This window comes from Nitrospira sp. (assembly GCA_029194675.1).
Taxonomy (GTDB): domain Bacteria; phylum Nitrospirota; class Nitrospiria; order Nitrospirales; family Nitrospiraceae; genus Nitrospira_D.
Genome location: JARFXP010000001.1, coordinates 1209970 through 1324379, shown reverse-complemented (window position 1 = coordinate 1324379; position 114410 = coordinate 1209970). Strand labels below are relative to the sequence as shown.

Genomic DNA, 114410 nt, shown 5'->3' with positions numbered 1-114410 from the left:
GGTGTCGGCGAGCCCTCTTGCTTGATGCCTTTGCCCTTCAAGGCGTCCAATACGGCTGGGAGGGCGCGCGAATCGCCGATCATGCCGAGTGAGGCAATGGCATGGCGCTTCACCGCTCCGTCCTTCATGGCTTCTACCAGCGCATCGATCGCCCGGGGGTCGCCGATCATGCCTAACGCGATGGTCGCGTCTTCGCGAACGGCTCGATCAGGATCCTTCAAGATGCCGATCAAGGCATCCACGACCTTTGCGTCTCGTACCCAGGATCTGCCGATTTGATAGTCGGTGGTCATCCCGCCCAACGCACGAGCCGCGTGACATCGAACCACAAAATCTTTGTCCTTGAGACTTTCGATCAACGGATCGACCGAGGGATGCCCGATGTAGACCAACGCCGTTCCGGCCGTCTCGCGCACGATTTTAGAAGAATCTCGAAACAGCTTGATCAGAGCCGGGATGGCTTTCGGATCGGCGATTCTGCCCAAGGCTTCCGCCGCCGCGCTCTTGACGGCCCCGTCCCTGTCGCGACAGGCGCCGATCAGCGCGTCGACGGCTCTTGAATCCTTGATTTTGCCGGCCGCCTTGGCGGCATGTTCCCGTACACGCCAACGCTCATCTTTCACGGCGGTCACCAGCCGATCAAGCACGATCGGGCCCATCCTCGCCGTGGCCTCGACGGCCTGATCGCGAACCTCCATGATGGAATCGTTGAACAGGCCGATCAGGGCTTCGAACGCCTTCGGTCCGCCGATTTTTGCGAGGCCGCAGCCGGCATGGGCCCGCACGGACCAGAAGTCATCGTCGCAGGCGCCGATCAGCGCGTCCAAGGTAGCTGGATCGGCCATGTCGGCAAGCGTCCTTGCCGCCTCCTCACGGGTGGCATCGTCCACATCTTCAAGCGCTTCTAAAAGATCTTCGAGCACGTCAGCCATCGTTCGGCTTCTGATCGTAATAGGCGTCGCGCTGCCCGCCATGTGGGTACGTGCGTTTGCACAACACCACCAAGGTCTGTGTTCCGCGACCTTCGACACATTGATCCAAGGATTTTGAAAAGTCGAGAGTGCCGTTGAGATTCACCGTAAAGGGAAAATCGAAGGTAAAGCTGATGAATTTGTACTTGCCAGGTTTCAGCCGCAGTTCGCGGAGTTCCGACGTTTTGGGAGCGTCGAGCGACTCAGGATCCGAGCCCCAAATCGACGGTGTCACGCCCGGTACCTGCCACCATGAAACAGGGACCAACTTGGTCGCATCGATGATGATCGGGTGTTCTGTGAGTCGGGTGGGCGGCGGCTCTCCGGCGAACCCTGCGTCGGTAGAGCCCATGGTCACCAGGCCTGTCAGCACCAGACTGAATACCGGGAACCAGTGTCGTATCGCAATATTGTGGAGCATGGATATCAGGGTTTCTTGACGGGCGGCATCGCAGACGTCGCCGCAGCGGTTTTGAAGATTTCTTCCACGACTTTGCTGTCCCACTCCGTGTGGGTGTTGAGTCCTAGGATTCGCATGACGGTGGCCCCGGTATCGATGATTGATACCGGTTGGCGGATGGTCTGTCCCTGCTTAATCCCAACACCGGAGACAATCCATGGAACAACCGGTGAATCGGTCGTTGGGGACTCGGCTCCGGCGTCGGTTCCCTTCCCGCTCAGGGCAGTGACGAGGATGGTTGTGCGGTCTAAGAGTGAGTATTCTTTGAATAGGTCAAGTATAGACTTCATCGCAGTATCGACGGTTCGCAACGCGTCACGATACTCTTTGGAATTCCAACCCTGTGCCACACCGGCCCGACCGGCTTCCGGAAGATGAACAACCAACAAATGAGGCAATGAGAGAATCGCATGCCCATATCCGTGTCCGCTGGTTGCCTTTTGTAGATACTGCTGGATGTAGGCGACGAGTTTCTGAGAGCCGCACTCGGGCCGCAATGCCCCGCAGAGCTGATAGTCGGTGTAGGGCTCCGGCTTGGCGAGCTGATACAGGGACTCATCCATATAAAAGATGGCACTGTCGCGACCTCCACTCAAATCCAGATAGTCGAATAGGCTGGGTGAGCGAGGGTAGCCTCGGCTGAATTCGAAGAAATTCCAGGTAATCCCGTGTTTTTCGACCGGCATCCCGGTCACCAGCGAGGCCATTGTAGGCAAGCGTAGGGCCGGCTTGACCCCGCTCGCGGACCAGGTCACCGACCCTTCCTTGATGAGCTTGCCCAGGACCGGCATCGTGCCACCATTAAGCGACTCCTGGCTCAACCCCTCCAAGACGAAAAGGATGACAAATTCCGTAGGAGAGCCGGTAGGAATGGTTTCCCTTCCAAGTGTAGTGGCCGCATCAACAGACGCGTGGAGCCCGGTTTCAAGCAAAACGGTCAGGAGACCGACAAGGATCGAGCGAAGAAGCTGTGAGGGATGTGTCATAGCGAAGTATCACCCGCATGTATCCTAAACGTAAGAATGGTACCCTAACATGCAAATTTTCCAGAAGGCAAGGTGGGGGAGGCATCTGGCGATTGCTGGCGGAACCGCCTTCCGGGTGCTATGCTGAAACCGCTGACCGTTTCCATCCACGCGCGGGGCGAGAAGGGGTGGGCGATGTTCGATCGATCATTCCATCAACCGCCTCTTTCCCGGTTTCTGCCTGCTTATAAATCCTATCGACCTATTGCCTATTTTCTCGCGCTCGCGGCGTGCGTGGCCGCTTGCCCTGCGCTCGCTGAAATCAGGGTCGTCAATGCCCAGGGTGAGCATCGCATGGGGAACCGCGACACCCGGGAAGACGCAATCAGGCTCGCCACAGAAGTGGCCAAACGGAATGCGCTCGAACAGGTTGCAACGTACCTGGAGAGCGTCACGGTCGTTCATGATATGGATGTGACCAAAGACGAAATCCGGTCCTATACGGCCGGATTGGCGATCGTGCTCAACCAACAGGTCGCCACGACGTTGGATGGCGATGTCGTCGTCGTGAAAGTGGATCTTCTCGCACAGATGGATACGGACGAGGTGGCGAGGGCGATCGCAGCGCTTCGCGAAAACGAAGATGCCCGTGTTCAGCTGGCTGCGCTCAAACAAGAAAATGAACAGCTGCAAGAGGAACTCAATGCCATCAATCAGACTCTCGGAAATGCGGCAACGCCGGATCAAGTGCAGCAGGCAGCCCAAAAGCGGAAGGAAATTCTCAATCGTGTGCAATCCAACGCGATGGTGTCGCAAGCCTGGACGAATTGGGTGCTGGTCTCGCCGGTTGGTATCTCCCAGGGTTTGCTGAACAGCGCCAGCGGTCTTTCGCCGGCCAATTCACACGTCGCAATCGCGCAGCAGATTATCACCAACCGGCAACCACAGGGTCCGCCCCAGCCACCGAGGCCTGGGAGCAGGCCTCCTCGAATGCCGAACCATGAGCTTGTTCCCCCTCCCGGGCTGTCGGGCGTCCCACGCACGTCGAACGAGATCATTCATCGAGCACCTCAGGGACGGCTTCAGAGCGATCATCAGCCCATGATCCAACCAGGACAAGGTCCGGTTCAGCAGCAGCCAGGCCAGTACTATCGTGGAGGGAGGCCGTGAAGGGATCGGTCAAGATCGCCATCGTCGTGGGTCTGTGCCTTATCGAGGGACTGGTCGTCACCAGCGTGCAGGCGACTGACACGGAGGATGTCAGGACAAGGGCTGAACGATCGTTCGATCAGCTCAAGAACCACCAGGGGGGGGAAACAGCAGACTCTTCCTCGGTCAGGTATTCAGCCGAGGTCGGCCACGACTCGTATTCTTCAGATCATTATTGGGTCGGCAAGGGCCAGGGGGATTTAAGCAAAGGCGCGGTCGTCTGCCGCCGTGTCTCGGAGCTTTCGGCTCGGACGGATTTGGCCAAGCAAATTCGCGTGTTGGTCAAGGAGCACATGATCGATCGTGTCCGCGAACGATCGGGGCGTGAGAGCGAACAGGATATCGAGCTGACTCGTGAAGAGATTGTTCAGGAATATTTGCAAGATGTGAAGATCATCGACCACCGGATCGATGAAGAGAATAAGATTTGTACTGCCACAGCGGTGATGCCGAAAACTCGTATTCAGGTGAAGCCTGCCACGGATCAAGAACCCGGCCCCGACCGTTAACTATTAATCGGTGACGGGTTCATCATCACGGCCTATCTGACCGATCGAATCAAGAAAGTAGCCACGGTCTATGACGCCGATTCGGATCACTTATGATCGTAGAGGCAATGTGCTCTCCGTACGGTTCAGCAAAAAGAAAGAAGTCGTCTGCCGAGAATCCGACGTCGGCAAAAAAGAAGTCGTTTACTCCATTGCGTCCGATAGATCGGTCCTCGGTTTTGAGATTCTGAACTTTCTCAGCAAGCAGGAGCGACGTCCGTCCAGGACGTTGCCGGTGCAGGCGCGTATCCTCATGAGCCCACCTCCGGACGGAATGGTACAATTGACCATGTTCGATATCCCTGCCATAATGCAGGCAATTACGGCATCATGGAAAAGGATTTGCGATGACACAGCTGACGTTGACCTCCTCCGGCTCGCATCCGCTGAAGCCATTGGTCGAATCGGCGATCCAGAACGAATTGCGGATAGTGGAGGCCGGCATTCAGCGGACCGAGCAACGGCTGCGCGACTTCGAAGCCCGCTACGGAATGTCGACGCAAGAATTTCTGCGGCGTGCCGAAGCCGGCGAAGTGCCGGAGTCCCTCGACTTTGCCGAATGGGAAGGAGAATGGCGCCTGATTGAGCGGCTCCGGGAAAAAGCGGGCACCTTGCAGACGCTCCACATTGCGAATTGAATCCTACTTCCAACGCATCCGCGAGATTCTCGATACCTGTCCATTCATCCAATCCTCCGAACTGACATTCGACCAACGAAGCAGCCACGAAGGATTTCTTCGCGGGAATCTGTACTTTCGCGACGGGTCCCTCCTCCACCTTCGAGAGTTCATCGACGCCGAGACTTCCGTTGAGCGACTGACGTACGTCTTTCAGTACATGGATCAGACCGGCAAACTGGTGTTTCGCTATGACAATACCCGACACCAGCGAGATAGGCACCTGCTGACGTACCCTCATCACAAACATGAGGGGGAAGAAAACCGGATTGTCGCCTCCTCCCCTCAAGACCTGGCCGCTGTTCTCAAGCAGATCGAGGGTTTGATTCGGCTTCCCTAACGGGCGCGAGGAGAGGGCCAGGCACCCGCCAGAGCCACGGCGGGTTACCAGCACCCAACATATTCACATGACTCACATCCACCGCCGTCATGCCGAAGAAGGACATGGCGCTCAAGCCACCTGTAGACGCTCCATAAAGACGGTATGCCCCGAGACAGGTCACTCCGCTTCTAGCAAGTCGCGGAAAACCTCCCGTTCCTCCTTCGAGAGCCTCAGGACGAACGAGCGCTCATTGAATTTACTGAGGTTTTCTGTTCGTGCTGAGCTTGTCGAAGCATGAGCCCTTCGCCTGACTCAGGACAAGCTTGTCGAAGCAGACAAATCGAATTTTCCGCAGCCTGCTAACCCGACAGCGCGGGATTCTGTCATCCGGAGAACAAATTGGGATGACGATGGGTAGATCAAGGAGTATATTGCCCATCGCGGTGCCGGTCTCGGCTCATGCGGTTCTGGCCTTTGACTGTCAGATTGTAAAAACGAGTGGTGCCACGTGGCTCAGCCGGTCGGTCCTTCCCGCAACCGCTCCATCCGCATCTTCATTTCTTCTACATTTCGGGACATGGTGGAAGAGCGGGAGCAATTGATGCCGCACACCTGGCCCGCGCTCCGACAGTTCTGTCGGGAGCGCCAGGTGGAGTTCGTCGAGGTGGACCTCCGCTGGGGCATTCCCGAAGCGCAGAGTATGAGACATGAGACCCTTACGCTCTGCCTGAACGAAATCCAGGCCTGCCGGCCCTATTTCATCGGCCTGGTCGGCGAACGCTACGGCTGGGTGCCGGGCCCGGAGGCAATCACGGCCGATCTTAGAGAAGAGCAGCCCTGGCGCGCCGACTTCACGGACAAGAGCATCACCGAACTCGAAATTCTCCACGGCGTGCTGAACAATCCTGACATGGCCGGGCGCGCCTTTTTCTATTTTCGCGAACCGGCGTATGCCCGGGAGCGAGGTTCGGACTGTCTGCCCGAAAGCGCCGAAGCAGCCGCTCAGCAAGCCAACCTCAAGGCCGCCATCCGGAAGGCCTGCGCCGCGCACCAGATCCCGCTACGGGAGAACTATCCCGATCCTCGGCGGTTAGGGGAATTGATGGTGGAGGATCTCCAGGCCGTCATCGAAGCCGACTACCCAAAGGAAGCCACCCCCGATGCCCTCACCCGCGAGGCGCGGGAACACGAGGCCTTTGCCGAAATCCGTCGCCGCACCTACATTGGACGACCGGACTATTTCGAGACGCTCGACCGCCATGCGAGGGGCGACAGCGGGCCGCTTGTCCTATTGGGCGACTCCGGCGGAGGCAAGTCCGCGCTACTGGCCAACTGGGTGGGGCGCTGGCGAGAGCAGCATCCTCAGGATCTCATCATCCAGCATTACATCGGCAGCACGCCCGACAGTGCCGACCATTGGCGGCTCATGCGCCGCCTCATCGAAGAGATCAAACGCTGGACCGATGATCCAGAAGAAGTCTCCCATTCGCACGTCGACCTGCTCAAGACCTTCCCGGTTTGGCTCGCCAAGGGTCGGAGTAAGGCCGAGCGCGAGCACGTCCGCTGCATCCTCGTCTTGGACGCGCTTAATCAACTGGCGGACCAGGATCGAGCGCGGCTCCTCGGTTGGCTCCCGGCGCATGCCTTCACCGGTCCGCTCCGATTGATGACCTCGACCTTGCCGGGAGAAACGCTCCACGCGGCGGGATCGCGAGGGTGGGCCATGCCCAAAGTCGAACCGCTGACTAAAGAAGAACGCCACCGCATGATCACGGCCTATCTGAAACGCTTCAGCAAGCAGCTGGATCATCCGCGCATCGAACGTTTGGCCGACGCGGATGCCGCCGCACCCGCCACAGCCAATCCGCTCTATCTCAAGATCCTCCTGGATGAACTCCGCGTCGCCGGTACCCATGAGCGGCTCGATGAACGACTGCGCGAATATCTCGCCGCGCCCGATATTCCGGCCTTGCTCACGCTCGTGTTGGCCTGCTAACAGCAGGACTATGGGCGCGACCGGCCTGGATTGGTCGGCGAGGCGCTGGGCTTGATTTGGGCGGCCAGACGAGGACTATCTGAATCAGAGCTGCTCGAACTCCTGAAACCAGCTGATCAGCCGAAGTTGCCCCAGGCCATCTGGGCGCCGTTGCGTCACGCCATGGAAGACCTGCTGGTGGACCGTGGCGGGATTCTCAACTTCGCCCATGAATACCTCCGAAGCGCCGTCGAGGCGGCCTTCGTGCGGGATCAAGACCGGTAGGACACATTCCGGATTCAGCTTGCCGATTACTTCGAAGCCCAGGCGGTCTCTGAGAGAAATTCCGACGAGCTGCCCTGGCTTTTGTGGCAGACCAATTCACGATCTCGCCTTCGCGCCTGCCTGCTCGATCTCGACCGCTTTCTCGCCATCCATCATCCCGACAAGAGGGAGCTGATGGCCTACTGGGTGGGATTGAAGGAAGAACGGACGATGGGAGCGCCGTACCTGGGCTCCTTTGATCACTGGGCTGGGCATACCGATCTGGGGCCAGAACGGCTCTCATTTGTCGCAAACCAGTTGGCGCATTTTCTAGCCGTTGCGGCCCTGCACCACGAGGCGGAGCCCCTGATGCGCCGAGCCTTGACCATCGCTGAGCGGAGCTCTGGAACGGAGCATCCCTACGTGGCCATCCGACTCAACAACCTGGCGCAGCTGCTCCAGGCCACGAATCGGCTCGCGGAGGCGAAGCCGTTGATGCGGCGAGTCGTGACAATATTACTGAAGGTCGGCCAAACCCCCGACCTTCATTATCCGCATCTTCCGGCGGCCATCAACTACTATGCCGGTCTGCTTGAGGCGATGGGCCACAGCCCCCAAGAGGTTCTGGCCACAGTCAATGCCATCGCCCAGCCCTACGGGATTTCATCAGGCAAGCAAGCGTAAAGACGTCGAGCCCACGATCGCCATCTCCTTGCAATTTTCAAATGCGCGATCGCTGACTGTATCGAGCGATTCTCCGCATCTAGCGCATTGCGCTCCGGCCGCTCTTTCAGGTAAGAACGTCTTCCCATGCCGATCGAAAACAATTTTCAGCACGACGAGCTGTCGCGGAAGAACCCCGGCGAGCGGTTGACGGTCGCCGACCTGACAGATGTCGTCCCTCCTGATTCGCCGATTTGGGCCGAGACCATGGCCAAGTGCGGGGTAAACTTGTCTGAGGCTGGGGTCGCAGCTATTGTCTTTTTGCATGGATCGATTAATGGGACAGATGTATTCGGCATGCAGCGGTTGGATGAAGCAGGCGGACTCAAGCGGGGCTATTCGAGGGGCGTGTCCGGTGTTGATGCGCTGCTCGCAGCCATGCGCGAAGGCGACAATGGGATTCCGTTGCTGCCTGGTGGGCTCAAGCCGCCTCTCACGGACGATGATGCGACGAAGACACTTCTGGACGAACAGATCGGGGACGCGGGTAATTTTACCAATGCCGCTGTCGAATCGATCAAGAAGGCTATCAATAGGAATCTGACACAGCCGATCTCATGCATCAGGCTGCTCTGGTCATCGGAGCACCACCATCTTGGGCGGGCCGTCGCCGCCCTGTCTCTGCTCGCCGAACTACACAAGCTCTGTAAACATCAGAACTTGGAAAAGGGGCACCGAGTTCTGATACAGGCTCATGGACAAGCCGGCCTGATTCTGGCGCTTGTATCGAATCTGCTCTGTTCAAGCCCTATCACCGGTCGACCAAGGTTCATCGAGATTCTCACCGCCTATGCCGACCAGACAAATCAGGCCAAACTCACCGGCACCATCAAACTCGTTGAGTCCTTGCTCGCGACGGCATCACCCCTTAACGGAGTCGCGCTCGACATGGTCACGTTCGGCACGCCGGTGCGCTATGGGTGGGATCCTTCCGGTATCGGGAAGCTGCTGCACGTCGTGAATCACCGAAACTTGCGGACGGATGGGAAGAGCTGGCTGGCGAAGATGGAGCTGCCTCAAATTACCATGGAGATGCCGATTGCCTGGGGCGGAGACTATGTACAAGAATTGGCGGTCGCGGCTAGCGATGCCGTTCCTCCGACTGAGCCTGCCAAGGCGGCGATTAAGAGGATTTGGGAAATGGTCGAGCCGTACGATGGGTTCGAACGGTGGTTGGAATGTGCCAGGCGAGCCGTGCGTTTTCCCAGCGAAGGACACTGTCTCCTCGTCGATTACAAGGACAGCACCGGCTCGACGAACCCCCGCGACCATTACTACGGCCACGCAGTCTATACGCGCCGGCACGCCCTGCTGTTCAACACGACGCAGATAGTCCGCGCTTTTTATGAGTCTTGAGCATTCCCTGCGGCACCGAGAAACGCCACAGGCTCACTCCCGCTTCCGGCCGGCCCGTACTTCGAGTCCGAATTAAAGGCCGCGGGCAGCACCTCTTCAATCCGTTCGGTCAGGATGAAAGTGAGGTGGTCACGAACTTCTTGCGGGACATCCTTGAGATCTTTCTCATTGGCCTTCGGCAGAATGATCCGTTTGATTCCAGCACGATGGGCCGCCAGCACTTTTTCTTTGATGCCGCCCACCGGCAAGACGAGTCCGCTCAAGCTGATTTCCCCTGTCATGGCCGTGTCGCTCCGCACGGCTTTGCCCTCGTAGGCGGACGCCAGTGCAGTCGCCATTGTGATACCGGCCGATGGACCGTCTTTCGGAATGGCTCCGGAAGGGACGTGAATATGGATCCCGTTCCGTTTAAATCGGGAAATGTCCAAACCCATGCTTTCAGCATGCGACCAAAGATAGCTCCTGGCTGCACGCGCGGATTCCTGCATGACGTCGCCCAACTGGCCCGTCAGAGTCAACTCATGGCTGCCTGGCAGCAAGGTTGTTTCGATATAGAGCACATCGCCTCCGGTCGGGGTCCAGGCCAGGCCGGTTGCGACGCCGGGCGGCAGATTCTTTCGTGCCTCTTCCGGCATGAACCGTTCGGAGCCTAACCACTCGCCGAGAAGGTCTGTCCGAATGGCGACGGGCTGTCGCTCCTGATCTTCCGGAAGGTCGGCGAACGTCAAGGCTACTTTTCTGGTCAACCGTCCCAGCATCTGTTCGAGCTGGCGCACGCCGGCCTCACGGGTGTAGCGCGAGATAACGAGATTCAGCACCTCGTCCGTGAGCACTGCTTGGCTACCCTCGATGCCGGCTTCTTTGAGCCGTCTCGGCCACAGATAGCGTCGGGCAATTTCGGCCTTCTCACGCTCGCTGTAACCCTGCAGGCGAATCACTTCCATCCGATCCAACAAGGGTTGGCTGATCGTATCGAGGGTGTTGGCGGTGGTGATAAAGAACACCTTCGACAGATCAAACGGAAGATCCAGGTAATGGTCACGGAATGTGTGATTCTGTGCCGGATCCAGGATTTCCAACAGCGCCGAAGCGGGATCGCCACGGAAATCACGCCCCAACTTGTCTACTTCGTCAAGCATCAGGACCGGATTGTTGACTCCGGCCCGACGGATGGCCTGAATGATGCGGCCTGGCAGAGAACCGACGTACGTGCGGCGATGGCCGCGCAGTTCTGCTTCATCATGGACGCCGCCGAGGCTGAATCGTTCGAACTTCCGGCCCATCGCCCTCGCAATCGATTGCCCCAAGCTTGTTTTACCGACGCCGGGAGGACCGACGAGGCAGAGAATGGGGGCTTTCGCCTTCGGGTTGAGCTTCAAGACCGCCAGGTGTTCGACGATGCGTTCTTTCACTTCCTTGATCCCATAGTGGTCTTCTTCCAACACCTGCCGGACCGTTGAAAGATTCAAATGTTCTTCGGATGCCTTCTTCCACGGGAGTTCGAGAACCAGCTCAAGGTAGGTCCGAAGGACCTGATGGTCGGGCGACGTCGGCGGTACCTTGCTCAACCGAGCGGCTTCGCGTTCGACTTCCTTGCGAATAGGCTCGGGTAAGTCGGCTTCAGCGATCTGCTTTTTCAACCGAGCGGCCTCGTTCTCCTCGCCCTCGCCTTCGCCAAGCTCGTCCTGGATCGCTTTCAGTTGTTCGCGCAGGATGTACTCTCTTTGATTCTTGCCGATTTTGGTCTGCGCATCCTTGGCGATCTTTTCACGCAACTGCAGTATTTGGATTTCCTTCGACAGCGCGGTGTAGAGGCTGCGAAGAAGGTCCAATGTCGAAGAACTTTCGAGCAAGCGCTGTTCTTCCACCACGTCAAGATTGACGAGCGAAGCGATGCGATAGGCAAGCGCCACGGAATCATCCTCGTTGCTCAGCACCGCGCCGACTTCCTGGATGCCGGGAGCTTGGATCAGTCTCGGTAAGTCGGCTACGAGTTCCTGGATGGTTCGGTGAAGCGCTTGGACTTCCGGTCCGTCGTCCGTAGGACGCCCCAAAGAACGGACACGCACGATGGAGTAGGGGGTGGACTGTTCTTCTTTCAGCAGCACGACGCGATCCAGCCCTTGAACCAGCGCATGGATCGATCCTTCGGACGACTGACCGATTTGTTTGACGGTCGCCTTCGTGCCGATGGAATACAAATCGGCCAGCTCGGGTTCTTCAGTTTGAGGATCCCGCTGCGCGACCACGACAATGATCTTCTCTTCGGTCTTCATGGCGGCGTTGACCGCAGCGACGGACCGCTCTCGCCCGACCGTCAGTGGCATCATCACCCCTGGAAACAACACCGTCCGTTTGACGGGGAGTATCGGCAATGTCGACAACAGACTATTATTTTCCATAGGAGTCCATCCTTGCTCAATGTTCAAGACATTATAACAACTTGATAGGTTTCCCGTCGTGGAAGTCAAGGGAGGGAATTTAGGACGAGCAATAACTATCGGAAGGACCGGGGGCTCGTATCGCTGTATGCCGGGGATCTTGAAAGGTTTCTAATCGACTCGCGGTCATCACTTACTCTCTGGAAGCCCGCTCACTTGCGCAGTCATTGCTCGAGACCGAGGCTTGAGGCCGGCGTGCAAAGCAACGCGCATTTGTGCTATCCATGCTCAGTGCTTGGTTCGTGAGTCGTTCGTGTCCGGACTCGATGCATGTTCTCATGAACTACTGCAGCCACTGTGGCGCATCGGTCACGCATAAAATTCCCCTCGGAGACACTCTGCCCAGGCACGTGTGCGACCGGTGCGAGCGCATTCATTATCACAACCCCAAAATCGTCGCAGGCTGTATTCCGGAATGGGAAGATCAAATTCTCTTATGCCGTCGCGCCATTGAGCCTCGTCTAGGGCTCTGGACGTTTCCGGCTGGATTCATGGAGCTCGGCGAAAGTACGGAACAAGCGGCGGTGCGCGAAACCGTGGAAGAGGCGCATGCAGATGTCACCATTACCGGGCTCTATGCCGTGCTGAGTCTACCCAATATCGGACAGGTCTACCTGGTGTTTCGTGGCCGAATGAACAGGCCGGTGTTTCGGGCGGGACCGGAAAGCTTGGATGTCCGATTGTTTCCTCTCTCAGACATTCCATGGGAGACAATGGCCTTCCCCGTGGTCAGCGAAGCCCTCAGGCGCTACGTGGCCGATGCGAAAAGCGGAGAGTTTCGGCTCCATCTCGACAGCCTACCGGACAAACCGGTGTTCTAATAACGATTGTTCAGTCACGGCAAGATGATCATCATGATCATCGGTCTCCACGCCGTTCAGAAAATGATTCCGGACCAGCTATGTGTTTCTCCCGTATCTTAGACAATATGCGTTCACGCCAGGTATAATTGCTGCCATTGGAGTGAGCGGATGCCGCAGCACGACCTACCCCTACCCCCTCCACTAGACACGATGGTGCATCGCCTCATTGAGGCTCTTGCACCGGAGCGCATTTATCTCTTCGGTTCCCAGGCTCGTGGAGAGGCGGGACCAGAGAGTGACTACAATCTGCTCGTCGTCGTCCCCACGTCGTCATTGCCGCGATATCGCCGGGACCAAGCCGCATTCGAAACGCTCCGAGGCATAGGGGTCGCCAAAGCCGTGTTAGTCCTGACTCACGAGGAATTCGAACGACAACGTACGGTCGTGTGCTCCCTCCCAACTACGGTGGAGCGAGAAGGAACGCTCCTCTATGCAGGCTGAGAAGGCAGTGGTAGTTCGTGGTTGGCTGAGCAAAGCCGCCGACGACCTGCGAGGAGCTCGCATCGACTTGGATGTCGACATTGAAGACGTCTTGTTTCATTGTCAACAAGCGGCGGAAAATCTCTCAAGGGATTCCTCACTGCACACGACACTCCTTTCAAGAAAACTCATGATCTCGATGAGTTGGGACGTGCCTGTCTTGAGCTTGATACGGAATTAGCAGACGCGCCTCAGCCCGCTATTCCCTTGACCGTCTTCGCGTGGGAATTCCGCTATCCCGGCGACAGCCAGGTCCCGTCCATCAAAGAAGCGCGCGAATCGCTGGATGTCGCCACAGCACTCTATGCCGCCGTGCTTCAACGCCTTCCTCAGAGCTGTCATCCCTAGTCGATCAGTCACGCTGCGATCGTTCCACTCTTCCTAAAGGCGGGTGTGGTGCGTGTTAAACCTGGGCATACCCCGCCGTGCTCGCATCATAGGTGTCGCACAGACGCGATAGTGCGCAACCGCCGATACATTTCGATACACTCCAGTATCTATTTAGATACGGGTACGTAGCGATCAGGCGGTGACGGTCTCGGCCTATCCATCCGAAAATCGCCCACCGTGGGACTGTTCCCATGCTGGCAAAGTGATTGCTTAGGGTACTGTTTCGGTATACAAAGGTGTCCGTCGAGCGCGGGTGAGCCGATGTGAGGCTCACCGCGGCGGAGCTGGCGCAGATGGATCTACGCGGGACGCAGCTCGTGGTGCTCTCGGCTTGCGAGACCGCTGTGGGCGATGTGCAGAACGGCGAAGGCGTCTATGGGCTGCGCCGTGCCCTCGTACTGGCCGGGGCAGAATCCCAAGTGACTTCCTTATGGAAAGTGGCAGATGACGCGACGAAGGACCTGATGGTCGACTACTACCACCGACTGTTGAAAGGTGAAGGCCGTTCAGAGGCCTTGCGGAACGCCCAACTGACGATGATGAAGAGCAAGGATCGCTCGCATCCCTACTCTTGGGCTGCGTTTGTTCCCATCGGCGATTGGCGACCGCTGGCGCAAAATCCCCAATAGCCGTGGAAAGTGCGAAAAGTAGAATGACTAAGGGAACCGCAGTTTTTTTAAGCTTGGGTTTGTTGGTGCATACCCTTCCTGGATGTCTACCGCTGCTTGGAGAAGGAGGTTCGCTGCAGGAGGCATATGAGCTCGAGATCCAAGTGCACGATCTCTCAAAAGTAGGCCGATATAAAGAAGCTATCCCGTTGGCCGAGCGTTCACTTAGGATATTTGAAGAAACGCTTGGTCTAGAGACGAGCACCACAGCTTCGTCCATTATCGATCTGGCCGCCCTCCATATCGGAATGCAGGCTTATGCGCAGGCAGAGCCCCTCCTCCAGCGAGCCCTGATGATTCGGGAGAAGGCGCTGGGGCCCGAGCATCCAGCCACAGCTACGGCCCTCAACAATCTGGCGGAGCTGTATCTCACCACAGGGGCCAATGCGAAGGCGGAGCCGCTCTTTCGGCGGGCGCTGGAAATCCGAGAGAAGGTGCTCGGGTCGGAACATCCGGATACGGCCACCTCGCTCTCCAATCTGGCGGGGTTTTATCTACTCACGGGGGCCTATGGGCAGGCCGAGCCCTTGTACCAGCGGGCGCTGGCGATTGTGGAGAGAAAGAATGGGCCGGAACATCCGGAGACGGCTGTGGTGCTCACCCGTCTGGCGAGGCTCTATCTGGTCACGGTGGCCTATGTGAAGGCCGAGCCACTGTATCAGCGGGTGCTGGCGATCCGGGAAAAGGCATTGGGGGCGGAGCATCCCGATACGGCCGAGACGCTTAACGATCTGGCGGGACTGTATCGCCGCACAGGGGCCTATGCGAAGGCGGAGCCCTTGGTACAGCGGGCCTTGGCGATCCAGGAAAAGGCATTGGGGGCGGAGCATCCAAACGTGGTTATGACACTGAGTTTTCAGGGTAACTTGTACCAAGATATGGGGGTCTACACCACGGCGGAGCAGCTCTATCAACGAGTATTTGCAATACGTGAAAAAACGATAGGGCTGAGCCATCCCGATACGGCCCTATCACTCAATGACCTGGCTGTGCTCAATGACATCAGAGGGAATTTTTCGCAGGCTGAGCAGCTGTATCAACAGGCGTTAGCGATCCAAGAAAAGGCGTTGCGGCCAGATCATCCGAATTACGCTCAGTCACTCAATAATCTGGCGTTGCTGTATTACAACACGGGGACCTATACGAAGGCGGAGCCGCTCTATCAGCGGGCGCTGGCGATCCGGGAGAAGGTGCTCGGGGCGGAACATCCGGACACGGCTGTGACGCTTGACAATCTGGCGGGGCTCTATCAAGCCACGGGAGCCTATGGGCAGGCCGAGCCCTTGTACCAGCGGGCTCTGGCGATCCGGGAGAAGACGCTGGGGCCCGACCATCCGGACACAGCTAGGACGCTCGGCAATCTGGCGGGGCTCTATCAAGCCACGGGGGCCTACGGCAAGGCGGAGCCCATGTATCAGCGGGCGCTGGCAATCATAGAAAAGGTGTTGGGGCCGGAGCATCCGGCCACGGCCACCTCGCTCAACAATCTGGCGGAGCTGTATCGAGTCATGGGGGCTTACGACAAGGCGGAGCCCATGTATCAGCGGGCGCAGGCGATTCAAGAGAAGGCGCTGGGGCCCGACCATCCGGACACAGCTGCGGCCCTCAACAATCTGGCGACGCTGCATCAGACCATGGGGGCCGATGTGAAGGCCGAACCGCTTTTTCGGCGGGCGCTGGCAATCCAGGAGAAGACGCGGGGGCCCGAGCATCCACTAATCGCCACGGCGCTCAACAATCTGGCGCGGCTCTACTGGAAAACAGACGATCTGCCCAGAGCACGATCGCTAAAACGCCGAGCTCAGACTATTGAGGAAAAGAATCTATCAACATTCCTTCTGACTGGATCAGAATCGCGTAAACATACCTATCTCGCGCAGTTGTGGAGCATAACCTCTGAAAATATTTCATTCTCTCTAATCAAGCCGGATCATCAAGCTCGAGAGTTAGGATTTCAGAGCGTGTTGACGACTAAAGGGCGCGTGTTGGACGCCATGTCGGAGAGCCGCGCGCGGTTAAGAGAGAGTCTGAAACCGGAAGACCGGGCGATTCTGGAAGAACTCACCGCGGTGGCTCAGCAACGGTCAACGCTGACCTACCAGGGCATCGGCAACCTCAAGCCGGAGGTCTATCGCCAGCAACTTCAGGGATTCGTTGCACGACAGGAACAACTCGAAGGAGACCTCTCCGCTCGCAGTGTGGAGTTTCGGCAAGAGATAGCCCCCATTACTCTTGCAGCCGTCCAAGCTGCGATTCCAAAGGGTGCAGCATTGGTCGAGTGGTATCGCTATCACCCGGTTGATCCCGAGGCCAAGAATTGGGGCAAGCCTCGCTATGTGGCCTATGTGTTACATCATGAGGCTGAACCGGTGGTGATGGACGTGGGTGATGCGGACATGATCGAACAGCTCGTCCATGATTTCCTAGCAGGGCTGAGTGATTCAACAAACACCTATGCGAAAGACGTAGCGAAGGAACTCTCAGACAAACTCCTGAAGCCGTTGCTGCCGGTTCTGCGCAACACTGAACGATTGCTGATCTCGCCCGATGGCGCACTGAACCTGATTCCCTTTGGGGCGCTCGTGGATGAGAGGGGGGCCTATCTAGCCAAAAAGTTGAACATTAGCTACCTCACCAGTGGCCGCGACCTGCTGCGGGTCGATGCCTTATTCGCTGGAAAGAGCGACGCTGTGGTCGTGGCCGATCCGGACTATGGCCCAACCACCAATCTGGTGGCCCAAGCCGAGCCATCCGTCCAACCGACGCGCTCACTCGATCTGGATCGTCGAGGTATGCAGTTCAAGCCGCTATCCGGCACGGCAAAGGAAGCGGTTGCTCTCCAACCCCTGCTGAAGATAAAGGATGGAAACCTCCTTACGCAGGCCCAGGCGACGGAGGCGCGACTGAAACAGCTGCACGGACCGCGCCTCCTCCACATCGCCACGCACGGCTTTTTCTTAAGAGACAACGAGCTTCCTGCTGCAACGCTCAGATTAGGCACTGTCTCTGATGAGAAAGTTGTGGGTCCAATCGGTGAGAATCCGTTGTTGCGGTCTGGATTAGCACTCGCCGGGGCCAATCAACGACGATCGGGTGAGACGGATGACGGTATCCTCACTGCAGCTGAAGTGGCGCAGATGGATCTCCGAGGTACCCAGCTCGTGGTGCTTTCCGCCTGCGAGACCGGGGTGGGGGATGTGCAGAACGGTGAAGGAGTCTATGGGCTGCGGCGCGCACTCGTATTGGCCGGGGCAGAGACCCAAGTCACATCCTTGTGGAAAGTGGCGGATGAGGCGACCAAGGATCTCATGGTGGACTACTACCAGCGACTGCTGAAAGGTGAAGGCCGCTCTGAAGCGTTGCGCAATGCGCAGCTCACCATGATGAAGAGCAAAGATCGATCACATCCGTACTATTGGGCCGCGTTTGTTCCCATTGGGAATTGGACCCCGCTGGCGAAAAGTCGGTAGTGTTCTGTGCCATAAAGACGTTCGTGGTGAGCTTGTCGAACCATGAACGGAACTGCTTACAAAAACACGTCCTTCGACCGGCTCAGGGCGAACGGATTAGGAAAAAAATTTCTAAGACTCTGCACCAGAGATAGGCGAGGCGCTACATGGCTGGCATCTTCATCAGTTATCGCCAAGCGGATGCGAAGGCTTGGGCGATCGGTTTACGCGATGACCTCGCCAAATCGTTCGGTGACGATCAAGTCTTTCTCGACAAGGATGCGCTTGGCCCGGGGAATTGGCGCGACCAGCTTGAGCGGGCGCTGAACCAATGCTCGGTCGTCCTCGTGGTGATCGGGCGGCAATGGCTGACGATCGTCGATGAGCAGCAACGGCCGCGGATCAGTTTGCCCGACGATGTCCATCGCCAAGAAATCGCGCTGGCGCTGAACCATCAAGGCGTGACGGTTATTCCTGTCTTGGTCGATGATGCCGCGATGCCAAAAGCTGAACAACTTCCGGAAGACATTCGCGTCCTATCCGATCAGCAAGCCTACAAGGTTGGCGATACCAAGGCCCGTCGCAAGGCGGATCTGGAGGTGCTGATCAAGGGCATTGAATCAGTCGGTGGGCTCACTGCAAAGTCGGATATGCCGGAAGCTGAGTCGGACAAGGGACAGTCCCCTTGGTACAAGTTGGACTACTCGGCGGTCGGGATTGCGTTTGTGCTCACGGTGGTCCTGGCCATGGTTGCGTATGGTTCAGGTGGATTTACCGAGAATGAAATTCCTGTCGTGCTCGTTCTTTTCTACGGCCTTGCGCTCGGCGGCAAACGTCTCTGGCGTCTCATCAGTAATCGACGAAGGAGAGTGGCATGAGGTGGTGTTTGTGCTGCAGAGTTCTTGGAGGTCTGTCGCTTCTCGTCATCCTTCTGGTTTCTTCAACAGCGTTAGCCGAGACTGACGCTCAGAACGATGCAATGGATCTCATCTGTCTCACGGATCGTCCTACGATCAGTGAGGGGGAGACCACCAGGCTGCAAGTGGTGGTTGGGGCTCAGGACGGCAATCCGACCGCACGAGCGGTCTCATTTCAATGGCACGTTAGCGATGGAACTGTTCAAGGCAGTGGTCCCGAGATTGAATGGAATCTGAGCAAGGTCGGTATCAAGGCCGGCGAGTCGCATACAAAGGTGACGGCAACGGTCAAGGCGATGACGGCAGGCTACTCAAGCTGTATGGTGGAGGTGTTCATTGGTAAAAAGGAGCCAACAGGTGGAGAGGACCAAACAGAGGGGACCCGCGGTGGACTGATTATGGCCCGGCGCTATCTGTTGCCCAATCAAGAGGAAAAACCCAACTATGGTCTTTACAGCTATGTTCTTTTGAGTGCGGAGCCGCAAGGTGATAAGGAAACGGCGCGCTATCTCCAGACGCTGGAGGCCTCCTTACGGGTCATCCGCCAGCTCGACAAGCTCGGTCGGTACGTCCGTCCGAGCCAGCTGAATGCGACGCATATCCCTGTGACAGAACTGCCAAAGGGGAAGGAAGACGATCCAGACTTCGCGAAGAAGGTGTTAGCTGTCTACGATTTTGATAGAGCGAGGGTACTGTTGAATAAATTCGAGAAAAGCTATGACCGAGGCCCCTACCTGATTTCAGTGAAACCTCCACTCACTCAAGCGCCTGAACCTGTTCCGATCCATATCCTTCAAGACTTCACGGGCGTCGTCCCCAAGCTTGCAGCTAGAGTCGTGAAGGATTTTGAATATCTCGCCGCTCAGGAACGCACGTGGAGCGAGCAATCAATGCGCAAGTTGCCCTCCAAGCTCCGGAACTACCTCGCCGTTGCGAGCGAGGTGACACCGGAGGTTGTCGTGAGCTTGAAGACGATGATTCGATTCGTGAAACTTGGGGAATAGTCTTTGGTTAAAGGCTCACGTCTTGCCTTAAGCCTGTTCTGAGGATTCGGGCTGGTTCACGCCTTCGGTAGCTCGTCTTGGGGAACTATTAACGCCTGCCCTGCTGTAACGGAGGCTTGGTCGACCACCCGTTTGAGTCGTTCATGTTCTGTCGGTTCCATCGCGAAAAACTCGATGCCGATGCCCTGTGAGCCGGCCCATCGGACAGTCGCCTTGTTGATGTGGATGGGTGTCGATTCGCTTTCCAGTTGAAGAAACAGTTCCACCTGCATGCCGGTGAAGGGGCGGATCGTGCTCTCTACCCGACAGCCCTTCAGAGATAGGTCTTTTACCGAAGCGTTGTACCGAAGTTTGTCTCTCTGAACCAACGTGCTTGAGATTGCGACGGGAAACCGGGGGAATTTCCGAACAACCATCGTACATCCTCGTGTTGTGAGACTTGGGCTCTCTGTCTGCCGAGCCGACCGCAGTTGTAGCTAATGGGTACCAGGTAGCAGGCTATGTGGGGGGAGGCTACTTGTCAACGAAAAGACTGATCCGAGCAGGAATGGCTGAGTTCAGAACTAACGGATTGTTGCCGGCTTCTTCATCTGGAACGTTACCAGCGATAGCCCCAATACCCGTAATGTCGGTGGCTCCAAAAGGGACTGTAAAAGGGTGAAGCATAAATCCCAGCGCTACCGAAGCGGAGGCCGAACCCTAGTCCGAGTCCGAGGGGATAGCCATAGGAGTATGGATAGGAATATGGGATTGTGACAATGCTCGTCGTGGGCCGCTCTGCAAGCTGACGCTGCAAATCCGCCGTCGAGGTCGCTTGCCGATCGAGTTGGCTTTTGAGTTGACTGACTGTCCCTTCTTGGGCTTGGAGTTTCGTTTCGAGTTCCGCGATCTTCTTCTGTTGCGCCTCCATGAAAGCGTTCACACAACGGGTCTGTGCGTCGCCTGTGTAGTTTGAACATTCCCATGGTACTTGGAGGGTTTCCGCTAGGGATGGAAACGGGGAGAGGAGGCAGGTCAAACTTCCAGTCAAAACCAAGGTTCGCGACAACCGACCTCTCAAGTCCACCACATTCATGGTTCCCTCTTGAGCTACCTAGAGACTACCACGAGGATTGCTCCTTGGCCAGATAGGCCGTCGACGATTGAGCATACGTTACTTCACTCAAGAGGGTGAAGGTGCATTTGATTTTGAAGGAAGAGGACTTCTACAATGTCGCGGTTGCGAGACGGTGATCATAGGACTCGGTGCATGCCTGCGCGACGACCTACCAACAAGAAAAAACCCGGCAAGTCGATTCTACCGGATCTTTCTGCTAAGCGCCGATTTCAACAACGACTGTTAAAGTGGTATGGGGAATATGGCCGAGATTTACCCTGGCGCAAAACGTCAGATCCTTATCGTATCCTTGTTTCAGAAGTGATGCTCCAGCAGACGCAAGTCGATCGCGTCATTCCCAAGTACCACGAATTCCTGGAACGTTATCCGAGCTTCGAGGACCTGGCGGAAGCTCCGGTCGCCGATGTCAAGGAGGCTTGGTATCCCCTTGGGTACAACATTCGCCCGGAACGACTGCATGGAATCGCTTGCGAAACGGTGGGACGGTATGGAGGGAAATTACCTAATGACGCCGACGAGTTGCTCTCATTCAAAGGGATCGGGCGGTATACTGCCGGGGCAATTCGTTCCTTCGCCTTCAATGAAGATGCGCCCATTCTGGACACGAACGTGATCCGTGTCTTACACAGGGTGTTTGTCGCTGCGGGTGATCCCAAAGCACAGAAGACGATGCTATGGGAATTATCGGAAACCTTGATCCCGCCGGGGAAAGGTTATGACTTTAACCAGGCTCTCATGGACTTTGGATCGATGGTCTGCACGGCGCGCGATCCTTATTGTCTGCTTTGTCCGATGAAGTCTTTTTGCAAGACATATCCGTTCAGCCCGGTGACTCGGGAAAGGATCGGCCGACTATGAAAGTCATCGAAGTGGCGGCAGGTCTCATCCACCGTGACGGTCGCTATTTGATCGCCCGTCGAAAGCCCGGTGCCCACTTAGCCGGTTTCTGGGAGTTCCCCGGCGGAAAACGGGAAACGGGCGAATCGTTAACGGAGTGTTTGCAACGGGAGCTGTTTGAGGAATTGAGCATTCGCGTCGATCTTCCTATTCCGTATCGGATCATTCGGCACGACTATCAGGATCGAATCATAGAGCTGCATTTTTTTCTATGCGCCATGGGACAGGGGGAACCGGTGCCGATCGGCTGTGAAGAAATCCGATGGGTGCACCCCGCAGATCTCACGCAGTTTAAGTTTCCGCCGGCAGACTACGCGGTTATCGAAGCATTGCGGCGTGATGCGTTCGGAGTTTCACGATGAAGGTGGTGCTCGACATTGAAACCGTCCAGGCCACACGCGATGAATGGGCTCGTCTATTGGGGAAGCCGCCGGCAAACGAAGAGTCTTATCCCGCAGAAGGAGGTTTCGATCTCTTTGCAGCGGGAGCTGCTGAAGAGCAGCGTCATGCGGAGGATGAGTCGTATGCCAAGTCAGCGTTCGACGGGACCTTCAGCCGCATTGTCTGCATCGGCCTGCTGGAGTTTTCCGATCAGATGGAAGCACGCAGCGCCGTCGCCTGGTTCGGGGCGAACGAACATGAGCTGCTCCGCCAATTTTGGGCGAGACTGGCCCAGGATCGTCCTACCTTATTCATCACGCATAATGGGCTCGGCTTCGATCTTCCCTTTATCAAGAAGCGGTCGATCATTAATCAAGTGAAACCCAGCCTCGACATCAACCTTGCAAAATTCCGTACCGAACCGGTCTATGACACGATGGCCATCTGGAGTAATTGGGATACGAGGGGTTGGGTCAAGCTGGATGTATTGGCCCGCGCATTACAGGTCGACACGAAGTCGGGCAGTGGAGAACAAGTCGCCGAAATGTGGGAGAGGAGACGGGGTCGTGAGCTCGCACAGTACTGTCTGCAAGATACCTATGTGACCTATGCCTGCTACTGTCGCATGAACTTTCGTCAGCCTCTGTCCAAAGAGGTTGTCCTGCTCCAGCCTGAGCTCTACGATGTCGGTTGATCGATAGTCGATCAACGGCTCGGATGCGCTTCCGCCGATTTCTTTTTTGTAGCAGGATGGGCGATTGTCTTGCTCGCCTTCAAGGCTTTCACCTCTTCCGTCCGTTGGCGGAGCTCTTTTTTCATCCACGTTGTTTCCTTCTTCAGCATTGCAATCTCAGAGTCCTTGCGCTTGCTGGCCTCGCGCGCTTCCCGGAGCTCATCGAGTTTTCTGTTCAACAGTTCCTCCGTGGCCAATTCAGATGTTCCCGATTGGCTCCGACTATGCCCCTGAAATTCTTGAACGTCTAGAAGAGGCTCTTCCTGTGGCGGCGCTGGTTTCACAGGTGAAGCGCTCGAGGCCGACATAGCGGCTGGTGTGCCCGCAGCGGCCTGAGACGAGGGAAACGACATAGACTTTGAGGCTCCGACTGCAGGAGTTGAACTCGGCATCGGTCCCTTGGCGAGGGCTTGGTAGTCGATCACCATCGTCATCGTTCCGCTTCCCAGGGCGACGAAAGAAGGAGCTTTTTCAAGGCGAGCGGCAGAACTAGGAGTGAATCCCGAGGCCTTCCTGGTTTGAGAAGGAGCGATTGTCAGATAAATCGATCCTTTATGCATATAGAGGATGCCCGCTGTGGGTTCAGTGCCTGACCCTGCCGATGGAGACACCTTGAAACCGACAATCTGCTCCGGTTTCGCTTGCGATAAACCTTGGGCTAGCAGGGGAGCAAGAAACTCGGCGTCTTCATCGCTGAACACTCTCATCGGCTTGCTGCCACTGGCGGGCATGTTGCCTGACATCTTCTGAACGTCGTCGGTTACAACGCCTTTGACTATTTTCAGCATCGTCATCTGGTCGATGGTGGCTGGATGGCTGGCTTCGAATGACCAATCGGCGATTTCCTTGAAATAGATGGAGCCTTTGGCGCTCTTGTGTAGCTTTGCCTCTCCGGAAAACATCGAGCATCCTGCCACTACTAGGCTGAGAGATATCAACGCACCGATATAGTGGCTACGGCTGACATTGAAATAGGCATGCATATCGAATCTCCTCACATGTGGTCTTGTGGCCGAGGGGCCGTGTTTGCTATTTGTCGAAAGATCAGAAGATTTTTGTGGTTTGGATATCGAACTACCAGATACCCAGGCCCATGAGCACCATGCCGATCGCCAACCATCCCACTACCCCGGCTGAAATGATTATTTCGAGTGTGATGCCGGACTCAGACGGGTTTGGGTTGGGCTTTGAATCGGATTCGGTGGACTTCATAACCAGAAGCGAAATCCCTGGTTTCCGAACAGATGGACGCCGACATTTGCAGCAAGGTTCATGCCTTCTCACTTTTTTAAGTAATAGGCTGTATTGTCGTTCAAGGTGAGGAGGATGCTCTTGATGAAACTCGAAGCTAGAAATTCAGGACTAGAAACCAAGCTCCAGAAATGAGACCGTGAATGGTGCTTTGATAATCATAGGGTTAGTGTCTAAGTGTTCAATCGAGTGGAGGGGGAGATTCGGGCAATCGTCAACCAGTCTGTCCTAAACGAGGCGAAATGGGGGGCGAAGAGAGGGAAAGTACAGTCGAAGAATCGTCCGAGGATGGCTCATGGAGCTGTTCAGAGAATGTTCATTTCAACCGTTGAGCGTGCAGAATTGTTCCGAAAGTTTTATACAGGTGTCTCAGAAAGCATACGACGTCAGGATCTGTCAGGGTTATTCGCCATAGAGGGTCGCAGCCGAGGCATCAAAGACATGTTTCGTAATGAGGGACCCGGGCTGACAGTGGCCAGTGCTCTTATCCCAGACCACCGTGATATTACCGTCTGTTTTTCCCATCCCCTGAGTCGGCGAGCGGGTTGCATCACCTTCGACCAAGATTTCCATGTCTTTGCCGATGTATCGGCGGTTGTGCTCCAAGGTGATGCTGCGTTGAGCTTCTACGAGTTGAGCGACGCGCATGCCTTTGACCAGATCAGGGACATCGTCGGCATACTTTCTAGCCGCGATTGTATGCTTCCGTTCCGAGTATTTGAAGATATAGGCTGAGTCGAACTGGGCCTGTTCTACCATGAGCGCTGTGGTCCGGAAGTCCTCTTCCGACTCGGAACAGAAACCGCAGATAATATCGGTCGTCAGGACGACATTAGGAATCGTGTTTCGAATGCGATCGACCAAGGTAAGATATTCGGTTCCTGTATAGGTTCGCCCCATCAGTTCGAGAATTCGGTCGCTCCCGGCCTGCAGGGGGAGATGAATGTGCTTGCAGACTTTGGGGTGCGTGGCAATGGCCTCGATGAGCGCGGCGGGAAAGTCCTTTGGGTGCGGAGAGGTAAACCGTACTCGATCGATCCCTGCTGTATCCGCCACTGCGGTGATCAGTCTGGCGAAGTCCCAGTCTTCATGGCGGTAGGAATTGACGTTCTGGCCGAGCAACGTGATCTGCCTGAATCCTCGGGCGGAAGCGTCACGAGCTTCGAGCAGAATAGATCTCGGATCACGCGACCGTTCACGTCCCCTAGTATAGGGGACGACACAGAAAGAGCAGAAGTTATCGCAGCCTCGCATCACGGTAATCCAGGCGTTTACCCCCCCGTCGCGGTCCGGCATGATCCCTTCATAGGTTTCATACTCCGATAGATCGAGGGCAAACCCTTTCTGGGAGAGTCCCTGTTCTTGGGATTCGAGCGCCGTCGTCAGCAACGAAGGAAGTTGACGGTACGCATCCGGGCCGGCTAGGACGTCGATGAGCGGCTCTTTTTCTGCCAGAGCGCTTTTCAGATTCTGGGCCATACAGCCGAGGACGCCGACGACGAGCGGGCGCTGTTTTTTCAATGCTCTCAATTCAGAAAGATGGGCGTAGATCTTGTTATGGGCGTTCTCTCTGATGGCGCAGGTATTGACCAATATGACGTCGGCCTGTTCACGATCTTCTGTGAAAACGAATCCTTCCCGCTTCAGCATCGAGCGAACGAGTTCGCTGTCAGACTCGTTCATTTGACAGCCGAAGGTTTCAATGTGGACTTGAGGAGTGGTCATTGTACTGCCATGGAACAGTTTGCCTGTCTAGAAGGCACGACCTGGCCCAATGTGCAGCGGTCTGTTGCAGCCCTGATCGTGACCGGCAGGATTTGATTCTGGAAATCTCCGGAAACTGTGATTCCCACTCGTGTGAAGTTCGGGGTCGTGCCGAAGCGATAGGAATCTCGAGTCCCGGCTTCAAAAAGGACCGAGACCGTTTTGCCGATTTGTTTGTTGTGAAAGACGAGTCGCTTGGCTCGGTCGAGAGCCAGGAGGAGATCGGCTCGTTTCTTCACCGATGCCGACGAGATCCGCTGGTTCAGGCGCATTGCAGCCGTCCCTGGGCGAGGGGAGTATGGAAATACGTGGAGATAAGAAAATGGAAGGTCTGTCGCCATGGCCAACGTATTTCGAAACGCCGTTTCAGTCTCGCCGGGGAATCCGACCAAGAGATCAGTTCCAAGGCCGAGGTCGGGGATGGTTACGAGAGCCTTTTCGATCAGTTTGGTATAGCTCTTGATCGTGTGGCGTCGATTCATGGCCTGCAAAATCTGATCATCCCCGCTTTGCAAGGGGATGTGAAGATAAGGACAGAGTTTCTTCGACGAGGCGAGGAGATCAAGTAATTCGTCACTGACTGTTGTGGGTTCAATTGAAGAGATGCGGATACGTTCGAAGTCCGCCGCTTGATCGAGCCAACGAAGCAGCGAACAAAAGGTCCGTCCTTGGTACGAATACTGACCGATGTTCACTCCGGTCAGCACGATTTCCCGGTATCCGCGAGCGGCTAAGGCCTCGACTTCACGCTGGATGTCCTCAAAAGTTCTGCTTCGCTCATGACCCCGTGCAAACGGAATGATGCAGAAGCTGCACATCGCGCTGCAGCCGTCCTGTACTTTGAGCAATGCACGGGTGGAGTCTGGTTCCGCGAAGTGCGGCAGATCGAAGTCTCCGCGCGCAATCCTTTTCGTATGACGAATCTCTGCGGCAGATCGTTTCTGTAGCTCGTTGGCGGGAGGAAGGTAGGCCGGCAGATCGAGCTTGAATTGATGACCCACGATGAGATCGATCCCTGTTTGCTGTTTGAGGCGCTCCATTCCTGTTTGGGCGTAGCACCCTGTCACTGCGATAAAGGCATGGGGAGAATGTTTCAGGGTCTTCCGGATCAGATATCGCGATGTCCGTTCGGCGTCTTCCGTAACCGCACAGGTATTGAGCACAAGGAGATCCGTCGGTTGGCCGAACTCGACGAGCTCAAACCCCTTTCGCCTGAGCCCCTCCCCAAGGACCGAGGTTTCGGCTTGATTCAGTCGGCAGCCGAGCGTATGAAGAGATGCACGGGTCGTCATCATAGGGGTGGCATTATAGGGAGATCATGCCTGTTCCGGCAAGGTTGCTTCCTGCGGCCAAGCGGTCGCGATGAACGGGGCTACTTGCCGGAAAGACCAATTGATAGGATCACATCCGAGTCGTCGGAGAGAGCGTAAAGATCGTGCGTCTGTGTGCTCTCATTGTTTTTGTTTTTACAGGGCTGCTCTGGAGCCATCCTGTGACGGGATGGAGCACGGATTCGCTTCCTGTCGAGCCCGATCTCAATACTCGCGTCGATGAACTGTATGACCATGAGGCCCGTCTCTTTATCATGCTGTATTCCCTTAGCGGAAACGGCAAAGTCGACTATGTGACGGCCCGGCTGGTTCAGGAGCATTCCCGCAGTACGTATGGTAATCCCATCTACCAGACCGAGGCCCAACCGCTGTTCTATTGGTGGAACCACACCATGTGGAACGATCCGGAGCAGGACGGGGTCAACGGCAACGAAAAGATCTATCAGGAAAATACCGACTTCGATATCTCGCGATACAAACCCTGTGTGTTCAATGGACAGCCCTGTTAGTTTCTGCGTCGGCCGGTGAGGCTCCTCCCGCCTGGTTTGTGATTCTGCTGAGAAGTAGCAGGTTGCGATGGTATTCTGCGTTGCGGCTGAAGATTGTTCTGGCATTGTGTGCGGGTCTGCGCGATTCAGCCTACGTTCGTATGAGTGAGTCCCCATGAAACAAGCATCCTTTGAGCTAGCCGCTCTCATGAATCGGCGCATCCTCGTGATGCTGCCGTTGGGTTTTGCGTCCGGCCTCCCCCTTGCGCTCACGTCCGGGACCTTACAGGCCTGGCTTACAGTGGAAGGAGTCGACCTCAAGACCATCGGCATTTTCACGCTGGTCGGTCTTCCCTATACGCTCAAGTTCCTTTGGGCCCCCGTGATGGATCGTGTGATCCCACCCTGGTTCGGGCGGCGGCGCGGCTGGATGGTCCTGACACAACTCTGTGTCGCGATCGGCTTGGTGCTTATGGCCGCGACCAATCCGCGGATTCATCCTGGATGGATGGCGGCCTATGCCTTGCTTGTCGCGTTTCTTGCCGCTTCGTTAGACATTGTTTTTGATGCCTATCGAACGGAAACGCTCCGCCCTCACGAGCGTGGATTGGGTGCCGCCGTGTGGGTGAATGGGTATCGGATCGCTCTTTTGGCCTCGGGAGCCGGCGCGTTGGTTCTTGCCGATCATGTGGGATGGCAGATGACGTATCTGGCGATGGCAGCTGTCATGCTGGCTGGTGTGCTTACTGTCCTGATCAGCCCGGACCCTGGATTCGTCGCTGAGGCTCCCAAAAGTATGGGGGAAGCAGTTAGCGCACCACTGGCGGAATTCTTTGGACGGCCTCACGCGTTGGGCTTCTTGGCCGTGATCATTCTCTATAAACTGGGAGACGCCTTTGCGTCGACGCTTCAGACGGCCTTTCTGATCGGAGGACTCGGCTTTTCCGCTACGGATGTAGGCGCCGTGAAGGGTGTAGGGGTTTTTGCAACATTGTTGGGGGCCTTTTTCGGCGGACTCTTGATGACGAGGTGGAGGCTTGTTCGGTCTCTGTTGCTCTTCGGTGTATTGCAGGCGGTTTCGAACCTCGGATTTGTCGCACTGGCCATAGCCGGCAAGAACCCAACTGCCCTCACGGCGGTGATTGTGGTTGAAAATGTGACGGGAGGAATGGGCACCGCTGCATTTGTAGCTGTGGTGATGTCGCTTTGCGATCCCCGGTATACCGCGACTCAGTTCGCGCTATTGTCTTCGTTAGAGGCGTTGGGAAGGGTCTTTGCCGGCCGCCCGTCGGCGGATGTCGTGACCCTGGTCGGATGGACACAATTTTTTGTCTTGACCGTGCTGGTGGCTTTGCCTGGTCTTTGGGCAGTATGGCGGATCCGGCGCTTTCTTGAACCAGAACAGCGGACGGTCGCGCGTACCTCTCTCACAGAGTCCACACGCTCTCCGGTTTCCGAGCGGCTATGAGGCCAGTCGCCGTTGAAGGAAGAGTACGAAAAGCATAAGGGTGGGCAATGGAGCGAGGATGAACGGTAACAACCATAACCAGACATTTTTGCCGCGCACTCGCGCTTGGTCGATCATCCAGACAAAAAGCCAGACCAGTAGACAGGCATAGTTCAAGATGATCCACTGGGTCGTGTGAATCTTCAGGCCGCTCGGACTGTCGGAAGAGCCTTGGAGAAGGAAGATTCCCAACAACAGAACAAATGTGCTCAACAGGACCGTGACGAGTTTTTTGCTCCAGACGAACATGGTCTCCTCCGGACTTTATGGACCGCGTGAACTAGTTCGAGCTAAGCTAATTGGCCGACCGTTGTTTGTCAAATCGATTCGCGCGAACATGACATAGTTTCTTCGAGAACGTCATGAGTCTCTTTCGGCTGAGCGGAATAGTCGTTGTACTGGCTGTCGCGGTCGGTCTGGTTTTATCGAATCCGACCATGGATGACTATTTACGCTTCGTTGAACAGGAATTGAGCAAAGCGATAGACCGAATGGACCGGGGTGCGCCGACTCGAGAACAACAATTTATTCGGCAGGTGTTTCAGTCGCAAAGTAGGAAGCTTCTCGAATCAATCGTGAGGCCGAATACAGCGCGACAGAATTGGGGAATTGCGAGCAAGTATGAAACACAGGTGGTGGGTACGAAAGTCATCGTGCTCGGTCTTGGCGGTCGGTTCATTCCCCTTCAGGGTGTCGAAGAAGCGACGGTGAAAATCGGACGAATGGCCTTTTAAAAAGAAAAAGGGCCAGGGTAATTTGGAGGGACTCTATTCCAACGGTTATTTCTGTGGATAACCTCGTTGATAAGCGACCAGAATCGGCTATGAGATTGGCATTGTGACTATTCACAGCTTTTCATCTCATTCCCCAAAGATCCACAATACTTGGTGTTGACAAAAATTTATGATAGCTATATGTAGCTATCCATTGAAGTTAAACGAGCTCCACGCATCTTTAGATGATGGCGCCTAACCAAACAATGGTCACAGCTTCTTTCCCCTCAGGAGGTCTACCGTGAAAATTGATCGAAGATTTACCCGTCGCGGGCAGAATCCCTACGAGGGGATTACGTTTGTGAAGCGTTCGTCGGAGATTCGGAATCCCGACGGATCCACCGTATTTAAGCTCGAAAATATCGATGTTCCGGAGGCATGGTCTCAGCTTGCCGTCGACATATTGGCCCAGAAATACTTTCGGAAGGCCGGAGTCCCGCAGCGCGATCAGAATGGGCAGGCGGCCATCGACCCGGATGGCAAGCCGGTGTTGGGTGGTGAGCGAGACGCTCGCCAAGTCTTCGAACGCATGGCCGGGTGCTGGACCCATTGGGGCAAATCCTATGGGTATTTCAAGACGCCGGAAGATGCCGAGTCTTTTCACGATGAAATGTGCTGCATGCTGGCGCGCCAAATGGCCGCGCCGAATTCTCCTCAATGGTTCAATACAGGCCTTCATTTTGCCTATGGGTTATCGGGACCGGCACAAGGACATTATTACGTCGATCCCCAGACTCGCGAAATTGTGAAAGCCACCAATGCCTTCGAACACCCTCAGCCTCATGCCTGTTTCATTCAATCAATCGAGGATGATCTGGTGAATGAAAACGGGATCATGGATCTTTGGGTCCGGGAGGCGAGGTTGTTCAAATATGGTTCCGGGACCGGGACTAATTTTTCGAGACTGCGCGGGGATGGCGAAAAGCTTTCCGGTGGCGGGCGGTCTTCAGGCCTCATGTCTTTCCTGAAGATCGGGGATCGAGCCGCCGGAGCGATCAAGTCCGGAGGGACGACGCGCCGCGCCGCCAAGATGGTCTGTTTGGACCTCGATCATCCGGACATCGAAGAATTCATCGATTGGAAAGTCATCGAAGAACAAAAAGTCGCGGCGATGGTGACGGGCTCAAGGATTTGTGCACAGCGCCTCAACGCCGTGCTGAAAGCTTGTCATACGGTCGATGGCGAGGGTGCTCTCAGGTTGGACCTCGATCAGAAGACCAACCCGGTCTTGCGTGAGGCCTTGATCTCGGCCCGTCGGGATATGGTGCCCGAGGCGTATGTCCAACGAATGTTTTCCTATGCACAGCAAGGCTTCACACATTTTGTGTTTCATGAGTATGACACGAATTGGGACGGGAAGGCCTATCAGACCGTCTCCGGGCAAAATTCGAACAACAGTGTCAGAATCCCCAATGAGTTTTTCACCGTTCTCGAAACCGACGGCGATTGGCAGCTCAAACGCCGAACGGACGGCAAAGTCTGTAAGACCGTCAGGGCGCGGGAGCTGTGGGACCGGATCGCTTGGGCGGCCTGGATTTGTGCTGATCCTGGCACTCAATACGATACCACCATCAACGAGTGGCATACCTGTCCGGAAGACGGCCGCATCAACGCCTCGAACCCCTGTTCCGAATACATGTTTTTGGATGATACAGCCTGCAATCTCGCCTCCCTCAATCTCACAAAGTTTTACACCGCCGACGGGCAGTTCGAACTGGAACATTTCCGCCATGCCGTTCGGTTGTGGACGATTGCACTGGAAATCAGCGTGTTGATGGCTTCCTTCCCGAGCCGGTCCATCGCTGAAAAGAGCTATCGGTTCCGGACGCTCGGGTTGGGGTACGCGAATTTGGGGACCGTGCTCATGCGACAAGGGATCCCTTATGATTCACCCAAGGCCCTGGCGATTTGTGGAGCCATCACGGCCATCATGACCGGGGAAGCATACGGGACGTCGGCTGAAATGGCTGCCGAATTGTCGCCCTTCCCGGGGTACGCAAAAAATCGAGAGCACATGCTGCGTGTTATTCGTAATCACCGTCGGGCAGCTTACCAGGTGCCTCATGGGGAATATGAAGGTCTGACGATCGCTCCAGCGGGAATCCGTCCCGAGCATTGTCCTCCCGACATGCTTCTTGCCGCCAGACGAGCGTGGGATCACGCGCTTGAATTAGGGACGGCGTATGGGTACCGCAATGCACAAGTGACCGTCATCGCTCCGACCGGCACAATTGGGTTGGTCATGGACTGTGATACCACGGGGATTGAACCGGATTTCGCTCTGGTGAAGTTTAAGAAACTGGCCGGTGGAGGGTACTTCAAGATCATCAATCAAAGCTTGCCGATTGCGCTGGCCAACCTCGGGTATACGGACCAGCAAACGCAGGATATCGTCCGGTACTGTGTCGGGGCTCAGACGCTCAAGGGCGCACCGTTCATCAATCACGACACGCTGCGTCAAAAGGGATTCGATGACACAGCCCTGGGTCGTTTGGAGAACAGTTTGGGGCAAGCGTTCGAAATTCAGTTCGCTTTCAATAAGTTTACGCTGGGAGACGCGTTCTGTCTCGAAAAGCTTGGCTTGACCGAGGCCCAGCTGAATGAAACAAACTTCAACATGATGAAGACGCTCGGTTTTACGCAAGAAGAGATCGCCGCTGCAAACGATTTCTGCTGTGGGACGATGACGGTGGAGGGCGCGCCGCATTTGAAGGCTGAACATCTCGCGGTATTCGACTGTGCCAATCGGTGCGGTCGAATCGGACAACGCTCCATCGCCGTCGATGCGCATATCCGCATGATGGCCGCAGCACAGCCGTTCATCAGCGGCGCGATCAGCAAGACCATCAACATGCCGGCCGATGCCACGCTCGAAGCCGTCAAGGCAGCCTATTTGCTTGCCTGGAAGAGCATGGTCAAAGCGGTCGCACTGTATCGTGACGGGTCCAAGCTGAGTCAGCCATTGAGCGCCTCGACAGACAATGGAAAGGCCGTGGAGGCGGCTACCGTCGTGATGGAGCTGGCGGAGAAAGTCACCGAACGGGTGCTCGTTCGGTATCTCGCCAAGCGACGCCCGCTACCGAGTCGACGAAGCGGATACACTCAAAAGGCAATTGTCGGAGGACATAAGCTCTACCTGCGCACCGGTGAATATGAGGATGGGACGGTCGGGGAGATCTTTTTGGACATGCATAAGGAGGGGGCGGCATTCAGAAGTCTCATGAATTGTTTTGCCATCGCCATCTCTCTGGGGCTTCAGCACGGCGTGCCACTGGAAGAATTCGTCGAGGCGTTCGTCTTTACCCGGTTTGAGCCGAACGGTCCCGTCAAAATGAACGATCGAATCAAGATGTCGACCTCGATCATCGATTATATCTTCCGTGAATTGGCCGTTACGTATCTCGATCGGTATGACCTCGCGCAGGTGAACGAAGAAGATCTACGCATGGATGCCGTGAAGAAAGACAATATGGATCCCGAATGCTTCGATGAAGAAGCGGACCTTGATGCACTGGCTCAATCTTCCATTATTACGGAACATCTTCCCATCCGCCGGAACGGCGGAAAAGGAAATGGCCACGGAAACGGACACGGTGTCGCCAGACACGTGGAGATCATGCGCGAAACACTCACACTGACGGAGGTCCAAAGCGCGAAAGAGGCCAAAGTCAAGGGCTACGAAGGGGATCCCTGCCAAGAATGCAAGCAATTTACCATGGTTCGTAACGGCACCTGTCTCAAATGTGTTACGTGCGGCGCAACGAGCGGATGTTCATAAGAGGAGTGTGAGGATGCAGAGCAAGCGGCCGTCATCGTGTCTCCGCTGTAGGAAGCGGCGATTTATCAGAATTCGATCGGGTGCCGATGTCTTTTTTTCGCTACGGTTACGGGCTCGAAAACTTTGCGTGAGACCGGCGTCTCCTCGCACCCTATCTGATCATTACGGGGCTTGGTCTCCGTTGCGAGCCGCTCGCTCAACGAGGCGAAAAAGGTTTTGACGCCGGAGAGCCACGAGGAGTACTGATATGCCGACTACGACGCAGCTTGTCATCAGCGGTCAGAGTAAGCCGGGTACTCTTGCCAGAGTGACGGCGGTCCTCGGTGAAGCGGGAGTCAATATCAAGGCTTTCTCCGCACCGGAAGTGATGGGGACGGGCAAGTTGCGTCTGCTGGTCGCGGATCTGGAAAGTGCCCGCGCGGCCCTTAAGGCGGCGAAGATTAAGTTCGGCGAAGAAACCGCACTCCTGTTGAGTCTCGAAAATAAGCCTGGAGCATTGAGGAAAGTGGCAGATATCTTGATGAAGAGCCGGATCAACATCAAATGCGGCTATTGTACACCTTCACGTGAAGGGAAGCGGGCGATCGTCGTTCTAACCGTTTCCAACATTGACAAAGCCTTGACTCTTCTACGCAACCAGTCGCTCGACGAGTTTTGATCGATGCGGCCGATGCCGCTCACGAAACCTACCCTTTTGTTCATAATCGTGGTTGGACTGGGTGCCTTCCTCTACCATGGCTGTGCCACAGCTCCCCGTCCAATTGACCGTTTTCCTGGGTATCCGGTTGGATTTGTAGAACGAGGGATGGCCTCGTGGTATGGCCCTGGTTTTCATGGGAACAAGACGGCTAATGGAGAGCGGTACGATATGTACAAACTGACGGCTGCTCATCGGACGCTGCCGCTAGGGTCCGTCGCAGTTGTTCATTCGTTGACCTCTGGGCGTCATGTTACAGTCAGGATTAATGATCGAGGGCCGTTCGCCAGGGGGAGAATTTTGGACCTTTCGTTGGCCGGTGCTCAAGCGCTCGGGATGGTCGGCAACGGAACCGATCAGGTCGAACTGCAAGTTGTCGCCTATAACTCTCGACCCGAAGGGATGGGGCTGTTACGGGTTCAAGTCGGTGCCTTCGCCGATCTTCAGAATGCCCGGGCGCTGTTTGCACAAGTTCAACGAGATTTTCCCGACGGGCGTATTATCCAGGTAGATCTTCCGGAAGGGCGCCGTTACCGAGTCCAAATTGGTCGATTCTTGACTGAATCGGAAGCTCAGGTGGCTGCGGCTCGTCTCGATCGTGCGTTACGTCTGCAATCGTTTGTTGTTCGGGATGATGGCTGAACACTGAAGGACGGCGCCTTGGCCCATTGGAACTGATTGATTTTTAAGCACCATTTGTTGAATGACTTGCTTGCGTTTGATCCCTGTGATAGATGTATCAGTCGTGAGTTCTATTCTAAGCGGTGAGGCTATCCTAATCTTACGATCCGCTGAAGGGTGGGCCGAGAGGTATCCTCTGGGGGACGCTCGGCTTTTCATCAGGCCAGCCATACTGGTTCAACGTCCCTAATATACGACTGCGATGGACATCCTCATCCTTTTAGGATTGATAGGGTTATCCGCTATTATTTCAACAGCCGAGATCGGCTTCTTCTCGGTCAACGAAACTCGGCTGAAAGCATTGGCGCAGAACGGCAGTAAACGGGCAGCCAAAGCCCTTCAATTGAGGAGCGACCCCCAAAAGCTCCTCTCGACCATTCTGGTAGGTGACCGCCTCGTCAGCACTGCGACGCCTATGTTGGCCACCTTCATCACATTGAATGCCTATGGAGGCCAGGGTGTGTTCGAAGAAGCGATCGGGGTCATGGTCGGTATTTTGACCTTCGTGCTTTTGGTGTCGGTGGATGTCATTCCAAAGACTCTAGCGGCAAAGTTCTCCGTACCCGTGACGCTGAACATGGCCTACCCAATCTATTGGGTCCAGGTCATGCTGAGGCCTCTGCTTTTTCTGATCGTCCCCCTGATCTACAGTTTGACGGGGGGAAAGGGGTTGACGCTTCCCTTGGTGACGGAAGAAGAGCTGAAAATCATGTTGGACCAAGGAGGAAAGACCGGGGAATTAGAATCGGAAGAAGTCAAAATGATTAAGAACGTGTTTCAACTGAAGGATATTACGGCGGAGGATGCGATGACGCCGCGCATCTATGTGTTTTCTCTCGACGGGAATCTTCGACTTAGTGAAGCACAAGAGCTGCTCTATAATTCCAAGTATTCCAGAATTCCGCTCTATGACGGCATGCTCGATAACATCACTGGGATTCTCTACAAGGCGAAGGCGCTGACCGAGTTGGCCAAGGGGAAAACCGATTTGCGCCTTCGGGATATCGCCCATCCTCCGCTCTTCGTCCCGGCAGGGAAAACGGCGGACGACTTGATGAAGCAGTTCCAGCAGGAAAAGCGGCATATGGGAGTCGTCGTCAACGAATTTGGTGGTGTCATGGGACTGGTGACGCTCGAAGATCTTCTTGAGGAAGTGGTGGGTGAGATTGTCGATGAAACGGATATCACGGAAGAACTCATCAAACGTATCGGAAAGAACCAAATCCTGGTCCATGGACGGACGGAAGTTCGAAAGGTGAACGACTTCTTGAAAGTCGAGCTTGGCGATGAAGCCCTGACGATCGGAGGGCTGATCCAGGAAAATCTTGGTCGCATCCCTCAGGCAGGAGAAGAACTCCGCATCGAGAATTGCCGTCTGGTGGTCCATGAGGCAGATCCTCGATCGATACGAAGCGTGCAAATTTTCAAAGTCGAAAAAGTGCCTGTCCCGGTGGAAGCCTCGGTGTGACTAGCCTTCTTTTTGCTGCTCTATCAAGTCTAGGAAGGCCTTCTCGTCAAGGACGGTCACACCTAATTCCTCAGCCAGATCGAGTTTAGAGCCAGGGTCTGTCCCGGCTACGACGTAGCTTGTCTTCTTGCTGACGCTGGAGGACACTGTGGCGCCCAACCGTTCGACCAACGCCTTGGCCTCATCTCTCGTCAGCCTCATCAAACCACCGGTGAACACGAAGCTCTTTCCTGAGAGAAACAAAGCTGCGCGGTTCTGAGGCGAGGGTGTATCGACGATCGACAAGCCTAGTGTATGCAGTTGGTCGATGACCCGTCGGTTCGAGCTTTCTTGGAAGTAGGAGACCAAACTTTCGGAGATTTCGGGACCGATCTCTCGGGTTTCCTGAAAACGGTCGCGGTCAGCCGACATGATGGCATCAAGCGAGCCGAACTCTTTCGCGAGCACTTTTGCGACGTGCCGTCCTACTTGACGGATTCCCAGGCCCATCAAAAATCGGTCGAGCGAGACGTTTTTGCTCCGAGCGATGGCGTCAAGGAGAAGGGCCGACGATCGTTCCGCAAAACCCTCGAGTTCAAGAAGTTGTTCAGGCCTTAGCCGATACAGGTCGGATAGATCCTTCACGAGGCCGTGGTCGACCAATTGGGCAACCGTTTTCTTACCCAGTCCCTCGATATTGAGTGCGGCCTTCGATGCGAAGTGTTCAATGGCACCTTTCAGCTGGGCCGGACAGGCGGCTTGGCCGGTGCAGTAGAAGTAGGCACCCTCTCTTGCCACGGCAGAACCGCATATCGGACAGTGAGGTGGCATTTGGAAAGGGTCTGACCTGACTTCATTCGAGACGGGGATACGCTCCGCGATCGCTGGAATGACATCCCCTGCGCGCTCGATTCGAACCCTGTCGCCTATGCGGATGTCCTTTCTTGCCACCTCATCGGCATTGTGTAGGGTTGCTCGGCTGATGGTGACCCCGCCCACTTCCACCGGCTTCAGTAGGGCGAGTGGGGTCAAGGTTCCAGTCCGGCCGACGGAGACGGCAATGTCTTGTACCTCCGTGATTTCCTTCCGAGGAGCAAACTTGAACGCGATGGCCCAACGAGGGCTTCTGGATTTCATTCCCAGCCGCGCCTGCCAATCCCCGCGATCGACTTTTACCACGACTCCATCAATTTCATAGGGGAGATTGTCGCGCTGGTCATCCGTTTCCCGGTGAAATGCCAAGACTTGGTCGATGGTCTCGCATCGTCGGCGAAGGTGAGGCACCGGAAGTCCACACAGAGCCAACGTCTCCAGTTCAGCCCAGTGCGATGGCGGAGGAACTCCGGTCATCGCCATCACTTCATAGCAAGTGACAACAAGCGGCCGAGAGGCAGTGATCTGCGAGTCGAGTTGCCGAAGAGAGCCGGCGGCGGCATTGCGCGGGTTTGCAAAGGCGTCGTCCCCCCGTTCCGTCATTCGGCGGTTGAGCGCATGAAAGTCGGAGAGACGCATGTACACCTCGCCCCGCACGGCTAGATGATCCGGGTACGTGCCGGCCTGCAACTGTAGAGGTAACGATCGAATCGTACGGAGATTAATGGTGATATCCTCGCCGATATTGCCATCCCCACGGGTTGAACCACGAACAAACGTCCCGTGATCGTAGACCATTTCAACCGACAGACCGTCGAATTTTGGCTCGACCGTGTACTCGACTTGATCCGTGTCCAACTCCCGTTTCATCCGCAGGTCGAAGGCCAGGACATCCTCAGGATTCACCAACGAATCAAGGCTCAACATGGGCCGTTCGTGCTGTACCTTGCCGAGTTCATCCAAAGGAGAGGCACCGACGCGTTGGGTCGGTGAATCGAGGGTGATCAGCTCCGGGTAAGCTTCTTCGAGATCGACCAGTTCTCGGAACAACCGATCATACTCCCCATCGGAGATCTCGGGTCGGTCCTTGACGTAGTAGAGATAGTCGTGATGCCGGATTTGGTTTTTGAGTTGCGCGAGACGCTCCTGTTCGACGCGAACGGCCTTCGAAGAGGACGGAGAGTCGTCATAGAGTGAATCCTGTTGCATCGCTGCGCTCAATGAGGGGGAGCCTCGACGATCATCTTTAGGGGGTCATGACAGGTGACGTTCGGCATGAAAGGGGAGAGAGGTCTGAACCGTGCTGACCCTAGCATAGGGCAGCGGAAACGGTCAAACAGGACAGGCCCGGTCCGCTTTGACTTTCGCATCATTGACCACTATTCTAAGCGTCTCTTCGGCAGGTCTGAAGTCGCTGGAAAGCCCGGGCAAAGGAGGATATATGCAGAAGGGAGAGCAGCAGGTCTGTGAACGAGCGCGGAGGATTCCTTTCTTAGGGATACTGCTCTGTACTGGTTTGCTGGTCAGTGGGTGTGTCGTGTTAGAGGAAAAATACAACGCAGAAAAAGCCAGAAGCCTGAATTTTCAACGCCTGCTCGCTCAGGAAGAAAAGCGGACGGCCGAGCTCGACAGTGAAATCAGGCATACCAAGGCTGAACTGGCTGAATATGAGGCGAGGAATCGTGAGCTGTCTACACAGGTGCAAATGGCACGAGAGCAGATGGCACGGCTCCAAGAAGAGACTGAAGCGATCCGGGAAGCGACCCTGCTGGAACGAAAAGCCTTGGAGGATATGCAGCGGAAAGGCCACTCCCCTTCCGCCAAACCGAAAAAAGCTGAACTGCCGAAAGCTGCTTCCAGCGGTCGCGGAGGAGCCAATCTGCCAGACAAGGGTATGGCGGCTGTGACCGAGCCGCCCCCTCCGTCTAAGGTAGCAGCAGGAACTGTGCATGTGGTGAAGCCTGGGGAAACCCTATTCAGCATCAGCAAGCGGTATGCGATTGAGGTCGATAAGCTGAAGAAGCTGAATAATCTGCCGGATGACATCGTCGAGGTTGGACAGAAGCTCCAGGTGGGAGCAGAGTAAGCGGAACGATATGCGGACCGCGACCTATTCACTCACGCTGGATGAGTTTCGCTCGTACGCAAAGCAGGGCAATCTCATTCCTTTATTCCGTGAAGTCTTGGCGGACCATGATACCCCGGTCTCAGCCTTTGCCAAGATCGATCATGGGCCTTCGGCCTATCTGTTGGAAAGCATTCAAGGGGGGGAAAAGTGGGCCAGATATTCATTTCTCGGGAGTGGGTCTCCGCTCGTCATCTACGAAGATCGTGGCGATCTTTGCCTGAAGAAGGGTTCGGATTGCCGTCGGATCCCTAGCCGAGGAGCGCCGCTGGACCGTCTCCGGGAGATCATGGAGACCTATCGCACCGTGACCGTTCCGGATTTGCCTCGCTTCGTGGGTGGAGCCGTCGGTTACCTTGGTTACGACATCGTCAAGACTTTTGAGGATCTTCCCTCTCGCAGAAAGGACCACCTCGATCCACCGGAGTTTGCCTTTCTACTGACCGAGACGCTCCTCATTTTCGATAACGTATCGCAGAAAATCAAAGTCGTGGCCAACGCGCAGGTGAAGTCAACGTCGGACAGAGACGTTCGCGCCGCATATCGTGAAGCGACAGGCAGGATTGAAGCAATGATTGCGAGACTCCGGCGGCCTCTGAGGCGCGTCAGGGCGAAGCGCCGCCGCTCTCCAATTCGGTTTACGGCAAACATGAACAGGGCGGATTTTGAAAAAATGGTGTCTCGCGCCCAGGAATACATCAGTGCCGGAGATATCTTTCAGTGCGTCCTGTCGCAGCGATGGGAAACGAATCTCCAGGCTTCTCCGTTTCAACTCTATCGGGCGTTGCGCCTCGTGAATCCGTCGCCGTACATGTATTATCTCAGGATGGCAGGTGTTGAACTTGTGGGCTCGTCTCCCGAAATTCTTGTGCGGTGTGAGGACGGGCTTGTCTCGGTACGCCCTATTGCCGGCACCAGACGGCGTGGTGCGACGCCGGATGAGGACTCGGAATTAGAGCGCCGTCTTCTTGCCGATGCCAAGGAACGGGCCGAGCATATTATGCTGGTGGACCTCGGACGCAATGATGTTGGTCGTGTGGCTGAGCAGGGGTCCGTCCAGGTCGAGTCATTGATGAATGTCGAGCGGTACTCGCACGTCATGCATATGGTCTCGAATGTCACAGGCAAGCTGTGCGCGAACAGGACGGTGTATGATGTGCTGAAGGCCTGTTTTCCCGCCGGTACCGTATCCGGTGCCCCCAAAATCAGAGCGATGGAAATCATCGAGGAACTTGAGCCGACCAGACGCGGACCCTACGCCGGCGCCGTCGGCTACGTCGGGTTTTCGGGGAATATGGACATGTGCATCAATATCCGTACCGTTGTTGTCTCTCGGCATCGGGCCTTCATCCAGGCCGGCGCGGGAATCGTCGCCGACTCGAATCCGGAACATGAGTACGAAGAAACGTGCAATAAGGCCTGCGCCATGATGAAGGCGATCGAACTGGCGGAACAGGGGCTGGAGTAGGAGAAAGCCTATGGCCAATAGTGCATGACTGATAGTAACAGGTTATAACGCCAACAATCCCTTCCCATCAACGAGGCCAGCCCGAACAATCCGCTGAACCCCATCAATCGGTACAACCCCAGCGCTCCTTTCAGCCCTCTCAACACTTTTCCTGCTCGTGTGAGCTGATGAACACCTTGCGCGGTGATTCGGGTCCACCCATTGGCGGTTGAAGGCGGCCAATAAGCATCTGCAAGGACTCTCGTATTACCACCGCAAACACTTACGTCTCCATTCAGCATGGTGTGTTTGTCAATCAGCCGAGCGAATCACAACCGCTCCCTTGTCGGCTGAGATTCCGTAGCGAATTTCTGCTTGGCGCACGACGTGCCAATTCGGGTGACATGCATCCGAATGTTGAAGGGTTAATGCCACAGCGAGTTTCGCGTAGAGTGACGCACTATGCCTCAACTGAAAATTGCGTGCTTGGCCGCGGCTCCAAGTAACCGGCCTAAATCCAGTTGGCCTTATTGCCTCTCGTAACGTCTCGTTCCTTCATGGATAAATCGAATTACTCTTGATACCTCCCTTTGGTCATTAAATAAAGAGGGTGGAACAATTCTGGCCGTGAGCCACAGAAGTGGACACCATACAGTTCGTCGCCGGAAGAGGGCATTAACTGAAGAGGAATGACGTGCGTGGTGGAAGGATAACTCCTGATCCCGATCCGTCGAATAACATCGCCGAACCTGCCATCGTACGTTAGTTTTTGGCTGACGTCGTTTGAGGGGCCAATGTTAGACACTCTTTCTGGGCGCGTAATAATCGCCCGCCCATGAAGGAGTGTTTGATCCTGCGACAGTCTGTGGAGCGTTACTGGATTGTGGTCGTGCTGCCACTGGATTCAGTTCTCACAAAACATTGTCCAACAGGACAACGACTTGGAACATGAAGATGATCGACCTTAGTGCCATAGGGCTCTATCCAAGAAGTAACATGTGAGAGATTATGTGGCAGCACAACCGCTGAGCACTCATCCAAGCCTCTGCAGATATTCGCTACAAGGACTTCTAATGGACTGCGGCATTCTGCCACGCACTCCGGCATCCTGAGAACTGTTGATCAGGCACCTCACGGGGTTCTTTCCTTTAATTCTACGTACTTCAACATATATTGCTTCAATGAAGAGTCTCCATTCAGGTGTGGTACGAGATTGGCAGCATCCTTGATTTTGCAATGACAAGAGGAAACCACAATGGAGTCAGGGCGAGTTCTGAACCAAGAGATTGGAAAGTTGAGTGCGGGAAATCCATTCGTAAGGTCCGGCATTAGAACGGCGATGGAGGACTCATCAGGCGAGACTATCTACCAAACTTGGGCACGTTCAGTATGCGCATTCCAGGAAAGAATACCGGTGATAGTTCCGTCTGACAGAACATTATAACCTGCTTCGAAAATGCCGCCGCGGTCTCTTAGGTGATCGGCTCGAGGATGACCCGATGGTCCAAGCGCTCCAACGGCTTAACGTGCTGGCGCGTGGCTTGCTCCGGGTCTCGCTGCTCGTGGTACGTGGTTCCCCACATCTGGCGCGGGACCTGGTCCTTGAGCAGGCGATAGATCATGACCAGGATCGTATGCGCAACAGCCACAAGCGCCTTCTTGTGCCCCCGATAGCGCATGACCCGGCGATACCGGGCCGCCAGGCGGCTGTCTTTCACCCGAATCGCGGCCAATGCGGCTTTCATCAGGGCCGTGCGCAGCCAGCAGTTCCTTTTCCGCGTCTTGCTGCCGGTGTGCTTGTCCGCACTCTCATGGTGGCGGGGACAGATGCCGGCCCAACTTGTCAGATGCCGATCCGAGGGAAACGGACGCATATCCACGCCGATCTCCGCCACGACTCCCTCAATCACGCGCTGGTCCACCCCCGGAATCGCATCCAAGGGGGTCACCACCGCTGCGAAGGGGCAGAGCTGCTCCTCGATGCGCGCCTCAGCCGGTCGACGGCCTCCTCCGGGTAATCCAGATGCGCCAGGAGTTCACTGACCAGGAACGCATGATGCCGACGAAATTGTCCGGTCAGGACCTACTGCAAGGTCGGCAGCTTGGCCAGCACCGCCGGATCGGTGGTGCCCAGTACGAGCGGCTCCAGCATGGCGCGGCCCGACACCCCGAGGATGTCGGTGGCCACCGAGACCAGCTTGATCCCGGCATCTTCCAGCACCTTGTGCAGCCGCTGAGCCTCACGGGTGCGCTCTTGGATGAGCACCTTGCGGTAGCGGGTCAGATCCCGCAGTTTCCGAATCGGTGTTGGCGGCACAAAACTTCCCCGCAAGAGCCCATGCTCCAGTCATTGCGCAGTCCAGGCGCAGTCCTGCGCGTCGGTCTTCCGTCCCGGCACGTTGTGCATAGGGGCGGCGTTGACCGAGAGACAGCGAAAGACGTCTTCGAACAGGTAGTAGACCGGCTTCCAGTACAGGCCCGTGCTCTCCAGGGCGACATGCGTCACGCCGCGCATCATCAGCCAGTTATGCAGAGTCAACAGATCGGCGGTCATCGTGCCAATGGTGCGGACATGCTGCTCGCGGTCCCCCGCTGGGCCGGGCACCCGGATACAGACCGCCACTGTCTGCTTGTGCCCATCCTCAAAATTGAAAGTAGATCCAATGTGTGTCGGATAGCGCAGTGTTCTCATCGGTGACATCTCGATCACACCTCAGAAAGGCAGACGGAGTCCGTTGTGCCGGAGAAGAGGAAGACCAATTTTATAGCTTATTGTGGAGTGGGACACCGACCACAGGAGGAAGCCTCGATCGGTCCTTATCGAGCTACCCCCCTTCTACCCTGTGTGCCAATATCCGCTCACTCCCCTGATCTCCGAAGCCATCACGCATCTGCAATTCGGAGAGGGCTGTGCTTAGAGCGGCTCAGGCTTCCGGTAGTCCGACAGGTGCTCATTGTTTTGAGTATGAGCCTGCTGGCGCTCGCCGTGGGTGCATGCGGTTCTCTCAAAGTGACCCTGTCATCCCAAGTGCCTCCTCGTGATGAAAGGGGGCAGCCTCTCCCTGTAGTCATGCGTCTCTATCAACTCAGCAGCAAAGATCGGTTCGAGAAGGCGGACTTCCTGTCACTGGTAAAGAGCGACCAGAAGCTCCTCGAACAGGACATCCTATGGAGAAAGGAGACTGTGCTGTTTCCGAGTGCTGAGTTGGTGGTGAAAGAGGATCGGAAAAAAGGAGCGAAATACTTCGCAGTCGTGGCGCTATTTCGCGAAAAGGGGACTACCTGGCGACAAGTGGTGGATTTGGGCCGATTGTGGCCCCTCTCCGTGAAGGTAAAGGTCTACGCGCGGACGGTTACCGTGGATTGACTGAAAGCCGACATCTATGAATCGGCCGCACAAAATCATCTGGCACGAGGGCATGTTCCTGACCCCTCATCATTTCCAGCAGTGGGACCGCTATTATGAGCAGTTGCTGCATGACCGGGTCCGGGCGGTAAACCCCTTCGGGTGGGGGGTCACTGAAGTACGACTGGATCAAGAGGACCTAGCTAACGGTCTTGTCCGAATCGTGGCCTTGCAAGGGGTAATGCCGGACGGGACGCTGATGCGGATCTCACCAACTGATTCCGAGAACGGAAGCGTTGTGCCCCCCCGCTCAATCGATCGTTGGTTCCCTCCTTCGCTGGATCACTTGGACCTGTTTGTCGGTATTCCCACCGAGCGGCTGGCAGGCCCGAACTGGGTACTGGACGAGAGTGCCGGAACAGCACCCACACGCTATGTCGGTGCACGAGCCAGTATTGCCGACCTCAATTCAGGAGAAAAGCGCGAGATTCTGCTCGCCCGGGAGAACTTTCGCATTCTTTTCTCAGGAGAAGATGCGACCAACTTCATTACCCTGAAAGTATCGGAACTCGAGCGGGGCTCGGGGGGGAAACCGGCGATGCGGGAAAGTTACGTGCCCCCCTGTTTGTCCATCAGTGCGTCGCCCTGGCTGATGCGTCTTTTGCGAGGCCTCCTCGAATTACTGTCCGGCAAACGTAAGGCTTTAGCGGCTCAACAGCTCGCGGCAAGCCCGGCAAGTCTGGATCAAGCGAGATGGTCGCGTCTTCACATCTTGAATGCGCATCTTCCTGTCCTGTCCCACTACAGCCTTGTGGGGCAGCCTCACCCGGAAGCATTGTATTTAATCTTGGCACGGTTGACCGGCGAGCTGAGCACTGTTTGCCCGATTCTCGATCCGATGGACATCCCCAAATACGACCATTTCAATCTGTCCGGCACGTTCCGGGAATTGGATCTGAGGATCCGGCAGGCGCTTAAGCAAGAGGACACGCGAGTGGTGACGATGCCTCTAACATTGATGAGTGAGTGCATTCGGCAAGGCGTTCTCAGCGACGATCAGCTCAGTTCCGGCCGCATCTATCTCGTCGTGGCGAGCGGCCTTGCAGATGAGCAGATTCCACAGTTCGTGAGGCAGATTCGCATCGCAGCCCCGAATGAGGTCGAGAGCATTGTGAGCGGGGCATTGGGGGGCTTGGGTGTTTTGCATGTCCCAAATCCCCCGCCGACCATGCCGGTGGAAGCGGGATACAAGTATTTTCAACTGGATAACCAAGGGTCGCTATGGCCGCCGATTTGTCGCGCCCGGGCCATTGGGGTGTATGTACCGCCGGTGTTGAAAGACGTGAAGTTGGAACTGATGTGGACGAAGTAGGTGTTCGCCATGTCGGCGAGTCTCCTCTCCCTGTTTAGTGATCCGCTGGTATTGGGTACGTCACTGAGGACCGCCCCCGATTGCGGTGAGCCGGAGGCGCTTCAGTCTCATCTCCTCGACATCTTCTATCAGATCAACCAGGCAGGGGGTGACATGGGCATTCCGGGGGGGACCTTGCGCTTGGCTCGCTACGCCCTAGCTGCCTACTTGGATGAGATGGTGATGAGCTCACACTGGGGCAAGAAGCATCAATGGCCGGCGATGAGTCTGCAGAGCGAGTTGTTTAATACAGATCTCGCCGGCCAGGGGTTTTTTCAAAATCTGGAAGAGATTTGGCGTGGGCACCCCCTGAACACGGACCTGCTGGAGCTGTATTACCTGTGTTTGGCTTTGGGCTTCGAAGGGAAATACAAACTGCAGGGGCGAGAACAACTCAGGGCGTTGATCCAAGACTTGGGCCGTGACCTGCAGACGAGGCGCGGCGAAGTTCCCCCGCTCTTGGATGTACCGTTGCCGAGCGCTCCACCGGTGAAGCCCCCGGCTGCGGCGATCCCTTGGATGCTGGCTGTGGGCGCCATTGCTCTCGCGATCGTGTCGTACGGGATCCTGATCATCAGCATCACCAGGAATACCGATGCGGTAAAGACCAGCCTACAAGACCTGGCGCAGAAAGTGCCATTGAACCGATGACGACCATGACCGAAAACATGCATCGAACCAGAGAAGCCTTCAAAGCGGCCCTGACGCACACAAGAGAATATGCGAAGAAACTTCATGATCTGATCAGCCGGAAGAGACCGGAGGACCGCCAAGGTCGCGTCGAGATAATGAAAACCGGCTTTGAACAGGCCATTGGATCTTTAAGGGAAAGCATATTAGGCCAACAGGCTGTGTCCGGTCTCCCCTGGTACCTGCTGATCGGGCCGGCGGATTGCGGAAAGAGCACAGTGCTTAAGAATTCCGGCCTCCAGGCGGCCACGTACCCTAGGGAGGAGAAAGAACATTCTGCCTCGGGTCGCACCCATGGTTGCGACTGGTGGGTTACGAACGAGGGGGTGTTCCTTGACACGGCCGGACGTTACGCCGCAGAGGACGAAGGTCGGGACGAATGGCTGGCGCTACTCGACACGATTAAGGAACAACGTCGTCAAGTTCCGTTAAACGGTGTACTTGTCATGGTGAGCCTGCCGGATTTGTTTGTCGCGAAAGACAAGGAAATCGAGCTGCATGCGAAGAAGATTCGGGCACGTCTGGATGAATTGATCCAACGGCTGGGCGTCGTGTTTCCCGTCTACCTCGTACTCACGAAGTGTGATTTGTTGCGCGGCTTCGTTGAGTTCTTTGAGAATTTGAACAATGTTGCCCGTGAAGAACAGGCGTGGGGACGCACGTTTCCTGTTGAGGCTCCGGCTGGTAGCACGCCGTTGAATCAATTCGAAGCAGGGTTTGAACGGTTGCTGCAAGCGTTACACATGCGATGTCATGCGAGGCTGCTCTCTCTCCTCGGTTCAAGAAAAATTCAGGAGGTCTTCAGCTTTCCCTTGCAGCTGAGCGCGGCGAAACAGAACCTCACCCACTTTGTCGATCAGTTGTTTCCGCCCGCGCTCAACCAGGACCGCCCCTTGTTGCGAGGGTTTTATCTCACCAGCGGCACGCAAAAGGGCCAGCCGCTGGATCAAGTGGTGAATGCGGTCAATCGGCGGGCCGGCTTACCAGAGTTCGTGGGGGCTCCGTGTGGGGAGCCAAAGGAGCAAGGGCCCTATTTCATCAAGCAACTGTTCACCGGCATCATCATTCCGGACAAACGCCTTGCTCGACCATCGTCCGCCGCGAAGCGTCGCATGATGCTCCAAAAACGTATGGTCACTGTAGGCGCGGCCGTGGCTGGGGTGGCCTGTGTGAGTGCGGCCGTTTACTCCTATTCGTTAAATGGGGAACTCGGCGAGCAAATCAGAGAAAGCGCCGAGAAATCGTACCACTCGATCATTCCGGAGGCGACGCCGTTCATCGAAAGCGTTCAGGACAGGAATTTAGATCGATTCCGACAATTGGTGCAAGTCCTACAGACAGACCGAGAAGAGGGTGCGCCGTTGATGCGTCGATGGGGCATGAATCGGGAAGCCACCCTCCATGAGCCGGCAAGAGATCTCTATATCGGCTTGTTCTATCGGCTCTACCGAGACCACACCCGTACGCAGTTGGAAGATACCTTGCGGTCCTTTGCAGCCGATCCGTCAAGAATGCCGGCAAACCGGGACAGTGACTTTTACTATTCCTATTTGAAGACCTATCTCATGTTGTCGGTCACATCCGATGAGAAAGAGCCGATTCACTTGGATCAGCCGTTCCTCGCCGAATGGCTCAGGCAGATCTGGCACGAGATCCTGCCGAGTCGCTACGGGGTGAAAGCAGCCGCTCCTGAGGTGATGAAGGCGGTGGATCAGCAGATCGACACCTACAGCCGTTTGCTGCGTGAGGGACAAGCGCCTTTTCATCGAGATCTGGGGTTGGTGCAGGCAGCAAGGACGGCGCTACAGCAGTTGCCCTATCCCGAACGCATCTATGCCCGTATTCAGCGCGAGATGATGCGCGAGTACAAACCGGAACCTGTCACACTGGCCTCGCTGTTACAGGGAGCGAAAACGAGTCTGCTGGAGAGTAATTATGAGATTCCCGGCTTCTTTACGCCGAAATTCGATAACGGTCTGTTTAACAAAACCAGGGATCGGATATTGGATCAGGCCTATACGGATTCCTGGGTACTGGACGTCCCGCCTGACTCTCGTGCGGATGTGGAGAAAGCCGTTCACGGCTTGTACCGAACAGACTATATCCGTGAGTGGTCTGAATTTCTCGCCTCCGTCAAATTGAGACCCGTGAGCAACAGAGAAGAGGCCATCACCCTCTTACTCGGACTGACGCAAGATACCTCGGTGTTGGTCACGCTTTTGAAGGCCGTCGATAGCAATACCTCTTTCAGTGCACTCTCGGATTTCTTCTGCGACGTAAGCAAGGGCTGGATCCATCGTGACGTCCCATCCCATCCCGTGGCGGAAACGTTCAAGTCCTTGCATGAGTTTGTGACTTCGTGTCCCGAAGGGGAGGGAGCTCCACTGAAGCAGTACATGCAGCAGTTACAGCAGCTGAGGGATGCGCTGACTCGCACTTCCCACGGCGGAGAGCCGTCGGCTGAGCAAAGGCAAGCCGAACACCGGCTGGCGGAACTCATCACACGTTTCGATCAGAGAGCACAGGCGGCCGTTCAGCTCCTTCTTCAGCCTCTGCGTTTGGCCGATGTGGAGACGGGATTGGAAGACTGCGCAAAAGCGATCGGAGAGTTATATCCGTTCCGTCCGGGACAATCCGATGAAGCCACGATCCCAGATTTGAGTGAATTCTTCCGTCCTGAGAAGGGCCGGCTGTTGACGTTTTACAAATCAACCGTGAGTGGGGGGTATCGTCAGGCCAAGGCAATTTCTGATGCACTGTTTCCACCAGGAAGTTCTGAACCGAAAGTGCCGTTTGAAATGAAACCTCTTGCCATCGGAGGGGTGGGGCTCAGCGAGATTCGGTTGGTCATCGAGGGGCAAGAGCTCGTGTATCTCAACGGAGCGCCGGAACTCTTCTCTCCGTTTCAATGGACCGGCCAGTCCGAGCAGCGCGGGGCTCTGTTGCAGATTGTGGTCGGAGTCGATGAGTCACGACGCAAGACCTATACGAAACAGTATGAGGGGAGATGGGGCTTGTTTCGCATGCTGCAGGAAGGCAATCCCGTTCCGGTCAGTCCGACGGAATTTCGCTTGTCCTGGACGTTCTCCATCGGCGGCAAGAAGGTCGTTGACATCCAGTTTAACTTAAAGGCCGAGCATGTAAAGCACCCATTCGCGCCGGAATTTTTTTCAAGCTTTCGTTGTCCGTAAGTTACGGACGCAAGGATTCAGGGATAATCTGCGCATCGACTAAAAAGGCGAAGAAGACATGATCTCAGATCTGACTACGGAGTGGCGAGAAATTGGGGCAAACCCCATTCGCTCTGACGCGCCGACCGGTGCGCCAGCCAGGGACGATGCCGACTTTTTAGCCATCCAGGAAGAAATTCAAAAGATGGAATCCCTGGTCGGCAAGCCGGTCGACTGGAAGGGGGTCGTGAGCGGTGGGAGGATTGTGCTCGGCGAACGATCAAAAGATTTACTGGCAGCCAGTTACGTCTGTCTCGGATTGTTACATGCAGAAGGGTTTCAGGGGCTTGCCGCGGGCCTTGCTTGCATGCATGAGATGGCTGCCCACTATTGGGATGCGCTCTATCCGGATGCCAAGCGCCTGCAAAAGCGGGTCGACGTACTTGTCTGGCTGCGTGAAAAACTGGAGGCTGCGGTCGGCGGAAGATCACCCTTACCTCATGATCGAGAAGCGCTCCAAGTTTGTGAGGAGCTCGCTCGGACGCTGGACGAATTACTCCTCAACAAGCTCGGGGATAAAGCGCCGGGGTTCGTGGGGCTGCGAGCTGTTCTTCAACGGCAGATGGAGAAAGTCGTTCAGTCTCCAGCCAAGCCTGCTGGCGACAGGCAGGAGCTGCAACCCGATGAGGCACAGGTACGGCCCCTGGGGGTGCCTAGGACAATCTCTACTGCCGAAGAGTGCCGTAGCGCCTTGCGTGAGGCAGATGAACTGATTCGCCGAGCTGCGGTATTTACCCGCAGCCAGGATCCCTCTTTGCCGTGGCCCTATCGCATGGTGCGAGCCGCCACGTGGATGACTCTTCAAATGCCCTCGCCTCTCAATGACGGCTTGTCGCGAATTCCTCCGCCTGCGCCGCATCTGGTGCATCGGTACCGAGAGCTGGAGGATAAAGGGCTCTGGCCTCAGCTTCTGGAGCAAGTGGAGTCCCAATTTCCCCATCTGCCGTTCTGGCTCGACCCTCATCGGATGGTCGCCCATGCGTTGGAACAGTTGGGATCCTCATTTGGCTTGGCAAAAGAGGCGGTGGAGGACGAGATCAAGGCACTCGTTCGCAGGCTCCCAGAACTGCCGGCCTGCCGCTTTTCCGACGAAATGCCGTTCGCGGATGAAGCGACGAGGCGTTGGCTGGATGAGCTTCAGAGAACCCAAGTGGAGGCAGCGGCCTCTGATGGAAGAGGCAAGGTCAAGTTGATAGGGAACGGTGAGCGACTGGCCGAGCTTCGTCTGCAAGCTGTGACATTGGTGGAGCAGGGCCAGGTGAGAGAGGCCATAGGGCTTCTGCAGAAAGAATCGGGCTCGGTGGCATCGGAACGAGATCGGTTCTTGCTGGGTCTGGAGACTGCGAAGCTCTGTCTGCGCGCTGGTTATCCGAACGTTGCTCTGTCCCAGCTGGAAGGACTCGATGAGCACATTAGCCGATTCGCCCTTGACCAATGGGAGCCGAGCCTCTGCCTCGATGTATGGAAAACGATGTGGCAACTTCTCGAGCAACTGGGGAAGGACTCCAAGCGACCGGTCCCAGAATGGTCCAGTCGGCGAGAGGCACTGTACCGCCGCATCTGTCGGGTGGATGTGTTGTCCGCGTGGGATATGGAGACGAAACGCACATCGGCGCGGCCGCTTCCATAACGACACAAGCCGGCGTCTTGGGTGCAACGTCATACAGGAAGGAGTACGCCATGCCAGGTGGAAAAGAAGGTTCAGTGGCACCGGAAGAAAGGGTCAATATCGTCTTTAAGCCGGCAACCGAGGGGGCACAGGAAGAAAAGGAGCTTCCGCTCAAGATGGAATTCATAGGCGATTTTACGATGAGGACGGACGATACACCGCTGGAGGATCGCAAAAAGATCTGCATCGACAAGAACAACTTCGACGAGGTCATGCGGAGTCAGCAGCTCGAGCTGTCGATGACGGTTCCGAACAGGCTGTCCGGTCGAGAAGGGGAGGATATGCCGGTCACGATCCGGATCAACGGGATAAAGGATTTCAACCCTGACTCTATCGTTCAGCAGGTGCCGGAACTCAATAAACTGCTGGTACTGCGGGCGGGGCTCCAATCATTGAAGGGACCCCTCGGGAACGTGCCGGCCTTCAAGAAAATGATCGACAGTCTGATCGGGGATGCTGCGACGCGCCAGCAGCTGCTTCAAGAACTCGGCGTGGGATAATCGCAATAGCCCGCGCACAGGGGAGGAGGATAGGTCATGGCAGAGACACAAGAGACCCAATCTACAAAGGCACCGGTCGCAGCGGCTGAAACCAGTCTCATCGAGCAGATGTTGAAACCCCTCGATATCAGACCACAGGATGAGGTTTATTCGGACGCCAAGCGAGCGCTCGAAGAGCTCATCAGACATCTCCTCGCGCCCGAGCGCAAGGACATGAAGGTCAATCAGGCCATGGTGGCCGACATGATCGCCGAGATGGATAAGAAACTGAGCGCGCAGGTGGACGCTATTCTGCACCAGGCCACGTTTCAAAAACTCGAATCTGCATGGCGCGGGCTGAAGTTGGCGGTGGACCGGACCAATTTCCGGGAGAATATTCAATTCGAGATGTTGAACGTGTCGAAAGAAGAACTACTGACCGATTTCGTGGAGGCCCCGGACATTACCAAGTCGGCCCTGTACAAGCACATGTACACGGCGGAGTTCGGGCAGTTCGGGGGGAATCCCATCGGAGCCCTGATCGCGAACTATGAGTTCGGCCCCGGTCCCCAAGATGTCAAACTCCTGCAGTATGTCTCCAGCGTGGCCACGATGGCCCATGCGCCGTTTGTGGCGGCGGCCGGGCCGAAGTTTTTCGGGATGGAAAGTTATTTGCGGTTGCCGAATCTCAGGGACCTGAAGACGCACTTCGAAGGCCCCCAGTACACCAAGTGGAATGCATTCCGCGATTCGGAGGATTCCCGATCCGTCGGGCTCTGTGTGCCGCGGTTCCTTCTGCGGTTGCCCTACGGCCAGGAGACGAATCCGGCAAAGATGTTCAATTACAACGAATCTTTGAGTAACGGCCACGAAAGCTATCTCTGGGGCAATATGGCCTTTGCCTTCGCCACGCGCTTGACCGAGAGCTTTGCCAGGTCGCGTTGGTACACGGACATCATCGGCCCGAGCAGCGGCGGGACGGTAGACGATCTACCAGTCCATGTCTTTGAGGCAATGGGGGGCGTCGAGACGAAGATCCCCACCGAGATTCTTATTTCCGGTGAACGGGAAAAGGAGTTGGCGGATGCCGGGTTTATTGCGTTGACCATGAGGAAAGGTTCGGATAACGCCTGTTTCTTCTCGGCCAATTCCTCTCAGCGTCCGAAAACATTTGGACAGAGCGCCGAGGGCAAGGTGGCGGAGGCCAACTATCGTCTTGGCACGCAACTGCCCTATCTGTTCATCATCAATCGCTTGGCCCATTACATCAAGGTGCTGCAGACGGAAAAACTGGGCGGGACAAAAGACCGCGCGGATTTGGAGCGCGAACTCAATACATGGATCAGCCAGTACGTCTCCGCAATGGATGTCGTGACCGATGAAGTGAGCAGGCGACGCCCCCTGCGGGACGCCCAAGTGACGGTGAGCGATGTGGAAGGCAACCCTGGATGGTACAGGGTGGATCTGAAGGTGGTGCCGCATATCAAGTATATGGGGGCGTTCTTCACGCTGTCCCTGGTCGGGAAGCTGGACAAGAAAAAGTAAAGGAGGAGAACACCATGCCAATTCCAGCCTATTTGACAGCTGAGGGGGAAAAACAGGGCAAGATTGAGGGCTCTTGCGACCTCAAAGGGCGTGAAGGGACGATGATGGTCCAGGCGTTCGAACACGAAGTGCGTATTCCGTCTGATCCACAGACGGGCCTGGCCTCAGGCAAACGGGTGCATGGGCCGCTGAAGATCGTGAAGGTGGTGGACAAGGCGTCGCCGCTCCTGTACATGGCGCTCTGCACCGGAGAGCACCTGAAATCCGTTGAGATCAAATGGTACCGGATTGCCGCAGACGGGACCGAAGAGCACTACTTCACGACAAAATTGGAGGATGCCATCATCGTGTCCATGCATCCATGGATGCCGAATTGCCTCCAAAAATCGTCGGGGGAGTTCGGTCACATGGAGGATGTCTCCTTTACCTATCGGAAAGCGATCTGGAGGCATGAGGTGGACAAGAAAGAAGCGCAGGATGATTGGAAAGCACCGAAGTAAGGGGGGCGGAGGCGGACATGGGGCGAGAATGTCGGTTGTTGGAACGGCTGGGCGATGAGCGACTTGCGAGGCCCAAATCGCTCAGGGACAACCCGCATCTGCTTGCCGAGTCGGTGCTCCGGCATCTCCGCAAAATGCTCAACACCAGACCGGATCAAGTCTTGGTACAACCCACCTATGGGATGCCGGACCTCACGGAGTTCGTGCAAGAGCAGCCGGCCGCCGTGGAAGAGGTGCAAGCCGCCATTTTGAGGTCCATCGCGCAATTCGAACCCCGACTGCGTGATGTATCCGTAACCCATGTGCCTCCCGAACCAGGACAGTCGGTGCTTCGATTTGAGATTGCGGGGACACTCGTCTCAGAACGACAACCGCATGTGGAATTTCAAACCGAGATCAGCCCTTCAGGGCTGGTGGTTGTCGAAGAATGAGTGAGCCGCCGGCGCATGGCGGGACCCTGTAGAGGCGGGAGAATAGGACGTGGCGTTTAATCGGTACTATCGAGATGAGTTGGATTTCTTGCGGCAGTTGGGCCGGGAGTTTGCGGAAGCGCATCCCAAAGAGGCGCACTTCCTGACGGAGGTCGGAAACGATCCGGATGTCGAGCGATTACTCGAAGGCGTCGCCTTTCTCACCGGCCGCATCAGACAGAAGCTGGACGATGAGTTTCCCGAGTTGATTCATGGGGTCATGAATTTGCTGTGGCCTCATTATCTTCGGCCGATTCCCGCCATGAGTCTTCTCGAATTCACGCCGATCCCCGGGGCCGTGACCGAATGGAAGCGAATCCCCGCGATGGAGACGGTCGTCGAGTCGCGGGACATCGACGGGACGCGCTGCCGCTTTCGAACGACCGCTGATGTGGACATCTATCCGCTCCAGCTGGAACAGGTCTCGCTCCAAACCGCCAGTGGAGGGCATTCGGCACTGCGGCTTCACTTCACGATGCTACCGGGTGCGACGTTGGGACAAGCGGGAATCGAGCGGTTACGGCTCCATTTGGTCGGTGAACCGGCGTACACGCTGTATTACTGGTTGTGCCACCACGCCGGCACGATCAAGCTGCGTCTCGGCGGGCAAGGGCGCCCCGTTGAGGAAGTTGCATTGCCTGACTGCAAGATCCAACCGTTCGGTTTTGCGAAGGATGAGGCGCTGTTGCCATATCCCAAGACGTCGTTCGACGGGTACCGGTTGCTACAGGAGTATTTTGCGTTCCCCCAGAAGTTTCTGGCCGTCGATCTGTCGGACCTTCGGCCGCTGGCCAGACGAGGGACCGCGACGACATTTGAAATGCTCATCACCCTCACGAAGGCTCCGCCGGCGTCGTTGCGGCTGACCAAAGACCATGTCCGGTTGTTCTGCTCTCCCATCGTGAATCTATTCAGGCTGGACTCCCAGCCGATCGAAGTCAGCCATGAACGGACTGAATATCTGCTTCGTCCATCGGCGGCTCCGGCTGCGCACTATGAACTGTTTTCGGTGGATCGTGCGGTCGGACACTTGCGTGGGACCGGGGAAGAGTTGCGGTACGAACCCTTCTATTCGTTTCACCAGAGCATCGGGACAGGGCCATCGACGATTTATTACCAGACACATCTGCGACAATCGATGACGAACGATGGAGCGTGCGAAACCTATGTCTCGTTCGTCAACGCAGATGAGGTGCCGGTCCGAGGACTGGATGTCCTGACGGAGATCGTGACGTTCGATGTGACCTGCACGAATCGGGATCTGCCCGGCAAGCTCCATGTGGGAGATATTCACGTACCGACCGATAGCTCGCCCGGGTTTGCGCAGTTCCGCAATGTGGTCCAGGTCTCGGCACGCGGCCCTGTGCCGCTGGGCGGCGATATTCATTGGCGGCTGCTCTCGCACCTTTCATTGAACTATCTCTCGCTGACTCGCGTGGAGACCCTGCGGGGACTGCTCGATCTCTACAATTTCGCCGCGCGCCAGGATGATCAGGCGAGACGGGCCCACATCAGATTGTTGGACGGGATCGTGGATATACAGAGCTGTGGGAAGGATTATCTGTTCCGGGGGGCTTCGGTTCGTGGGACGGAAATCACGCTCTCGCTGAAAGGGGGGCACTTTGCCGGCGAAGGCGATGTGTTTTTATTCGGCGGCCTCCTCAATGAGTTTTTCGCTCTGTATGCGTCCCTGAATTCCTTCACGGAGCTCCACGTCAAACTGATCGAACAAGGGGAATTCTTTTCATGGCCGGTCAGGATCGGACAACAAGTCCTCCTGTGATTGCGAATCTGCTCGCAAGGGCACAGGACTATTCCTTCTATCAGCTCGTTTCCCTGTTGGAGCGTCTCTACCGACCGGAAGCCTCGGTTGGAGCTGAAGGGCCGGCTGATCGGGAGCTGGTTCGGTTCCGGCCGGATCTCTCGTTCGCGTTTCCGGTCTCCGATGTGGCCGGCTTGGAGCAAACGCGGAAGGATCCGCCTCGGTTCCGGTTGACGACGACCTTTCTAGGTCTCTATGGGACGACCTCGCCGCTGCCCCCTTTTTACACCGAAGACCTGATGGCTCGCGAAAATGGGGATGAACCGGTCCGCGCGTTCCTGGACCTGTTTCATCACCGGTTGCTCTCGCTCCTGTACCGCTCTTGGGTCAAATACCGGTACCACATGCAATTCGACCCTTCCGGCAAAGATCGGTTTTCTGAACGGATGTTTGCCTTCCTCGGCCTGGGCACCGAGGAGGTGACGCGAAGGACCGGACTGCCGAGGAGCCGGCTCCTGCGTTATGCGGGGCTCTTGAACCAGCGACCGCGGTCGGCCTCCGCCTTGGAAGGATTGTTGAGCGACTTCTTCGACGACATCGAAGTCCATATCGAACAGTGCACCGGTCGATGGGTTCCGATACCGCGAGAGCAACAGCCGGCGGTCGGCCTGAAAAACTGTGCGTTGGGAGAGAACTGTACCCTTGGTCAAAAGGTGTTGAGTCGGCAGTCCAGCTTCCGTATCTCCATGGGACCGATGAGTCACGACACATTCGTCAAGCTGCTTCCAGGCAGTTCCGGGATGCACATTGTGTCGGCGCTGGTGCAGTGGTTTGTGCAGGACCGATTTGACGTGGACATGGAACTGGTCTTACGCGGAGACGATGTGTCTGTCCTGCGGCTCACGTCGAAGGAAGACGGGGCTCCCGTTCGCCTCGGGCAGACCAGCTGGCTCTCTGCCGAAACAGGCGATGGAAGTCCACGCCGCGTTGTTTTTCAATTCGGTTCGACCGAGGCGCAGGTCACATCGCGCTGAGCATGTGCAGGTTGAGAAAGAGGGCGCTATGGATGGAGTGGATAGACGGTCATTGATCCGTCGCTTGAATCGATTCTGCAGCCAATCGCTCGAATCCGCGGCTGGTCTCTGTCTGTCCCGCACACATTATGAGGTCGCCGTCGAGCATATGCTGCTCAAATTGCTGGATGACTCAACCGCCGACATCCAGGTCATCCTCACCCATTTCGGGATTGAGCCGGCCCACCTGCAGAAGGTCCTGCAACGCGCCCTGGAAGAATTCAAGTCCGGAAACACCGCCAAGCCTGTCTTCTCGCCGCGCCTCATCGAGTGGTTTCAGAACACCTGGCTGATCGCCTCGATCGATTTGAATTTATCCGAGATCCGGTCCGGAGCGCTCCTTCTCGCGATGGTGCAGGATCTCGGTCGATTCGCCTACGGGTTTGGGGAAGACCTGTTGCAACAGGTCCGAGCCGAAGAACTGAAGCACAAGTTCTTCGACATGACGGCCAAGTCTTCGGAAGGAGAAGCAGCCAAGGCTGCGGCGCGAGGAGAAGCCGCCGGTCGGGGAGCGGAAACGGCACTGGGGCGCTTCACCGTAGACTTCACAGCGCGGGCGCGCGCCAACTGCATCGATCCGGTCTTCGGACGGGATCGGGAAATCAGGCAGATGATCGATATCCTGGCGCGCCGGCGGAAGAACAATCCGATCGTGGTCGGCGAGGCAGGAGTCGGGAAGACGGCGGTCGTCGAAGGCTTGGCCCTACGGATCGTCGAAGGGGACGTGCCGGATCTTCTACGGAATATGGACATGCTGGCGCTCGACCTGGGTCTGCTCCAGGCCGGCGCCGGTGTGAGGGGCGAGTTTGAACATCGACTGAAGTCGGTCATCGACGAGGTGAAGGCTTCAGCGAAACCGATCATTGTGTTCATCGATGAAGCCCACATGCTGGTTGGCTCCGGCAGCATGGCGGGCATGGGCGATGCCGCCAATCTCCTCAAGCCGGCCCTGGCGCGCGGCGAGTTGCGCACGATCGCCGCCACGACCTGGTCTGAATATAAAAGGTACTTCGAAAAGGATGCAGCGCTGGCGCGGCGGTTCCAGCTCGTGAAGCTGGATGAGCCGTCCGAAGCGGATGCCATCCTGGTGTTGCGCGGCTTGCGGAGCAAGTACGAAGAGGCCCATCAGGTCCAAGTGCTGGACGAAGGCGTCGTCGCGGCCGCACGCATGTCCAGCCGGTACATCTCAGGGCGCCAACTCCCGGATAAGGCGGTCGATCTGCTGGACACGGCTGCGGCGCGCATCAAAATCAGCCTCACGAGCAAACCCGCTCGTCTGGAGGACATCGAACGGATCATCCAGGCGCTCGAACGGGAACGGGGAGCCTATCAACGGGATCTGCTCAGCGGTGTTCCGGTGGAGCCCGAACGGATCAGTTCACTCGACGAGACGATTGCCCGGCGCAAGCAGGAGGTGGAGCAATTGGAGGCACGCTGGCACGAGGAGAAGGTGCTGGCTGAATCGGTCCTGGCCATGCGGGCGAAAATGCTGGAAGAAGGAGGGCGCGACGTGGACCATTATCGTGCCGAGTGGGACCGAACCAGGGCGGACCTGCGCAAGGTTCAGGGCAAAGATCCGCTCATTAGAATAGAAGTGGATACGGATGTCGTGGCGGAGGTGGTGTCCGACTGGACCGGCATTCCCGTGGGCCGCATGGTCAGGGACGAGGCCCAGACCATTTTACAATTGGACGAGCGCCTGAAGACCAGAATCAAAGGCCAGGACCATGCGATCGAGGCCATCGCGAGGGGAATCAGGGCCTCGAAAGCGGGCATCGGGAACCCGGCCACCCCGATCGGCGTCTTTCTGTTCGTCGGGCCGAGCGGCGTGGGAAAAACGGAAACAGGACTGGCTGTGGCAGAAGCCCTCTTCGGCGGCGAGCGCTTCGTCGTTACATTGAACATGTCGGAGTTCCAGGAAAAGCACACGGTCTCCCGATTGATCGGCTCGCCGCCCGGCTATGTCGGCTATGGCGAAGGCGGCGTGCTGACCGAGGCGATTCGGCAACGGCCCTATTCTGTCGTGCTCCTGGACGAGGTCGAAAAGGCCGAATCGGAAGTGATGAACATCTTCTATCAGGTGTTCGACAAGGGCATGTTGGCGGACGGCGAGGGTCGCGTCATCGATTTCAAGAACACCGTGATCTTCATGACGAGCAATCTGGGATCGGACATGATCCTCCAACTCTGTGGAGGTGCGAGGAGGCCGACACCGGAAGAGGTAACCGGGGCCATCAGGCCGCTGCTGAGCCGGCATTTCAAGCCGGCGCTCCTGGCGCGCATGACCATCGTGCCCTTCTATCCCATCGATGCCGGTGCCATGAAGATGATTGTCGAGCTGAAGCTGAGCCGTCTGGTGCAGCGGCTCATGGAGAGCCACCGGATGAGCTTTGACTACGAGCCGGCCGTGGTCGAGCAGATCGTGCAGCGCTGCATCGAAGTCGAAACCGGCGCGCGCAACATTGACCATATCATGCAGGGATCCCTCCTTCCGCGGATCTCGACGGAGATTCTCTCACGCATGGGCGAGGGACGTCTGCCGGACCGGTTGAGTTTAACGCTGACTCCGAACGGCGATTTCAATCTCGTGTTCTCGGAGCGCCAGGCAGTCGCGATGGCGCAAGGGTAAGCACCATGCCGATCGTCGATACGCAGACGGAAGCGCCGCATGTCTTCAAGGCCGGCGCCTACCCGGCGGAGAAGTTCAGAATCGTTCGGTTCGAAGGCAGCGAAGGCCTCTCCGAAATCTTTCGCTTCAGCCTGGACTTGGCCTCGTCGGACCAGAAGATCGATTTCGATCAGATCGTCGGCCAGCCGGCGCTGCTCACCGCCCGAGGGACCAAGGGGACGCGCTTTGTTCACGGACTGGTCAGCCTCTTCGAACAAACGGGGAAAGAGGGCAAATGGGCTCTCTATCGAGCCGAGGTGGTGCCGGCGATCTGGAAACTCGGGCTTCGAGCCAACTGCCGCATATTCCAGGAGAAGACGATCCCGGACATCATCAAACAGGTCCTCCTCGATGCGGGCCAGACCGCCAATCAATTCCGGTTCGCGCTGAACATGGGCCGTTACAAGGCACGGACCTACTGCGTCCAGTACGGCGAATCAGATTTGCAATTCATCAGCCGGCTCATGGAACAGTACGGGATCTGGTACTACTTCGAGCACAGTGAGACGAATCATGTTCTGGTCATGGGCGACGACCCGTCGGCCTACGCGATGCCATCAGGCGCCTCATCCATTGTGTATCACGCCCCGGCGACCGCCGGCGTCCCAGGTGAGGAGCATATCTCGGACTTCCGCTACCATCGGCAGATCCGATGCGGGGCGGTGAAGCTTAAGGATTTCGATTTCGAAAAACCGCGCCTGAACATCACGGGAGACGCACAGGCCAAAACCGACGGCAAATTGGAAGCCTACGACTACCTCGGTGAATGCCGGGACAGCAGCGAGCGAACCCCATTGGCGAAGGTACGGCTGGAAGAAGCCCAGTCGATCAGACAGGTGGGGTCGGGTCGGAGCGATTGTTGCCGGGTCATCCCGGGGTATCGCTTCACATTGGCGCAATATCACAGGTCCGATTTGAATCGCGAATACCTGACTCTGAAAGTGACGCACAAGGGGAACCAGCCGCAGGTGCTCGGAGCCGAGGCGGCGGCCAATGTGGCGAACGAGCCGCCCTACCACAATGAGTTTCAGTGCATCCCCGCCGACGTGCCATTCCGTCCCGCCTGTAGAACGCTGAGGCCGAGGCTCGAAGGCCCGCAGACCGCGATCGTCGTCGGTCCCTCGGGTGAGGAAATCTACACGGACAAGCACGGACGCGTGAAGGTCCAGTTCCATTGGGACCGCGAAGGCGCCCACGACGAGAAGAGTTCCTGCTGGGTGCGGGTCGCACAGGTCTGGGCCGGCGCGAGCTGGGGCGCCATGTTCATCCCGCGGATCGGGCAAGAAGTCCTGGTGGAGTTTCTGGAAGGAGATCCCGACCAGCCGATCATTACAGGACGGGTGTACAACGCCGACAACATGCCGCCCTATCCGCTGCCCTCCGAGAAGACCAAGAGCACGATCAAGTCCAACAGTTCCACCGGCGGCGGGTTCAACGAGATCCGCTTCGAAGACGGGAAGGGGAGCGAAGAGATTTATCTCCACGCCCAGAAGGATTGGACGATTGCGATCGAGAACGACAAGAACCAGACGGTCGGCCATGACGAAACACTCTCCGTGACCAACAGTCGGACCAAGACGGTGGGGGTCGATCAGAGTGAGACGGTCGGCGCGAACAAAACGATCACAGTGGGCGCGAACCATGCGGAGACCATCGGCGGCAACATGGTGCTGACGGTGGCAGGAAACGAAACCGAGACCGTCCAAATGGCATCGGCGGAAACCATCACCTTGGCCAAGGCGCTCAGCATCGGCGCGGCCTATCAAATCAGCGTCGGGGCGGCCATGAACGAGACGGTGGCGGGCGCCAAGGCAGAAGAGATCGGTGGAGCGAAGATGGTGGTGGTGGGAGCGTTGAGCAGTGAGAAGGTGGGCGCCAACAAGTCAGTAGACGCGGGTGGCAGCATCACGGAGAAAGCCAGCAAGGATGTGGGCATCACAGCGGGTAACAATGTCACGATCTCGGCCGGAAAGAACATGACACTCAACGCCGGCGATCAGATCACGATCAAGACCGGCAGCGCATCCATTACGATGAAAAGTAACGGCGACATCACGATCAACGGCAACAACATTAACATCAAAGGCAGCGGCACCATCACCATGAAAGCGCAGAAAATCGTGGAGAACTGACATGGAACGGCAAGGCGAAACGTCGGTGGAGCTATTGGAACACAATGAGTCAGCTCGGCTTATCAACGGCGTGGTGATCGGTGTGATTGCAAAGACGGAGGGCTCAGGCCTGCCGTTCGTGGACTATCCGTCCAATCCGACTGATCGGATGTTGATGGCTCGCTCGATCGTCAAGATTGAACCGTGTGATGCCATGCGCAACGTGGTGCTCATGTTCGAAGAGGGAGACCCTGAAAAGCCGATCGTCATGGGTTTCCTCCAGCGACTCGATACGGACGGCGCCGCTTTGCTGAATCAAATTCTGTCGAGGAATGGGACGCCGGATAACGTGCAAATCGATGGTGAGACCCTCACACTGACGGCTCACAAGGAGATCGTCATTCGCTGCGGCAAGGCGAGCATCCAACTCCTCGCCGATGGGAGCGTGCGCATCCGTGGAACCGAAGTGCTCAATCGCGCATCCGGCACAAATCGGATTCGCGGCGGCAATGTCCAAATCAACTGACGTGACCCATGTGGGCTATCAATAACCAAACCCGTTTCAAGGCCGATCGCGCGTTCGTGCGTGACGCCGAAGGCGCGGAGATTTGGATTGTTGCGGTACGCGCGACCTTTTTCATAAAAGGCGACGAGCAGGTCGTGGTAGCTGAAGAGCAGGAAGACGTTTGCCTTGCGCCGAAGTTTTTCGGCGAGCCTGGCCGGAGCAGCCTGCGTTACGACATGGATCTGGTCCGCACCAAGCCCGGCACGGACGTGATTGTTCACGCTCATGCTCACGCCCCAGGCGGGCAACCTGCACCGTTCGCAGATGTGGGCTGGCAGGTGGGACCAGTGATGAAGCGTCTGCACATCGTAGGTGATCGCACTTGGAAGAAAGGCTTATTTGGCTTTTCCACCAGCCGGCCGTGCCCGTTCGTCAAAATGCCCATCTGCTACGAACGCGCACTGGGTGGTCTCTTGGCCGCGGAGGAGAATGCTCACCGTGACCCAGAGAATCCCGTGGGAGTCGGTCGCGCCCCGGTCTCTGGCCAACCAGTCCCCAACTGCGAGTATGTCGGCGAACCCGTCCGTAATCCCAAGGCCAAGCTCAGCCCCGCCGGCTTTGGCCCCATCCCGTGCGACTGGCAGTCGCGCGCCAAACTTGCCGGTACCTACGATGATGCCTGGCAAAAGGAGCGCCAGCCCCTTGTCCCGAGAGATTTTCAAGACGCCTATTTCCGTTGCGCCCCGGTTGACCAGCAGGTCAACGGCTTCCTTCAAGGCGGCGAGGAAGTCGTACTCGTCAACCTCAGCGCGGAAGGAACCCTGCGCTTCCGACTGCCCAGGGTCAGTCTCGGCTTTAGCACCAGCATCGACGGCGGCACTACGCACCATCGCGGTCAACTCCACACCGTCATCATCGAACCAGAGGAACGCCGCCTCATTATGGTTTGGCAGACCGCTTTGCCTTGCCACCACACTCTCTACACGCTCAAGGAAACTGTCGTCATCGAGAAGAAACGCTTGCCGCTCGGAGCGCAAGAGGAATCGGAGGCCGAACTTGCCGTCTAGTCCGATGAACGCACCGACACTTTCAGATGAGGCCTTTTACATCGTCGGCGCCGGCGCGCAGACACCCGTGGGCCGTTCGGTGCTGGCCGCCGCCGCTGCCGTGCGTTGCGGCATCTCCGCCTACGCCGAACACCCGTTTATGATCGACAAGCATGGCGAACCGATGGTCGTAGCCCGTGCCGAGTGGCTGGATGAGACCCTCCCGCTCGCCGATCGTATCGTCACCCTCGCCGTGGATGCCGCGCAGGAAGCTCTGCATCCACTCGCAGCCCAATTCCATGCCCTGCGTCGTCAGATATCTGTCCATCTCGCCCTTTCGGTGGAAAACATTCCCGACTCGACCCGGCGACAGAACATTCTCGACCGCTTCGCCATTGGGACAGGGTTTAGTCCCACAGATCCTCCCATCGAGATGGTCCTGGACGGCCATGCGGGCGGACTACTCGCCCTCGAAAACGCGTGCCTCCAGTTGCGTCGAGGCGAAGCTTTCCTCTGCCTCGTCGGCGGCGCGGACTCATGGCTGGATCTGGAACGGCTGGAGGCCATTGATTTCGGCGGACGCCTTCACTCCGTGAATTACAGTTGGGGCTTCACGCCAGGCGAAGGCGCGGGCTTCTGCCTCGTCACCACCGGCGCGACGGCCCGCCGCCTCGGCCTCCCGCCGCTGGCCGAACTATTGGCCGTAGCAACTGCACAGGAACTGAAACTCATGGGCACACAGACTGTGTGTATTGGCGAGGGCCTCACCGCCGCGTTTCGGGGCGTCCTTAATTCCAGGTACCCTGTGGCACACAGCTACTGCGACTTCAACGGCGAAACGTACCGCGCCGACGAATACGGCTTCACCATCTGTCGAACTCGCGAATATTTCGACGATCCCGGCAGTTTTACCGCCCCCGCCGAATGTTGGGGAGATGTGGGTGCCGCCTCCGGTCCCCTCGCCCTTGCGCTACCCCTCGCAGCTTGGAACCGCCGATACGCCAAAGGATCGGTTACTTTGTCTTGGAGCAGTAGTGCGCGCACCCCCCTCCGTGGAGCAGCACTGTTGAGACAATACGTTGCTTCCGAGGAATGATGCCATGCCGGTCACGATCAACGTCAATAACCTAACCCTCTGCCACAAAGGCAGCAACGGTATTTCTCAAGCAACAATCCCTGACGTCTGTAAAACTCCATCGCCAGGCGGGCCCGTGCCAATTTCTTATCCCAACATCGCTATGTCTAGCGATTTGGCAAAAGGGACAACCACGATTGCGGCAGACGGGGGTAATACGTGCGCCAACTACGGGTCCGAATTCAGTAAGAGTACGGGAGATGAGGCTGGCACTGTTGGCGGCATTGCGTCTGGTACCTTCATAAAAGAAGCGACCTGGATCACGTTCTCGTTTGATGTAAAACTCGAAGGGAAGGGTGCCTGCCGCCTGACCGACAAGATGTTTCATAATCACCTGAATACGGTGAACCTATCAGGTGTAAGACAAGGGGGATTGTCCAAAAGCAAATGGGACATGAATTGCTTGCTGAGGATTCTGTGCAAAAAAGATAAGGAGGTTGTCAAGAAAGCGCAGAAGCTAAGAGTGACAAAGGCCAAGGTGTTTTTTGATGATCAAATCTACAAAAAGGGGAAATGGGTATCAAATACCGCTGAATGGGGAGGTTCTGCGAATGGAAATAAGGTGGTCATCTCAGCGAACACTGATTGTGTAGGAGCTGCTCAAACTGTCTATCACGAGGTACTGCATACGGAGCAACCCGCATCAATGAGTTTGGAGGCCAAGGAGATGGAGGCATACACAAAAGGGGAAGAATGGGCGATCGCCCGGGGCCTTCGCGGCGAACCAAAATTTAGAAAACTTGACCCCAGCGGTAAAACTGTTGTGGATACCAAAGCCATATACGATATGTTGCATGCCGAGTATCCACTTGGAATCACAACTAAATCAGCAGATGGTGCGATGGTGAAAGACAGCGGAGTATGGAGGAAGGCCAAGGAGGGGGACAAAATGCCCGGTCCACAGAGACTAGAGAATGTTAAAAGAATCGATCCGAAACAATTCAAATGCCCTTGATAGGTATAAAAAACGTGGTCGCTTGGTTAAACAGCTTAGTGAGCCAGGACGTTTGCCTAATTCTTTGTTCTTTATCATTGTTTGGGTAATACCAACGACGCAAGGAAGCCTGTAACCAGAGAACATTGTATGAACGAAAAACCATTGACGGCAAAGTTTCAGTTGCATTCAGGAATACTAGAAATTGATACGCCAGAACTTGAGGCCATTCGCCAGACGGTCCTGGCTTCTGTGCGCAACCCCAACGAGGTGTTTGGAAAGGCCTTCGCTCAGTACCGAGTTCAGTTCCTACGCGAATTGGAAGTGGCCGACTGCATCATTGGAAAAGATGGTATCGCCCGTGTGGACGCTTGGATTCTCGAACGTAACGAAGACGCAACGAACATCCGTTTGGTTAGACACCCCGCGCGCACACCAGTAATGCACCAATATTATGCGGACCTCGTCAAGGAACAGAAGGGGAAATGGAAAGTCACCGGCTTCGGGGATCGACGGGTGACTGCGCAAAGGTAGAGCGTGGCTGGGGGCTGGCATGACTATTTGACTTATTACAACGAGAGGTGTCTGGAAATTCGTCCGGTGAGACTCCGGCTCGTTTGAGGATGGCACGAAGGGTTCCTTCGGGCATGTCGCCGGGATGATTCGGAACGGTGGTGTAACGACGTGAATGAAATAAAGGGGTCGGGAGTCATTCTTCTGTGAAACAGCATGCAAATCGAGGATCCGCTGCACAGCGAGTCGTACGCATTGGACCGGTGGCGTCCACAGTTATTGGGATCCTTTTTAGGGTGACGAATCTACGCGTAGCAGCCGAAAGCGGGATGAGGGGCTAATAAAGCTCTATGAGCATTTCGCCTTTCTGAAGGTGTGTGAGTACGTGAGGAAATAGAGGTTGAAACCATTCGATGAGCGCTGCGTTGGAGCAGTTTCCGATTCGGACCCAGACCACGGGCGTTGTCGGCGTGGAGGCAAGCAAGAGGATGTTCTTAAAGTCCTCATCCTTTGTGATGATGGTCTGGGTATTGGCGACAGCATAATCCCAGATCGCCTGATCCGTTGCGAAGAGTATTCCTGCTTCTTCGACGTGAACGGCTCCATGACCGAGAGATATGATGAGCTGAGACAATGCTGGAGGGAGTTGAGCATCAATCAGGAAGTTCATCCGGCACGAAGCATGACGTGATCTGACTGGGCGGCGGCAAACTCTAGGGTTGCCTGAATATCTTCTTTCTCAAGATAGGGATAGTCATGCAGGATGGTCTCCGGTGCCACGCCCGCAGCAAGCAGGTCGAGGACGTCTTTCACTCGGATCCGCATGCCGCGAATACAGGGACGACCTCCACACTGCGCGGGATTGATCGTGATACGAGCAAGTAAACTCATCGCAGATATGTTAGCGCCGCCAGTTGGCCAAGATCAATGTTATTCACACAGTCGTAAGTGAGTGAACCTATGATTATCGCCGCGGAACAAACAAGGGGGTCGGGAATCATTGCTGGATGTCTGTATTCGCGCCATCCTCATCGATCAGTGAACGGCCCATTCTTTACGTGTGAGCGATCGTTCGAGATGGGCAGAAAGGAGTGGGGCCATGAATCCAAAGCGATTCTGTCTCGTCTTTCTGTATCTTATCGCCCTTGTGACAGTGGGGTGTGCGAGTCGCCCTGTCTTTCCCGAATCATCTTTCACAGGACAGGTCGTTCCGGTTGGAATAGGTAAGTATCTTACTCCACAGAAGATCACTGCCGGCCGATTCGACGAGGTGAGGTGGGTGAATATGAGCGGCGACCCGGTATACATCTGGTTTGTGGGATCGCTTAACACGGGGAATATCTTTTGCGCGAAAGGATTCGGGCCTGTGGCACTGGGGTTCGTCATGGTCGCGCGGGTGAAGGAAAATGAATATGCCAGTCTGTGCTTTTCCGCGCCAGGAAATTACGTCTATACCGTGACACGAACCACCGCAGAGGAGACCCAAGAAGGCGGGATTACCGGAACCGTCACAATCGAAGCGTCACGATTCTCGCGATTCCCTGACGCACAATCTGACAACGTGATTAGCAATGAGCTGCGAGGCTCAGTTAATTAAAAGACTCCGCAATGATGAATATGCTCGAAAGTTAGAATAAAAAAAGGGAGTCGGGAATCATTTGTGGGGCGGTCAATGAAGGGGATGGCAACATCGCAAACTTGGGAAGCGGCTGTAGTCGCGGTCAGTGGTAATTCACTCACTGCCGGTTTCGATGGCCAAAGGGGCGAGGTATGGGTGGGCAGAATCGAGGTCTGGCATGACTATTTGACTTATCACGAAGGAGAGGCGAGTGGGGCTAAGATCTTTCCAGCCGATTAGTGCAGTGGAGTTGGCAATGCGCCAGCCAGGCACGCCGCTCTTCAACACCCACTCGCCCGGCTTTCGGCAAATGCGACTTTTCGCATAGTTTGAATATGGTGGTGGGTGCGGCGGTCACGCTATGTCGAGCGAAGAAAAAGTGCCGATTGTCAGAAGCACGCAGACCGCAAAAGCTGCTGTGACTCTGCGTAACTCTAGGGTATGAAAGCAAGATCACGATCGATGCCCTCAGTTATGCTTCTGTTCTGTGTCGCGCTCTTCTTAGTAGGGTGTCACGGGACGAAGGACCGTTTGGCTTCCCTTCCAGCGGACTCTCCGGCTACTGAATCAACAAGGATGCTCCCGCAGGAATGGATTGAAAAAGTACGCTTGGCTGAGGAGATTGGGCGCCGGATTTTTATGGAGGATGTCATAGCAGCGAAGGGTGCTGATGTTGTTTCGAGAGATCCAACCATGCGCACTGACACACGGCGGCAAGGGTGGATTGTCGTACCCGATAATCGATGCGCCGTTGTCCGGTTCTTCGGAAAAACTTCAGACGAATATGTGAGCCTATACGACGTATGTTTCACGTGGGACTCAATGACCGGTCCGACATGGAAGAGTGAAGCAGCCAGGCACGACCCGCCTATACCCCTTCCGCCCTTCCAACAGAACATGGTTCGTGCCCGTCAGCTTGCCATTGAAGCGCTGACCGAAAGATGCTCGGATCGATACAATCCCGTGATGGTTCCCGGCAATGTTGCAGGTTTCAAAGGATGGGCGATCTATCTGCTTGCCGCGACCACGGAGCCGGAGGACATCATAGTTGGAGGGCACGTACGGGTCGATGTCTCGGAAGACGAGCTGAAGGTGCTGCAGGCGTCAAAACTATCCAAAAGTTGCTTGCAACTCAAAGCAACACGCGATACAGCGGGAATTGTGGTCACTGAACTCATCGCAGAAATGCCTACTGAGATACATGTCTATCTCAACCTGGTTTGGCAAAAGCCAATTTACGTCAGCGCGCGCGCAGGCCTATGGAAGGTAGAAGGGGGAAAAATCTTGTTCGTAAAGGATGGCAAGTCAGACTGACCGGGTTTCATAAGATCGTTGTAGGCACGGTTTAGACTCGATCGCAGACTGCGATCGCTGGGGGCGCTGGGGAAGCGGCTTTTCTGTGGTTTCTTCACTGTGGGTGCCTCTCGATCATGATCGAAGCGTGCATCAATGGTCTATCCTTGTCCTGAAGAATCAATGTCGGGTCGAAGGTTGTGGGCGTCGAAAATGTGGCATCATTTGAGTCGAGAGGGTGCTATGCCGCAAGTCGGTGTGCGGGAGTTGAAAAATCAGCTGAGCCGTTACTTAAAGCTTGTCTAAGCCGGCGAGGAGATCATGGTGACAGAGCGTGGGCGATTCGTGGCACGTATTGTTCCAGCCAGGACCTCGAACCTCAAGCGGGCATTAGAGCCTTTGCTGCGTGAGGGAGCTGTGCGTTGGGGTGGAGGAAAACCGCGTGGGGCAATCAGGCGGCCCGTGATCCGCGAGCGGACGTTATCTGAGATGGTGATTGAAGATCGCCGATGATGCTCTATTTGGACACGAGCGCGTTGGTCAAGCTCTATGTGAACGAACCGATGTCACGAGAACTCGCAGCGGCTATGGATGAGGCAGAAGCTGTCGCGACATCGCTGCTTGCTTATGTCGAATCGCGAGCCACATTTGCTCGCATTCGCCGGGAGGCTCGGCTATCGGCTCAGGCGTATCGTCGCATCGTGGATGCTTTTGTTGAGGATTGGACGCGGTATATCTCGATAGAAGTCACGGACCGGATCGTCAAGGACGCAGGGGACTTGGCGGCTCATCGTGGGTTGCGTGGATACGTGGATACGATGCGTTGCATTTGGCTTCAGCATTGAGTTTGCGTGAGTGGGTGTCCTCAACCGTGACGTTCTTGGCATTTGACCGACAGTCGCTTGCGGCTGCGAAACGGGAAACGCTTCGCGTTCATCCTCTCGGAGCATGAAGGCCATGTCAAGCAAGTGGCCTTGAACGACGGGCATCCTTTGTATTACTCTTACTTCTTAAAAGTAATACACGAGGAGGTATCCGCATGCGAGTCACCACCAAGGGACAAGTGACGATTCCAAGGAAGGTTCGCGAGGAGCTTGGGATCAACCCTCATTCAGAAGTCGAGTTTGTGAAGCAGAAGGATGGCAGCTATCGGCTCATCAAGCGCAATGGATCGGCTTCCAGGTCCTCACGCGTTGCCGCGCTTCGCGGAACTGCGACGGTGAAAATGACGACCGAGGAAATTATGGCGTTGACCCGTGGCCGATGAAGGGGTGTTGGTTGATGCGAATGTCATCCTGGATGTATTCGGGAACGATCCAACCTGGGCGGACTGGTCGCAAGGCGTGCTCGAGCAGTGTGCACAAGAAGGACCGCTGTTTATCAACCCGATCATCTACGCCGAGGTGTCGATCGGATTCGAGCGCATTGAAGAACTCGAAGCCGCGCTTGGTGCGGCGGGCTTCCGCATGCTGGCGATTCCGAAGGAGGCCTTGTTTCTGGCTGGAAAAGTCTTTCTGCGGTACCGGCGACAAGGTGGAAAGAAAGTGGCGCCGTTGCCGGATTTCTTCATCGGCGGGCACGCAGTGGTGGCGGACCTTCCACTGCTCACCCGGGACGCCAGACGGTTTCGTGCCTATTTTCCGCGTCTCAAGCTGATCGCCCCGCGGACTCAGCCGAGCCACTAGAGACAGATTGGAACAAGTCTTTGCGCGAAACACATAGGCAAGCGTTGTCAGACGATTTCCCGATACTTAAACCCAGGAAGTCGCCCTATTAGGCATTCACAATGAGGGGATAATCGAATTCATCACGTGCGGGAGGGAGTGGGAGTTCTCCTTCGCGTTCCTGTTTTGCCTCCAGAAGCTTTTTGGCGACATCACGGGCGATCTCGATGGTTTCTTGGATCGTACGGCCTTGCACCATGAGACCCTGTATTGCGTCCGAGGTCGCAAGGTAGAGGCCCTCGGGGAGTTTTTCAATATGGAGGTTGACGATGCGCTCCATGTGAGCCCCTTTTGCAAATGAGATCAATGATCTTTTAAATGGTAAGTGCGATCAGGCTGGATGCGACAGTCGTAAGTCGAGAGAACCTATGATTATCACCGAGATTGTTTCCCAACATGCCGAAGAAGCGGCCTTTCTCTGGTTGCTCCGGTCGAATGCGATCCGTCAACCGCACTATCCGTTGAAGGATCTGGCGAAGCTGGATGACCGCGTTGAGGCACATCTGGACGGGTTGCGGGTGGCCGGGGAAGCTGGATGGGAGTTCTGCAAGGCCGCTTTGGCGAACGAAGAGGCTGGTGAAGTGTTTGCCGCCTCCGTCATGGCGTTCGAATCCGGAGTTGAGGCGCGCATTCAGGCGGTGCTTGATGCTGTGACGGCTAAACCGGAACTCGTCACTGGTATGATCTCCGCGCTTGGGTGGCTTCCCTTCGAGCAGGCTTCCCCGCACATTCAGCGGTTCCTTACGTCGCAGGTGCATCTTCATCGACAGGTCGGCATTGCTGGTTGTGCCGTCCACCGCGTTGATCCTAAGCAAGCCTTGACGCAAGCCGTTACGTCTCGAAATCTCGTCTTGTGCGCACGTGCGTTGAAAGCCGTTGGTGAGTTGGGACGCAAGGATTTGCTCGGTGCTGTGAAGGAAAACTTCAAGGCCGAGGATGAAACAGTGCGATATTGGGCAGCCTGGTCCGGTGCCTTGCTTGGAGAGCCAGCGGCCATTCCTGTGTTGCGTCAGTTTGTGAAAAGCGGGCCCCCCAAACGCGAGCAGGCTTGTGCAATGGCGCTAAGACAGATGTCTACAGAGCTAGGTCAGACCTGGCTGAAGGTGCTCGCCAGCGATCCGGCGACGCTTCGCTTTGCCGTGCAAGCAGCCGGAGTGATGGGTGATCCAGCCAACATTCCCTGGCTCATTCAACAGATGGCAAATCCGAATATGGCCCGGGTGGCAGGAGAATCCTTCACCTTCATCACCGGAATCGATCTCGCTTATGAAGACTTGGATACAGACAAGCCGGAAGGCTTTGAAGCTGGGCCAACAGAAGACCCGGAAGATGAGAATGTAGCGATGGATGCCGACGAAGATTTGCCCTGGTCCGATCCTCAATTGATTGAGAAGTGGTGGAGCCAAAACAAGAGTCGCTTCACAAACGGGACGCGTTATCTCTGCGGTCAACCGATGGCCATTGAGTCATTGAATCACGTGCTCCGGATCGGCAAACAACGTCAACGTGTCGCTGCGGCCCTTGAACTCGCTATGCGCTGGCCCGGCACCCCTCTGTTCAACACCAGCGCCCCCGGCTTCCGACAGACGGCGTTGCTTCAAAGGCGGTAACGTCGCCGTGACTTGTTCTATGGTTCCTTCCCGCATGTGCGGTGCTGTTCTCAGATTTAGGATAGCACTCGATGTTTCGCTCATGTTTCAGTCGACCATGCCCTTGTTCAAGAGATAGCAATGATACCAAAGCTAACGAAGCAGTGCGTCCCAAGATGTTTCGCATGGACGGCCGCTTCTGCTGTCTTCTAACCCTCCTGCTTCTCATCACGTCCTGCCAGGCTCCATCGAGCCAGAAGCAAGGCCCATCTGTCTCTCCTACCGTGCCTTTGTTCAGGATCGGCGCGCTGCTTCCTCTGTCCGGCCCGATGGCTCCGCATGGACAAGAGGTCCTGCGCGGGATTCAACTTGCGATCGATCGGCACAACCGCGAGACTGGGAAGGTGGTGGTCCAGCTTGCCCTCCATGATACGGCACACGGCGCTACACCAATCGAGAAGCAGTTGAGCGCACTGCTGCATGACTCGCACCCGCTGGCCGTGATCGGCCCGCTCCTGTCCCTGCAGGTGGAAGCCGTCGCCAAGGTGGCCGATGATGAAAAGGTGCCCCTCATCACCCCCATTGCCACCCTGCCTAACGTGCGGCAGCTCAGTCCCTATGTGTTCAGCACGGCTTTGACCTATCGGCTTCAGGCCGAGCAGCTCGCGGCCTATGCGATGGGTCGACTCGGCTACCGCCGATTCGCCGTCATGCACCCGGACAATAGCTACGGTCGCCAACTGGCTCATTTCTTTGTTGAGGAAGCGAAGCGCCAAGGAGGCGAGGTGATCGACGTGGAATCCTATCAGGAGCAGGAAACCGACTTTGCGAAGCAGATCGCTCGCTTGAAATCCGCCTACTGGCGTCGCATTCAACAGGATCGTCAAACGAACCGCGGGAAAGCATCCGACAGTCGCCAGGACGGGAAGGGGCAGCACACCCTATCCTCCCATCGCTCCCTTGACGCGATCTATTTGCCGGGATCATTTCTGCAAGCCGTCCTCATCGCCACACAACTGCGCTTCCACGACCTGAAGGTGCGGCTCCTCGGAAGCAGCGCTTGGCACAGCTCGGACCTGGCACACTTTCCCGACAAAGCGATTCAGGGAGGCCTGTTCGTCGATAGTTTTTTCGCAGAGAGCCAGGCTCCCTCCGCGCGAAAGTTTGTCGAGGCCTATCGGCAGCGCTTCGGTACCGAGTCGACTCCGTTTGCTGCCCAAGCCTATGAGGCGGCCGAGGTGATCCTTACGGGTATTCGCGGAGGTGCTGCGTCCGGCAAGCAACTCCGTGCCTATCTCGAGCAGGCCGATGCGCTCCCATCCTTTCTCGGCCCCACGTCCTTTGATCGCCACGGTGTCCTCGCTCGCAAGCTGTTGGTCTTCCAAGTGGGTCAGAATGGGCAACTGCTCGAATCGAAATAAAGCGTTGGATAACCATTTGGCCAAAAAGGACGCTGAAGAATGCTGAAAACAGGGGGAGGGGAAGAATGGCGTGAGGCGGCTATTGTCTAGCAGGTTGCGGAAAAACTCGATATGTGTGCTTCGACAAGCTCAGCACGAACGGAAAACCTCAATAAATTCAATGGCCGCTCCGTTCGTCCTGAGGCTCTCGAAGGATGAACGGAGGGTTTTTCCGCAGCCTGCCAGTACTGTTTTGAAGGGAATGTGGTGTCGAGGGACAGAATCGAACTGTCGACACCAGCCTTTTCAGAGCTGTACTCCGCAAATTGAAGCAACGCCGATACGGTGATAGTTCTCAGAGGACTGACCAGTAGGTGGATGTCCACCGATTGTCCACGGAACGGTCGCAGGTGGACGGTTTGATCGATTCCAATCGGGTGTCCGCAAACCAAGACTTGAGAGAGGCAAGGTGGGATTGCCGCATCCAGTGGGTCGACCGACACGACCAGCCGAGTGAGCAAAGTGGAGCCCCGACAGGAATGGAACGCGTGCCCCGCAGTTTAGCAACCTTGCCGTGTCATAGCACTGGAGCGGGCACTGCATTTCTGCTATCGTGCTACAGTTATGGGGTAGGTTAGCCAATTATGCTGCTCGTCATCGATAACTACGACTCCTTCACCTACAACCTTGTCCAGTATCTCGGAGAATTAGGCGAGGATGTGCAAGTCTACCGAAACGACAAGATTACGCTCGACCAGATCGAGGAGCTGCATCCGAGCCGTCTCGTGATTTCACCGGGACCGTGCACGCCCAAAGAAGCCGGTATTTCAGTCGATGCGATCCGTCGGTTTGGAGGAAAGCTGCCCATTCTCGGCGTCTGTTTGGGCCATCAGTCGATGGCCGTTGCCTTCGGAGGAGAGGTCATCCGTGCCCCCCGCTTGATGCATGGAAAGACGTCGCAGATCAAGCACGACGGCAAGACCATCTTCCAATCGTTACCCAATCCATTTGAAGCGACGCGCTATCATTCTCTCATCGTGAATCGGGTCAATCTTCCGGATTGCTGTGAAATTTCCGCCGAGACCGCCGAGGGTGAGATCATGGGGCTCCGCCATAAAACACTTGCTGTGGAAGGGGTCCAATTCCATCCCGAATCGATTCTGACGACCGTCGGAAAAGATTTACTCCGCAACTTCTTAAAACTCTAACAGAATGCTGAAAAAGTCCGCCAGCGGCGTTCTCGCCTCGCTCAGAGGCTCAACGTACCGAAGGGTACGCCTCACCGCCTCACTCGCTGCGGCCTTGCCGGACGGCCTTTTTGAGCATTCTGCAAGAGGTCTACTTTGCTGAGAGCCTCATGATCAAAGACGCGCTTGCCAAATTGGCCGACCGAACCGACCTTTCTGCCCGAGAGGCCGAGACGGTCATGCTGGAAATCATGGATGGGGCTGCAACCTCGGCTCAGATGGCCGCCTATCTCATGGGACTCAGGCAAAAAGGTGAAACAGTCGCTGAAGTCGTCGGTTCGGTCAACGCCATGCGATCACGAGCGACCCGAATCAGGGTCGGGTCGTCGATCGTTGTCGATACCTGCGGAACGGGCGGGGATGGGGCCGAGACGTTTAATATCTCCACGACCGCGGCATTCGTGGTCGCAGGGGCCGGCATTACCGTGGCTAAACACGGCAATCGCTCCGTTTCGTCTCGATCCGGCAGCGCGGATGTTCTGAGCATGCTCGGCGTGAAGATCGACCTCGAGCCGGGCCGCGTGGCCGATTGTATCGACGAAGTCGGTATCGGGTTTTTGTTTGCGCCGCTCTATCACGGTGCCATGAAACAGTGTGCCGGGGTCCGACAGGAGATGGGAATCAGGACCCTTCTGAATGTGCTTGGCCCGCTGGCGAATCCGGCAGGCGCCATGCATCAAGTGCTGGGAGTCTATGATGCGAAATGGACGGATATCCTCGGGCGTGTTCTCTTGGAACTAGGCTCGCAACATTGCTTCGTGATTCACGGTCTGGATGGACTGGATGAGGTCACCTTGTCGGATCGGACGAAAGTTTCCGAGGGTAAAGGTGGTGTCGTATCAGGCTATTTTATCGCGCCGGAGGAGTTCGAGATCCGGCGTACGGCGCGAAAAGAATTCGTCGGCGGCTCGCCGGAGGAAAACGCACGGATGACGAAGGAAGTTCTCCAGGGCCGGAAGGGGCCGAGACGGGACATCGTGTGTTTGAATGCCGCGCCCGCGATGGTCGTCGGCCAAAAAGCGAAAACTCTCAAGGATGGATTCCGTCTTGCGCAGCAGACGATCGACTCGGGTGCCGGAGCAGAGAAGCTGGATCGGCTCATTGCCTTTACCAAGAAAGCATGACTGACTCATGATTCTCGATCGCATCCTTGAGCACAAGCGAGCTGAACTCAGACACAAACAGAGCCGTTCCTATCTGGCCGAACTCAAGGCGAAGATCCGGGATGCCCCGCCGGCTCTTGGGTTTGCCGTCACCTTGAATGCAACAAAGCCCCCCACCAGTCCGGCCTTGATCGCGGAAATCAAGAAAGCGTCGCCGAGCCTTGGGCTTTTGCGAGAGGAGTTTTCGGAACAGTTCGATTATCTAGGGCTTGCCCGTACATACCATGAGCAGGGCGCGTCGGCCGTTTCCGTCTTGACCGACCAGGAATTCTTCCAAGGCGACCTTCCGTACCTTGAAGAGATCAAGCGCGCACTCCCGATCCCGGCGCTCAATAAGGAATTCATGGTCGGTGACGTGCAGTTCTATGAAGCACGAGCCCACGGAGCCGATGCCGTGTTGCTGATTGTGGCGGCGTTGGAGCGTCGACAACTGATGGACTTCCATGCGTTGGCCACCGAACTCGGCATGGACAGCCTGTTCGAAACCCATCATGAACGGGAGTTGGACACGGTCCTGGAGTGGATTCCCACTGCGAGGATGATCGGGATCAACAATCGGGATCTGAACACGTTCACGACCGACCTCAATGTGACCTTCCGGTTGGCGAAAAGAATTCCTTCCGACAAGCTGATCATCAGTGAAAGCGGAATTCACGATCGCGATGCCGTGACAAAACTGACCGAAGCCGGCGTGCACGCCATGTTGATCGGAGAGTCGCTCATTCGCGCCGAGCACACAGCGGACAAAATCCGAGAGTTACTCGGCCTTGCTGCACGCGGGGAGGGGGTCGCCTAAATCGTTCGGCATGAAGATCAAGATCTGCGGCATTACCAATGGAGAAGACGCGAACGTTGCGGTAAGGGCCGGCGCGGATGCCTTGGGTTTTGTCATGTACCGCAAAAGCCCACGTTGGGTAGAGCCGGCGGTGGCGAGAGCTATAATAGCCGGTCTTCCGCCTTTTGTGCTGTCGGTCGGGGTGTTCGTCAATGAAGAGGCGGAGAGGGTTCGAGCACTCATGGATGAATGTGGCTTTGTCTTGGCTCAACTCCATGGAGATGAATCAGCTCTGTATTGTCAGAACCTGGGCCGCCCGGTTCTCAAAGCTATTCGGCTGAAGGACCGCGGTACCTTTCTCGCCTTGGCTGAATTCCAAGGGCGTGCGAACGTGCGGGGGGTTCTCATCGATGCCTTTTCAGACCAGGCATATGGAGGCACGGGACAAACGGTCGATTGGACGTTAGCCGAGGAAGCGGCTCGATCTGCTCCAGTTATTCTGGCTGGTGGTTTGAATCCGGCAAACGTGGCAGAAGCGATCCGAGTGGTGCGCCCCTATGGAGTCGATGTCAGCAGTGGAGTGGAACAGAGTCCGGGCAGGAAGGATCACCATAAGCTTAAGGCCTTTATGGAAGCGGCCAGACTTGTGTCCGTCTGATCGCCATCGCTATACTCACGAAGATCCATTGCGGAGAGGTTGATTAGATGCCGATGCTTCCAGACAGTCATGGCCGATTCGGGTCCTATGGTGGCCGGTATGTACCAGAGACCCTCATGCCGGCGCTTTTGGAGTTGGAAGAAGCGTATGCCAAGGCAAAAAGAGACCGCCGATTTCAAACGGATCTCGCCTACTACCTCAAACAATATGTAGGACGGCCCACGAGTTTGTATCGTGCCGATCGGCTGACCAAGAAGTTGGGTGGCGCCAAGATCTATCTGAAGCGGGAAGACCTTTGCCATACCGGTGCGCACAAGATCAACAACGCAATCGGGCAAGTTCTGCTTGCCCTCCGTATGAAGAAGAAACGGATCATTGCCGAGACGGGAGCTGGTCAGCACGGTGTTGCCACTGCCACGGCAGCTGCGATGTTTGGCCTGGAATGCGAAATCTACATGGGTACGGAAGATATGCAGCGGCAGGCGCTGAATGTCTTTCGCATGCGTCTGTTGGGTGCGACGGTAACCGGCGTCGATGCCGGCAGCCGCACCCTAAAGGATGCCATCAGCGAGGCCATGCGCGACTGGACGACCAACGTGCAAACCACGCACTATGTGCTGGGATCGGTCCTGGGAGCCCATCCCTATCCCATGATGATCCGTGATTTTCAGGCCATCATCGGACGGGAAGCTCGGAAACAAATTCTTTCTGTTGAGAAGCGATTACCGGATTATCTCGTGGCCTGTGTCGGGGGAGGAAGCAATTCGATCGGTCTTTTCCATGCATTCCTCCGCGATCCCAAGGTCAAGATGATCGGCGTGGAAGCCGGAGGTCTTGGGGTTGAGAGTGGAAAACATGCGGCTCGATTTTCAGGCGGCAAGCCAGGTGTCTTGCAAGGCACCATGACCTACCTGCTTCAGGATGAAAACGGACAGATCAACCTGACTCATTCGGTGTCGGCCGGTCTGGATTACGCGGCTGTGGGTCCGGAACATAGTCTCTACCATGATCAAGGCCGCATCGACTACACCTATGCGACAGACAGCGAGGCGCTGGCGGCTTTTGATATCCTCGCACGTGAAGAAGGCATCGTTCCCGCGCTCGAGAGTGCCCATGCGATTGCGCACGTCGTCAAGCTGGCGCCCAAGCTCAAGAAATCGCAGCTCATCATCGCCAACCTTTCTGGTCGTGGTGACAAGGATGTGCAACAAGTGGCAAGAGTGCGAGGCGTGTCATTGTGAGCGGACGACTGGAAACCACCTTCGAAGGCCTGCGTAAGAATAGACAGAAGGCCCTCATTGCCTACCTGATGGCGGGAGATCCCGGGCTGGCTGAAACAGAACAACTGGTGTTGGCGTTGGAACAGGCGGGCGCCGATATCATCGAGTTGGGTGTGCCCTTCTCGGATCCCATCGCGGACGGACCGGTGATTCAGCAGGCTGCGGAGCGGGCGTTGCGGAACGGCACGTCTCTCCGGAAAATCCTGGCTTCCATCACATCGCTGAGGCAGCGGACGAATATCCCGATCATCCTGATGCTGTACTACAATTCCATCCACGCCATGGGCTGTGAAGAATTTTGCCACGCTGCGAAGGCCGCTGGAGTGGATGGGTTGATCGTGCCCGATATGCCGCCGGACGAAGCGGGGCCGCTCAAGGCGCCGGCGGATGCAGCCGGACTCTCGCTGATCTTCCTGCTCGCGCCGACCAGCACGACTGATCGGCGAAAACTTGTGACGAAAGAGTCGCACGGATTTGTCTACTATGTCTCACTGACGGGCATCACTGGAGCGAAACTCAGCAACGTTGAGGATGTCCAGCACAATGTTGCAAAGCTGAAGAAAGTCTCCGCTACCCCTGTCGCCGTGGGGTTTGGCGTGGCGACTCCTGAAGATGCAGCGAGGGTGTCAAAGGTGGCGGATGGAGTGATTGTCGGCAGCGCCATCGTGAAACGCATCGCGTCTCACCAGCAGGATCCTGCGATGATCGGACACGTCGCCGAGTTTGTGCGATCGCTCAAGGCCGCGATGGTGCCGGCCTAACCAGCCGCTCGGCCACATACGTGGTCAAGTGATAATCATGGACCTGACGCGCACGATTATCGGAGGCAATGATGAGACGCAAGGACATTCATCCGGCAAAAACACGGGTGACCGTGTCGGTGGGAGAATCCGTTCGGATTATCCGTGAACTTCAGGGGCTCACGCAGAGCGAGTTAGCTCGAAGGACGAAGATTCCTCAGTCCACCATCTCAGCCATTGAAACCGACACGATCAATTTGGGCGTCGAGCGGGCCAAAACCTTGGCGCGTGTCCTGCAATGCCACCCCGCTGTCCTGGTATTTCCCGGCTGGGACGTGACCAAACAATCCGCTGCCTAACTTCTGCGCAGCGCTGCGGTCTCAATCCGCCATTCACGGACATACTGTGGCTGCTCCCTTCGCAGGGCAACGGGACACCATCATGTGCGAGAATGGCTGACGGGGTGATCGTCAGCAGCGCCATCGTCAAACGCATCGCATCCCACCAACAGGATCCCGCCATGATCCGGCGCGTCGCCAGTTCGTTCGATGCCTCAAAACCGCAATGGCGCCGGCCTAGCTAGCCACCACGGGTAGACTCTCCGATCCAAAGGGAGGGAAGCTGGGACGGTCACGACGAACCGCCTGAGTGGTCGTGGGATCAATCAGTTTCACGCAGAGACGGATGCACAATACAAGATCTGACCCTGAGTTCGACTCTTGCTCGATTCACCCCGCCGCTCGCGCAACGCAGTGTCCTCTCGGGATGGAAACGGAATCCGATTGCGCGGGTTGAGCGCCGAATCCTCCTGGATTGACGAACGGCTCTCCATTGGTATACTTTCTATACCAGAATGGATTTCGAGTTCGATGCCGCGAAGAGCAAGGCGAACCATGAGAAACATGAGATCGATTTTGTCGAGGCGCAACAATTGTGGGAAGATGAGGACCGGCTCGAAATCCCAGCGAGAACAGAAGACGAACCCCGGCATGTGCTCATTGCGGCCCTCGACCAAAAGCTGTGGTCTGCCTTTTTCACCTATCGGAAGGGATGCATCCGGTTGATTTCGGTGCGAAGAGCCAGAAAGGAAGAAAGAGAACTCTACTATGAAAGCAAAGAATCTCGAGAAGATGTTTGATGAAGGAAAAGACGTGACGCCTCATCTTGCTCTCTCCAAGGCGCGCCGTCCTGGGCATGAACAGAGACGCGTGAACGTCGATTTTCCCAGTTGGATCATCGAATCACTGGATGCACAAGCAAGTCGCCTTGGCGTCACGAGGCAATCGGTGATCAAGCTGTGGATCGCCGAGCGATTGAAGGAAGAACAGAAGAAGGCAAGTTGACCCCTGCCAGGACAAACTTCTGGCGAGCATCAGCTTGGCGTCTTCTTGCAGGTCAAACGGATATGCACAACACAAGATCTAATTAAATGAAAACGGCTGCACCGTCGAGGCTGAGGTAGAATGCGGTCTCGATGGACCATGGAGCGAATGCTCCAGCAGTGCTCACTCCCGCGGACGGGAGGGCACAACCCTCAACCAGGAGGTGCAGCCGTGAGCCAGTATATCGGGATTGATCTTCACAAATCCAAGTCCTTTGTGACCCGCCTCACGAGCCGGAGGGAGGCCCAGAGATTTGATTGCGCGACCGGGTCCCATTTTATCCTGGGCCGTGAGCCCGTATAGGTGACTGACGCATCGTCCACTGAGACGCGCAGAGATCTGGATCGCAGACGGTCAGGTTCGCCCCTTGACAGCCATTTTCATAGGTGACCCCAACCCCCCCAACTCAATTTCTGAACGGGATATGAACCCATTCACGAAAAGATATTAGCCGATCGGCATAAGAACTTGTCATACATGGTCGATAGGTCGTAACCTATTGCAATGTTAATGATACAATTCCTATTTCCAGAACATTCGCTGGCGTGTTAGACGGACCGAAATAAACAGGTTCCGCTCTTATGCGGATCGCCTAAACATAGTTAGGCAACCAATAAGAAGGATGGAGCAGCTATGAAGGACGAGTATTGGGCCACCTTTTCAATCTACGACCACAGAAAGCCCCTCTACCGTCAAGCGCTCGTTTTCTTTGATCGAATCATCGTTCCTATTCCCACGCGGCCCTTCAAGAGCATTACAGAAGAGGAGATTGAGCAGCTCAGTACTGAGGTTGATTTTTTAAAAAAGAGAGGTGTGGCGGACAAAGTGGACTGGGATCCGGACGAGTTCGAGTTATGGCGCGACCGGACCAATGGTCCGGAAGCTGGCCATGCCGAAGCGTTGGCAAGACGCTTGGTGAATGCCCCACCTTTTCTGACCAGACTTCAGTTGAAGGAGAAGACCGACGAAAGCGTCGCAAGATTGCGTCCGCAAGGCGTTCTGTCAGTGACTACGGTCCCGGTCTATGGAACCAAACAAGCGTACAAAGTTTCAACAGATCAACTCAAAGGACACATCACTGAGCGAGTGACTCTAGTGAACACATTATGGGGTCAGATCTTGTCTTGTGCCTCTCGATGAGCTACACTCCGCCCCATGGTCCGCCCACTACGCATCGAATGTCCTGGCGCGAGAGCGAGAAGGAGATACCTGAGGAAACCAACGCTTGGAGATTCGCAGGATCTGTAATCCCAAAATGATAATGTCCGGTTTCACCAAAGTAGAAATGTCCTCTTCGTTGATAGACTGCCCGTTCTTCAAAGGAGGACGGGATGGTGGGAGAGGACAGGGTGATGATGAGTGCCAAGGAGTTGCGGCGGATCCATGTGATTCGCCAGGTGCGGGACAAGCGGATCACACAACAGGAGGCGGGCACCATGTTGCGGCTGACGGAGCGTCAGATCCGGCGCCTTCTTGGGCGGGTAAAGGAGGAGGGCGACCAGGGACGTGTCCATCGGGGACGGGGGAAGCCGTCGAATCGGCGCATCGCGGAGCCGGTCAAGGCGAAGATGCTGCGGCTGTATGAGACACGCTATGGAGACTTTGGGCCGACGTTGGCGGCGGAGAAGTTGACGGAGCGGCACCGACTCGAGGTCAGCGACGAGACTCTGCGGCGCTGGTTGCGGGAGCGGGGGATTGATCATTTCGCACGCCGGAAGCGACCGCATCGCGCGTGGCGTGCGCGCAAGGCGCATGTCGGGGAACTGGTGCAACTGGATGGGTCCCATCATGATTGGTTGGAGGGGCGCGGCCCGTGGGGTGTCCTGATGGCCTACATCGACGATGCGAGCAGTCGCGTCTTTGCTCGGTTCTATGAGTACGAGGGCACGATCCCGGCGATGGACAGCTTCCAGCGCTACATTCGGCACCAGGGGATTCCGCTGGCCATCTATGCGGACAAGCATACGACCTACCAGTCGCCAGCTGAGCCCACGGTGGCGGAGCAGCTGGCCGGGGAGGCACCCCAGAGTCAGTTCGGACGGGCACTGGATGAGCTGGGGGTTGAGCTGATCGCGGCGCACTCCCCACAGGCCAAGGGGCGGGTGGAGCGGCTGTTTAAGACGTTCCAGGATCGACTGGTCAAGGAGTTGCGCCTCGCACGGATTGGGACCTTCGAGGCGGCGAACCGATTCCTGGAGGGCTATCTGCCGGTCTACAACCGCCGGTTCGCGGTGCGGCCGGCGCACGCAGTCAATCTGCATCGGCCGAAGCCGACGGCCCAGGTGCTGGAGCGAAGCCTGTGTATCAAGACATCCCGGTGTCTGCGGAAGGACTTCACCATTGCTCATGAAGGGCGGCTCTATCAGGTTCACGACAATCTCCGCGCCACTCGTGTGGTGGTCGAAGAACATGTGGATGGGACGATGCGGCTCACGCACCACGGACGGGCGCTCGCCTTTCACGCGATCGCGGCGCGACCTGTGTCGGCGGCAGCGGTCACGGCGGTGTCCCGATCGCAGCGCCCGATCAAACCGCCGGCGGATCATCCATGGCGCAAGCGATGGCGGCAGGAACGAGGACACCACCCGGCGGCGGCCGGAACATAAACCGGACATTTCTACTTTGGGAGAAAGCGGACATTTCTATTTGGGCTTGACAGGAGATTCGCAGGATCTTGCATTTTGGCTGAGTCGGGCATAGCCTATCGATCGGAGGGTGGCGATATGGCAAAGCCCGGTCAGTTTACTATTGAGTTGGAACAGGAAGATGACGGGCGGTGGATCGGGGAGGTCCCGACCTTACCCGGGGTAATGGCATATGGCCGGAATCGATCGGAAGCTCTTACGGCGGTGCAAGCCTTAGCGCTTCGTGCGATGGCGGATCGCCTTGAACATGGAGAAGCGCTTCCGGACGAGTTCCTGAACGTCTCCTTCATTGCTGCATGAGCCGGTGGGCTTCCACCCGCTCTCCTCGGGTTCTTTCTGCTCTTCTGCGCATTGGCTGGATGATCAAACGAACAACCGGGTCTCACCGGATACTGGCACGGGGTGGCTGGCCTGATGTTGTGTTTGCGTTTCACGATCACGATGAAATCGGTCCCAAGATGCTTGCCCGTCTGGCGAAAAGGACTGGCATTACTCCGGAAGATCTCTAGGCAGGGTGTGGAAACGGCCGCCAGCGGCTTCTCGATCGACACACACATGAAGCTGCATTGACAAGTCACGAGCAACCCTCGTACCTTTCCACACGATACATGCGCTGATCATGGTTTGGAGAACGAGTCATGCCACAGAACTATACAGCCGTGATTAAAGAAGATGCCGGGTGGTGGATAGGCTGCATTGAGGAAGTACCGGGTGTGAACTGTCAGGAACGTAGCCGCGAGGCGTTAGTTGAGACGCTCCGAGTCACGCTACGAGAAGCACTGGAATTCAATCGTCAGGATGCTTTAGGGGCTGCCGGGGAAAATTTCGAGGAAGCCTCCATCGCGGTATGAAACGTGAGGCGCTGCTTCGGCATTGACGACAGCATGGTTGCGAGTTGTTGCGTGAAGGAGCTAACCATTCCTGGTGGCATCAGCCTTCTCTGAATACCGTTCAGCGGTCCCTCGCCACACTGAAATTACCAATCATCTGGCAGGCAGGATCTGCAAGGATCTGAAGATACCTAAGCTCTAGCCCTTCGAAAGGAAATAGGGGATCGGCCATGGTTCGCCCTGGGAACATGTTCAAGGACAAGTGCTGCTCGGTAGTGAGCGATTCGTCGAACGCCTGAGGGGTGAACTCCGGGACAAGCGACCCTTCAAAGAAATTCTCCGGCAACAACGGTTTGCGGCCCGACCACCGCATCCCACCTCTTCCTCGCCGGTTCTCATACGGACCGCGCGCGACGTAAGGAGGCCATTCGCCGTGCGCATCTGGAACATGGCTACAGTCTGTCCGAAATTGGTCGAGTCGTGGGCCTCTATTATTCCACAATCAGTCGCTCCGTGAATCCTCAGGATGGTGAAAATACATAGAGCATGGGCTGACCTTATTCTTAACCATTCAACAAGAACGGTTTGACCTCGCATCAGTCACGTAACCTTTTTGAACGGTTGGGCGATATCATTGAGATGGGGCAGCGACTGGCGAAGCCGGTCACCCATTAGCAGGCTCTGCCCTCGCCTCGTGGCACAAGGTTATATGAGGTGCAACAAGCGTCATCGCATATCTTATTTGAACCGCTGACTGAAGGGAGAGTCCATGAAATGCCCGCAATGTTCGACAGAAAATGACGTATCTGCAACGAAATGTTCGATCTGTGAGCATGCATTTGCTCCACAGCAAGTTAACTCTGCGAGGTACACGAGCTTCTATGCCGAGTATTTTGCCTTTCGGGAATTGGTGACCCCGCAACTCATTAAAGTGGTCTATATCGTGGGAGCCTGCTTCATTACCGCTGCAGGGCTCTTGTCGATTCTATCCCCGGAGACCTTGAATGAGTATGAGACTGGCCCGATTCTCACTCGCCTCGGAGGAATCTTAGTCCTACTGGTGGGAAATCTGGTGTGGCGCATGATGTGCGAGGGAGCCATTCTGCTCTTTAGTCTCCATGAGCTGCTTGTCAGCATCGACACTCGGGCGAGGGGCCTGCTGCTGCAGGGTAAAGGCAACCGACAATGAAGCCACTCCTTCTCCAGCTCCAAGCGCTGAAATATGTGGCGCCATATCGAAAAAAAGAGGGTGAGCTGGGGAGATTCTGAACTCTTGGCTAGCGCTTGGGCTGCGGAGGCATGTACTTGATCATCTCGACGGCAAGCTCTTTTGCGATGTCCTTTAGGCTCGGCTTAACGAACATATAACTGTTCGAACGTTCGTGGCGCGCTTTCCACACCGTCGTGCCGGTCGTGGCATCGATCAACCGTAGGCTCATCCCGACTCGCCCGACGTTGTCTCCTTCCTTCCGCACGTATTCCCACGAATTGACCCGCACCACGAGAAAGGAATCGACGTTGAGGGCCTTCCCGAGCTTGATGGCCGACTCTTTATCGGATTGACCAGTCATCTCCAGACGAGAGAAATAAAACACGAGCGAATCAAAGGCCTCCTTTGAGGCCTGAAAGATATCCGTCACGTTCTCGGGCGAAACGACCCGTTCGATATTTCCCTGACGGTTGAGTGCTCCAGCCAGGACATCTTGAATGTCTTCACGAGCGCTGTCGTATTGACTTGCCATCGGTGGCAATACGGCGATGGACTGCGGTCGAAATACTCTGGCCCCGGGGCCTTCCCAAACCTCCTGCAAACCGCCGCAACCTCCAAGCAGCAAAACAAGCATCATCGCGGATGTGATGTGCGCAGATGGGCGAGACAGCATGGGTTCAGTATACCATTAAAACGTCAATGAAATAGACGCGGAAACGAGAGCGCCTTTTTCGCGGAAATCATATCCTCCGCCGGCATTTGCACGGAAGGAAAACCACCGCAGGCCTAACCCTGCCGTAGGAACAAAGGGAGTGGACGCATCCTGCATATTCTTAAAAGTACCGACCCTGAATGAAAGAAATTCAGACAAGACCGTTTGCTCGAGGCCTAAGCTCAGAAGCTGGCTTTTCACCCCGGGGACAAAGGTCTTGTTCGAGGTCGCGTCCACATCGGCCGCCAATGTCAAAGAAGAATAGGGGTTGACAGCAACGCCGGCTCTGACCTGCGGGTCTAACTGGGCTCTCCTCCGCCAGCGGCATCGAAGGTAGGCTTATTGAGATCCTTGGCGACGACTCCAAACCTCACCCACGAGGTCGGGCGATAGATTGCTCCGATGTCAATGCCATAGGACAAAGAGATGCTTGGTTTGCCGAAACGATCGGTCGTACTGACCCCGCTCCCTCCTTGGAGATCGGTCGAACCATTGTAGGCGGCGCCTTGAATGACTTTCGCGGTGATTCCGATTGAAAACGTTTTGTCGAAAAAGGCATAGGCATACGAAAACGCCAGCTGCCTGGCTTCGAGGCCACGTAGCGCCATCTGGCCCCCAGGCTGATGGTCGTGCCGGCACCACCCGGTTGGGATACCTGCACAGGTGTCGAGACGAATCCGCCCCCAGTGGCGACGTCGGATACATTGAATCCGAACGCATGTTCACCAAGGTGTCCTTTGAGATACAGGCCGGCGGACCCGTTGACGGAAACACTGGCGCCCGCTTGGTTGACACGATCGGCGATAGACTGCGCCTTCGCCAGATTGGCCGGAGATGTATCGCTGGTATCGAAGTTCTCCAGATCATGCAGGGCATCACCTAAGCCAAGGCGATCAAACGCCAGTCCTCCACCCTGGGCACGGATATCCACGGTCTGGGTCATGGCCAAGCCGGCTGGGTTCCAATAGGTGGCGAGCGCATTGGTTGTGACGGCGACGCCTGCCCCGCCCATGCCCATAGGGCGAGGGCCTACGATTACAAATTCCGCCGCTGATACATGAGACGGCAACGCTGAGGCGGCCAGCAACAGGCCTACGCGAAGCGAACGAGAGGGCATTCCAGCGAGTCTAGAGAAGGGATGGTAGTTCGTCAAGGAAACGCACCCGGTCCACACCGCATACGGCGTCGTCCTGCGTGGCGGCGCCTTGGCGCATAGTCTAGAAACACCGGAGTCGAACGAGGACGAAAGGATGCCGCGATGGGGGTACCCGATCGATCAGACGATTTGGCCATCCTGCATGTGAATGATACGGTCGGACTGGGCGGAGAGCTTGTCGTTATGCGTGACGATGACAAACGTCGTGCCGCGTGTCTTGTTCAAGGTGCGCATCAATCCGAACAACCCGTCCCCGCTGTGTGTGTCCAGGTTTCCGGTCGGTTCATCGGCCAGGACCAAGTCCGGATTCTGCATCAACGCACGGGCCATGGCGACCCGTTGCTGTTCACCGCCCGAGAGTTCTCCTGGCTTGTGAAGAAGGCGATGCCCTAATCCGACTTCCGTGAGAAGAGTTGTGGCGTCGGTCTTGACGGAGGTTGGTTCGCGGCGTTGTACCAGTGCCGGCATACAGGCATTTTCCAATGCCGTGAACTCGGCGAGCAAATGATGGAACTGAAACACAAATCCTATCCGCCGATTCCGGAATTCCGCCTGCTGTGTATCCGTCATCCGAAAGAGGTCATGCCCATCGAACGTGACAGTACCTCCGGTCGGTTTATCAAGGGTCCCGATAATATGGAGCAAAGTGCTCTTGCCGGCTCCGGAGGCCCCCACAATCGCTACCAGCTCGCCGCGCTGAATTTCAAGGTTGATCCCCTTGAGGACGGGCAATTCGTAGGACCCCATCGAAAAAGACTTATGGAGATTCGTAACTTTAATCATTCCGATATTTTTACTCTCAGTCCTCGTTACTCGGCGCTTGAGTCTGTGGTTCTCGATTCAGTCCTCGGCCCTCAATCTCCAGTCCTGCGAATCTATTCATAGCGTAATGCAGCGACCGGTTCCAACTTCGCGGCCTGATTGGCCGGATAGACCGTCGCCAAAAAGCTGATCAGGATGGCGGAGCCGGCCACCAGGAGCACGTCCTCGGCCAGCACATGAACTGGAATGGTCGAGATGTAGTACACGCTTGGGTCGAATGTCCAAAACGTTTGAATGAGCCAAAGAAACGCATAGCCTAAGGGAATGCCGATGCCTGTCCCCGCAAATCCGATGATCAATCCGTTCAGCATGAAGATGCGCCGGATGCTGCGCTTCGTGGCGCCCATGGCCTTGAGGATTGCGATTTTCTTTCTGTTTCTCCGTCACGATCATCGTCAAGGTGCTGACGATGTTGAATGAGGCTACGATCGTGATCAAGACAAGAAGGAGAAACATCATCGTCTTCTCCAGCTTCAGGGCGGAGAAGAGATTGCGATTCATCTGCATCCAATCTCTGGCTCCGTGGCTGAATCCCAGCTCCTGTTCAATATTGTGGGCAATCTCTCCGGCACGGAACACGTCCGTGACCTTGACTTCGATTCCGGTGACGCTCGCGCCCAGGTTGAAAAATTTTTGTGCCTCGCCGAGTTCGATATAGGCAAATGATGAATCGTACTCGAACATTCCAGAATGGAACAGGGCGACCACGGCAAACGTTCGGATCTTGGGGACCATCCCCATCGCACTGATGGGGCCGACGGGAGAGACCACGTTGACCGTATCACCGACAAACACCCCAGCCTGAGCGCCAGCTCCTTGCCGAGAATGATGCCTGGTTTTTCAACGGCTCGAACCTGGCCTTGAGGGTCATCGGCCGGAGCCTGCATCACTTTCACCGGGGTGAGCAGGTCCAGCAGCTGACCCGCCGTGATGTTCTTGGCCAGTTCGGTGACATTGGCTTCTCGTTTCGGATCGATCCCGCGCAGGATGATTCCTTGTACTCCGCTCTGCGTGGTGAGTAACACTTGGCGGAACACAAATGGCGTGGCCGCGACGACGTCGGGTACCGTCTGGATCTTGTCGGTCAGACGGTCATAGTCCGTCATGTGCTCTTTCATTCGTTCTTGGACGACGATATGTGCGGTCGTGCCGAGAATCTTGCTCTGAATGTCTTCTCGAAACCGGTCATGATGCCGACCGTACCGATCAGCGCCGCCACCCCCAGCGTAATCCCGGCTACCGACACGAAGGTGTTCAGTGAGATCGTCCGGTTGCGGCGCTTGGCGCGCAGGTAGCGGAGTCCGACGAAGATTTCATACGGGAGGCCACTACGATTTCTCTGGTCTGAGCTGTGGGAAAAACACAACATCGCGGATGGAGGCCTGGTCGGTGAACAGCATGATCAATCGATCGATCCCGATCCCTTCTCCGGCGGTCGGCGGCATCCCGAATTCAAGGGCGCGGAGAAAGTCTTCGTCGACGAGATGGGCTTCTTCATCACCCGCCTCCCTCTGGGTTGCCTGGCCTATAAACCGTTCACGCTGGTCCAGCGGATCGTTCAACTCGGAAAAGGCATTCGCGATTTCCCGCCCAGCAATGTAGATTTCGAATCGGTCGGTCAGGTTCGGCTCCGTATCCTTCCGCCTTGCGAGCGGAGAGAAATCTCGATCGGATAGTCCGTGATGAAGGTGGGCTGTTGGAGATTGGGTTCGACGGTTTCCTCGAAAATTTCGTTCAGGATCGTGAACAACGATGCTTTCTGATCCACCGGCACACTCAGTCGTTTGGCGGCCGCCAGAGCCTTCTCTCGATCGTGGAATACCGCTGGGTCGAGGCTATTCACCTCCAGGATGGCCTGGTGGTAAGACCATCGTCGCCACGGCGGTGTGAGCACGATCTCTTTCCCTTGGTATGGAATGACCATCTTGCCGTGAATCTGTTGAGCCAGGTCCGAGATCAGTTCTTCAGTGAGGGTGATCAGGTCCTGGAAATCCGCGTACGACACATAGAATTCCAGCATCGTGAATTCGGGATTGTGAATCGTCGAGATGCCTTCGTTGCGGAAGTTGCGGTTGATCTCGAACACGCGCGGAAAACCGCCGATGATGAGCCGCTTCAAATACAGCTCAGGCGCGATACGCAAGTAGAGATCGACGCCGAGCGCGTTGTGGTGCGTGACGAAAGGCTTGGCCGTCGCGCCGCCGGGAATAGGATGCATCATCGGGTTTCGACCTCGAGGAACCCGCGCTCTATGAGAAAGGTTCGGATGCCGGCAATGATGCGGCTCCTGGTCGAAAAGATCTGGTGGACCTGAGGGTTGGCAATCAGATCGACATAGCGCTGTCGATATCGGGTTTCGACGTCTGTCAGGCCGTGCCACTTTTCGGGAAGCGGGCGGAGCGCTTTGCTGAGAAACGTCAGACTGCGAACCTCGACCGTGAACTCGTTCGTTTTCGTACGAAACAACGTCCCCGTGACGCCGATCCAGTCCCCGACGTCGAGCTGTTCCACGATGGTGTAAGCCTGCTCGGAGAGGAGATCCTTCTTGAGGTACACTTGGAGACGGTTGGACCCGTCCTGCAGCACGGCAAACCCGGCCTTCCCGAAACGCCGCAGGGCGACGACCCGTCCTGCGACAGTGCAGGAGATCTTTTCCTGCTCCAACGTCTCCTTGGTCTTTTCGCCGTGCAGATTGAGGAGTTGTCCGGCCCGATCCTTGACCTCAAAACGGCTGCCGTAGGGAGCGACGCCGGCCTTTCGAAGGTTTCGAGCTTCTTGATCCGTTGCTGCCGCTGTTCGTTCAGTTCATCCATTTTCCCCTTCTTACCCTTCGGCAATCCCGCTACAGGTCCTCTTCCGGTCCGCCCACTGGTGAGAGTTGATCGCTTCCTTTCTCCAGTTTCTTCGTCAAAAAGGCTTCGATGAATCCATCGAGGTCCCCATCCATGACGGATGAAACGTTGCTGACTTGATGACCGGTTCGGTGATCCTTGACCAGTTGGTAGGGCTGAAACACGTAGGAACGAATTTGGCTGCCCCACGCGATGTCCTTCTTTTCGCCGACGATGGCGTTGAATTCGGCTTCCTTCTTCTTCTGTTCCAATTCGAAGAGGCGGGCCTTTAAGATTTTCATCGCCCTGTTTCGATTCTGGAGCTGAGACCGCTCATTCTGGCATTGCACGACGATACCGGTCGGCAGGTGAGTGATGCGGATGGCCGTTTCGACCTTGTTGACATTCTGGCCCCCGCACCTCCTGAACGGAAGGTGTCGATCCGGAGATCCTTTTCTTCGACCACGACGTCGATGTCTTCACTCAACTCCGGATAGACGAATACCGACGCGAACGAGGTGTGCCGTCGCTTGTTGGAATCGAACGGAGAAATGCGCACCAAACGATGGACTCCGGCTTCCGCCTTCAGGTATCCATAGGCATGCGATCCTGTGATGGAGAGGGTCACGCTCTTGATACCCGCTTCGTCGCCGGGCAACAGATCCAGTGTTTCTACCTTGAATTTCTTGTGTTCCGCCCACCGCACATACATCCGAAGGAGCATTTGTGCCCAATCCTGCGATTCCGTTCCGCCCGCACCGGGATGAATCGCCACAATGGCATTATTGGGGTCCAGTTCTCCCGAGAGGAGCAGCTCGACACGCAGTGTGGCGAGGCGCGGCTCCAGCTGATTCAATTCACCAGCCAACTCGGTCTCAAGGGTTGGGTCGCCGCTCTCATGGGCAAGTTCCAGCAGTGCGTCCAAATCACCCATTTTGGTCTCGATGTCGCGCCACTGCTTGATCTCTCGCTCGATCGCCGATTTTTTCCGGCTCACCACTGCGGCGGCGCGGGCATCGTTCCAGAAGTGAGGCTGGCCCATCTGCGCTTCAAGTTCTTGTAAGTCGGCCGTCATATGAGCGAAGTCAAAGATGCCCCGTAGTTCAGCGACTTGTTCCGCCAATGCACGAACACGAACTTCCACGTCCTCTAACATGCCACGATCCTCCTTCTTCGGTCATGCCGGTGTGATTGCCGTCAGGGCTGGTTCCTTCGTGCGGAAAGACCCGACCAAAATCAAAAGCGCGCAGATTATAACACAGGCGTGGGCAAACACATCGCCGTAATAGCTGTAAAACGTGCGGGTTTGTCTGGTCGGGATCGTGGCGTACGATGTCTGCTCGACAAAGGGGCGTCGCTTCGATGATCTGTCCGTACGGATCGACGAAGCCGGAAATTCCCGTGTTGGCGGCGCGCGCGAAGGCCAAATGATTTTCTACTGAGCGAAAGACGACCATGGCAAAGTGCTGGGCAGGGGCCGAGGACGGTCCAAACCATCCGTCGTTCGTGATCGTCACCAGAAACTCCGCACCGTTCGCCGCAAATTGCCGGACGAAATCCGGGAAGATCACTTCATAGCAGATCGCCACGCCGAACTTGACGGACCTGGTGCCGGTCGACCGTTCTGTGTTCCAGGATTTCGGATTGATCGAGAGCGTCGTCGGTCCCGGTCCTGCTTCGAAATCGCCGATCCCTTCGACGAGTTTATCGAGGAAGAACAGGAGCGAGGATTTGAGGGGGATGTATTCTCCAAACGGCACGAGATGGTGCTTATCATAACGGCCGAGGACTGTGCCGTCCCTTCCCAGCAGATAGGCGCTGTTCAAGAGGTAGGGGCGGCGATCAGGGTAGAATCTCAATGCCGGGCTGCCGAGGAGGATCGGTGCCTGCGCACGTTCCGCCCAAGCGATCAGCTGCAACTGATACTCTTTCTCCCGCTCAAAAATAAACGGCGTGGCTGCCTCGGGCCACACGACCAAGTCGGTACTGGTTCCCAGTTGGGCCGTCAGCCGGTCGAACCGTCGCATCGTCTCATCGCGGAATGACGCATCCCACTTCACGGCTTGATCGATATTCGGTTGAACGACGCCGACAGTAATGGAGGGTTTATGATGGCCCAGATCCTTAGCACTCAGGACTGCCGAACTGTAGAACCATGAGAGCACCATGCGAGCGGCCGCAGTGGTGAGCAATTCCCACGGCAGCTGGACCGGATGAAATCCTCGGAAAAACGGCATGATCCACAAGATCAACTCGGCGAAGGCCACAGTGACCAGGACAATGAGGAAAGAAATGCCGTACACACCGGTGTGGTCTGCCACCTGTATCAGGTCCAGCTCGCGATATTGCGAATAGCCGAGGAGGCACCATGGAAGGCCGGAAAGCAGGTTGGTACGGAACAGCTCGAGTGTGACCCAAAAGCAGGGCGCAAAAAAATCCCGTAGCGGGATGAGTTCACGCAGCCACACGACGGCAACACAGTAGAGCCCGACATAGAGTCCGAGATACAGCGTGAGTAGCATCAAGATAGCGTAGCTGACGATCTCCGGAACCTTGCCATAGGTCGTCATGGCGGTGACGACCCATGCCATGATCCCGGTGAATCCAACGATTCCGCTCAACCAACCGATCCAAAAGGCCCGCTGTCTGGAGCATTGATCAAGCGCGAGATGGAGGGGAATCAGGACGATCCAGGCCAGCAATCCCAGGTCAAACTTTGGAAAGCAGAGAGGCAAGAGCAGTCCGCTCGCGCAGGCAAGCAGTATCTGGCGCGAACGAGATCGATCCATCGAGCCGTACCTTACGAAAAGATTCGACGACTTGCAAGGGAATGCATGAACAATCAGCGACTTGGGAGGCTCGCCAGGTGCTTTTCCCCTGTGAAAGAGGTATTCTACCTTCTATGGAGAGACGTCGGCACTATCGAGTTTCTGCAAAGGTCAAAAGCTTGCTTCGGGCGAACTCGCACGAGGTGAAGGGGAGACCGTTGATCTGTCGCTCGGCGGTGCCCGATTGAAAGCTCTCTCGATGTCCAATCGGGAAAGCAGATAAGCGTCAAACTCCTCACGCCGGGGGATGACACCCGATCGTGATCGAGCAAGCCCAGGTCCGATGGGCGGTATCGGACTTTCGGCGAGGTTTCTCGGAGTAACGCAGCAGGAACTGGACGGATTAGAACAGTTGATCGACGAATGTATCGCGCTCGATGAAGGGAGAGACGTAGGAAATCCGCGACCGATCCAACCGAGACCGCGACGGACGACCCGCGCACCTGGATCGGTGGCGAAGCGACCGTCAGTTCCAAAGCCCACCGATATATCCGTCGCCAAGCGGGGCCACCCAACTCGCTGCTCGGTGTGATCCTCGGCTTGACCTTCCTTGGTGGCCTCGCCCTGGGCAGCTCCTTCGCCCTCCTCTGTCGAAGCAAGAACGAATAGTGCTGCTATTGCCAGCCTGAGAATTTAGCTACGCCCTAGCCTGAATCTGCCCATCGGCACAGAGTTTCAGCGAGACTCAGCTCAGATTCCCTTAGTTGGACTGGGGGCTCAGCGAGCCGACGAGGACCCCGCAACCGCCACCGAAGCGGACGGACACCTCCATGCAGGCGCTCCAATTCACGCCGCACGCCACTGGCGCCTCCCCCTGATCGACAATCAACTGCGGAATCCCGGATGATGGGAGGGTGGCCCACGTTTGAGCGGTCGCCGCGTCGGCCACCAGCCGTAGAGGGGCGAGGCATCGGCTTTCCTGATACTCTCTCGCCAAATGAGATTAAGAAGCAGCTGCTTTTTGCTATACTCCTCTCCACCATGCCATCGGATACCCAGGCTTCGCAGCCCTCTCCGGCAGAGCGCCGCGAGTTTTATCGCATCACCGTCCCCTTGGCCATCTGTCTTCAGTCTGAGAGCGACCAGGCGGAGGGAACGCTCATCCAGCGGTCCGTCAACATCAGCGGCGGCGGCATCGGCGTCACGCTCGACCAGACCTTCGAGGTGAACGAAATTCTCTCCTGCACCCTGCTCCTTTGGCCAAGTACTCTTTAAGTCCTACCTCGAAGTGTTGCGTGTTGATCCCATCGCTTACCCAGTCAACACGTATCGTCTCCATGGGCGCTTCGTCAGGGATGGCAATTCCAGGATCGAGAACTGCTGATCAGACATATAATCCAATTTCAGCGAGAACACCTCACTACACTACTCCGCTTGAATGGGTACAGCCCTCACTGTGAGTAGGATTCGCGCAATTCTGAGGACCCCGCTTCGTCCCCGCGAAAGGGGGATTCATTCTGTCACGCGAGGCCGACTAGACTGGGCCACCGTGGAACCCACATATCCCTATTTTCGACACCACTATCGAGTCCCCCTGGCCGTGCAATACCCCGTGATGTTTTCCGATGCGGACACGATCGCGGAGGAAAGGTCATGAACCTCACCGTGTTCGGCTGCGCAATCGAGTGTGCCGGTGCCGCGCCGCGGTGGACCACCCTCCGCGTCCGGCTGATCCTCCCAGATCAGGCACAGTCACTCCCAGTCGAAGAGGCAGAGGTTCGATGGGTCCAAGGAATCGAATGGGGCTTCAGTTTTACAAAGGTGGGGCGAGCGGCGGATTTTCGGCTCCACGGGTTTGTATGGGATCGGATGGTCGAACGGCTTCAAACGATCGCTCAGGAAGGATTTTTAACCTCTTGATCCTGCGGTATCCTGCCTTTTCCAACCATCGCCAAACACAACAGCCCGATGCCGATCCACACGAGCTCACGGAACCGTCGCAGCAGCGCAAAGGTGATCCCCGTCACGTCACTGTAGCCGAAAGCTTGAAGCAACAGAAGATTGCCGGCATCTTGAGCGCCAGGCTGCCGGGGATGAAGAAGGAGCCCCCCTTGATAAAAACCGCGAGCGCTCCTATAGAGAGGGCGGACAACGCACTCACTGAACCGCCGAGTACATAAATAATCCCGAACACCTCCAACGATTCGGCCATCCAGCCCAAAGTACAACGCCATCGACGCAAAAAGGCCTTTTGATGGTGGCTGTAGAAATTTCGAATCGTCTGGTCGATCGAGCGCAGGTGCTCTTCATGCGTCTCCAGAGACCGGATTCGTACGCCCAGTTTCTTGACCAATGACAGAATCGATGCGAAGAGTCCACGCTGCTGGATAAAGACAAATCCACCGATTGAACAGACCAGCAGTCCGACGCTCAACAGAGCAGCCGATCGTCTGACCCGCTGAACTCCCAGCACCCAGCATCCAGAAAGCAAGGGCGATTCCCATGAGGATATAGAACACCTCGGCGATTGTCATGGTCGTCTTCGCGATCACGACGGAAGCGGCTCCTCTGCCATGGGAACGTCGTACCTTTTGAGCAGAAAGGCTTTCACCGGTTCGCCCCCAGGTAGGCCGGAGTGGTCATATTCACCACCTCGCCGGCGGTCCGAATCGTCAGCAGTCGCCAAAACGGAACCCCTTGTGCCGCTCGCCCCAGCACCACTTTCCACCCATAGGCTTCAATGGAATACATGATGGTAGATGGGAGCAGGATGCCGAGCAAAGCTATAGGACCGAGTCGTATAGCGGCTTCATAGATGCTGGCGGGTCCGATATGCCAGATAAGCAGGCTCAGAACGACGAGGCCAAGGCTAGTAGGATATAGCGTAACACGTTAGTCGGACGGCGAATGCGGCATTTATGGCCGAGGGGATGAGACTGCAGATGGACGGATGACCCATGCTATGATGCCGGCAAACAGCCATGTGCCGGCTACCGCAAAGAGCAGAAACCAATAGAGTTGATCGAACAGCGCAAAGCCCAGTAAGGCCGCTGAGAAATCGCGGCTGGCGACATTCTTTAACAGGACATCCGCCCAGGCTGCATGGGTAGGGGTTCTCCAGCCACTCGCCGCTTTGATCTTGTGCGCCTTTTCGACAAGTAAGAGCGAGAGGCCGTTACCGAACACCGCGGCGACGCCTAGCGCAAGAGGAAACCAGTCGTCCGCTTGTCCCATGTGGGTCGTATAGCGGCCCACGGCGATGCCCGCAAAAATCGCCATATGCACGATGTTGTCCAGACAACATCGAGCCAGGCACCAAAGGGCGACTCGGTAAAGGTCAATCGCGCGACTTCACCGTCGCAGCAATCAATGATGGCCGCCAATTGAAACAAGAGGGCTGCCACAATACCGGCGCTGTAGGTACCCATCCCAAACCCGGCCATGGCAAGCAATCCACTTAATCCGGCGAGGATCGTGATGGAATTGGGCGACAGCCCCATGACGAGAAACAGGCGTGTGAACCAGCGAGAGATCTTGCGATTGAAATAGCGATCGACGAACCCTTCAAATTCCCCTTGAGCGAACTGAACAACTTCTTTCGGCTATGTGGACGTCGGACACGGTTCGGACTGGTTGATACCAATTACCCCGTTTCTCTTCAGCCGAGACGACACGTACTCGACCATCCACAACAGCCCGCTCAAGCCACTGCCGGATCGGAGGGCTTCCTTTCTCACTCGCCGCTTGATCGGCGGTGCTCATCAGGCTTGCCGGTACGACTACCAGCTCGGCGACACGGGGCCGGATCGTCGAAACGAAGGGGCGAAGCTGGCCGGGACCGGACTGAACTTTCGATCGTACGCACTGCACCAGGAGCTGATCGACCTGCCCCGGTGGGGGCTTGAGAGACCACGATGGCCCGACCGTCCCGCACGTCACGCCGCAACCGTTCGATCAACCCCCGAGAGAATACGCTATTGACGCTGGCGACCAACGCAAAGCCAGGCACTTCGGCCGCCAAGGCTTCCCATGTCCGAGGATCGTCGAGAGGAAATTCACGGATCGGCATCCATCGGACGGGAATCGTGACGCGCGGCCCTTTGCCGAGCGCCTGTTTCAGCTGCTCCTCCTCAGAACCGGAAAGGACGATTAACTGACGAATCCCCGCCCGTTGCAGGGTGAGCACGGTCCGTTGAAAGAGCCTGGATCCCGCGACGCTCGTCAGAGGTCCACGTCGCGGACCTGTTGCCCGATCGGACCGCCGAATACCCCGACAGATGGCAGCAGAATCGCTGTCGCCAGTCCTTGGATCTCGGCTCTCCTCTGAAGGATGCTCTACTCATGTTTTCATAGGCAGCGATGCGCGATCACCAGTGCTCTCTTGCGCAGGTCCTCTCTATTCTATCGGGCATCCTCCCATGGCGAGACTTTCTCAAATCTTGGCAAAACTTCCAACTCAGCTCGTACGTCTTCGATGAAGTCGATCTCGGTCCAGGGCAACCTCCGATCCGTTCATGACCGACCCGCACGTCCTGAAAATACTGCCGCAGCGCGTCCTCGGCCTCCATATCCCACGAACCGCTGTCGATGTAGCCTCGAGCGACGAAACAACACGAGGTGTGTCGGCATGCCGAACTCGAAGAAATCAACCCTTCACCGGCGTAGTCATACTGTTCCGGCATATTCTTCGTCAGCGCAATAACTCTCCCCCCCTGCCACGACCACCATGCATTCTTCTCCGGTCTGCTTCACCGTCTCATCCATCAACAGCGCATTCTCAGAGGACGACGACACAGACGCCGTAGGATCTCCCGGATGGAAAACAGCACGTCGGCATCCATCACGATAGTGTCGTCGTCGAGCGCGGTTCGTGCGATCCACAGCGAGGAAATACTGCCTCTGTGAAACTGCTCGTTGACCAAAAACGTGACGTTGACGCCACACGCATCCTGTTCGACCGCCGCACGAATCATCTCCTGCTTGTACCCGACGACGATCTCTGCCCGATGAATGCCGACGGAAACCAGCGACTCTAAGTAGCGACAGGAGTGACCGGCCGCCGATCTCGATGAGGCATTTCCGGGCGATGTTGGGTCACCTCCTGAGGCGTTTTCCCACACTGCAAGGATGACCGCCTTCATGCCGATTTGCACACGTGCTCGAAGGCGTCGAGAAACCCGCCAAATTGCGCCTCGGACAATGCCCCCATATTGGCCACGCGGAAAATCTTGTTTTCCAGGTTGCCTTGACCGGCATAAATGACATAGCCCTGCTGCTTCAGACGATCATGCAACGCGTCGTAAGCAACGCCATCCGGCAGGTGATAGGCCGTGATGGTATTCGATTGTCGGTCCGTCGAGAAGGGCCTTCACACCGAGCTTGGCCATTCGTTCACGGATCAGGGTCGCCATCGTCTTGTACCGTTGGATTCGATTGGGGTACGCCTTCTTCGAGGAGTTCGTTGAGTGCTCGTCGAAGGCATAGTAGACCTGCACCGCGGGCGCGAAGGGAATCGTGCCCCGCCCCCGTTGTTGGATGTAATGGGTCATGGAGATACCACGAGCGCTTCGGATACGAGCGCATTTTTCGACGAACTCCTTCCGCACCAGCACGAACGAGACGCCCGGAAACCCCTGAATACACTTCCTCGCCGTCCCCACGACCATAGATGTGTGACCGTGCAATGTCGATTGTCTCGCCCGCCAGAGCACCGACGGCATCGAGCACAAACACCCGATTCTGATTATCGACGACCTCGGCAATCTCGTGGACAGGATTGAGGAGTCCGGTGGTGGTCTTCATGGTGCACCATGCCGACGGCATGTGTACTTCCTGATGCTGACGCAGGAAAGAAGCACGTTTTCCGGATCGGCCGAGCGTCCATTCATACTTCAACTCATTCACCCCCAGGCGATGGAGGCCCACGATTTGGGACATCCGTTCACCATAAACGCCGTTGTTGAGGATGAGCATACGGCGCCGTGAGGGAGCGACGACATCAAGGCGGCTTCGACGGCAGCCGTCCCTGATCCGGTCATCACGACGGCGACATAGTCCGATTCAGCTTCGGGACGAAGGCCTTGAGCAGTTTAGCTTGATGCGGTGAAGCAGTTCGGAAAATTCACCTCGATGACAGATGTCAGGCTTCAGCAGTGCCTGCCGTACCCGCTCGGACACGTTCACCGGTCCAGGATTGAGCAGGATCATGCGCCAGCTCCAGGACTGAAGATTGAGGACGGAGGACTGAGGAGCGGTGCTGCCGTGATTCGCATCTTCTTCCGGTCCTCAGCCCGTTGTTTCAGTCCATGCTGCCGGCGGATCATCCATGGCGCAAGCGATGGCGGCAGGAACGAGGACACCACCCGGCGGCGGCCGGAACATAAACCGGACATTTCTACTTTGGGAGAAAGCGGACATTTCTATTTGGGCTTGACAGGAGATTCGCAGGATCTTGCATTTTGGCTGAGTCGGGCATAGCCTATCGATCGGAGGGTGGCGATATGGCAAAGCCCGGTCAGTTTACTATTGAGTTGGAACAGGAAGATGACGGGCGGTGGATCGGGGAGGTCCCGACCTTACCCGGGGTAATGGCATATGGCCGGAATCGATCGGAAGCTCTTACGGCGGTGCAAGCCTTAGCGCTTCGTGCGATGGCGGATCGCCTTGAACATGGAGAAGCGCTTCCGGACGAGTTCCTGAACGTCTCCTTCATTGCTGCATGAGCCGGTGGGCTTCCACCCGCTCTCCTCGGGTTCTTTCTGCTCTTCTGCGCATTGGCTGGATGATCAAACGAACAACCGGGTCTCACCGGATACTGGCACGGGGTGGCTGGCCTGATGTTGTGTTTGCGTTTCACGATCACGATGAAATCGGTCCCAAGATGCTTGCCCGTCTGGCGAAAAGGACTGGCATTACTCCGGAAGATCTCTAGGCAGGGTGTGGAAACGGCCGCCAGCGGCTTCTCGATCGACACACACATGAAGCTGCATTGACAAGTCACGAGCAACCCTCGTACCTTTCCACACGATACATGCGCTGATCATGGTTTGGAGAACGAGTCATGCCACAGAACTATACAGCCGTGATTAAAGAAGATGCCGGGTGGTGGATAGGCTGCATTGAGGAAGTACCGGGTGTGAACTGTCAGGAACGTAGCCGCGAGGCGTTAGTTGAGACGCTCCGAGTCACGCTACGAGAAGCACTGGAATTCAATCGTCAGGATGCTTTAGGGGCTGCCGGGGAAAATTTCGAGGAAGCCTCCATCGCGGTATGAAACGTGAGGCGCTGCTTCGGCATTGACGACAGCATGGTTGCGAGTTGTTGCGTGAAGGAGCTAACCATTCCTGGTGGCATCAGCCTTCTCTGAATACCGTTCAGCGGTCCCTCGCCACACTGAAATTACCAATCATCTGGCAGGCAGGATCTGCAAGGATCTGAAGATACCTAAGCTCTAGCCCTTCGAAAGGAAATAGGGGATCGGCCATGGTTCGCCCTGGGAACATGTTCAAGGACAAGTGCTGCTCGGTAGTGAGCGATTCGTCGAACGCCTGAGGGGTGAACTCCGGGACAAGCGACCCTTCAAAGAAATTCTCCGGCAACAACGGTTTGCGGCCCGACCACCGCATCCCACCTCTTCCTCGCCGGTTCTCATACGGACCGCGCGCGACGTAAGGAGGCCATTCGCCGTGCGCATCTGGAACATGGCTACAGTCTGTCCGAAATTGGTCGAGTCGTGGGCCTCTATTATTCCACAATCAGTCGCTCCGTGAATCCTCAGGATGGTGAAAATACATAGAGCATGGGCTGACCTTATTCTTAACCATTCAACAAGAACGGTTTGACCTCGCATCAGTCACGTAACCTTTTTGAACGGTTGGGCGATATCATTGAGATGGGGCAGCGACTGGCGAAGCCGGTCACCCATTAGCAGGCTCTGCCCTCGCCTCGTGGCACAAGGTTATATGAGGTGCAACAAGCGTCATCGCATATCTTATTTGAACCGCTGACTGAAGGGAGAGTCCATGAAATGCCCGCAATGTTCGACAGAAAATGACGTATCTGCAACGAAATGTTCGATCTGTGAGCATGCATTTGCTCCACAGCAAGTTAACTCTGCGAGGTACACGAGCTTCTATGCCGAGTATTTTGCCTTTCGGGAATTGGTGACCCCGCAACTCATTAAAGTGGTCTATATCGTGGGAGCCTGCTTCATTACCGCTGCAGGGCTCTTGTCGATTCTATCCCCGGAGACCTTGAATGAGTATGAGACTGGCCCGATTCTCACTCGCCTCGGAGGAATCTTAGTCCTACTGGTGGGAAATCTGGTGTGGCGCATGATGTGCGAGGGAGCCATTCTGCTCTTTAGTCTCCATGAGCTGCTTGTCAGCATCGACACTCGGGCGAGGGGCCTGCTGCTGCAGGGTAAAGGCAACCGACAATGAAGCCACTCCTTCTCCAGCTCCAAGCGCTGAAATATGTGGCGCCATATCGAAAAAAAAGAGGGTGAGCTGGGGAGATTCTGAACTCTTGGCTAGCGCTTGGGCTGCGGAGGCATGTACTTGATCATCTCGACGGCAAGCTCTTTTGCGATGTCCTTTAGGCTCGGCTTAACGAACATATAACTGTTCGAACGTTCGTGGCGCGCTTTCCACACCGTCGTGCCGGTCGTGGCATCGATCAACCGTAGGCTCATCCCGACTCGCCCGACGTTGTCTCCTTCCTTCCGCACGTATTCCCACGAATTGACCCGCACCACGAGAAAGGAATCGACGTTGAGGGCCTTCCCGAGCTTGATGGCCGACTCTTTATCGGATTGACCAGTCATCTCCAGACGAGAGAAATAAAACACGAGCGAATCAAAGGCCTCCTTTGAGGCCTGAAAGATATCCGTCACGTTCTCGGGCGAAACGACCCGTTCGATATTTCCCTGACGGTTGAGTGCTCCAGCCAGGACATCTTGAATGTCTTCACGAGCGCTGTCGTATTGACTTGCCATCGGTGGCAATACGGCGATGGACTGCGGTCGAAATACTCTGGCCCCGGGGCCTTCCCAAACCTCCTGCAAACCGCCGCAACCTCCAAGCAGCAAAACAAGCATCATCGCGGATGTGATGTGCGCAGATGGGCGAGACAGCATGGGTTCAGTATACCATTAAAACGTCAATGAAATAGACGCGGAAACGAGAGCGCCTTTTTCGCGGAAATCATATCCTCCGCCGGCATTTGCACGGAAGGAAAACCACCGCAGGCCTAACCCTGCCGTAGGAACAAAGGGAGTGGACGCATCCTGCATATTCTTAAAAGTACCGACCCTGAATGAAAGAAATTCAGACAAGACCGTTTGCTCGAGGCCTAAGCTCAGAAGCTGGCTTTTCACCCCGGGGACAAAGGTCTTGTTCGAGGTCGCGTCCACATCGGCCGCCAATGTCAAAGAAGAATAGGGGTTGACAGCAACGCCGGCTCTGACCTGCGGGTCTAACTGGAGCTCTCCTCCGCCAGCGGCATCGAAGGTAGGCTTATTGAGATCCTTGGCGACGACTCCAAACCTCACCCACGAGGTCGGGCGATAGATTGCTCCGATGTCAATGCCATAGGACAAAGAGATGCTTGGTTTGCCGAAACGATCGGTCGTACTGACCCCGCTCCCTCCTTGGAGATCGGTCGAACCATTGTAGGCGGCGCCTTGAATGACTTTCGCGGTGATTCCGATTGAAAACGTTTTGTCGAAAAAGGCATAGGCATACGAAAACGCCAGCTGCCTGGCTTCGAGGCCACGTAGCGCCATCTGGCCCCCCAGGCTGATGGTCGTGCCGGCACCACCCGGTTGGGATACCTGCACAGGTGTCGAGACGAATCCGCCCCCAGTGGCGACGTCGGATACATTGAATCCGAACGCATGTTCACCAAGGTGTCCTTTGAGATACAGGCCGGCGGACCCGTTGACGGAAACACTGGCGCCCGCTTGGTTGACACGATCGGCGATAGACTGCGCCTTCGCCAGATTGGCCGGAGATGTATCGCTGGTATCGAAGTTCTCCAGATCATGCAGGGCATCACCTAAGCCAAGGCGATCAAACGCCAGTCCTCCACCCTGGGCACGGATATCCACGGTCTGGGTCATGGCCAAGCCGGCTGGGTTCCAATAGGTGGCGAGCGCATTGGTTGTGACGGCGACGCCTGCCCCGCCCATGCCCATAGGGCGAGGGCCTACGATTACAAATTCCGCCGCTGATACATGAGACGGCAACGCTGAGGCGGCCAGCAACAGGCCTACGCGAAGCGAACGAGAGGGCATTCCAGCGAGTCTAGAGAAGGGATGGTAGTTCGTCAAGGAAACGCACCCGGTCCACACCGCATACGGCGTCGTCCTGCGTGGCGGCGCCTTGGCGCATAGTCTAGAAACACCGGAGTCGAACGAGGACGAAAGGATGCCGCGATGGGGGTACCCGATCGATCAGACGATTTGGCCATCCTGCATGTGAATGATACGGTCGGACTGGGCGGAGAGCTTGTCGTTATGCGTGACGATGACAAACGTCGTGCCGCGTGTCTTGTTCAAGGTGCGCATCAATCCGAACAACCCGTCCCCGCTGTGTGTGTCGAGGTTTCCGGTCGGTTCATCGGCCAGGACCAAGTCCGGATTTTGCATCAACGCGCGTGCCATGGCGACCCGCTGCTGTTCGCCGCCTGAGAGTTCTCCTGGCTTGTGAAGCAGGCGATGCCCTAATCCGACCTCCGTGAGAAGAGTCGTGGCGTCGGCCTTGACGGAGGTTGGTTCGCGACGTTGCACGAGGGCCGGCATACAGGCATTTTCCAACGCCGTGAACTCGGCGAGTAGGTGATGGAACTGAAACACGAACCCTATCCGCCGATTCCGGAATTCCGCCTGCTGTGTATCCGTCATCCGAAAGAGGTCGTGCCCATCGAATGTGACAGTACCTCCGGTCGGTTTATCAAGGGTCCCGATAATATGGAGCAACGTGCTCTTGCCGGCTCCGGAGGCTCCCACAATCGCTACCAGCTCGCCGCGCTGAATTTCAAGGTTGATCCCCTTGAGGACGGGCAATTCGTAGGACCCCATCGAAAAAGACTTGTGGAGGTTCGTAACTTTAATCATTCCGATCTTATTAATCTCAGTCTTCGGTCCTCACTCTCTAGTCCTGCGGATCTATTCATAGCGTAATGCGGCGACCGGTTCCAACTTCGCGGCCTGATTGGCCGGATACACCGTCGCCAAAAAACTGATCAGTATGGCGGACCCGGCCACCAGGAGCACGTCCTCGGACAGCACATGAACCGGAATAGTGGAGATGTAGTACACGCTTGGATCGAACGTCCAAAATGTTTGAATCAGCCAGAGAAACGCGTAGCCCAAGGGAATGCCGATGCCGGTCCCCGCAAATCCGATGATCAATCCGTTCAGCATGAAGATGCGCCGGATACTGCGCTTCGTGGCGCCCATCGCCTTCAGGATGGCGATCTCTTTCTGCTTCTCCGTCACGATCATCGTCAAGGTGCTGACGATATTGAATGAGGCCACGATCGTGATCAAGACAAGAAGGAGAAACATCATCGTCTTCTCCAGCTTCAGGGCGGAGAAAAGATTGCGATTCATCTGCATCCAATCTCTGGCTCCGTGGCTGAATCCCAGCTCCTGTTCAATATTGTGGGCAATCTCTCCGGCACGGAACACATCCGTAACCTTGACTTCGATTCCGGTGACGCTCGCGCCCAGATTGAAAAATTTTTGTGCCTCGCCGAGTTCGATATAGGCAAATGATGAATCGTACTCGAACATTCCAGAATGGAACAGGGCGACCACGGCGAACGTTCGAATCTTGGGGACCATCCCCATCGCGCTGATGGGGCCGACGGGAGAGACCACGTTGACCGTATCGCCGACAAACACCCCCAGCCTGAGCGCCAACTCCTTGCCGAGAATGATGCCTGGTTTTTCAACGGCTCGAAGCTCGCCCTGAGGGTCATCGGCCGGGGTCTGCATCACTTTCATCGGGGTGAGCAGGTCCAGCAGCTGACCTTCCGTGATGTTCTTGGCCAGTTCGGTGACATTGGCTTCTCGTTTTGGATCGATCCCGCGCAAGATGATGCCTTGTACGCCGCTCTGGGTAGTGAGTAACACTTGGCGGAACACAAACGGTGTGGCCGCGACGACGTCTGGTACCGTCTGGATCTTGTCGGTCAGACGGTCATAGTCCGTCATGTGCTCTTTCATGCGTTCTTGGACGACGATATGTGCGGTCGTGCCGAGAATCTTGCTTTGAATGTCTTCTCGGAAACCGGTCATGATGCCGACCGTCCCGATCAGCGCCGCCACCCCCAGCGTAATCCCGGCCACCGACACGAAGGTGTTCAGCGAGATTGTCCGGTTGCGGCGCTTGGCGCGCAGGTAGCGGAGTCCGACGAAGATTTCATAAGGGAGCGCCACTACGATTTCTCTGGTCTGAGCTGTGGGAAAAACACAACATCGCGGATGGAGGCCTGGTCGGTGAACAGCATGATCAATCGATCGATTCCGATCCCTTCTCCGGCGGTCGGCGGCATCCCGAATTCAAGGGCGCGGAGAAAGTCTTCGTCGACGAGATGAGCTTCTTCATCACCCGCCTCCCTCTGGGTCGCCTGGCCTACAAACCGTTCACGCTGGTCCAGCGGATCGTTCAACTCCGAAAAGGCATTGGCGATTTCTCGCCCGGCAATATAAAGCTCAAATCGATCGGTCAGACTCGGGTCCGCATCCTTCCGCCTTGCGAGCGGAGAAATCTCGATCGGATAGTCCGTGATGAATGTGGGCTGTTGGAGGTTGGGTTCGACGGTTTCCTCGAAAATTTCGTTCACGATCGTGAACAACGATGCCTGCTGATCCACCGGCACACTCAGCCGTTTGGCGGCCGCCAATGCCTGCTCTCGATCGTGGAATACCGCTGGGTCGAGGTGATTCACCTCCAGGATGGCCTGGTGGTAAGACCATCGTCGCCACGGCGGCGTGAGCACGATCTCGTTCCCTTGGTATGGAATGACCGTCTTGCCGTGAATCTGTCGAGCCAAGCCAGAAATGAGTTCTTCAGTGAGGGTGATCAGGTCCTGGAAATCCGCGTACGACACATAGAATTCCAGCATCGTGAACTCGGGATTGTGAATCGTCGAGATGCCTTCGTTGCGGAAGTTGCGGTTGATCTCGAACACGCGCGGAAAACCGCCGACGATCAGCCGTTTCAAATACAGCTCAGGCGCGATACGCAAGTAGAGATCGACGCCGAGTGCGTTATGGTGCGTGACGAAAGGCTTGGCCGTCGCGCCGCCGGGAATAGGATGCATCATCGGAGTTTCGACCTCGAGGAACCCGCGCTCTATGAGGAAGGCTCGGATGCCGGCGATGATGTGGCTTCTGGCTGAAAAGATCTGGTGGACCTGAGGGTTGGCAATCAGATCGACATAGCGCTGTCGATATCGGGTTTCCACGTCCGTCAGGCCGTGCCACTTTTCGGGAAGCGGGCGGAGCGCTTTACTGAGAAACGTCAGACTGCGGACCTCGACCGTGAACTCGTTCGTTTTCGTACGAAACAACGTCCCCGTGACGCCGATCCAGTCCCCGACGTCGAGTTGTTCCACGATGGTGTAAGCCTGTTCGGAGAGGAGATCCTTCTTGAGGTACACTTGGAGACGGTCGGACCCGTCTTGCAGCACGGCAAACCCGGCCTTCCCGAAACGCCGCAGGGCGACGACCCGTCCCGCGACCGTGCACGAGACCTTTTCTTGCTCCAAGGTCTCCTTGGTCTTCTCGCCATGCAGCGTGAGTAATTGTCCGACCCGATCCTTGACCTCAAAACGGCTGCCGTAGGGAGCGACGCCGGCCTTTCGAAGGAGCTCGAGCTTCTTGATCCGTTGCTGCCGCTGTTCGTTCAGTTCATCCATTTTCCCCTTCTTACCCTTCGGCAATCCCGCTACAGGTCGTCTTCCGGTCCGCCCACCGGTGAGAGGTGATCGCTTCCTTTCTCCAGTTTCTTCGTCAAAAAGGCTTCAATGAATCTATCGAGGTCTCCATCCATGACGGATGAAACGTTGCTGATTTGATGACCGGTTCGATGGTCCTTGACCAGTTGGTAAGGTTGAAACACGTAGGAACGAATTTGGCTGCCCCACGCGATGTCCTTCTTTTCGCCGACGATGGCGTTGAATTCGGCTTCCTTCTTCTTCTGTTCCAATTCGAAGAGGCGAGCCCTTAAGATCTTCATCGCTCCGTTTCGATTCTGGAGCTGAGACCGCTCGTTCTGGCATTGCACGACGATACCGGTCGGCAGGTGAGTGATGCGGATGGCGGTTTCGACCTTATTGACATTCTGGCCGCCTGCGCCACCCGAACGGAAGGTGTCGATCCGGAGATCTTTTTCTTCGACCACGACATCGATGTCTTCGCTCAGCTCAGGATAGACGAAGACCGACGCGAACGAGGTGTGTCGTCGTTTGTTGGAATCGAACGGGGAGATGCGTACCAAACGATGGACTCCGGCTTCCGCCTTCAGGTATCCGTAGGCATGCGATCCTGTGATGGAGAGGGTCACGCTCTTGATACCCGCTTCGTCGCCGGGCAATAGGTCCAGTGTTTCTACCTTGAACTTCTTGTGTTCCGCCCACCGCACATACATCCGAAGGAGCATTTGTGCCCAATCTTGCGATTCCGTTCCACCCGCACCAGGATGAATCGCCACAATGGCATTATTGGGGTCCAGTTCTCCCGAGAGGAGCAGCTCGACGCGCAGTGTGGCGAGGCGCGGCTCCAGCTGATTCAGTTCACCGGTCAACTCGGTCTCAAGGGCCGAGTCCCCGCTTTCGCGGGCAAGCTCCAGCAGTGCGTCCAAATCGCCCATTGTAGTCTCGATATCGCGCCACTGCTTCAGCTCTCGCTCGATCGCCGATTTTTTCCGGCTCACCCCTGCGGCGGCGCGGGCATTGTTCCAGAAGTGAGGCTGGCCCATCTGCGCCTCAAGTTCTTGTAGGTCGGCCCTCATGTGAGCGAAGTCAAAGATGCCCCCGTAGTTCAGCGACTTGTTCCGCCACTGCACGAACACGAACTTCCACGTCCTCTAACATGTCACGATTCTCCTTCTTCGGTCATGCCGGTGTGACTGCCGTCAGGGCTGGTTCCTTCGTGCGGAAAGACCCGACCAAAATCAAAAGCGCGCAGATTATAACACAGGTGTGGGCAAACACATCGCCGTAATAGCTGTAAAAGGTGCGGGTTTGTCTGGTCGGGATCGTGGCGTACGATGCCTGCTCGACAAAAAGGGGCGTCGCTTCGATGATCTGTCCGTACGGATCGACGAAGCCGGAAATTCCCGTGTTGGCGGCGCGCGCGAAGGCCAAATGATTTTCTACTGAGCGAAAGACGACCATGGCAAAGTGCTGGGCAGGGGCCGAGGACGGTCCAAACCATCCGTCGTTCGTGATCGTCACCAGAAACTCCGCACCGTTCGCCGCAAATTGCCGGACGAAATCCGGGAAGATCACTTCATAGCAGATCGCCACGCCGAACTTGACGGACCTGGTGCCGGTCGACCGTTCTGTGTTCCAGGATTTCGGATTGATCGAGAGCGTCGTCGGTCCCGGTCCTGCTTCGAAATCGCCGATCCCTTCGACGAGTTTATCGAGGAAGAACAGGAGCGAGGATTTGAGGGGGATGTATTCTCCAAACGGCACGAGATGGTGCTTATCATAACGGCCGAGGACTGTGCCGTCCCTTCCCAGCAGATAGGCGCTGTTCAAGAGGTAGGGGCGGCGATCAGGGTAGAATCTCAATGCCGGGCTGCCGAGGAGGATCGGTGCCTGCGCACGTTCCGCCCAAGCGATCAGCTGCAACTGATACTCTTTCTCCCGCTCAAAAATAAACGGCGTGGCTGCCTCGGGCCACACGACCAAGTCGGTACTGGTTCCCAGTTGGGCCGTCAGCCGGTCGAACCGTCGCATCGTCTCATCGCGGAATGACGCATCCCACTTCACGGCTTGATCGATATTCGGTTGAACGACGCCGACAGTAATGGAGGGTTTATGATGGCCCAGATCCTTAGCACTCAGGACTGCCGAACTGTAGAACCATGAGAGCACCATGCAGGCGGCCGCAGTGGTGAGCAATTCCCACGGCAGCTGGACCGGATGAAATCCTCGGAAAAACGGCATGATCCACAAGATCAACTCGGCGAAGGCCACAGTGACCAGGACAATGAGGAAAGAAATGCCGTACACACCGGTGTGGTCTGCCACCTGTATCAGGTCCAGCTCGCGATATTGCGAATAGCCGAGGAGGCACCATGGAAGGCCGGAAAGCAGGTTGGTACGGAACAGCTCGAGTGTGACCCAAAAGCAGGGCGCAAAAAAAATCCCGTAGCGCGGGATGAGTTCACGCAGCCACACGACGGCAACACAGTAGAGCCCGACATAGAGTCCGAGATACAGCGTGAGTAGCATCAAGATAGCGTAGCTGACGATCTCCGGAACCTTGCCATAGGTCGTCATGGCGGTGACGACCCATGCCATGATCCCGGTGAATCCAACGATTCCGCTCAACCAACCGATCCAAAAGGCCCGCTGTCTGGAGCATTGATCAAGCGCGAGATGGAGGGGAATCAGGACGATCCAGGCCAGCAATCCCAGGTCAAACTTTGGAAAGCAGAGAGGCAAGAGCAGTCCGCTCGCGCAGGCAAGCAGTATCTGGCGCGAACGAGATCGATCCATCGAGCCGTACCTTACGAAAAGATTCGACGACTTGCAAGGGAATGCATGAACAATCAGCGACTTGGGAGGCTCGCCAGGTGCTTTTCCCCTGTGAAAGAGGTATTCTACCTTCTATGGAGAGACGTCGGCACTATCGAGTTTCTGCAAAGGTCAAAAGCTTGCTTCGGGCGAACTCGCACGAGGTGAAGGGGGAGACCGTTGATCTGTCGCTCGGCGGTGCCCGGATTGAAAGCTCTCTCGATGTCCAATCGGGAAAGCAGATAAGCGTCAAACTCCTCACGCCGGGGGATGACACCCCGATCGTGATCGAGCAAGCCCAGGTCCGATGGGCGGTAGATCGGACTTTCGGCGTGAGGTTTCTCGGAGTAACGCAGCAGGAACTGGACGGATTAGAACAGTTGATCGACGAATGTATCGCGCTCGATGAAGGGAGAGACGTATGAAATCCGCGACCGATCCAACCGAGACCGCGACGGACGACCCGCGCACCTGGATCGGTGGCGAAGCGACCGTCAGTTCCCAAGCCCACCGATATATCCGTCGCCAAGCGGGGCCACCCAACTCGCTGCTCGGTGTGATCCTCGGCTTGACCTTCCTTGGTGGCCTCGCCCTGGGCAGCTCCTTCGCCCTCCTCTGTCGAAGCAAGAACGAATAGTGCTGCTATTGCCAGCCTGAGAATTTAGCTACGCCCTAGCCTGAATCTGCCCATCGGCACAGAGTTTCAGCGAGACTCAGCTCAGATTCCTTAGTTGGACTGGGAGCTCAGCGAGGCCGACGAGGACCCCGCAACCGCCACCGAAGCGGACGGACACCTCCGTACGGGCGCTCCAATTCACGCCGCACGCCACTGGCGCCTCCCCCTGATCGACAATCAACTGCGGAATCCCGGATGATGGGAGGGGTGGCCACGTTTGAGCGGTCGCCGCGTCGGCCACCAGCCGTAGAGGGGCGAGGCATCGGCTTTCCTGATACTCTTCCTCGCCAAATGAGATTAAGAAGCAGCTGCTTTTTGCTATACTCCTCTCCACCATGCCATCGGATACCCAGGCTTCGCAGCCCTCTCCGGCAGAGCGCCGCGAGTTTTATCGCATCACCGTCCCCTTGGCCATCTGTCTTCAGTCTGAGAGCGACCAGGCGGAGGGAACGCTCATCCAGCGGTCCGTCAACATCAGCGGCGGCGGCATCGGCGTCACGCTCGACCAGACCTTCGAGGTGAACGAAATTCTCTCCTGCACCCTGCTCCTTCCCGGCCAAGTACTCTTTAAGTCCTACCTCGAAGTGTTGCGTGTTGATCCCATCGCTTACCCAGTCAACACGTATCGTCTCCATGGGCGCTTCGTCAGGATGGCAATTCAGGATCGAGAACTGCTGATCAGACATATAATCCAATTTCAGCGAGAACACCTCACTAAGCACTACTCCGCTTGAATGGGTACAGCCCTCACTGTGAGTAGGATTCGCGCAATTCTGAGGACCCCGCTTCGTCCCCGCGAAAGGGGGATTCATTCTGTCACGCGAGGCCGACTAGACTGGGCCACCGTGGAACCCACATATCCCTATTTTCGACACCACTATCGAGTCCCCCTGGCCGTGCAATACCCCGTGATGTTTTCCGATGCGGACACGATCGCGGAGGGAAAGGTCATGAACCTCACCGTGTTCGGCTGCGCAATCGAGTGTGCCGGTGCCGCGCCGCGGTGGACCACCCTCCGCGTCCGGCTGATCCTCCCAGATCAGGCACAGTCACTCCCAGTCGAAGAGGCAGAGGTTCGATGGGTCCAAGGGAATCGAATGGGGCTTCAGTTTCACAAGGTGGGGCGAGCGGCGGATTTTCGGCTCCACGGGTTTGTATGGGATCGGATGGTCGAACGGCTTCAAACGATCGCTCAGGAAGGATTTTTAACCTCTTGATCCTGCGGTATCCTGCCTTTTCCAACCATCGCCAAACACAACAGCCCGATGCCGATCCACACGAGCTCACGGAACCGTCGCAGCAGCGCAAAGGTGATCCCCGTCACGTCACTGTAGCCGAAAGCTTGAAGCAACAGAAGATTGCCGGCATCTTGAGCGCCCAGGCTGCCGGGGATGAAGAAGGAGCCCCCCTTGATAAAAACCGCGAGCGCTCCTATAGAGAGGGCGGACAACGCACTCACTGAACCGCCGAGTACATAAATAATCCCGAACACCTCCAACGATTCGGCCATCCAGCCCAAAAAGTACAACGCCATCGACGCAAAAAAGGCCTTTTGATGGTGGCTGTAGAAATTTCGAATCGTCTGGTCGATCGAGCGCAGGTGCTCTTCATGCGTCTCCAGAGACCGGATTCGTACGCCCAGTTTCTTGACCAATGACAGAATCGATGCGAAGAGTCCACGCTGCTGGATAAAGACAAATCCTACGATTGAACAGACCAGCAGTCCGACGCTCAACAGAGCAGCCGTGATCGTCTGACCCGCTGAACTCCCAGCACCCAGCATCCAGAAAGCAAGGGCGATTCCCATGAGGATATAGAACACCTCGGCGATTGTCATGGTCGTCTTCGCGATCACGACGGAAGCGGCTCCCTCTGCCATGGGAACGTCGTACCTTTTGAGCAGAAAGGCTTTCACCGGTTCGCCCCCCAGGTAGGCCGGAGTGGTCATATTCACCACCTCGCCGGCGGTCCGAATCGTCAGCAGTCGCCAAAACGGAACCCCTTGTGCCGCTCGCCCCAGCACCACTTTCCACCCATAGGCTTCAATGGAATACATGATGGTAGATGGGAGCAGGATGCCGAGCAAAGCTATAGGACCGAGTCGTATAGCGGCTTCATAGATGCTGGCGGGTCCGATATGCCAGATAAGCAGGCTCAGAACGACGAGGCCAAGGGCTAGTAGGATATAGCGTAACACGTTAGTCGGACGGCGAATGCGGCATTTATGGCCGAGGGGATGAGACTGCAGATGGACGGATGACCCATGCTATGATGCCGGCAAACAGCCATGTGCCGGCTACCGCAAAGAGCAGAAACCAATAGAGTTGATCGAACAGCGCAAAGCCCAGTAAGGCCGCTGAGAAATCGCGGCTGGCGACATTCTTTAACAGGACATCCGCCCAGGCTGCATGGGTAGGGGTTCTCCAGCCACTCGCCGCTTTGATCTTGTGCGCCTTTTCGACAAGTAAGAGCGAGAGGCCGTTACCGAACACCGCGGCGACGCCTAGCGCAAGAGGAAGCCAGTCGTCCGCTTGTCCCATGTGGGTCGTATAGCGGCCCACGGCGATGCCCGCAAAAATCGCCATATGCACGATGTTGTCCAAGACAACATCGAGCCAGGCACCAAAGGGCGACTCGGTAAAGGTCAATCGCGCGACTTCACCGTCGCAGCAATCAATGATGGCCGCCAATTGAAACAAGAGGGCTGCCACAATACCGGCGCTGTAGGTACCCATCCCAAACCCGGCCGCGGCAAGCAATCCACTTAATCCGGCGAGGATCGTGATGGAATTGGGCGACAGCCCCATGACGAGAAACAGGCGTGTGAACCAGCGAGAGATCTTGCGATTGAAATAGCGATCGACGAACCCTTCAAATTCCCCCTTGAGCGAACTGAACAACTTCTTTTCGGCTATGTGGACGTCGGACACGGTTCGGACTGGTTGATACCAATTACCCCGTTTCTCTTCAGCCGAGACGACACGTACTCGACCATCCACAACAGCCCGCTCAAGCCACTGCCGGATCGGAGGGCTTCCTTTCTCACTCGCCGCTTGATCGGCGGTGCTCAT

Annotated in this window: 121 protein-coding genes, 1 tRNA gene and 1 pseudogene (2 of these 123 only partly in view); 78 read left to right on the top strand and 45 right to left on the bottom strand. The window is 56.4% G+C overall.

Annotation, left to right across the window (positions count from 1 at the left end):
• The 3 genes in view from P0120_06340 to P0120_06330 are tightly spaced (at most 5 nt apart) and all read right to left on the bottom strand, a layout consistent with a single transcriptional unit that may run on beyond the window.
• Positions 1–932 carry the 5' portion of a HEAT repeat domain-containing protein gene (locus tag P0120_06340; protein MDF0673947.1) on the bottom strand. 424 nt of this gene lie to the left of the window's left edge, so the window shows 932 of its 1356 coding nt (coding positions 1–932); the start codon lies at positions 930–932; its stop codon lies off the left edge, out of view.
• Positions 925–1392, bottom strand: coding sequence for a hypothetical protein (locus tag P0120_06335; GenBank protein ID MDF0673946.1), 468 nt, complete (start codon positions 1390–1392; stop codon positions 925–927). Before P0120_06335 ends, P0120_06340 begins: the two co-directional genes overlap by 8 nt.
• A 5-nt stretch (positions 1393–1397) precedes the next feature.
• Positions 1398–2417, bottom strand: a complete 1020-nt coding sequence (locus P0120_06330) for an alkaline phosphatase family protein (GenBank protein MDF0673945.1) — start codon at positions 2415–2417, stop codon at positions 1398–1400.
• A 72-nt stretch (positions 2418–2489) separates the two neighbouring features.
• Between P0120_06330 and P0120_06325 the strand changes: the two genes are divergently transcribed.
• The 8 genes from P0120_06325 to P0120_06290 all read left to right on the top strand — a co-directional run bounded on the left by P0120_06325 (position 2490) and on the right by P0120_06290 (position 9470).
• A complete protein-coding gene (locus tag P0120_06325) occupies positions 2490–3566 on the top strand; it encodes a hypothetical protein (protein ID MDF0673944.1) in 1077 nt (358 codons plus the stop codon).
• The gene (locus P0120_06320; protein MDF0673943.1) at positions 3563–4114 is read left to right on the top strand and encodes a hypothetical protein; all 552 of its coding nucleotides are present in this window, start codon (positions 3563–3565) and stop codon (positions 4112–4114) included. Before P0120_06325 ends, P0120_06320 begins: the two co-directional genes overlap by 4 nt.
• A gap of 386 nt (positions 4115–4500) precedes the next feature.
• Positions 4501–4791 carry a hypothetical protein gene (locus P0120_06315; protein ID MDF0673942.1) on the top strand — a complete coding sequence of 97 codons (291 nt, stop codon included), beginning with the start codon at positions 4501–4503 and terminating at the stop codon, positions 4789–4791.
• The gene (locus tag P0120_06310; protein ID MDF0673941.1) at positions 4781–5170 is read left to right on the top strand and encodes a DUF6516 family protein; all 390 of its coding nucleotides are present in this window, start codon (positions 4781–4783) and stop codon (positions 5168–5170) included. Before P0120_06315 ends, P0120_06310 begins: the two co-directional genes overlap by 11 nt.
• Positions 5171–5660: 490 nt before the next feature.
• Positions 5661–7148, top strand: a complete 1488-nt coding sequence (locus tag P0120_06305; protein MDF0673940.1) for a DUF4062 domain-containing protein — start codon at positions 5661–5663, stop codon at positions 7146–7148.
• Between the two features lie 51 nt (positions 7149–7199).
• Positions 7200–7412 carry a hypothetical protein gene (locus P0120_06300; protein ID MDF0673939.1) on the top strand — a complete coding sequence of 71 codons (213 nt, stop codon included), beginning with the start codon at positions 7200–7202 and terminating at the stop codon, positions 7410–7412.
• Between the two features lie 174 nt (positions 7413–7586).
• The gene (locus P0120_06295; protein MDF0673938.1) at positions 7587–8075 is read left to right on the top strand and encodes a tetratricopeptide repeat protein; all 489 of its coding nucleotides are present in this window, start codon (positions 7587–7589) and stop codon (positions 8073–8075) included.
• Positions 8076–8201: 126 nt separating this feature from the next.
• Positions 8202–9470, top strand: a complete 1269-nt coding sequence (locus P0120_06290; protein MDF0673937.1) for a hypothetical protein — start codon at positions 8202–8204, stop codon at positions 9468–9470.
• Here P0120_06290 and lon read toward each other — a convergent pair.
• Positions 9458–11872, bottom strand: a complete 2415-nt coding sequence (gene lon, locus P0120_06285; protein ID MDF0673936.1) for an endopeptidase La — start codon at positions 11870–11872, stop codon at positions 9458–9460. The genes P0120_06290 and lon overlap by 13 nt on opposite strands.
• 317 nt (positions 11873–12189) lie before the next feature.
• Between lon and P0120_06280 the strand changes: the two genes are divergently transcribed.
• The 7 genes from P0120_06280 to P0120_06250 all read left to right on the top strand — a co-directional run bounded on the left by P0120_06280 (position 12190) and on the right by P0120_06250 (position 19682).
• Complete coding sequence (locus P0120_06280) at positions 12190–12732, top strand: NUDIX hydrolase (GenBank protein MDF0673935.1); 543 nt, start codon at positions 12190–12192, stop codon at positions 12730–12732.
• Between the two features lie 150 nt (positions 12733–12882).
• A complete protein-coding gene (locus tag P0120_06275; protein ID MDF0673934.1) occupies positions 12883–13215 on the top strand; it encodes a nucleotidyltransferase domain-containing protein in 333 nt (110 codons plus the stop codon).
• A 99-nt stretch (positions 13216–13314) separates the two neighbouring features.
• A complete protein-coding gene (locus tag P0120_06270; GenBank protein ID MDF0673933.1) occupies positions 13315–13602 on the top strand; it encodes a HEPN domain-containing protein in 288 nt (95 codons plus the stop codon).
• 305 nt (positions 13603–13907) lie between these two features.
• Complete coding sequence (locus P0120_06265) at positions 13908–14273, top strand: CHAT domain-containing protein (GenBank protein ID MDF0673932.1); 366 nt, start codon at positions 13908–13910, stop codon at positions 14271–14273.
• 23 nt (positions 14274–14296) lie between these two features.
• Entirely contained in the window at positions 14297–17782 is a 3486-nt protein-coding gene (locus tag P0120_06260) for a tetratricopeptide repeat protein (protein MDF0673931.1), read from the top strand.
• 146 nt (positions 17783–17928) lie between these two features.
• Entirely contained in the window at positions 17929–18639 is a 711-nt protein-coding gene (locus P0120_06255) for a toll/interleukin-1 receptor domain-containing protein (protein ID MDF0673930.1), read from the top strand.
• On the top strand, positions 18636–19682 hold the full coding sequence (locus P0120_06250; GenBank protein MDF0673929.1) for a hypothetical protein: 1047 nt from the start codon (positions 18636–18638) through the stop codon (positions 19680–19682). Before P0120_06255 ends, P0120_06250 begins: the two co-directional genes overlap by 4 nt.
• Positions 19683–19738: 56 nt before the next feature.
• Here the strand turns inward: P0120_06250 and P0120_06245 are convergent, their stop codons facing one another.
• Positions 19739–20098: a PilZ domain-containing protein gene (locus P0120_06245; protein ID MDF0673928.1), complete on the bottom strand. Its 360-nt coding sequence runs from the start codon at positions 20096–20098 to the stop codon at positions 19739–19741.
• A 182-nt stretch (positions 20099–20280) separates the two neighbouring features.
• The gene (locus tag P0120_06240) at positions 20281–20757 is read right to left on the bottom strand and encodes a hypothetical protein (protein MDF0673927.1); all 477 of its coding nucleotides are present in this window, start codon (positions 20755–20757) and stop codon (positions 20281–20283) included.
• Between the two features lie 174 nt (positions 20758–20931).
• Between P0120_06240 and P0120_06235 the strand changes: the two genes are divergently transcribed.
• From P0120_06235 to P0120_06225, 3 genes are read left to right on the top strand one after another with little or no spacing between them, the layout of a single operon-like run.
• The gene (locus P0120_06235) at positions 20932–21657 is read left to right on the top strand and encodes an A/G-specific adenine glycosylase (GenBank protein MDF0673926.1); all 726 of its coding nucleotides are present in this window, start codon (positions 20932–20934) and stop codon (positions 21655–21657) included.
• Positions 21654–22058 (top strand): 8-oxo-dGTP diphosphatase MutT, encoded by a 405-nt coding sequence (gene mutT / locus P0120_06230; GenBank protein ID MDF0673925.1) that lies wholly within the window; start codon positions 21654–21656, stop codon positions 22056–22058. Before P0120_06235 ends, mutT begins: the two co-directional genes overlap by 4 nt.
• Entirely contained in the window at positions 22055–22771 is a 717-nt protein-coding gene (locus P0120_06225; protein MDF0673924.1) for a ribonuclease H-like domain-containing protein, read from the top strand. The genes mutT and P0120_06225 overlap by 4 nt, the downstream gene beginning before the upstream one ends.
• Positions 22772–22782: 11 nt before the next feature.
• Here the strand turns inward: P0120_06225 and P0120_06220 are convergent, their stop codons facing one another.
• The 3 genes from P0120_06220 to mtaB form a co-directional block, all read right to left on the bottom strand.
• Positions 22783–23793: a hypothetical protein gene (locus tag P0120_06220; protein MDF0673923.1), complete on the bottom strand. Its 1011-nt coding sequence runs from the start codon at positions 23791–23793 to the stop codon at positions 22783–22785.
• Between the two features lie 670 nt (positions 23794–24463).
• Positions 24464–25786: a tRNA (N6-isopentenyl adenosine(37)-C2)-methylthiotransferase MiaB gene (miaB, locus tag P0120_06215; GenBank protein MDF0673922.1), complete on the bottom strand. Its 1323-nt coding sequence runs from the start codon at positions 25784–25786 to the stop codon at positions 24464–24466.
• Positions 25783–27120: a tRNA (N(6)-L-threonylcarbamoyladenosine(37)-C(2))-methylthiotransferase MtaB gene (gene mtaB, locus P0120_06210; GenBank protein MDF0673921.1), complete on the bottom strand. Its 1338-nt coding sequence runs from the start codon at positions 27118–27120 to the stop codon at positions 25783–25785. The genes miaB and mtaB overlap by 4 nt, the downstream gene beginning before the upstream one ends.
• Before the next feature lie 197 nt (positions 27121–27317).
• On the opposite strand from mtaB, the gene P0120_06205 reads away from it, so the two are divergent.
• Both P0120_06205 and P0120_06200 read left to right on the top strand, forming a co-directional pair.
• Positions 27318–27665 (top strand): hypothetical protein, encoded by a 348-nt coding sequence (locus P0120_06205; GenBank protein ID MDF0673920.1) that lies wholly within the window; start codon positions 27318–27320, stop codon positions 27663–27665.
• Positions 27666–27819: 154 nt separating this feature from the next.
• The gene (locus P0120_06200) at positions 27820–29112 is read left to right on the top strand and encodes an MFS transporter (protein ID MDF0673919.1); all 1293 of its coding nucleotides are present in this window, start codon (positions 27820–27822) and stop codon (positions 29110–29112) included.
• On the opposite strand, the gene P0120_06195 is transcribed toward P0120_06200, so the two are convergent.
• Entirely contained in the window at positions 29107–29400 is a 294-nt protein-coding gene (locus P0120_06195; GenBank protein ID MDF0673918.1) for a hypothetical protein, read from the bottom strand. The genes P0120_06200 and P0120_06195 overlap by 6 nt on opposite strands.
• A gap of 113 nt (positions 29401–29513) precedes the next feature.
• Here P0120_06195 and P0120_06190 point away from each other — a divergent pair, with 113 nt between their 5' ends.
• The 5 genes from P0120_06190 to P0120_06170 all read left to right on the top strand — a co-directional run bounded on the left by P0120_06190 (position 29514) and on the right by P0120_06170 (position 36548).
• Positions 29514–29885, top strand: a complete 372-nt coding sequence (locus P0120_06190; GenBank protein MDF0673917.1) for a DUF4359 domain-containing protein — start codon at positions 29514–29516, stop codon at positions 29883–29885.
• Positions 29886–30165: 280 nt separating this feature from the next.
• A complete protein-coding gene (locus P0120_06185) occupies positions 30166–33702 on the top strand; it encodes a vitamin B12-dependent ribonucleotide reductase (protein MDF0673916.1) in 3537 nt (1178 codons plus the stop codon).
• A 247-nt stretch (positions 33703–33949) separates the two neighbouring features.
• Complete coding sequence (locus tag P0120_06180; GenBank protein ID MDF0673915.1) at positions 33950–34360, top strand: ACT domain-containing protein; 411 nt, start codon at positions 33950–33952, stop codon at positions 34358–34360.
• 12 nt (positions 34361–34372) lie between these two features.
• Positions 34373–35041 (top strand): septal ring lytic transglycosylase RlpA family protein, encoded by a 669-nt coding sequence (locus P0120_06175; GenBank protein ID MDF0673914.1) that lies wholly within the window; start codon positions 34373–34375, stop codon positions 35039–35041.
• A gap of 241 nt (positions 35042–35282) precedes the next feature.
• Entirely contained in the window at positions 35283–36548 is a 1266-nt protein-coding gene (locus tag P0120_06170) for a hemolysin family protein (protein ID MDF0673913.1), read from the top strand.
• Here the strand turns inward: P0120_06170 and ligA are convergent, their stop codons facing one another.
• Positions 36549–38609: an NAD-dependent DNA ligase LigA gene (ligA, locus tag P0120_06165; GenBank protein ID MDF0673912.1), complete on the bottom strand. Its 2061-nt coding sequence runs from the start codon at positions 38607–38609 to the stop codon at positions 36549–36551. It lies immediately after the preceding gene.
• Between the two features lie 232 nt (positions 38610–38841).
• Between ligA and P0120_06160 the strand changes: the two genes are divergently transcribed.
• Together P0120_06160 and trpE are read left to right on the top strand one after the other, a co-directional pair.
• The gene (locus tag P0120_06160; GenBank protein MDF0673911.1) at positions 38842–39486 is read left to right on the top strand and encodes a LysM peptidoglycan-binding domain-containing protein; all 645 of its coding nucleotides are present in this window, start codon (positions 38842–38844) and stop codon (positions 39484–39486) included.
• Positions 39487–39496: 10 nt separating this feature from the next.
• The gene (gene trpE / locus P0120_06155) at positions 39497–40993 is read left to right on the top strand and encodes an anthranilate synthase component I (protein ID MDF0673910.1); all 1497 of its coding nucleotides are present in this window, start codon (positions 39497–39499) and stop codon (positions 40991–40993) included.
• 1451 nt (positions 40994–42444) lie between these two features.
• Here trpE and P0120_06150 read toward each other — a convergent pair.
• The 3 genes from P0120_06150 to P0120_06140 all read right to left on the bottom strand — a co-directional run bounded on the left by P0120_06150 (position 42445) and on the right by P0120_06140 (position 43664).
• Entirely contained in the window at positions 42445–42912 is a 468-nt protein-coding gene (locus tag P0120_06150; protein MDF0673909.1) for a transposase, read from the bottom strand.
• A gap of 143 nt (positions 42913–43055) precedes the next feature.
• Positions 43056–43289 (bottom strand): hypothetical protein, encoded by a 234-nt coding sequence (locus tag P0120_06145; GenBank protein ID MDF0673908.1) that lies wholly within the window; start codon positions 43287–43289, stop codon positions 43056–43058.
• Positions 43290–43319: 30 nt separating this feature from the next.
• Entirely contained in the window at positions 43320–43664 is a 345-nt protein-coding gene (locus P0120_06140) for a hypothetical protein (protein MDF0673907.1), read from the bottom strand.
• 273 nt (positions 43665–43937) lie between these two features.
• Between P0120_06140 and tssJ the strand changes: the two genes are divergently transcribed.
• The 18 genes from tssJ to P0120_06050 all read left to right on the top strand — a co-directional run bounded on the left by tssJ (position 43938) and on the right by P0120_06050 (position 66080).
• The gene (gene tssJ, locus P0120_06135; GenBank protein MDF0673906.1) at positions 43938–44339 is read left to right on the top strand and encodes a type VI secretion system lipoprotein TssJ; all 402 of its coding nucleotides are present in this window, start codon (positions 43938–43940) and stop codon (positions 44337–44339) included.
• Positions 44340–44355: 16 nt separating this feature from the next.
• Positions 44356–45690, top strand: a complete 1335-nt coding sequence (gene tssK, locus P0120_06130) for a type VI secretion system baseplate subunit TssK (GenBank protein MDF0673905.1) — start codon at positions 44356–44358, stop codon at positions 45688–45690.
• Between the two features lie 9 nt (positions 45691–45699).
• The gene (gene icmH, locus P0120_06125; protein MDF0673904.1) at positions 45700–46380 is read left to right on the top strand and encodes a type IVB secretion system protein IcmH/DotU; all 681 of its coding nucleotides are present in this window, start codon (positions 45700–45702) and stop codon (positions 46378–46380) included.
• Positions 46377–49610, top strand: coding sequence for a type VI secretion system membrane subunit TssM (tssM, locus tag P0120_06120; protein MDF0673903.1), 3234 nt, complete (start codon positions 46377–46379; stop codon positions 49608–49610). The genes icmH and tssM overlap by 4 nt, the downstream gene beginning before the upstream one ends.
• Before the next feature lie 58 nt (positions 49611–49668).
• A complete protein-coding gene (gene tssA / locus P0120_06115) occupies positions 49669–51279 on the top strand; it encodes a type VI secretion system protein TssA (protein ID MDF0673902.1) in 1611 nt (536 codons plus the stop codon).
• Between the two features lie 50 nt (positions 51280–51329).
• The gene (gene tssB / locus P0120_06110; GenBank protein MDF0673901.1) at positions 51330–51818 is read left to right on the top strand and encodes a type VI secretion system contractile sheath small subunit; all 489 of its coding nucleotides are present in this window, start codon (positions 51330–51332) and stop codon (positions 51816–51818) included.
• Between the two features lie 36 nt (positions 51819–51854).
• Positions 51855–53342, top strand: coding sequence for a type VI secretion system contractile sheath large subunit (gene tssC, locus P0120_06105; GenBank protein MDF0673900.1), 1488 nt, complete (start codon positions 51855–51857; stop codon positions 53340–53342).
• A 14-nt stretch (positions 53343–53356) separates the two neighbouring features.
• A complete protein-coding gene (locus tag P0120_06100) occupies positions 53357–53842 on the top strand; it encodes an Hcp family type VI secretion system effector (protein ID MDF0673899.1) in 486 nt (161 codons plus the stop codon).
• Between the two features lie 17 nt (positions 53843–53859).
• Positions 53860–54273 (top strand): type VI secretion system baseplate subunit TssE, encoded by a 414-nt coding sequence (gene tssE, locus P0120_06095; GenBank protein ID MDF0673898.1) that lies wholly within the window; start codon positions 53860–53862, stop codon positions 54271–54273.
• Positions 54274–54322: 49 nt separating this feature from the next.
• Positions 54323–56095: a type VI secretion system baseplate subunit TssF gene (tssF, locus tag P0120_06090; GenBank protein ID MDF0673897.1), complete on the top strand. Its 1773-nt coding sequence runs from the start codon at positions 54323–54325 to the stop codon at positions 56093–56095.
• On the top strand, positions 56059–57108 hold the full coding sequence (gene tssG / locus P0120_06085) for a type VI secretion system baseplate subunit TssG (GenBank protein MDF0673896.1): 1050 nt from the start codon (positions 56059–56061) through the stop codon (positions 57106–57108). Before tssF ends, tssG begins: the two co-directional genes overlap by 37 nt.
• A 28-nt stretch (positions 57109–57136) precedes the next feature.
• Positions 57137–59776 (top strand): type VI secretion system ATPase TssH, encoded by a 2640-nt coding sequence (gene tssH / locus P0120_06080; protein MDF0673895.1) that lies wholly within the window; start codon positions 57137–57139, stop codon positions 59774–59776.
• Positions 59777–59781: 5 nt separating this feature from the next.
• Complete coding sequence (tssI, locus tag P0120_06075) at positions 59782–61947, top strand: type VI secretion system tip protein TssI/VgrG (GenBank protein ID MDF0673894.1); 2166 nt, start codon at positions 59782–59784, stop codon at positions 61945–61947.
• A gap of 1 nt (position 61948) precedes the next feature.
• On the top strand, positions 61949–62452 hold the full coding sequence (locus P0120_06070) for a DUF6484 domain-containing protein (GenBank protein MDF0673893.1): 504 nt from the start codon (positions 61949–61951) through the stop codon (positions 62450–62452).
• Positions 62453–62460: 8 nt separating this feature from the next.
• Positions 62461–63498: a DUF2169 domain-containing protein gene (locus P0120_06065; protein ID MDF0673892.1), complete on the top strand. Its 1038-nt coding sequence runs from the start codon at positions 62461–62463 to the stop codon at positions 63496–63498.
• The gene (locus P0120_06060; protein ID MDF0673891.1) at positions 63488–64573 is read left to right on the top strand and encodes a beta-ketoacyl synthase N-terminal-like domain-containing protein; all 1086 of its coding nucleotides are present in this window, start codon (positions 63488–63490) and stop codon (positions 64571–64573) included. Before P0120_06065 ends, P0120_06060 begins: the two co-directional genes overlap by 11 nt.
• A 4-nt stretch (positions 64574–64577) precedes the next feature.
• Positions 64578–65567 (top strand): DUF4150 domain-containing protein, encoded by a 990-nt coding sequence (locus tag P0120_06055; protein ID MDF0673890.1) that lies wholly within the window; start codon positions 64578–64580, stop codon positions 65565–65567.
• 129 nt (positions 65568–65696) lie between these two features.
• Positions 65697–66080 carry a hypothetical protein gene (locus P0120_06050; GenBank protein MDF0673889.1) on the top strand — a complete coding sequence of 128 codons (384 nt, stop codon included), beginning with the start codon at positions 65697–65699 and terminating at the stop codon, positions 66078–66080.
• A 316-nt stretch (positions 66081–66396) separates the two neighbouring features.
• Here the strand turns inward: P0120_06050 and P0120_06045 are convergent, their stop codons facing one another.
• A complete protein-coding gene (locus P0120_06045) occupies positions 66397–66729 on the bottom strand; it encodes a DUF5615 family PIN-like protein (GenBank protein ID MDF0673888.1) in 333 nt (110 codons plus the stop codon).
• Entirely contained in the window at positions 66726–66950 is a 225-nt protein-coding gene (locus P0120_06040) for a DUF433 domain-containing protein (protein MDF0673887.1), read from the bottom strand. Before P0120_06040 ends, P0120_06045 begins: the two co-directional genes overlap by 4 nt.
• Positions 66951–67158: 208 nt before the next feature.
• Here P0120_06040 and P0120_06035 point away from each other — a divergent pair, with 208 nt between their 5' ends.
• The 6 genes from P0120_06035 (at position 67159) to P0120_06010 (ending at position 70655) form a co-directional block, all read left to right on the top strand.
• Positions 67159–67656, top strand: coding sequence for a hypothetical protein (locus P0120_06035; protein ID MDF0673886.1), 498 nt, complete (start codon positions 67159–67161; stop codon positions 67654–67656).
• A 918-nt stretch (positions 67657–68574) separates the two neighbouring features.
• Positions 68575–68991, top strand: a complete 417-nt coding sequence (locus P0120_06030; GenBank protein MDF0673885.1) for a hypothetical protein — start codon at positions 68575–68577, stop codon at positions 68989–68991.
• Between the two features lie 300 nt (positions 68992–69291).
• Positions 69292–69483, top strand: coding sequence for a hypothetical protein (locus P0120_06025; protein ID MDF0673884.1), 192 nt, complete (start codon positions 69292–69294; stop codon positions 69481–69483).
• A complete protein-coding gene (locus P0120_06020; GenBank protein ID MDF0673883.1) occupies positions 69480–69815 on the top strand; it encodes a type II toxin-antitoxin system VapC family toxin in 336 nt (111 codons plus the stop codon). The genes P0120_06025 and P0120_06020 overlap by 4 nt, the downstream gene beginning before the upstream one ends.
• Positions 69816–70009: 194 nt before the next feature.
• Positions 70010–70237, top strand: a complete 228-nt coding sequence (locus tag P0120_06015) for an AbrB/MazE/SpoVT family DNA-binding domain-containing protein (protein ID MDF0673882.1) — start codon at positions 70010–70012, stop codon at positions 70235–70237.
• On the top strand, positions 70227–70655 hold the full coding sequence (locus tag P0120_06010; protein ID MDF0673881.1) for a type II toxin-antitoxin system VapC family toxin: 429 nt from the start codon (positions 70227–70229) through the stop codon (positions 70653–70655). The genes P0120_06015 and P0120_06010 overlap by 11 nt, the downstream gene beginning before the upstream one ends.
• 88 nt (positions 70656–70743) lie before the next feature.
• Here P0120_06010 and P0120_06005 read toward each other — a convergent pair whose 3' ends face one another.
• Positions 70744–70974, bottom strand: coding sequence for a DUF1902 domain-containing protein (locus P0120_06005; protein MDF0673880.1), 231 nt, complete (start codon positions 70972–70974; stop codon positions 70744–70746).
• 88 nt (positions 70975–71062) lie between these two features.
• Here P0120_06005 and P0120_06000 point away from each other — a divergent pair, with 88 nt between their 5' ends.
• Both P0120_06000 and P0120_05995 read left to right on the top strand, forming a co-directional pair.
• Complete coding sequence (locus P0120_06000) at positions 71063–72304, top strand: TIGR02270 family protein (protein MDF0673879.1); 1242 nt, start codon at positions 71063–71065, stop codon at positions 72302–72304.
• Between the two features lie 164 nt (positions 72305–72468).
• Positions 72469–73704, top strand: a complete 1236-nt coding sequence (locus P0120_05995; GenBank protein ID MDF0673878.1) for a penicillin-binding protein activator — start codon at positions 72469–72471, stop codon at positions 73702–73704.
• 244 nt (positions 73705–73948) lie between these two features.
• On the opposite strand, the gene P0120_05990 is transcribed toward P0120_05995, so the two are convergent.
• Positions 73949–74019: transfer RNA gene (locus P0120_05990), tRNA-Phe, on the bottom strand.
• A gap of 308 nt (positions 74020–74327) precedes the next feature.
• Here P0120_05990 and P0120_05985 point away from each other — a divergent pair.
• The 7 genes from P0120_05985 (at position 74328) to P0120_05955 (ending at position 79905) form a co-directional block, all read left to right on the top strand.
• Positions 74328–74891, top strand: a complete 564-nt coding sequence (locus P0120_05985) for an aminodeoxychorismate/anthranilate synthase component II (protein MDF0673877.1) — start codon at positions 74328–74330, stop codon at positions 74889–74891.
• 110 nt (positions 74892–75001) lie between these two features.
• Positions 75002–76054, top strand: coding sequence for an anthranilate phosphoribosyltransferase (trpD, locus tag P0120_05980; GenBank protein ID MDF0673876.1), 1053 nt, complete (start codon positions 75002–75004; stop codon positions 76052–76054).
• A 7-nt stretch (positions 76055–76061) separates the two neighbouring features.
• The gene (gene trpC / locus P0120_05975; protein ID MDF0673875.1) at positions 76062–76889 is read left to right on the top strand and encodes an indole-3-glycerol phosphate synthase TrpC; all 828 of its coding nucleotides are present in this window, start codon (positions 76062–76064) and stop codon (positions 76887–76889) included.
• 10 nt (positions 76890–76899) lie between these two features.
• On the top strand, positions 76900–77526 hold the full coding sequence (locus tag P0120_05970; GenBank protein MDF0673874.1) for a phosphoribosylanthranilate isomerase: 627 nt from the start codon (positions 76900–76902) through the stop codon (positions 77524–77526).
• Between the two features lie 47 nt (positions 77527–77573).
• Entirely contained in the window at positions 77574–78767 is a 1194-nt protein-coding gene (gene trpB, locus P0120_05965; GenBank protein ID MDF0673873.1) for a tryptophan synthase subunit beta, read from the top strand.
• Entirely contained in the window at positions 78764–79567 is an 804-nt protein-coding gene (gene trpA / locus P0120_05960) for a tryptophan synthase subunit alpha (GenBank protein ID MDF0673872.1), read from the top strand. Before trpB ends, trpA begins: the two co-directional genes overlap by 4 nt.
• A 68-nt stretch (positions 79568–79635) precedes the next feature.
• Entirely contained in the window at positions 79636–79905 is a 270-nt protein-coding gene (locus P0120_05955; GenBank protein ID MDF0673871.1) for a helix-turn-helix transcriptional regulator, read from the top strand.
• 311 nt (positions 79906–80216) lie between these two features.
• Here the strand turns inward: P0120_05955 and P0120_05950 are convergent, their stop codons facing one another.
• Positions 80217–80537 (bottom strand): hypothetical protein, encoded by a 321-nt coding sequence (locus P0120_05950; protein MDF0673870.1) that lies wholly within the window; start codon positions 80535–80537, stop codon positions 80217–80219.
• Between the two features lie 115 nt (positions 80538–80652).
• On the opposite strand from P0120_05950, the gene P0120_05945 reads away from it, so the two are divergent.
• The 6 genes from P0120_05945 to P0120_05920 all read left to right on the top strand — a co-directional run bounded on the left by P0120_05945 (position 80653) and on the right by P0120_05920 (position 84424).
• On the top strand, positions 80653–80889 hold the full coding sequence (locus P0120_05945; protein ID MDF0673869.1) for a hypothetical protein: 237 nt from the start codon (positions 80653–80655) through the stop codon (positions 80887–80889).
• 672 nt (positions 80890–81561) lie between these two features.
• Positions 81562–82068, top strand: a complete 507-nt coding sequence (locus tag P0120_05940; protein MDF0673868.1) for a hypothetical protein — start codon at positions 81562–81564, stop codon at positions 82066–82068.
• Between the two features lie 191 nt (positions 82069–82259).
• On the top strand, positions 82260–83534 hold the full coding sequence (locus P0120_05935; GenBank protein MDF0673867.1) for an ISNCY family transposase: 1275 nt from the start codon (positions 82260–82262) through the stop codon (positions 83532–83534).
• Positions 83535–83651: 117 nt separating this feature from the next.
• Complete coding sequence (locus P0120_05930; protein MDF0673866.1) at positions 83652–83873, top strand: type II toxin-antitoxin system HicB family antitoxin; 222 nt, start codon at positions 83652–83654, stop codon at positions 83871–83873.
• Positions 83870–84082: a type II toxin-antitoxin system HicA family toxin gene (locus tag P0120_05925; GenBank protein ID MDF0673865.1), complete on the top strand. Its 213-nt coding sequence runs from the start codon at positions 83870–83872 to the stop codon at positions 84080–84082. The genes P0120_05930 and P0120_05925 overlap by 4 nt, the downstream gene beginning before the upstream one ends.
• A gap of 129 nt (positions 84083–84211) precedes the next feature.
• The gene (locus P0120_05920; protein ID MDF0673864.1) at positions 84212–84424 is read left to right on the top strand and encodes a hypothetical protein; all 213 of its coding nucleotides are present in this window, start codon (positions 84212–84214) and stop codon (positions 84422–84424) included.
• A 100-nt stretch (positions 84425–84524) separates the two neighbouring features.
• Here the strand turns inward: P0120_05920 and P0120_05915 are convergent, their stop codons facing one another.
• Entirely contained in the window at positions 84525–84776 is a 252-nt protein-coding gene (locus P0120_05915; protein MDF0673863.1) for a hypothetical protein, read from the bottom strand.
• A 396-nt stretch (positions 84777–85172) separates the two neighbouring features.
• On the opposite strand from P0120_05915, the gene P0120_05910 reads away from it, so the two are divergent.
• The gene (locus tag P0120_05910; GenBank protein MDF0673862.1) at positions 85173–85592 is read left to right on the top strand and encodes a DUF4282 domain-containing protein; all 420 of its coding nucleotides are present in this window, start codon (positions 85173–85175) and stop codon (positions 85590–85592) included.
• An 88-nt stretch (positions 85593–85680) separates the two neighbouring features.
• On the opposite strand, the gene P0120_05905 is transcribed toward P0120_05910, so the two are convergent.
• The 4 genes from P0120_05905 to P0120_05890 form a co-directional block, all read right to left on the bottom strand.
• Entirely contained in the window at positions 85681–86250 is a 570-nt protein-coding gene (locus P0120_05905; protein ID MDF0673861.1) for a hypothetical protein, read from the bottom strand.
• A 445-nt stretch (positions 86251–86695) separates the two neighbouring features.
• Positions 86696–87442, bottom strand: coding sequence for a hypothetical protein (locus tag P0120_05900; protein ID MDF0673860.1), 747 nt, complete (start codon positions 87440–87442; stop codon positions 86696–86698).
• A gap of 159 nt (positions 87443–87601) precedes the next feature.
• Positions 87602–88264, bottom strand: coding sequence for an ABC transporter ATP-binding protein (locus P0120_05895; GenBank protein ID MDF0673859.1), 663 nt, complete (start codon positions 88262–88264; stop codon positions 87602–87604).
• 96 nt (positions 88265–88360) lie between these two features.
• Complete coding sequence (locus P0120_05890) at positions 88361–89098, bottom strand: hypothetical protein (GenBank protein ID MDF0673858.1); 738 nt, start codon at positions 89096–89098, stop codon at positions 88361–88363.
• Positions 89099–89328: 230 nt separating this feature from the next.
• On the opposite strand from P0120_05890, the gene P0120_05885 reads away from it, so the two are divergent.
• On the top strand, positions 89329–89598 hold the full coding sequence (locus P0120_05885) for a hypothetical protein (protein ID MDF0673857.1): 270 nt from the start codon (positions 89329–89331) through the stop codon (positions 89596–89598).
• A gap of 33 nt (positions 89599–89631) precedes the next feature.
• On the opposite strand, the gene P0120_05880 is transcribed toward P0120_05885, so the two are convergent.
• From P0120_05880 to lnt (P0120_05865), 4 genes and pseudogenes are all read right to left on the bottom strand, one after another.
• On the bottom strand, positions 89632–89907 hold the full coding sequence (locus P0120_05880; GenBank protein MDF0673856.1) for a hypothetical protein: 276 nt from the start codon (positions 89905–89907) through the stop codon (positions 89632–89634).
• A 14-nt stretch (positions 89908–89921) separates the two neighbouring features.
• Positions 89922–90889, bottom strand: a pseudogene (locus tag P0120_05875) (OB-fold nucleic acid binding domain-containing protein).
• Positions 90890–91145: 256 nt separating this feature from the next.
• A protein-coding gene (prfB, locus tag P0120_05870; GenBank protein MDF0673855.1) for a peptide chain release factor 2 occupies positions 91146–92290 on the bottom strand; the annotation gives its coding sequence in 2 pieces (ribosomal slippage) (positions 91146–91552 and positions 91552–92290; 1146 coding nt in all).
• Complete coding sequence (gene lnt, locus P0120_05865) at positions 92238–93923, bottom strand: apolipoprotein N-acyltransferase (protein MDF0673854.1); 1686 nt, start codon at positions 93921–93923, stop codon at positions 92238–92240. Before lnt (P0120_05865) ends, prfB (P0120_05870) begins: the two co-directional genes overlap by 53 nt.
• An 882-nt stretch (positions 93924–94805) precedes the next feature.
• Here lnt (P0120_05865) and P0120_05860 point away from each other — a divergent pair.
• Both P0120_05860 and P0120_05855 read left to right on the top strand, forming a co-directional pair.
• Positions 94806–95177 (top strand): PilZ domain-containing protein, encoded by a 372-nt coding sequence (locus P0120_05860; GenBank protein MDF0673853.1) that lies wholly within the window; start codon positions 94806–94808, stop codon positions 95175–95177.
• A 378-nt stretch (positions 95178–95555) separates the two neighbouring features.
• Positions 95556–95822, top strand: coding sequence for a hypothetical protein (locus tag P0120_05855; GenBank protein ID MDF0673852.1), 267 nt, complete (start codon positions 95556–95558; stop codon positions 95820–95822).
• A 103-nt stretch (positions 95823–95925) separates the two neighbouring features.
• Here P0120_05855 and P0120_05850 read toward each other — a convergent pair whose 3' ends face one another.
• The 7 genes from P0120_05850 to P0120_05820 form a co-directional block, all read right to left on the bottom strand.
• Positions 95926–96375, bottom strand: coding sequence for a hypothetical protein (locus P0120_05850; protein MDF0673851.1), 450 nt, complete (start codon positions 96373–96375; stop codon positions 95926–95928).
• A 134-nt stretch (positions 96376–96509) separates the two neighbouring features.
• The gene (locus P0120_05845; protein ID MDF0673850.1) at positions 96510–96653 is read right to left on the bottom strand and encodes a hypothetical protein; all 144 of its coding nucleotides are present in this window, start codon (positions 96651–96653) and stop codon (positions 96510–96512) included.
• A 165-nt stretch (positions 96654–96818) separates the two neighbouring features.
• Complete coding sequence (locus P0120_05840; GenBank protein MDF0673849.1) at positions 96819–97187, bottom strand: hypothetical protein; 369 nt, start codon at positions 97185–97187, stop codon at positions 96819–96821.
• 448 nt (positions 97188–97635) lie between these two features.
• Entirely contained in the window at positions 97636–98088 is a 453-nt protein-coding gene (locus tag P0120_05835; GenBank protein ID MDF0673848.1) for a hypothetical protein, read from the bottom strand.
• 577 nt (positions 98089–98665) lie between these two features.
• Positions 98666–99043 (bottom strand): hypothetical protein, encoded by a 378-nt coding sequence (locus tag P0120_05830; protein MDF0673847.1) that lies wholly within the window; start codon positions 99041–99043, stop codon positions 98666–98668.
• Positions 99040–99195 carry a hypothetical protein gene (locus P0120_05825; GenBank protein ID MDF0673846.1) on the bottom strand — a complete coding sequence of 52 codons (156 nt, stop codon included), beginning with the start codon at positions 99193–99195 and terminating at the stop codon, positions 99040–99042. Before P0120_05825 ends, P0120_05830 begins: the two co-directional genes overlap by 4 nt.
• A gap of 98 nt (positions 99196–99293) precedes the next feature.
• Complete coding sequence (locus P0120_05820; GenBank protein ID MDF0673845.1) at positions 99294–99839, bottom strand: hypothetical protein; 546 nt, start codon at positions 99837–99839, stop codon at positions 99294–99296.
• Positions 99840–100402: 563 nt separating this feature from the next.
• On the opposite strand from P0120_05820, the gene P0120_05815 reads away from it, so the two are divergent.
• From P0120_05815 to P0120_05805, 3 genes are all read left to right on the top strand, one after another.
• Positions 100403–100624, top strand: coding sequence for a type II toxin-antitoxin system HicB family antitoxin (locus P0120_05815; GenBank protein MDF0673844.1), 222 nt, complete (start codon positions 100403–100405; stop codon positions 100622–100624).
• Positions 100621–100833, top strand: coding sequence for a type II toxin-antitoxin system HicA family toxin (locus tag P0120_05810; protein ID MDF0673843.1), 213 nt, complete (start codon positions 100621–100623; stop codon positions 100831–100833). Before P0120_05815 ends, P0120_05810 begins: the two co-directional genes overlap by 4 nt.
• Before the next feature lie 129 nt (positions 100834–100962).
• Entirely contained in the window at positions 100963–101175 is a 213-nt protein-coding gene (locus tag P0120_05805) for a hypothetical protein (protein ID MDF0673842.1), read from the top strand.
• Between the two features lie 100 nt (positions 101176–101275).
• Here the strand turns inward: P0120_05805 and P0120_05800 are convergent, their stop codons facing one another.
• A complete protein-coding gene (locus P0120_05800) occupies positions 101276–101527 on the bottom strand; it encodes a hypothetical protein (GenBank protein MDF0673841.1) in 252 nt (83 codons plus the stop codon).
• A 396-nt stretch (positions 101528–101923) separates the two neighbouring features.
• On the opposite strand from P0120_05800, the gene P0120_05795 reads away from it, so the two are divergent.
• A complete protein-coding gene (locus tag P0120_05795; GenBank protein ID MDF0673840.1) occupies positions 101924–102343 on the top strand; it encodes a DUF4282 domain-containing protein in 420 nt (139 codons plus the stop codon).
• A gap of 89 nt (positions 102344–102432) precedes the next feature.
• Here P0120_05795 and P0120_05790 read toward each other — a convergent pair whose 3' ends face one another.
• The 7 genes from P0120_05790 to lnt (P0120_05760) all read right to left on the bottom strand — a co-directional run bounded on the left by P0120_05790 (position 102433) and on the right by lnt (P0120_05760) (position 110645).
• Positions 102433–103002 carry a hypothetical protein gene (locus P0120_05790; protein MDF0673839.1) on the bottom strand — a complete coding sequence of 190 codons (570 nt, stop codon included), beginning with the start codon at positions 103000–103002 and terminating at the stop codon, positions 102433–102435.
• 51 nt (positions 103003–103053) lie between these two features.
• Positions 103054–104196, bottom strand: coding sequence for a conjugal transfer protein TraF (traF, locus tag P0120_05785; GenBank protein MDF0673838.1), 1143 nt, complete (start codon positions 104194–104196; stop codon positions 103054–103056).
• A gap of 159 nt (positions 104197–104355) precedes the next feature.
• Positions 104356–105018 (bottom strand): ABC transporter ATP-binding protein, encoded by a 663-nt coding sequence (locus tag P0120_05780; GenBank protein ID MDF0673837.1) that lies wholly within the window; start codon positions 105016–105018, stop codon positions 104356–104358.
• Positions 105019–105069: 51 nt separating this feature from the next.
• Positions 105070–106347, bottom strand: coding sequence for a lipoprotein-releasing ABC transporter permease subunit (locus P0120_05775; protein ID MDF0673836.1), 1278 nt, complete (start codon positions 106345–106347; stop codon positions 105070–105072).
• On the bottom strand, positions 106347–107831 hold the full coding sequence (gene lysS, locus P0120_05770) for a lysine--tRNA ligase (protein MDF0673835.1): 1485 nt from the start codon (positions 107829–107831) through the stop codon (positions 106347–106349). Before lysS ends, P0120_05775 begins: the two co-directional genes overlap by 1 nt.
• A gap of 29 nt (positions 107832–107860) precedes the next feature.
• Positions 107861–109007, bottom strand: a protein-coding gene (gene prfB / locus P0120_05765; GenBank protein ID MDF0673834.1) for a peptide chain release factor 2 whose coding sequence is annotated in 2 segments (ribosomal slippage) — positions 107861–108937 and positions 108939–109007 — 1146 coding nt in all. Because the reading frame shifts where the segments join, the coding sequence is not laid out codon by codon here.
• Between the two features lie 21 nt (positions 109008–109028).
• Positions 109029–110645, bottom strand: a complete 1617-nt coding sequence (gene lnt / locus P0120_05760; GenBank protein MDF0673833.1) for an apolipoprotein N-acyltransferase — start codon at positions 110643–110645, stop codon at positions 109029–109031.
• A 113-nt stretch (positions 110646–110758) separates the two neighbouring features.
• Here lnt (P0120_05760) and P0120_05755 point away from each other — a divergent pair, with 113 nt between their 5' ends.
• From P0120_05755 to P0120_05740, 4 genes are all read left to right on the top strand, one after another.
• The gene (locus tag P0120_05755) at positions 110759–111088 is read left to right on the top strand and encodes a PilZ domain-containing protein (protein MDF0673832.1); all 330 of its coding nucleotides are present in this window, start codon (positions 110759–110761) and stop codon (positions 111086–111088) included.
• The gene (locus P0120_05750; protein MDF0673831.1) at positions 111085–111300 is read left to right on the top strand and encodes a hypothetical protein; all 216 of its coding nucleotides are present in this window, start codon (positions 111085–111087) and stop codon (positions 111298–111300) included. The genes P0120_05755 and P0120_05750 overlap by 4 nt, the downstream gene beginning before the upstream one ends.
• A 374-nt stretch (positions 111301–111674) precedes the next feature.
• A complete protein-coding gene (locus P0120_05745; GenBank protein MDF0673830.1) occupies positions 111675–112073 on the top strand; it encodes a PilZ domain-containing protein in 399 nt (132 codons plus the stop codon).
• Between the two features lie 111 nt (positions 112074–112184).
• Positions 112185–112556 carry a PilZ domain-containing protein gene (locus P0120_05740; protein MDF0673829.1) on the top strand — a complete coding sequence of 124 codons (372 nt, stop codon included), beginning with the start codon at positions 112185–112187 and terminating at the stop codon, positions 112554–112556.
• On the opposite strand, the gene P0120_05735 is transcribed toward P0120_05740, so the two are convergent.
• Together P0120_05735 and P0120_05730 are read right to left on the bottom strand one after the other, a co-directional pair.
• Positions 112532–113536, bottom strand: a complete 1005-nt coding sequence (locus P0120_05735; protein MDF0673828.1) for a lysylphosphatidylglycerol synthase transmembrane domain-containing protein — start codon at positions 113534–113536, stop codon at positions 112532–112534. The genes P0120_05740 and P0120_05735 overlap by 25 nt on opposite strands.
• A gap of 25 nt (positions 113537–113561) precedes the next feature.
• On the bottom strand, positions 113562–114410 hold the 3' portion of the coding sequence (locus P0120_05730; GenBank protein MDF0673827.1) for a CDP-alcohol phosphatidyltransferase family protein. It continues 588 nt past the right edge of the window; the window shows 849 of its 1437 coding nt (coding positions 589–1437); the start codon falls outside the window, past its right edge; it ends in the stop codon at positions 113562–113564.

Bases quoted from the DNA above. Each gene is read 5' to 3' on its own strand.
- tssK (MDF0673905.1), top strand. From the start codon at position 44,356: ATGAATCGGCCGCACAAAATCATCTGGCACGAGGGCATGTTCCTGACC.
- P0120_05930 (MDF0673866.1), top strand. From the start codon at position 83,652: ATGGCAAAGCCCGGTCAGTTTACTATTGAGTTGGAACAGGAAGATGAC.
- ligA (MDF0673912.1), bottom strand. From the start codon at position 38,609: ATGCAACAGGATTCACTCTATGACGACTCTCCGTCCTCTTCGAAGGCC.
- P0120_05815 (MDF0673844.1), top strand. From the start codon at position 100,403: ATGGCAAAGCCCGGTCAGTTTACTATTGAGTTGGAACAGGAAGATGAC.
- P0120_06175 (MDF0673914.1), top strand. From the start codon at position 34,373: ATGCCGCTCACGAAACCTACCCTTTTGTTCATAATCGTGGTTGGACTG.
- P0120_06260 (MDF0673931.1), top strand. From the start codon at position 14,297: ATGACTAAGGGAACCGCAGTTTTTTTAAGCTTGGGTTTGTTGGTGCAT.
- P0120_05790 (MDF0673839.1), bottom strand. From the start codon at position 103,002: ATGATGCTTGTTTTGCTGCTTGGAGGTTGCGGCGGTTTGCAGGAGGTT.
- trpC (MDF0673875.1), top strand. From the start codon at position 76,062: ATGATTCTCGATCGCATCCTTGAGCACAAGCGAGCTGAACTCAGACAC.
- P0120_06065 (MDF0673892.1), top strand. From the start codon at position 62,461: ATGTGGGCTATCAATAACCAAACCCGTTTCAAGGCCGATCGCGCGTTC.
- P0120_05910 (MDF0673862.1), top strand. From the start codon at position 85,173: ATGAAATGCCCGCAATGTTCGACAGAAAATGACGTATCTGCAACGAAA.
- P0120_06250 (MDF0673929.1), top strand. From the start codon at position 18,636: ATGAGGTGGTGTTTGTGCTGCAGAGTTCTTGGAGGTCTGTCGCTTCTC.
- P0120_06295 (MDF0673938.1), top strand. From the start codon at position 7,587: ATGGCCTACTGGGTGGGATTGAAGGAAGAACGGACGATGGGAGCGCCG.
- P0120_05905 (MDF0673861.1), bottom strand. From the start codon at position 86,250: ATGATGCTTGTTTTGCTGCTTGGAGGTTGCGGCGGTTTGCAGGAGGTT.
- lnt (MDF0673833.1), bottom strand. From the start codon at position 110,645: ATGGATCGATCTCGTTCGCGCCAGATACTGCTTGCCTGCGCGAGCGGA.
- lon (MDF0673936.1), bottom strand. From the start codon at position 11,872: ATGGAAAATAATAGTCTGTTGTCGACATTGCCGATACTCCCCGTCAAA.
- P0120_05800 (MDF0673841.1), bottom strand. From the start codon at position 101,527: ATGCGGTGGTCGGGCCGCAAACCGTTGTTGCCGGAGAATTTCTTTGAA.
- mtaB (MDF0673921.1), bottom strand. From the start codon at position 27,120: ATGATGACGACCCGTGCATCTCTTCATACGCTCGGCTGCCGACTGAAT.
- P0120_06240 (MDF0673927.1), bottom strand. From the start codon at position 20,757: ATGAATGTGGTGGACTTGAGAGGTCGGTTGTCGCGAACCTTGGTTTTG.
- P0120_05830 (MDF0673847.1), bottom strand. From the start codon at position 99,043: ATGAAGGCGGTCATCCTTGCAGTGTGGGAAAACGCCTCAGGAGGTGAC.
- P0120_06040 (MDF0673887.1), bottom strand. From the start codon at position 66,950: ATGAGTTTACTTGCTCGTATCACGATCAATCCCGCGCAGTGTGGAGGT.
- P0120_06100 (MDF0673899.1), top strand. From the start codon at position 53,357: ATGCCAATTCCAGCCTATTTGACAGCTGAGGGGGAAAAACAGGGCAAG.
- P0120_06160 (MDF0673911.1), top strand. From the start codon at position 38,842: ATGCAGAAGGGAGAGCAGCAGGTCTGTGAACGAGCGCGGAGGATTCCT.
- P0120_05845 (MDF0673850.1), bottom strand. From the start codon at position 96,653: ATGTATTCCATTGAAGCCTATGGGTGGAAAGTGGTGCTGGGGCGAGCG.
- P0120_05855 (MDF0673852.1), top strand. From the start codon at position 95,556: ATGAACCTCACCGTGTTCGGCTGCGCAATCGAGTGTGCCGGTGCCGCG.
- mutT (MDF0673925.1), top strand. From the start codon at position 21,654: ATGAAAGTCATCGAAGTGGCGGCAGGTCTCATCCACCGTGACGGTCGC.
- tssC (MDF0673900.1), top strand. From the start codon at position 51,855: ATGGCAGAGACACAAGAGACCCAATCTACAAAGGCACCGGTCGCAGCG.
- P0120_06280 (MDF0673935.1), top strand. From the start codon at position 12,190: ATGAACTACTGCAGCCACTGTGGCGCATCGGTCACGCATAAAATTCCC.
- P0120_05895 (MDF0673859.1), bottom strand. From the start codon at position 88,264: ATGATTAAAGTTACGAATCTCCATAAGTCTTTTTCGATGGGGTCCTAC.
- traF (MDF0673838.1), bottom strand. From the start codon at position 104,196: ATGCCCTCTCGTTCGCTTCGCGTAGGCCTGTTGCTGGCCGCCTCAGCG.
- P0120_06290 (MDF0673937.1), top strand. From the start codon at position 8,202: ATGCCGATCGAAAACAATTTTCAGCACGACGAGCTGTCGCGGAAGAAC.
- lnt (MDF0673854.1), bottom strand. From the start codon at position 93,923: ATGGATCGATCTCGTTCGCGCCAGATACTGCTTGCCTGCGCGAGCGGA.
- P0120_06245 (MDF0673928.1), bottom strand. From the start codon at position 20,098: ATGGTTGTTCGGAAATTCCCCCGGTTTCCCGTCGCAATCTCAAGCACG.
- tssB (MDF0673901.1), top strand. From the start codon at position 51,330: ATGCCAGGTGGAAAAGAAGGTTCAGTGGCACCGGAAGAAAGGGTCAAT.
- tssE (MDF0673898.1), top strand. From the start codon at position 53,860: ATGGGGCGAGAATGTCGGTTGTTGGAACGGCTGGGCGATGAGCGACTT.
- P0120_06225 (MDF0673924.1), top strand. From the start codon at position 22,055: ATGAAGGTGGTGCTCGACATTGAAACCGTCCAGGCCACACGCGATGAA.
- P0120_05970 (MDF0673874.1), top strand. From the start codon at position 76,900: ATGAAGATCAAGATCTGCGGCATTACCAATGGAGAAGACGCGAACGTT.
- P0120_05920 (MDF0673864.1), top strand. From the start codon at position 84,212: ATGCCACAGAACTATACAGCCGTGATTAAAGAAGATGCCGGGTGGTGG.
- P0120_05745 (MDF0673830.1), top strand. From the start codon at position 111,675: ATGCCATCGGATACCCAGGCTTCGCAGCCCTCTCCGGCAGAGCGCCGC.
- P0120_05995 (MDF0673878.1), top strand. From the start codon at position 72,469: ATGGACGGCCGCTTCTGCTGTCTTCTAACCCTCCTGCTTCTCATCACG.
- P0120_06275 (MDF0673934.1), top strand. From the start codon at position 12,883: ATGCCGCAGCACGACCTACCCCTACCCCCTCCACTAGACACGATGGTG.
- P0120_05925 (MDF0673865.1), top strand. From the start codon at position 83,870: ATGAGCCGGTGGGCTTCCACCCGCTCTCCTCGGGTTCTTTCTGCTCTT.
- P0120_05955 (MDF0673871.1), top strand. From the start codon at position 79,636: ATGATGAGACGCAAGGACATTCATCCGGCAAAAACACGGGTGACCGTG.
- P0120_06235 (MDF0673926.1), top strand. From the start codon at position 20,932: ATGCCTGCGCGACGACCTACCAACAAGAAAAAACCCGGCAAGTCGATT.
- P0120_06315 (MDF0673942.1), top strand. From the start codon at position 4,501: ATGACACAGCTGACGTTGACCTCCTCCGGCTCGCATCCGCTGAAGCCA.
- trpB (MDF0673873.1), top strand. From the start codon at position 77,574: ATGCCGATGCTTCCAGACAGTCATGGCCGATTCGGGTCCTATGGTGGC.
- tssM (MDF0673903.1), top strand. From the start codon at position 46,377: ATGACGACCATGACCGAAAACATGCATCGAACCAGAGAAGCCTTCAAA.
- P0120_06140 (MDF0673907.1), bottom strand. From the start codon at position 43,664: ATGAGAACACTGCGCTATCCGACACACATTGGATCTACTTTCAATTTT.
- P0120_06180 (MDF0673915.1), top strand. From the start codon at position 33,950: ATGCCGACTACGACGCAGCTTGTCATCAGCGGTCAGAGTAAGCCGGGT.
- P0120_06015 (MDF0673882.1), top strand. From the start codon at position 70,010: ATGCGAGTCACCACCAAGGGACAAGTGACGATTCCAAGGAAGGTTCGC.
- P0120_06190 (MDF0673917.1), top strand. From the start codon at position 29,514: ATGAGTCTCTTTCGGCTGAGCGGAATAGTCGTTGTACTGGCTGTCGCG.
- tssG (MDF0673896.1), top strand. From the start codon at position 56,059: ATGGCCGGTCAGGATCGGACAACAAGTCCTCCTGTGATTGCGAATCTG.
- P0120_06195 (MDF0673918.1), bottom strand. From the start codon at position 29,400: ATGTTCGTCTGGAGCAAAAAACTCGTCACGGTCCTGTTGAGCACATTT.
- P0120_06025 (MDF0673884.1), top strand. From the start codon at position 69,292: ATGGTGACAGAGCGTGGGCGATTCGTGGCACGTATTGTTCCAGCCAGG.
- P0120_06020 (MDF0673883.1), top strand. From the start codon at position 69,480: ATGATGCTCTATTTGGACACGAGCGCGTTGGTCAAGCTCTATGTGAAC.
- P0120_06170 (MDF0673913.1), top strand. From the start codon at position 35,283: ATGGACATCCTCATCCTTTTAGGATTGATAGGGTTATCCGCTATTATT.
- P0120_06035 (MDF0673886.1), top strand. From the start codon at position 67,159: ATGAATCCAAAGCGATTCTGTCTCGTCTTTCTGTATCTTATCGCCCTT.
- P0120_05750 (MDF0673831.1), top strand. From the start codon at position 111,085: ATGAAATCCGCGACCGATCCAACCGAGACCGCGACGGACGACCCGCGC.
- trpE (MDF0673910.1), top strand. From the start codon at position 39,497: ATGCGGACCGCGACCTATTCACTCACGCTGGATGAGTTTCGCTCGTAC.
- P0120_05915 (MDF0673863.1), bottom strand. From the start codon at position 84,776: ATGCGGTGGTCGGGCCGCAAACCGTTGTTGCCGGAGAATTTCTTTGAA.
- P0120_05795 (MDF0673840.1), top strand. From the start codon at position 101,924: ATGAAATGCCCGCAATGTTCGACAGAAAATGACGTATCTGCAACGAAA.
- P0120_06070 (MDF0673893.1), top strand. From the start codon at position 61,949: ATGGAACGGCAAGGCGAAACGTCGGTGGAGCTATTGGAACACAATGAG.
- P0120_05780 (MDF0673837.1), bottom strand. From the start codon at position 105,018: ATGATTAAAGTTACGAACCTCCACAAGTCTTTTTCGATGGGGTCCTAC.
- miaB (MDF0673922.1), bottom strand. From the start codon at position 25,786: ATGACCACTCCTCAAGTCCACATTGAAACCTTCGGCTGTCAAATGAAC.
- P0120_06055 (MDF0673890.1), top strand. From the start codon at position 64,578: ATGCCGGTCACGATCAACGTCAATAACCTAACCCTCTGCCACAAAGGC.
- lysS (MDF0673835.1), bottom strand. From the start codon at position 107,831: ATGGATGAACTGAACGAACAGCGGCAGCAACGGATCAAGAAGCTCGAG.
- P0120_05950 (MDF0673870.1), bottom strand. From the start codon at position 80,537: ATGCCGGGGTTCGTCTTCTGTTCTCGCTGGGATTTCGAGCCGGTCCTC.
- icmH (MDF0673904.1), top strand. From the start codon at position 45,700: ATGTCGGCGAGTCTCCTCTCCCTGTTTAGTGATCCGCTGGTATTGGGT.
- P0120_05940 (MDF0673868.1), top strand. From the start codon at position 81,562: ATGAAGGACGAGTATTGGGCCACCTTTTCAATCTACGACCACAGAAAG.
- tssH (MDF0673895.1), top strand. From the start codon at position 57,137: ATGGATGGAGTGGATAGACGGTCATTGATCCGTCGCTTGAATCGATTC.
- P0120_06000 (MDF0673879.1), top strand. From the start codon at position 71,063: ATGATTATCACCGAGATTGTTTCCCAACATGCCGAAGAAGCGGCCTTT.
- P0120_06330 (MDF0673945.1), bottom strand. From the start codon at position 2,417: ATGACACATCCCTCACAGCTTCTTCGCTCGATCCTTGTCGGTCTCCTG.
- P0120_05985 (MDF0673877.1), top strand. From the start codon at position 74,328: ATGCTGCTCGTCATCGATAACTACGACTCCTTCACCTACAACCTTGTC.
- P0120_06050 (MDF0673889.1), top strand. From the start codon at position 65,697: ATGAACGAAAAACCATTGACGGCAAAGTTTCAGTTGCATTCAGGAATA.
- P0120_05820 (MDF0673845.1), bottom strand. From the start codon at position 99,839: ATGTCCCAAATCGTGGGCCTCCATCGCCTGGGGGTGAATGAGTTGAAG.
- tssJ (MDF0673906.1), top strand. From the start codon at position 43,938: ATGAGCCTGCTGGCGCTCGCCGTGGGTGCATGCGGTTCTCTCAAAGTG.
- P0120_06005 (MDF0673880.1), bottom strand. From the start codon at position 70,974: ATGGAGCGCATCGTCAACCTCCATATTGAAAAACTCCCCGAGGGCCTC.
- P0120_05805 (MDF0673842.1), top strand. From the start codon at position 100,963: ATGCCACAGAACTATACAGCCGTGATTAAAGAAGATGCCGGGTGGTGG.
- P0120_05900 (MDF0673860.1), bottom strand. From the start codon at position 87,442: ATGCCCTCTCGTTCGCTTCGCGTAGGCCTGTTGCTGGCCGCCTCAGCG.
- P0120_06220 (MDF0673923.1), bottom strand. From the start codon at position 23,793: ATGCATGCCTATTTCAATGTCAGCCGTAGCCACTATATCGGTGCGTTG.
- P0120_05935 (MDF0673867.1), top strand. From the start codon at position 82,260: ATGGTGGGAGAGGACAGGGTGATGATGAGTGCCAAGGAGTTGCGGCGG.
- P0120_06045 (MDF0673888.1), bottom strand. From the start codon at position 66,729: ATGAACTTCCTGATTGATGCTCAACTCCCTCCAGCATTGTCTCAGCTC.
- tssA (MDF0673902.1), top strand. From the start codon at position 49,669: ATGATCTCAGATCTGACTACGGAGTGGCGAGAAATTGGGGCAAACCCC.
- P0120_06030 (MDF0673885.1), top strand. From the start codon at position 68,575: ATGGTTCGTGCCCGTCAGCTTGCCATTGAAGCGCTGACCGAAAGATGC.
- P0120_05810 (MDF0673843.1), top strand. From the start codon at position 100,621: ATGAGCCGGTGGGCTTCCACCCGCTCTCCTCGGGTTCTTTCTGCTCTT.
- P0120_06255 (MDF0673930.1), top strand. From the start codon at position 17,929: ATGGCTGGCATCTTCATCAGTTATCGCCAAGCGGATGCGAAGGCTTGG.
- P0120_05755 (MDF0673832.1), top strand. From the start codon at position 110,759: ATGGAGAGACGTCGGCACTATCGAGTTTCTGCAAAGGTCAAAAGCTTG.
- P0120_06200 (MDF0673919.1), top strand. From the start codon at position 27,820: ATGAAACAAGCATCCTTTGAGCTAGCCGCTCTCATGAATCGGCGCATC.
- P0120_06335 (MDF0673946.1), bottom strand. From the start codon at position 1,392: ATGCTCCACAATATTGCGATACGACACTGGTTCCCGGTATTCAGTCTG.
- tssI (MDF0673894.1), top strand. From the start codon at position 59,782: ATGCCGATCGTCGATACGCAGACGGAAGCGCCGCATGTCTTCAAGGCC.
- P0120_05945 (MDF0673869.1), top strand. From the start codon at position 80,653: ATGAAAGCAAAGAATCTCGAGAAGATGTTTGATGAAGGAAAAGACGTG.
- P0120_05860 (MDF0673853.1), top strand. From the start codon at position 94,806: ATGATGGGAGGGTGGCCCACGTTTGAGCGGTCGCCGCGTCGGCCACCA.